The 114425-nt window shown below is 69.9% G+C and carries 95 protein-coding genes and 2 pseudogenes (1 of these 97 only partly in view); 29 read left to right on the top strand and 68 right to left on the bottom strand.

The window, feature by feature from the left end:
- Positions 1-50: 50 nt before the first annotated feature.
- The 4 genes and pseudogenes from msrB to NGK70_RS12795 form a co-directional block, all read right to left on the bottom strand.
- Positions 51-428, bottom strand: a complete 378-nt coding sequence (gene msrB, locus NGK70_RS12810; RefSeq protein ID WP_251973769.1) for a peptide-methionine (R)-S-oxide reductase MsrB — start codon at positions 426-428, stop codon at positions 51-53.
- 96 nt (positions 429-524) lie between these two features.
- Positions 525-1028 (bottom strand): annotated as a pseudogene (gene msrA, locus NGK70_RS12805) (peptide-methionine (S)-S-oxide reductase MsrA); the annotation flags it as partial.
- A 107-nt stretch (positions 1029-1135) separates the two neighbouring features.
- Positions 1136-2014, bottom strand: coding sequence for a plasmid replication/partition related protein (locus NGK70_RS12800; protein WP_251973579.1), 879 nt, complete (start codon positions 2012-2014; stop codon positions 1136-1138).
- A gap of 125 nt (positions 2015-2139) precedes the next feature.
- Positions 2140-4821: a hypothetical protein gene (locus tag NGK70_RS12795; RefSeq protein ID WP_251973578.1), complete on the bottom strand. Its 2682-nt coding sequence runs from the start codon at positions 4819-4821 to the stop codon at positions 2140-2142.
- Positions 4822-5193: 372 nt separating this feature from the next.
- Between NGK70_RS12795 and NGK70_RS12790 the strand changes: the two genes are divergently transcribed.
- Positions 5194-5373 carry a hypothetical protein gene (locus NGK70_RS12790; RefSeq protein ID WP_251973577.1) on the top strand — a complete coding sequence of 60 codons (180 nt, stop codon included), beginning with the start codon at positions 5194-5196 and terminating at the stop codon, positions 5371-5373.
- Positions 5374-5477: 104 nt separating this feature from the next.
- Here the strand turns inward: NGK70_RS12790 and NGK70_RS12785 are convergent, their stop codons facing one another.
- Complete coding sequence (locus NGK70_RS12785; RefSeq protein WP_251973576.1) at positions 5478-6074, bottom strand: VOC family protein; 597 nt, start codon at positions 6072-6074, stop codon at positions 5478-5480.
- Positions 6075-6192: 118 nt separating this feature from the next.
- Between NGK70_RS12785 and NGK70_RS12780 the strand changes: the two genes are divergently transcribed.
- From NGK70_RS12780 to mnmC, 3 genes are all read left to right on the top strand, one after another.
- The gene (locus NGK70_RS12780) at positions 6193-9189 is read left to right on the top strand and encodes a molybdopterin-dependent oxidoreductase (protein ID WP_251973768.1); all 2997 of its coding nucleotides are present in this window, start codon (positions 6193-6195) and stop codon (positions 9187-9189) included.
- Positions 9186-10052, top strand: coding sequence for a 4Fe-4S dicluster domain-containing protein (locus NGK70_RS12775; protein ID WP_251973575.1), 867 nt, complete (start codon positions 9186-9188; stop codon positions 10050-10052). The genes NGK70_RS12780 and NGK70_RS12775 overlap by 4 nt, the downstream gene beginning before the upstream one ends.
- A 263-nt stretch (positions 10053-10315) precedes the next feature.
- Complete coding sequence (gene mnmC, locus NGK70_RS12770) at positions 10316-12412, top strand: bifunctional tRNA (5-methylaminomethyl-2-thiouridine)(34)-methyltransferase MnmC2/FAD-dependent 5-carboxymethylaminomethyl-2-thiouridine(34) oxidoreductase MnmC1 (RefSeq protein ID WP_251973574.1); 2097 nt, start codon at positions 10316-10318, stop codon at positions 12410-12412.
- Here mnmC and NGK70_RS12765 read toward each other — a convergent pair.
- The 6 genes from NGK70_RS12765 to NGK70_RS12740 form a co-directional block, all read right to left on the bottom strand.
- Positions 12394-13683: an MFS transporter gene (locus NGK70_RS12765; protein ID WP_251973573.1), complete on the bottom strand. Its 1290-nt coding sequence runs from the start codon at positions 13681-13683 to the stop codon at positions 12394-12396. The two genes, mnmC and NGK70_RS12765, sit on opposite strands and share 19 nt — an antisense overlap.
- On the bottom strand, positions 13680-15209 hold the full coding sequence (locus NGK70_RS12760) for a DNA recombination protein RmuC (protein WP_251973572.1): 1530 nt from the start codon (positions 15207-15209) through the stop codon (positions 13680-13682). The genes NGK70_RS12765 and NGK70_RS12760 overlap by 4 nt, the downstream gene beginning before the upstream one ends.
- Before the next feature lie 66 nt (positions 15210-15275).
- Positions 15276-15695 (bottom strand): acyl-CoA thioesterase, encoded by a 420-nt coding sequence (locus NGK70_RS12755; protein ID WP_251973571.1) that lies wholly within the window; start codon positions 15693-15695, stop codon positions 15276-15278.
- A gap of 3 nt (positions 15696-15698) precedes the next feature.
- Positions 15699-16415: a YceH family protein gene (locus NGK70_RS12750; RefSeq protein ID WP_251973570.1), complete on the bottom strand. Its 717-nt coding sequence runs from the start codon at positions 16413-16415 to the stop codon at positions 15699-15701.
- 25 nt (positions 16416-16440) lie between these two features.
- Complete coding sequence (locus tag NGK70_RS12745; RefSeq protein WP_251973569.1) at positions 16441-17223, bottom strand: SDR family oxidoreductase; 783 nt, start codon at positions 17221-17223, stop codon at positions 16441-16443.
- A 179-nt stretch (positions 17224-17402) separates the two neighbouring features.
- Positions 17403-19166: a putative bifunctional diguanylate cyclase/phosphodiesterase gene (locus tag NGK70_RS12740; RefSeq protein ID WP_251973568.1), complete on the bottom strand. Its 1764-nt coding sequence runs from the start codon at positions 19164-19166 to the stop codon at positions 17403-17405.
- A gap of 467 nt (positions 19167-19633) precedes the next feature.
- Here NGK70_RS12740 and NGK70_RS12735 point away from each other — a divergent pair, with 467 nt between their 5' ends.
- Positions 19634-21316 carry an electron transfer flavoprotein-ubiquinone oxidoreductase gene (locus NGK70_RS12735; RefSeq protein WP_251973567.1) on the top strand — a complete coding sequence of 561 codons (1683 nt, stop codon included), beginning with the start codon at positions 19634-19636 and terminating at the stop codon, positions 21314-21316.
- Positions 21317-21386: 70 nt separating this feature from the next.
- On the opposite strand, the gene NGK70_RS12730 is transcribed toward NGK70_RS12735, so the two are convergent.
- Complete coding sequence (locus NGK70_RS12730) at positions 21387-22184, bottom strand: enoyl-CoA hydratase (protein WP_251973566.1); 798 nt, start codon at positions 22182-22184, stop codon at positions 21387-21389.
- A gap of 143 nt (positions 22185-22327) precedes the next feature.
- On the opposite strand from NGK70_RS12730, the gene mltB reads away from it, so the two are divergent.
- The 3 genes from mltB (at position 22328) to NGK70_RS12715 (ending at position 26826) form a co-directional block, all read left to right on the top strand.
- Positions 22328-23527, top strand: a complete 1200-nt coding sequence (gene mltB, locus NGK70_RS12725) for a lytic murein transglycosylase B (RefSeq protein WP_428985593.1) — start codon at positions 22328-22330, stop codon at positions 23525-23527.
- An 88-nt stretch (positions 23528-23615) separates the two neighbouring features.
- Positions 23616-25574, top strand: a complete 1959-nt coding sequence (locus NGK70_RS12720) for an ABC-F family ATP-binding cassette domain-containing protein (protein WP_251973565.1) — start codon at positions 23616-23618, stop codon at positions 25572-25574.
- A gap of 55 nt (positions 25575-25629) precedes the next feature.
- On the top strand, positions 25630-26826 hold the full coding sequence (locus tag NGK70_RS12715; RefSeq protein WP_251973564.1) for a radical SAM protein: 1197 nt from the start codon (positions 25630-25632) through the stop codon (positions 26824-26826).
- Positions 26827-26917: 91 nt separating this feature from the next.
- Here the strand turns inward: NGK70_RS12715 and NGK70_RS12710 are convergent, their stop codons facing one another.
- The 12 genes from NGK70_RS12710 to NGK70_RS12655 all read right to left on the bottom strand — a co-directional run bounded on the left by NGK70_RS12710 (position 26918) and on the right by NGK70_RS12655 (position 39347).
- Positions 26918-27595: an energy transducer TonB gene (locus NGK70_RS12710; RefSeq protein WP_251973563.1), complete on the bottom strand. Its 678-nt coding sequence runs from the start codon at positions 27593-27595 to the stop codon at positions 26918-26920.
- 48 nt (positions 27596-27643) lie between these two features.
- Complete coding sequence (locus NGK70_RS12705) at positions 27644-28075, bottom strand: ExbD/TolR family protein (RefSeq protein ID WP_251973562.1); 432 nt, start codon at positions 28073-28075, stop codon at positions 27644-27646.
- Positions 28076-28086: 11 nt separating this feature from the next.
- Positions 28087-28512: an ExbD/TolR family protein gene (locus NGK70_RS12700; RefSeq protein ID WP_251973561.1), complete on the bottom strand. Its 426-nt coding sequence runs from the start codon at positions 28510-28512 to the stop codon at positions 28087-28089.
- Between the two features lie 26 nt (positions 28513-28538).
- Positions 28539-29366, bottom strand: coding sequence for a MotA/TolQ/ExbB proton channel family protein (locus tag NGK70_RS12695; RefSeq protein WP_428985592.1), 828 nt, complete (start codon positions 29364-29366; stop codon positions 28539-28541).
- A gap of 206 nt (positions 29367-29572) precedes the next feature.
- Positions 29573-32332 carry a TonB-dependent receptor domain-containing protein gene (locus NGK70_RS12690; RefSeq protein WP_251973560.1) on the bottom strand — a complete coding sequence of 920 codons (2760 nt, stop codon included), beginning with the start codon at positions 32330-32332 and terminating at the stop codon, positions 29573-29575.
- 504 nt (positions 32333-32836) lie between these two features.
- A complete protein-coding gene (locus tag NGK70_RS12685) occupies positions 32837-33871 on the bottom strand; it encodes a dipeptide ABC transporter ATP-binding protein (protein ID WP_251973559.1) in 1035 nt (344 codons plus the stop codon).
- Positions 33868-34860: an ABC transporter ATP-binding protein gene (locus NGK70_RS12680; RefSeq protein WP_251973558.1), complete on the bottom strand. Its 993-nt coding sequence runs from the start codon at positions 34858-34860 to the stop codon at positions 33868-33870. The genes NGK70_RS12685 and NGK70_RS12680 overlap by 4 nt, the downstream gene beginning before the upstream one ends.
- Positions 34861-34969: 109 nt before the next feature.
- The gene (locus NGK70_RS12675; RefSeq protein WP_251973557.1) at positions 34970-35893 is read right to left on the bottom strand and encodes an ABC transporter permease subunit; all 924 of its coding nucleotides are present in this window, start codon (positions 35891-35893) and stop codon (positions 34970-34972) included.
- The gene (locus NGK70_RS12670; protein WP_251973556.1) at positions 35883-36911 is read right to left on the bottom strand and encodes an ABC transporter permease subunit; all 1029 of its coding nucleotides are present in this window, start codon (positions 36909-36911) and stop codon (positions 35883-35885) included. The genes NGK70_RS12675 and NGK70_RS12670 overlap by 11 nt, the downstream gene beginning before the upstream one ends.
- Positions 36912-37030: 119 nt before the next feature.
- On the bottom strand, positions 37031-38638 hold the full coding sequence (locus NGK70_RS12665) for an ABC transporter substrate-binding protein (protein ID WP_251973555.1): 1608 nt from the start codon (positions 38636-38638) through the stop codon (positions 37031-37033).
- 41 nt (positions 38639-38679) lie between these two features.
- Positions 38680-38925, bottom strand: a complete 246-nt coding sequence (locus NGK70_RS12660; RefSeq protein WP_251973554.1) for a toxin-antitoxin system HicB family antitoxin — start codon at positions 38923-38925, stop codon at positions 38680-38682.
- Entirely contained in the window at positions 38913-39347 is a 435-nt protein-coding gene (locus tag NGK70_RS12655; RefSeq protein ID WP_251973553.1) for a PIN domain-containing protein, read from the bottom strand. Before NGK70_RS12655 ends, NGK70_RS12660 begins: the two co-directional genes overlap by 13 nt.
- Before the next feature lie 157 nt (positions 39348-39504).
- Between NGK70_RS12655 and NGK70_RS12650 the strand changes: the two genes are divergently transcribed.
- The 5 genes and pseudogenes from NGK70_RS12650 (at position 39505) to NGK70_RS12630 (ending at position 48565) form a co-directional block, all read left to right on the top strand.
- Positions 39505-40197: an immunoglobulin domain-containing protein gene (locus tag NGK70_RS12650; protein WP_251973552.1), complete on the top strand. Its 693-nt coding sequence runs from the start codon at positions 39505-39507 to the stop codon at positions 40195-40197.
- Positions 40198-40304: 107 nt separating this feature from the next.
- Positions 40305-43472 carry a hypothetical protein gene (locus NGK70_RS12645; protein WP_251973551.1) on the top strand — a complete coding sequence of 1056 codons (3168 nt, stop codon included), beginning with the start codon at positions 40305-40307 and terminating at the stop codon, positions 43470-43472.
- 226 nt (positions 43473-43698) lie between these two features.
- A pseudogene (locus NGK70_RS26635) lies at positions 43699-44292 on the top strand (AfsR/SARP family transcriptional regulator); the annotation flags it as partial.
- A gap of 195 nt (positions 44293-44487) precedes the next feature.
- Entirely contained in the window at positions 44488-47391 is a 2904-nt protein-coding gene (locus NGK70_RS12635; protein WP_251973549.1) for an AAA family ATPase, read from the top strand.
- Between the two features lie 163 nt (positions 47392-47554).
- Complete coding sequence (locus NGK70_RS12630) at positions 47555-48565, top strand: AfsR/SARP family transcriptional regulator (RefSeq protein WP_251973548.1); 1011 nt, start codon at positions 47555-47557, stop codon at positions 48563-48565.
- 34 nt (positions 48566-48599) lie between these two features.
- Here the strand turns inward: NGK70_RS12630 and NGK70_RS12625 are convergent, their stop codons facing one another.
- Positions 48600-49991, bottom strand: coding sequence for an aminotransferase-like domain-containing protein (locus NGK70_RS12625; RefSeq protein ID WP_251973547.1), 1392 nt, complete (start codon positions 49989-49991; stop codon positions 48600-48602).
- Between the two features lie 210 nt (positions 49992-50201).
- Between NGK70_RS12625 and gabT the strand changes: the two genes are divergently transcribed.
- Positions 50202-51506 carry a 4-aminobutyrate--2-oxoglutarate transaminase gene (gene gabT, locus NGK70_RS12620; RefSeq protein WP_251973546.1) on the top strand — a complete coding sequence of 435 codons (1305 nt, stop codon included), beginning with the start codon at positions 50202-50204 and terminating at the stop codon, positions 51504-51506.
- A gap of 18 nt (positions 51507-51524) precedes the next feature.
- Here gabT and trhA read toward each other — a convergent pair whose 3' ends face one another.
- Positions 51525-52202, bottom strand: coding sequence for a PAQR family membrane homeostasis protein TrhA (gene trhA / locus NGK70_RS12615; RefSeq protein ID WP_251973545.1), 678 nt, complete (start codon positions 52200-52202; stop codon positions 51525-51527).
- A gap of 120 nt (positions 52203-52322) precedes the next feature.
- On the opposite strand from trhA, the gene NGK70_RS12610 reads away from it, so the two are divergent.
- Positions 52323-52613, top strand: a complete 291-nt coding sequence (locus NGK70_RS12610; RefSeq protein ID WP_251973544.1) for a polyhydroxyalkanoic acid system family protein — start codon at positions 52323-52325, stop codon at positions 52611-52613.
- 84 nt (positions 52614-52697) lie between these two features.
- Here NGK70_RS12610 and NGK70_RS12605 read toward each other — a convergent pair whose 3' ends face one another.
- Positions 52698-52955: an acyl-CoA-binding protein gene (locus NGK70_RS12605; RefSeq protein WP_251973543.1), complete on the bottom strand. Its 258-nt coding sequence runs from the start codon at positions 52953-52955 to the stop codon at positions 52698-52700.
- A gap of 77 nt (positions 52956-53032) precedes the next feature.
- On the opposite strand from NGK70_RS12605, the gene NGK70_RS12600 reads away from it, so the two are divergent.
- Positions 53033-54685, top strand: a complete 1653-nt coding sequence (locus NGK70_RS12600; RefSeq protein WP_251973542.1) for a WS/DGAT/MGAT family O-acyltransferase — start codon at positions 53033-53035, stop codon at positions 54683-54685.
- A 164-nt stretch (positions 54686-54849) separates the two neighbouring features.
- Complete coding sequence (locus NGK70_RS12595) at positions 54850-55167, top strand: energy transducer TonB (RefSeq protein WP_251973541.1); 318 nt, start codon at positions 54850-54852, stop codon at positions 55165-55167.
- Positions 55168-55344: 177 nt separating this feature from the next.
- Here NGK70_RS12595 and NGK70_RS12590 read toward each other — a convergent pair whose 3' ends face one another.
- The 5 genes from NGK70_RS12590 to NGK70_RS12570 all read right to left on the bottom strand — a co-directional run bounded on the left by NGK70_RS12590 (position 55345) and on the right by NGK70_RS12570 (position 60466).
- Complete coding sequence (locus NGK70_RS12590) at positions 55345-56640, bottom strand: acetyl-CoA hydrolase/transferase family protein (protein ID WP_251973540.1); 1296 nt, start codon at positions 56638-56640, stop codon at positions 55345-55347.
- 198 nt (positions 56641-56838) lie between these two features.
- Entirely contained in the window at positions 56839-57651 is an 813-nt protein-coding gene (locus NGK70_RS12585) for a tetratricopeptide repeat protein (protein WP_251973539.1), read from the bottom strand.
- Positions 57652-57735: 84 nt separating this feature from the next.
- Positions 57736-58437, bottom strand: coding sequence for a TetR/AcrR family transcriptional regulator (locus NGK70_RS12580; RefSeq protein WP_251973538.1), 702 nt, complete (start codon positions 58435-58437; stop codon positions 57736-57738).
- A 31-nt stretch (positions 58438-58468) separates the two neighbouring features.
- A complete protein-coding gene (locus NGK70_RS12575; RefSeq protein ID WP_251973537.1) occupies positions 58469-59728 on the bottom strand; it encodes a patatin-like phospholipase family protein in 1260 nt (419 codons plus the stop codon).
- A gap of 210 nt (positions 59729-59938) precedes the next feature.
- Entirely contained in the window at positions 59939-60466 is a 528-nt protein-coding gene (locus NGK70_RS12570) for a phasin family protein (protein ID WP_251973536.1), read from the bottom strand.
- 292 nt (positions 60467-60758) lie between these two features.
- Here NGK70_RS12570 and NGK70_RS12565 point away from each other — a divergent pair, with 292 nt between their 5' ends.
- Complete coding sequence (locus NGK70_RS12565; RefSeq protein ID WP_251973535.1) at positions 60759-62759, top strand: SDR family oxidoreductase; 2001 nt, start codon at positions 60759-60761, stop codon at positions 62757-62759.
- Here the strand turns inward: NGK70_RS12565 and NGK70_RS12560 are convergent.
- The 11 genes from NGK70_RS12560 to surE form a co-directional block, all read right to left on the bottom strand.
- Entirely contained in the window at positions 62737-63237 is a 501-nt protein-coding gene (locus NGK70_RS12560) for an RES family NAD+ phosphorylase (protein ID WP_251973534.1), read from the bottom strand. The genes NGK70_RS12565 and NGK70_RS12560 overlap by 23 nt on opposite strands.
- A gap of 29 nt (positions 63238-63266) precedes the next feature.
- On the bottom strand, positions 63267-63638 hold the full coding sequence (locus NGK70_RS12555; RefSeq protein ID WP_251973533.1) for an antitoxin Xre/MbcA/ParS toxin-binding domain-containing protein: 372 nt from the start codon (positions 63636-63638) through the stop codon (positions 63267-63269).
- Between the two features lie 84 nt (positions 63639-63722).
- Positions 63723-64601, bottom strand: coding sequence for a YbgC/FadM family acyl-CoA thioesterase (locus NGK70_RS12550; RefSeq protein WP_251973532.1), 879 nt, complete (start codon positions 64599-64601; stop codon positions 63723-63725).
- A 34-nt stretch (positions 64602-64635) separates the two neighbouring features.
- Complete coding sequence (locus tag NGK70_RS12545) at positions 64636-65568, bottom strand: alpha/beta hydrolase (RefSeq protein WP_251973765.1); 933 nt, start codon at positions 65566-65568, stop codon at positions 64636-64638.
- A 157-nt stretch (positions 65569-65725) separates the two neighbouring features.
- On the bottom strand, positions 65726-66958 hold the full coding sequence (locus NGK70_RS12540; RefSeq protein WP_251973531.1) for a GGDEF domain-containing protein: 1233 nt from the start codon (positions 66956-66958) through the stop codon (positions 65726-65728).
- Between the two features lie 16 nt (positions 66959-66974).
- On the bottom strand, positions 66975-68072 hold the full coding sequence (dusA, locus tag NGK70_RS12535; protein ID WP_251973530.1) for a tRNA dihydrouridine(20/20a) synthase DusA: 1098 nt from the start codon (positions 68070-68072) through the stop codon (positions 66975-66977).
- Between the two features lie 104 nt (positions 68073-68176).
- Complete coding sequence (rlmD, locus tag NGK70_RS12530; RefSeq protein ID WP_251973529.1) at positions 68177-69670, bottom strand: 23S rRNA (uracil(1939)-C(5))-methyltransferase RlmD; 1494 nt, start codon at positions 69668-69670, stop codon at positions 68177-68179.
- 924 nt (positions 69671-70594) lie between these two features.
- The gene (locus NGK70_RS26725) at positions 70595-71146 is read right to left on the bottom strand and encodes a hypothetical protein (protein ID WP_487391329.1); all 552 of its coding nucleotides are present in this window, start codon (positions 71144-71146) and stop codon (positions 70595-70597) included.
- A gap of 173 nt (positions 71147-71319) precedes the next feature.
- The gene (locus NGK70_RS12520; RefSeq protein ID WP_251973528.1) at positions 71320-72297 is read right to left on the bottom strand and encodes a peptidoglycan DD-metalloendopeptidase family protein; all 978 of its coding nucleotides are present in this window, start codon (positions 72295-72297) and stop codon (positions 71320-71322) included.
- Positions 72298-72363: 66 nt separating this feature from the next.
- Positions 72364-73158: a protein-L-isoaspartate(D-aspartate) O-methyltransferase gene (locus NGK70_RS12515; RefSeq protein ID WP_251973527.1), complete on the bottom strand. Its 795-nt coding sequence runs from the start codon at positions 73156-73158 to the stop codon at positions 72364-72366.
- Between the two features lie 221 nt (positions 73159-73379).
- On the bottom strand, positions 73380-74138 hold the full coding sequence (gene surE / locus NGK70_RS12510) for a 5'/3'-nucleotidase SurE (protein ID WP_251973526.1): 759 nt from the start codon (positions 74136-74138) through the stop codon (positions 73380-73382).
- A gap of 150 nt (positions 74139-74288) precedes the next feature.
- On the opposite strand from surE, the gene NGK70_RS12505 reads away from it, so the two are divergent.
- Complete coding sequence (locus NGK70_RS12505; protein WP_251973525.1) at positions 74289-75269, top strand: NADPH:quinone oxidoreductase family protein; 981 nt, start codon at positions 74289-74291, stop codon at positions 75267-75269.
- 145 nt (positions 75270-75414) lie between these two features.
- Positions 75415-76155, top strand: coding sequence for a response regulator (locus NGK70_RS12500; protein WP_251973524.1), 741 nt, complete (start codon positions 75415-75417; stop codon positions 76153-76155).
- Positions 76156-76338: 183 nt separating this feature from the next.
- Here NGK70_RS12500 and NGK70_RS12495 read toward each other — a convergent pair whose 3' ends face one another.
- From NGK70_RS12495 to NGK70_RS12480, 4 genes are all read right to left on the bottom strand, one after another.
- Complete coding sequence (locus tag NGK70_RS12495; protein ID WP_251973523.1) at positions 76339-77292, bottom strand: NAD(P)H-dependent flavin oxidoreductase; 954 nt, start codon at positions 77290-77292, stop codon at positions 76339-76341.
- A gap of 128 nt (positions 77293-77420) precedes the next feature.
- Complete coding sequence (locus NGK70_RS12490) at positions 77421-79211, bottom strand: acyl-CoA dehydrogenase (RefSeq protein WP_251973522.1); 1791 nt, start codon at positions 79209-79211, stop codon at positions 77421-77423.
- Between the two features lie 99 nt (positions 79212-79310).
- Positions 79311-80243 (bottom strand): electron transfer flavoprotein subunit alpha/FixB family protein, encoded by a 933-nt coding sequence (locus NGK70_RS12485; protein WP_251973521.1) that lies wholly within the window; start codon positions 80241-80243, stop codon positions 79311-79313.
- A 2-nt stretch (positions 80244-80245) separates the two neighbouring features.
- Positions 80246-80995 carry an electron transfer flavoprotein subunit beta/FixA family protein gene (locus NGK70_RS12480; RefSeq protein ID WP_251973520.1) on the bottom strand — a complete coding sequence of 250 codons (750 nt, stop codon included), beginning with the start codon at positions 80993-80995 and terminating at the stop codon, positions 80246-80248.
- 198 nt (positions 80996-81193) lie between these two features.
- On the opposite strand from NGK70_RS12480, the gene murI reads away from it, so the two are divergent.
- The 3 genes from murI (at position 81194) to NGK70_RS12465 (ending at position 84941) form a co-directional block, all read left to right on the top strand.
- The gene (gene murI, locus NGK70_RS12475; RefSeq protein WP_251973519.1) at positions 81194-82051 is read left to right on the top strand and encodes a glutamate racemase; all 858 of its coding nucleotides are present in this window, start codon (positions 81194-81196) and stop codon (positions 82049-82051) included.
- Between the two features lie 123 nt (positions 82052-82174).
- A complete protein-coding gene (locus NGK70_RS12470; RefSeq protein WP_251973518.1) occupies positions 82175-82990 on the top strand; it encodes a mechanosensitive ion channel family protein in 816 nt (271 codons plus the stop codon).
- A gap of 424 nt (positions 82991-83414) precedes the next feature.
- Entirely contained in the window at positions 83415-84941 is a 1527-nt protein-coding gene (locus tag NGK70_RS12465) for a DEAD/DEAH box helicase (protein ID WP_251973517.1), read from the top strand.
- 157 nt (positions 84942-85098) lie between these two features.
- Here NGK70_RS12465 and NGK70_RS12460 read toward each other — a convergent pair whose 3' ends face one another.
- The 7 genes from NGK70_RS12460 to NGK70_RS12430 all read right to left on the bottom strand — a co-directional run bounded on the left by NGK70_RS12460 (position 85099) and on the right by NGK70_RS12430 (position 92499).
- Complete coding sequence (locus tag NGK70_RS12460; protein ID WP_251973516.1) at positions 85099-86532, bottom strand: HAMP domain-containing sensor histidine kinase; 1434 nt, start codon at positions 86530-86532, stop codon at positions 85099-85101.
- Between the two features lie 8 nt (positions 86533-86540).
- A complete protein-coding gene (locus tag NGK70_RS12455) occupies positions 86541-87242 on the bottom strand; it encodes a response regulator transcription factor (RefSeq protein WP_251973515.1) in 702 nt (233 codons plus the stop codon).
- A gap of 59 nt (positions 87243-87301) precedes the next feature.
- Entirely contained in the window at positions 87302-87880 is a 579-nt protein-coding gene (locus NGK70_RS12450) for a Spy/CpxP family protein refolding chaperone (protein WP_251973514.1), read from the bottom strand.
- Between the two features lie 137 nt (positions 87881-88017).
- Positions 88018-88926, bottom strand: a complete 909-nt coding sequence (locus NGK70_RS12445) for a lipase family alpha/beta hydrolase (RefSeq protein ID WP_251973513.1) — start codon at positions 88924-88926, stop codon at positions 88018-88020.
- A gap of 40 nt (positions 88927-88966) precedes the next feature.
- On the bottom strand, positions 88967-90577 hold the full coding sequence (locus NGK70_RS12440; RefSeq protein WP_251973512.1) for a GMC family oxidoreductase: 1611 nt from the start codon (positions 90575-90577) through the stop codon (positions 88967-88969).
- A 6-nt stretch (positions 90578-90583) separates the two neighbouring features.
- Complete coding sequence (locus NGK70_RS12435; RefSeq protein WP_251973511.1) at positions 90584-91123, bottom strand: hypothetical protein; 540 nt, start codon at positions 91121-91123, stop codon at positions 90584-90586.
- Between the two features lie 5 nt (positions 91124-91128).
- Positions 91129-92499, bottom strand: a complete 1371-nt coding sequence (locus NGK70_RS12430; RefSeq protein WP_251973764.1) for a coniferyl aldehyde dehydrogenase — start codon at positions 92497-92499, stop codon at positions 91129-91131.
- Positions 92500-92664: 165 nt separating this feature from the next.
- Here NGK70_RS12430 and NGK70_RS12425 point away from each other — a divergent pair, with 165 nt between their 5' ends.
- Together NGK70_RS12425 and NGK70_RS12420 are read left to right on the top strand one after the other, a co-directional pair.
- The gene (locus NGK70_RS12425; protein WP_251973510.1) at positions 92665-93384 is read left to right on the top strand and encodes a DUF8198 family protein; all 720 of its coding nucleotides are present in this window, start codon (positions 92665-92667) and stop codon (positions 93382-93384) included.
- Between the two features lie 106 nt (positions 93385-93490).
- Positions 93491-94648, top strand: coding sequence for a DUF1513 domain-containing protein (locus NGK70_RS12420; RefSeq protein ID WP_251973509.1), 1158 nt, complete (start codon positions 93491-93493; stop codon positions 94646-94648).
- A gap of 39 nt (positions 94649-94687) precedes the next feature.
- On the opposite strand, the gene NGK70_RS12415 is transcribed toward NGK70_RS12420, so the two are convergent.
- The 7 genes from NGK70_RS12415 to NGK70_RS12385 form a co-directional block, all read right to left on the bottom strand.
- Positions 94688-95194, bottom strand: coding sequence for a molybdenum cofactor biosynthesis protein MoaE (locus NGK70_RS12415; protein ID WP_251973508.1), 507 nt, complete (start codon positions 95192-95194; stop codon positions 94688-94690).
- Between the two features lie 13 nt (positions 95195-95207).
- Positions 95208-95459: a MoaD/ThiS family protein gene (locus NGK70_RS12410; RefSeq protein ID WP_251973507.1), complete on the bottom strand. Its 252-nt coding sequence runs from the start codon at positions 95457-95459 to the stop codon at positions 95208-95210.
- A 37-nt stretch (positions 95460-95496) separates the two neighbouring features.
- Positions 95497-96741 (bottom strand): molybdopterin molybdotransferase MoeA, encoded by a 1245-nt coding sequence (locus NGK70_RS12405; RefSeq protein WP_251973506.1) that lies wholly within the window; start codon positions 96739-96741, stop codon positions 95497-95499.
- A gap of 28 nt (positions 96742-96769) precedes the next feature.
- Complete coding sequence (mobB, locus tag NGK70_RS12400) at positions 96770-97315, bottom strand: molybdopterin-guanine dinucleotide biosynthesis protein B (RefSeq protein ID WP_251973505.1); 546 nt, start codon at positions 97313-97315, stop codon at positions 96770-96772.
- A gap of 10 nt (positions 97316-97325) precedes the next feature.
- Positions 97326-98756, bottom strand: coding sequence for a threonine synthase (thrC, locus tag NGK70_RS12395; RefSeq protein WP_251973504.1), 1431 nt, complete (start codon positions 98754-98756; stop codon positions 97326-97328).
- Positions 98757-98789: 33 nt separating this feature from the next.
- On the bottom strand, positions 98790-100118 hold the full coding sequence (locus tag NGK70_RS12390) for a homoserine dehydrogenase (protein ID WP_251973503.1): 1329 nt from the start codon (positions 100116-100118) through the stop codon (positions 98790-98792).
- Between the two features lie 77 nt (positions 100119-100195).
- Positions 100196-101425 carry a pyridoxal phosphate-dependent aminotransferase gene (locus NGK70_RS12385; protein ID WP_251973502.1) on the bottom strand — a complete coding sequence of 410 codons (1230 nt, stop codon included), beginning with the start codon at positions 101423-101425 and terminating at the stop codon, positions 100196-100198.
- Positions 101426-101612: 187 nt separating this feature from the next.
- Between NGK70_RS12385 and NGK70_RS12380 the strand changes: the two genes are divergently transcribed.
- From NGK70_RS12380 to NGK70_RS12370, 3 genes are all read left to right on the top strand, one after another.
- Positions 101613-101984 (top strand): Mth938-like domain-containing protein, encoded by a 372-nt coding sequence (locus tag NGK70_RS12380; RefSeq protein WP_251973501.1) that lies wholly within the window; start codon positions 101613-101615, stop codon positions 101982-101984.
- A 93-nt stretch (positions 101985-102077) separates the two neighbouring features.
- A complete protein-coding gene (locus tag NGK70_RS12375) occupies positions 102078-102554 on the top strand; it encodes a peroxiredoxin (RefSeq protein WP_251973500.1) in 477 nt (158 codons plus the stop codon).
- A 213-nt stretch (positions 102555-102767) separates the two neighbouring features.
- Entirely contained in the window at positions 102768-104591 is a 1824-nt protein-coding gene (locus NGK70_RS12370) for a PhoH family protein (RefSeq protein WP_251973499.1), read from the top strand.
- A 74-nt stretch (positions 104592-104665) separates the two neighbouring features.
- Here NGK70_RS12370 and NGK70_RS12365 read toward each other — a convergent pair whose 3' ends face one another.
- Genes NGK70_RS12365 through tadA form a run of 6 tightly spaced genes read right to left on the bottom strand, consistent with a single transcriptional unit; the run spans position 104666 to position 112941 of the window.
- Positions 104666-106525 carry an ABC transporter ATP-binding protein gene (locus tag NGK70_RS12365; protein WP_428985591.1) on the bottom strand — a complete coding sequence of 620 codons (1860 nt, stop codon included), beginning with the start codon at positions 106523-106525 and terminating at the stop codon, positions 104666-104668.
- A complete protein-coding gene (locus NGK70_RS12360; RefSeq protein ID WP_251973762.1) occupies positions 106522-108009 on the bottom strand; it encodes an ABC transporter permease in 1488 nt (495 codons plus the stop codon). Before NGK70_RS12360 ends, NGK70_RS12365 begins: the two co-directional genes overlap by 4 nt.
- 24 nt (positions 108010-108033) lie before the next feature.
- Positions 108034-109017 carry an ABC transporter permease gene (locus tag NGK70_RS12355; protein ID WP_251973498.1) on the bottom strand — a complete coding sequence of 328 codons (984 nt, stop codon included), beginning with the start codon at positions 109015-109017 and terminating at the stop codon, positions 108034-108036.
- A gap of 3 nt (positions 109018-109020) precedes the next feature.
- Positions 109021-111264 (bottom strand): ABC transporter substrate-binding protein, encoded by a 2244-nt coding sequence (locus NGK70_RS12350; RefSeq protein WP_251973497.1) that lies wholly within the window; start codon positions 111262-111264, stop codon positions 109021-109023.
- 1 nt (position 111265) lies between these two features.
- Positions 111266-112219, bottom strand: coding sequence for an LD-carboxypeptidase (locus tag NGK70_RS12345; RefSeq protein WP_251973496.1), 954 nt, complete (start codon positions 112217-112219; stop codon positions 111266-111268).
- Positions 112220-112230: 11 nt separating this feature from the next.
- Positions 112231-112941 carry a tRNA adenosine(34) deaminase TadA gene (gene tadA / locus NGK70_RS12340; RefSeq protein WP_251973761.1) on the bottom strand — a complete coding sequence of 237 codons (711 nt, stop codon included), beginning with the start codon at positions 112939-112941 and terminating at the stop codon, positions 112231-112233.
- Between the two features lie 76 nt (positions 112942-113017).
- Here tadA and NGK70_RS12335 point away from each other — a divergent pair, with 76 nt between their 5' ends.
- Positions 113018-114115: a DUF72 domain-containing protein gene (locus NGK70_RS12335; protein ID WP_251973495.1), complete on the top strand. Its 1098-nt coding sequence runs from the start codon at positions 113018-113020 to the stop codon at positions 114113-114115.
- A 10-nt stretch (positions 114116-114125) separates the two neighbouring features.
- Here the strand turns inward: NGK70_RS12335 and yghU are convergent, their stop codons facing one another.
- Positions 114126-114425 carry the end of a glutathione-dependent disulfide-bond oxidoreductase gene (gene yghU, locus NGK70_RS12330; RefSeq protein ID WP_251973494.1) on the bottom strand. The gene runs 573 nt beyond the window's last position, so 300 of the gene's 873 nt are visible here — the last part of the coding sequence; its start codon lies beyond the right edge, outside the window; its stop codon occupies positions 114126-114128.

Here is a 114425-nt window from a genome sequence, read left to right as displayed (position 1 = left end):
GGCGCCCGCGGGCGCCTTTGTGCTTTCCGGGCCGGCCGGCTGCGGTCAGCTCAGACTTTTTCCAGCGCCAGTGCGTTGATGCAGTAGCGCAGCCCGCTGGGCGGCGGGCCATCCGGGAAGACGTGGCCCAGGTGCGCATCGCAGACGGCGCAGGTGGTTTCGATGCGCCACATGCCGTGGCTCTCGTCGCCCACGTAGGCGACCCGGCCCGGGGCGATGGCCTGGGTGAAGCTGGGCCAGCCGCTGTGGCTGTCGTACTTGGTGGTGGCGTCGAACAGCTCGGTGCCGCAGCACACGCAGCGGTAGCGCCCGGGCTCGAAGAGGCGGCACATCTCAGAGCTGCCGGGCCGCTCGGTGGCCTTCAGCCGGGTGATCTGGAACTGCGCGGGCGTGAGCCGCTCGCGCCACTCGGCCTCGCTGCGCTCCACCCGCTGCGGCGGTGCCGGCTGGCCGTGGCGCACCAGGTCCAGCACGCCGGACCAGGTCAACAGCTCGGCCACCGGCGCGGCGGCGGCACGGTCGTCCCGCCTCGGCAGGCGCCAGTGCGGGCGCGGGTAGTGGCAGGTGTAGCCGTCGGGGTAGCGCTGCAGGTAGTCCTGGTGCTCCGGTTCGGCCTCCCAGAACGGGCCGGCCGGCGCCACTTCCGTGACCACCCGACCGGGCCACAGGCCGCTGGCCTCCACATCGGCGATGGTGTCGCGCGCCACCTGCGCCTGCTCGGGCGAGGTGAAATAGATGGCCGAGCGGTACGACGTGCCCCGGTCGTTGCCCTGGCGGTTCGGGGTGGTCGGGTCGTGGATCTGGAAGAAGAAGGCCAGCAGGTCCCGGTAGCTCAGCTGCGCCGGGTCGAACACCACCTCCAGCGCCTCGGCATGGCTGCCGTGGTTCCGATAGGTGGCGTTCGGCACGTCGCCGCCGCTGTAACCCACGCGGGTACCCAGCACGCCGGGCAGGCGGCGCACCAGGTCCTGCATGCCCCAGAAGCAGCCGCCGGCCAGCAGGGCGGTTTCGGTTCGTTCAGTGGTCATGATGTCGGCACTCCGCGATGAACTCCGTTCAGGAGCCGCGATGGTGCCGCAGAAGGCGCCACCCGGTTGACCAGGGGCGATTTGCACCGGCAGGTCGGCGTGCGACCTCAGGTTGCCGAGCCCTTCAGGCGGGCGACCTCCTCGCGCAGCGCCTCGTTCTCGGCGGTCAGCTCGGCGATGCGCTCGCGCAGCGCGGCCAACAGGTCGGCGTCCACCGGCTCCGGGGCCGGTGCCTCTTCGCGCGGCCGGCGGCGCGATTCCCGCACCCGCTTGGCCGCCTGCTTGAGTTCCTCCTGCCCGCCGGCGGCGGCGGCCACCTGCTCCTCGGCCGGCAGGCTGGCCACGGCGGCCGCGGCGCTGATCGACAACGTGCCGCTGCGCACCGCGGCCACCACCTCGGGCGCGGCCTGCTTCTGGATCTTCTCGATCATCACCACCTGGCTGTTGCTCAGCCGGGCGGCTCGGGCCAGCGCCTCGCGGGTGTTCAGCGGGTCGGGCGGCTGCAGGGCCACTTCGGCCGAGCCGGTCCCGGCGACAGAAGCAGCAGCCGGCGGCACCCCGGGCACGCCCTCCGCGTCACCCTCCCAGGGCGGTGGCTCGGCAGCAGCCGTTGCAGCGGCCTCCTCGGCAGCCTGGGCAGAGCCGGCCAGCACCCGCGCCTTGCGGGCTGCGACGATCTCGCGCTTGCGCAGTGCCAGCACGCCACGCTGGTAGTCGGACACGCTGCGCCGCCCCAGGTGCTGGTCGATCATCCACAGCTGCACGTCTTCCAGCGAGTGGAAGGCCGGGTTCTGCACGGTGCGAAACGGCAGGCCGTGGCGCGTACAGATCTCGTGGCGGTTGTGCCCGTCGACCAGCACGTCGCCCCAGAGCACCAGCGCGTCGCGGCAGCCCTCGGCGAGGAGGCTGCGTTCCAGCGCCTCGCGCTCTTCGGCGGTCAGGGGATCGATGAAGGCCTTGAGTTCTTCGTTGACGACGATGTTCATGGGGGCGGGCGCAGCAGGGAGGGGATCCGGGGCGCGGATTCTAGGTGCCTGCAGACGCAACAGCCCGGCCGACGCAGGGCCGGCCGGGCTGGGTCAACAGTTCAGCGAGTCAGCGAATCAGCGACTCAGTTGGCCGTGTCGTAGCTGGTCCAGACCGAGCGCGAGCTGCCGTCCCAGGTGCGCAGGTTCAGCAGGAGCGCGCGCTGGTTGGTGCCGGTGTAGCTGGTCGGCGTGCTGTACTGCAGTTCCGCTCCCGGCGCGACGAGCACGCTTGTGCTGCCGCGCAGCACCGCTTCGTCGGGCGTGGCGATCGAGGCTCCCGGCGTGTTCAGCGACACCGTGGCGCTCTTGACCTCCACCGAGTTGGCCACCTGCCCCGTCCAGGCCAGGTTCACCTCGGTCTGCCCGGCCAGGGGGCGGGCGGCCACCAGGCTCGCGCTGTCAAGCGCCACCCAGCCGGCCAGGTGCGCGCGGGTCAGGTCCGGGAAGGGCGAGTTGAGGTACTTGGTGTAGGTGTGGGTCGGGGTGGTCCGCCCGCCATAGAAGATCTCTACCTTGAAGGGCAGGCTCATGGTCAGCGTGGAGGAGATGTTCTGCGCCGACCACGTGCCGCCCCAGGCACAGGTTTGAGTCACCGAGGCGGCCGTGGCACAACTGCCTTCCGTGGAACCGGGCGTCCGCAGCACGGGCGCCGCAGCCGACGGAAGTACCGGCGTGGTGCGGGCGACCCAGAAGATCGGGCAGTTCGTGCTCACGGGACCGTTGACACCCACCGTGGCGCCACAGCGTCTGCCTGCGGCCCCTGCGACATCGCCGCCGGTGTTGCTGAGGTCCATCCAGGTCTGCCCGGCCTGCACGGGCGGCACATACACGAGGCTCTGCATGCCGTCGGCCGAGACCCGCACCGCCGAGATCGCCGTGCCATCCGCCGCACGGCTGCCCGGGCCGCCGGCCGTGATGAAGACGCCCAGCGCGCTGCGGAAGTGCTCCTTGATGGTCGGCGTGGCGGTGGTGTAGTTCGCCAGCGAGGTGAACTTGCGCAGGAAGGGCACGAGGTTGACGTCCACCGGCTGCTGGTTGCCGGTGATCCACCAGTCGCCCGACTCGGCCGACGTGCCGGAGAACCGCTGTGCCACCGAGACGAAGTTGCCGAGGCGGTTGTACCGGTCGACGTACTTGACGTTGACCACCAGGGTGGGATTCGCGGTCATCGGCGCCACACCAGCGGCGCGGGTGCGCAGGACGCTCACCTGCGTGATGCGGGCCGACTTGGTCAGGCTGCCGTCATGGAGCATGGCGTGGTAGTACTGACCGGCCGAGTAACCGTTCTGCAGGAAGTCCACCCCCGTCACGTCCTTGCGGCTGGCAAGCGGCTCGCACACCGGCGCCACCGAGGTCACCTGCGGGCCGCCTGCCGTCATGGGCAGGCTGTTGTCCACGCTCAGCACGCGCGAGGTCACCGGCAGCGCAAAGCACTTGGCGAAGTCCGCAGACAGCTTGTTCAGGAAGCGCGCCACGTCCGGCGTGACCGCTGCATAGGCCTGCAGCCGCACCTTGTTGGGCTGGCTGGTCAGGCTGCAGCTGCCGCTGACGGCATCCCAGCGCACCAGGTAGGCCACCGCGTTGGGGTCGGAGGGGGTGAAGCGCAGTGCCAGCGGCGCGGCCGTCGTGGTGTTGAGCGGGTACTTCTGCCCGTTCGCCACCACTGCGCCGTTGTTCAACAGCTGGGCCGTGCCGTAGCGGGCATCGTTCACCTCCGCGCCATAGCAGGCGGGCACGGCCGCTGCGGCCACGGTCAGCGTGCGGGAGGTGTAGACAGTGCCGGGCGAGAAAGTGAGGTCGGGCGTGAACTGCACGTTCTTGCCGATCAGGCCGATCACGCCGCCGGAGCGGTCCACCCACTGCGCCAGCGCGTCGCCATTGAACAGGCTGCTGCCGTAGTAGGCGTTCATGTTCGCCGCGACGCGGGTCAGGTCCACGGTGGCGCTGGCCTGCAGGATCTGTGCCTTGAGCGCCGCACCGTCGATCACGCCGTTGTCGGCGAGGTCGGCCTCGAAGCGGTTCACGAAGTCCGACACCCCGCCGCCATCCTGGCCCACCTGCATCGCCAGCGCCGACAGCGCCAGCAGGATCTGGTCCGCGGGCCGGGCGGTGGCGTCGCTGCCGAGGCGCTTCAGGTCCATCTCGCCGAAGGCGGCCACGCTGCCCAGCTCGCTCGCGTCGATGCCGAAGGCGCGCAACGTTTCCGATTGGGCCTGCCGGCGGGCGCTGTCGAACACCGCCGACGTGACGGCGGCGCTGCCCGCCGCGGTGCGCGCCAGCTTGAGGGTGCGCTCCTTCGACAGGTCGGTCAGCAGATTGACGTTGATCGCCTTGTCGCTCTTCAGGTTGCTCAGCCCGCGCAGCGCGATCTGATCCTCCGCGCGCCGGCCGGTCAGCTCGTTGAGGTAGTAGCCCTGGACCGTCGTTTCGATGAAGTTGCTCTGGAAGATCGCCGCGCTCTGCGGCGCGAAGCTGCCGTGGTCGTCCTTGACCTCCATGCTGAACGAGGCGCCGGAAGGCACCAGCGCCGGCAGCACGGTCGCAACGGTGCCCGGCAGCAAGGGGGTCGTCCCCGCGGCGACCGACACGGGCGCGGTCGTCAGCGTGTTGATCGTCACCGACGAGCCGCGCAGCAGCGGCCCCTTTTCGGCCTGGCCGGCCAGGACCTGGAAGCTGCCGTCCGGGTTCTCCTGGACGGAGGCCGGATCCTCGCCGGCACCGCAGGCTGCCAGCAGGCAGGCCAGGGCCAGTGCAGACCCTGGCAAGAGACGTATCAACAGCGGTTCGCGTGATGTGGGCATGGCGGCGAATTGGGTGGTTGGCAAGCCGAAGTTCGCGGGCGCAGCGCGCTCGCGACCCCAGCGGGTTGTCGGCTGCCACACCCCCCGCTTGAGGGGGTCGCAAGACCCCGTTCGCCAAATCAATCACGAACAGCGCAGCACATGCAGCCGCTCGCGTGAGGCAACCGTCCCCCTCCAGTCTTCCCCACCCCCGCCGATAGAGCCGCATCGCCCCCTGGACCCTGCCATGCCCGCTGCCATCCGCTTGCCAAGCGCCGGCTTGAAGCTGCCTTCGCTGCTGGGCCACGACCTGGTGGTGCGCGCAACGACCTCACCCAGTCGCACAACCGCCGTCACATGGCTGAACTGCTGCAGCTCCAGCAGGCCCAGCACCCCGGGCAGGGCCTGACGGTGAGCTTCTCCGCCGGCATCACCGAACTGGCCGTGGACGAAGACATCGACCTGGCCATCGACCGCGCCGACCGCGCGATGTACCGGGCCAAAGTCAGCGGCCACCGACGCTGCGAGCTGGGCTGACCGCGGCCGCCCTCAGCCTGCGGCGACCCGCAGCGGCTCGACCAGCACCACGCCCAGCGGCGCCTGCAGGCGCACAAAGTCCAGCCGCGGCGCCATCTTGACGATCATGCCACCCCCACTCCCGGTACCACTCCCGCCCCCGTCCCAGCCCCTACCCCCATGCGCTCGGCCATCTCGGCCACCCAGGCCTCGCGCGGCTTGAAGCCCGGCAGCGTGCGCGCGTGCGCCTCAGCCTGGGCCAGGAGCACCTCGGGCGACTGGTTGAAGTCCATCAGTTCCACCATCGGCTGCACCACATACCAGGGCGTGTTCCAGAACAGCTCCAGCCGGTTGCCCTCCGGGTCGTGGATGTAGAACGACAGCGCATTGCCGTGGCTGAGCGAGCGTGCCACGCGGCCCTCCTCCACCACCAGCTTCTTGTAGGACGCCAGCAGCGTCTCCAGGCTGTCGGCCAGGAAGGAGATCTGGTTGACCACGTTGAACTCGACCTTCTCCGGGCGCGCCTGGATCAGTGCCAGCTGGTGGTGCGTCTGCGGGCTGCGGCTGAGGAAGACGATGTTGACCGGCCCGGCCTCGGTGGGCAGCGGCCCTTCGTCGGTGACGGTGAAATCAAACGCCCGGGTGTAGAAGTCCTTCATGGCCGCCAGGTCGTGGACGTGGATGCCCAGGTGGTTGATCGTGAAGCCAGCTCGCTTGCTCATCATGGCACTCCAATCTAAAATCTCATATATTGAGATTTTAATTCTATGACAAGGAGCCCTGTTGGTGAAGCTCTCGCAGATCAGCCTCTCCGCCCGCCTCTGGGGCCTGTCGCAGGTCATGCGCCTGTTCGCGCGCCGCCACCCCGCCTTTGCCCGCCACATGGCCGGCTACGACGGCGTGGCGCAGATCCGCCTGCAGGACGGCAGCCAGGGCCGCTGGTTCAGCTTCCGCGCCGGGGTGCTGACCACCGGCCGCGGCATCCATGCCCAGCCGGACCTGAGCCTGGTGTTCCGCGACCTGGACACCGCCGTGCGCTTCCTGGACCCGCGCGTGGACCAGGCGCTGATCGTGCACGCGGCCAAGAACTTCAAGGCCATGGTGCAGGGCGACGAGGACGGCATCGCCTGGTTCATGCAGCTGCTCAACCTGATCCGCACCGTCGGCCTGGAACGCGGCCTGCCGATGCCCGACGGCTCGCGCCGCTTCACCCAGGTGACCAACGGCGGCCCGCTGTTCGTCTACGTCAAGGACGGGCGCATCCTGCGCGTCACCCCCATCGAGTTCGACGATGCCGAGGACGCACCCAGCTGGGCCATGCCCGCGCGCGGCCAGGTCTTCAGGCCGCAGCGCCGTGCCAACGTGGCGCCGCACGCGCTGGCGGTGAAGTCCACCGTCTACTCCGACCAGCGCCTGCTCTACCCGATGAAGCGGGTGGACTTCGACCCCAGCCAGCCTCCCGGCCAGCGCAACGAGGCGAACCGCGGCGTCAGCGGCTATGAGCGCATCAGCTGGGAAGAGGCGCTGGACATCGTGGCCGGCGAGATCCTGCGCATGAAGCGCGAGCACGGCCCGGGCGCCATCGCGACCTACCACTCCTCCCACCACCAGTGGGGCAACGTCGGCTACTACCTGAGCGCGCTGATGCGCTTCGGCAACGCCATCGGCGTGACCCGCGTGGCGCTCAACCCGGACAGCTGGGAGGGCTGGTACTGGGGCGCGATGCACCACCTGGGCAACAGCTTCCGCCTCGGTTCGCCGACCAACTACGGCACGCTGCAGGACTGCCTGGAAGAGTGCGAGCTGATCATCTTCTGGTCCAGCGACCCGGAATCGCAGTTCGGCACCTACGGCGGGCAGGACGGCGGCCAGCGCCGCCTCTGGGGCAAGCAGCTGGGCATGCAGTTCGTGCACATCAACCCGCACTACTGCCCCACCGCCGGGATGATGGGCGGCAAGTGGATGCCGATCCGCCCCGGCACCGACAACGCGCTGGCGATCGCCATCATGCAGGTCTGGATCGCCGAGGACCTGTACGACCGGGACTTCGTCGCCCGGCGCACCACCGGCTTCGACGAGTGGCGCGCCTACGTGATGGGCGACAGCGACGGCATCCCGAAGACGCCCGAGTGGCAGGAGGCCGAGACCGGCATCCCGGCGCGCGACGTGCGGGCACTGGCCCGCCTGTGGGCCAAGAAGAAGACCTATCTCGCCCCGGGGGTGCGCGGCAGCGGCCTGGGCGGCGCCTGCCGCGGCGCCAACGGCACGCAGTGGGCGCGCGCCATGATCCTGCTGATGGCCATGCGCGGCTGGGGCCGCCCGGGCGTCAACTTCGGCAACCTGCAGGGCGGCACGCCGGTGGACCTGCACTTCTACTTCCCCGGCTACGCCGAGGGCGGCATCTCCGGCGAGCTGAACCAGACGGCCGCCGCCGCCAACAACTACACCCGCATGCCGCACCTGGTGTCGGTCAACCCGGTCACGCAGACCATCCCCCGCCAGCGCCTGCCCGAGGCCATCCTGGAGGGCCAGGCCGAGGGCTACCCGCTCGACCCCAGCTCGATCGAGGGCCAGTTCCGCCGCACGATCTACCCGGCGCCCGGTTACTCGAAGGTCAAGATGCTCTACCGCTACGGCGGCTCGTCCTTCGGCACCATCGGCGAGTCGGGCCGCTTCGTCGCGATGTACCAGAGCCCGAACCTGGAGTTCGTCGTCAACCAGTCGATCTGGGACGAGGGCGAGGCGAAGTTCGCCGACATCATCCTGCCGGCCTGCACCCAGTTCGAGCGCGACGACATCGGCGAGTGGGGCAACGCCGGCGGCTTCGGCCTGCACATGCAGGAGCAGCTCAACCACCGCGTCATCGCGATGCAGCACCAGTGCATCGAGCCGCTGGGCGAGTCGAAGTCCGACTACCAGATCTTCTGGGACATCTGCAAGCGCCTCGGCCTGGGCACCTACTTCTCCGAGGGCATGACCGAGCTGGACTGGTGCCGCCGCGTCTTCGACTCCACCGACCTGCCTAAACACGTCAGCTGGCGGCAGTTCCTCAAGAAGGGCTACTTCGTCGTGCCGCCCGCCCCTGCCGGCCTGCGCCCGCCGCGCGACATGCAGTGGTACCTCGACGGGCGCCAGAAGGACGTGCCCGAGCCCTACCCCCTGCCCGGCGCCTACTCCTCCAAGTACGGCGAAGGCCTGCAGACGCAGACCGGCAAGATCGAGTTCGTCTCCTCGTCATTGAAGCGCTTCGACCCCGAGAGCCCGGACCGCCCGCCGCTGAACCGCTACATCCCCGCCTGGGAAAGCCCGCACACCGAGCACGGCGTGAACTACCCGCTGCAATTGATCACCCCGCACCAGCGCTTCTCCTTCCACACCATGAGCGACGGCAAGGACTCCGCCATCAAGGACATCCGCGACCACCGCGTCTGGAAGGACGGACACTTCTGGTGGATCCTGCGCATCAGCCCGGCCGACGCCGCCGCACGCGGCATCGCCCACCACGACCTGGTGGAGGTCTTCAACGACCGCGGCACGGTGATCTGCGCCGCCGACCTCACCGCCACCTTGCCGGCCGGCGTGCTGCACAGCTTCGAGTCCTGCGCCACCTACGAGCCGCTGGGCGTGCCAGGTGAATCGCCGGACATCGGCGGCTGCATGAACCTGCTCACGCCCAAACGCCAGCAGGTCGCCAAGACCGCCTCCACCGCCGCGATGACCGCGCAAGTGCAGGTGCGCCGCTGGGCCGGCGAGCTGCCGCCCGAGCGCCGACGGCCGCTCAACACCCCGGCGCGCGCAGCCGTGGGTGCTCAGGCGGGTGCGGAGGTGCGGGCATGAACACCATGAACAGCAGCACGCCGAAGTGGAACCTCATCATCGACATCGACCGCTGCAACAACTGCAACAACTGCGTGCTGGCGGTGAAGGACGAACACGTCGGCAATGATTTCCCCGGCTACGCCGCCCCGCAACCGCTGCACGGCCACCACTGGCTGGAGATGAAGCGAGCCGAACACGGCCAGGCGCCCATCGTCGACATCGTCAACCTGCCCACGCTGTGCAACCACTGCGACGACGCGCCCTGCGTCAAAGTGGGCCAGGGTGCGGTGAAGAAGCGCGACGACGGCATCGTCCTCATCGACCCCCAGGCCGCCCGCGGCCGGCGCGACCTGGTCGACGCCTGCCCCTACGGCGCCGTCTGGTGGAACGAGGAACTCCAACTCCCCCAGCACTGGATCTTCGACGCCCACCTGCTCGACCAAGGCTGGAAAGCCCCGCGCTGCGCCCAGGCCTGCCCGACGGAGGCGATCCGCGCCGTGAAGGTCAGCGACGCCGAGATGGCCGCCCTCGCCGCCGAACAGGGCCTGGAGGTGCTGAAACCCGAACTCGGCACTCGCCCCCGGGTGCACTACCGCAACCTGAAGCGCTTCACCCACTGGGTGCTGGCGGGCAGCGTGGTGACGCTGCGCGATGGGGTGGAGGAGTGCATCGAGGGTGCGGAGGTGACGCTGTCACACGCCGGCCAGGTGGTGGCGCGGGCGGTGACGGATGCGTTTGGGGAGTATCGGTTGCGGGATTTACCGAACGTGGCGCGACGCTACGAACTGCAGGTCGGCCATCGGCATCGGACGGCCGCTGGGCAGGACGTCAATCTGGTCGGGAGTGCCACCTTGCAAGCTTTGCGTCTATCGCCGGATTGAACGCGCTCGTCGGGTGCCGTTCAAGGCAGACCGTCCTGGCAGCGTGGGTGGCCATCCCTTCAGAAGGCGACCCGGCCGTTCATCGACCACGGCAAGCTGGTCTTCCTTCTTCATCGCTTCACCGACCGGTCGGCCGAAGCCCATGCTCGGCTCACCCCTCCCCTTGTCCCGCGTCAAGGCCGTGCCGCCACTTGAGCCCCCGCCCCCGGCCAAGCGCCCGTACCGGCCCGACAATGCCGGGCCTGTCTGCCTTGCCCCGGCCCATGCTCCGCTCCCCGATCACCCCCGCCCGCATCGAGTTCGACCCGCAGGGCATCCCCACCGCGCCTGACTTTGGCGACGTGTATCACAGCAGCGAGGGCGCGCTGGCGCAGGCGTGGCATGTGTTCCTGGGCGGCAACGGGCTGCCGCAGCGCTGGGCGGGGCGGCAGCGGTTCGTGGTGCTGGAGACCGGCTTCGGGCTGGGGCACAACTTCCTGGCCACCTGGGCGGCGTGGCGGGACGATCCGCGGCGCAGCGAGCGGCTGGTGTACGTGGCCATCGAGAAGCACCCGGCCACGCGCGCGGACATTGCGCGGGTGCACGCGGCCAGCGATGGCGCGCGCGAGCTGCCCGGGCTGACCGCGCAGCTGGTGGCGGCCTGGCCGCTGGCCACGCCGGATGTGCACCGCCTGGACTTCGAGGACGGCCGGGTGCAGCTGCACCTGGCGCTGGGCGATGTGAACGAGCGGCTGCGCGGGCTGCAGCTGGAGGCCGACGCGATCTACCTGGACGGGTTTGCGCCGGCACGCAACGCCGCCATGTGGACGCCGGAGGTCTTCATGCGCCTGGGCCGGGTCGCCGCGCCGGGCGCCACTGCGGCCACCTGGAGCGCCGCGCGGGCGGTGCGCGACGGGCTGGCGTCGGCGGGCTTCACGGTCGAGCTGCGCGCGGGCTTTGGCGCCAAGCGCGAGATGACGGTGGCCCGCTTTGCGCCGCGCTTTCGCACGCCGGCGCCGGTGGCGTTCCGGCCGGTGAGCGGCGAGCCGCCCGCATCAGCACGCGAGGCCCTCGTGATCGGCGCCGGGCTGGCGGGCTGCGCGGCGGCCTGGGCGCTGGCGCAGCAGGGCTGGCGCGCGCAGGTGATCGACGCCGAGCCGGCGCCGGCCGGGCGCACCTCCGGCAACCCGGGCGGGCTGATGCACCCGATCTTCAACGCGCCGGACAGCCTGCACGCGCGCTGGTTCCGCGCCGGCGGGTTGCGCACGGCGCAGTTGGCGGGCCCGCCCATCGCGCGTGGCGAGGTGGCGGGCCGGGTCGACGGCTTCCTGCGCCTGGAGACCCGGCTGGACCGCGGGCGGGCCGAGGCGCGGCTCGCCGATGTCGGCCTGCCGGATACGTTCCTGCGCTGGCTGGATGCGGGCGAGGCCTCCGCGCGGATCGGCCTGCCGCTGCCGCAGGGCGGCTGGTGGTTCGGGCAAGGAGGCTGGCTGTCGCCACACGACTGGTGCGGCTGGCTGCTGGGCGAGGCACAGCGCTTGGCGGGGGCGGCCTTTCTGGGCGGGCGGCGCGTGGCGCGGCTGGCACGGATCGACGCTGCGGCGGGTGGGCGCCATTGGCAGGCGCTCGATGAGCAGGGCCAGCCGATCGCCGATGCGCCGGTGGTGGTGCTGGCGCAGGCGCTGGACATCCCCCGCCTGCTGGCAGCCGGCGCGCACACGGCGACGCTGGCGCCCACGCCGCTGCCGCTGGCGGCGGCGCGTGGCCAGACCACCGTGCTGCCGGCGCGGGCGATCGAGCGGGGCGCGGTGCGGGTGCCGCGTGCGGCCCTGGCAGGCGCCGGCTATGCGCTGGCGCTGCCCGACGGCCGGGTGCTGACCGGCGCGACCACCCAGCTCGATGACGATGACCCGACCGTGCGCGACGGCGACCACGTGGAGAACCTGCAGCGGGCCGCGGCGCTGGGGCTCTTTGGCGCTGAACGGCGGGACACAGCGCCCGCCGATCAGCTCGCGCTGCCCGCGCTGCTGGGGCAGCTGGGCCTGACGCCGGGCGAGCTGGACGGGCGCTGCGGCTGGCGGGCCACCACGCCGGACCGGCTGCCGCTGGTCGGCCCGCTGGTCGATGCGGCGGCGCTGGAACGCGCCCGCGCCGCCGGTGCCCGGCTGGACGCCGCCCGGCAGCTGCCGCGCGGCCACGACGCCGACGGCGGCCTGTACGTCTGCACCGGGCTGGGCTCGCGCGGGCTGACCAGCGCGGTGCTGGCCGCCGAGCTGCTGGCGAGCTGGGTCACGGGCGCGCCCTGCCCGGTGGACAGCGAGCTGCGCGACGCGCTGGACCCTGCCCGCTTCCTGCTGCGGTCTCAGCGCGGCGGCGGCTGAGGACCTGGGGATGAACCGGCCTGCGAACTCACCGCGTGCAGCCGCGCCACCAGCGGCAGCGCGCCGACCAGCAGCAGCAGCGCCATGCCGCGAAACAGCAGCGAGGGCCCCAGCGCCGCGCCGATCAGGCCAAAGCCCATCGGCAGCAGGGTGCTGGAGAGGTTGATGACGGTGGAGCGCAGCGCGATCGCCTCGCCCTGCTGGGCCGGCGGCGCGAGGTGGTGCAGCGTGGTCATGATCATCGGCTGCACCGCGCCCAGCGCCAGCCCGAGCACCAGCGCGCAGGCGGCCATGGCCGCTGCCGTCTGCGCCCAGGGGTAGACCACGAAGCAGGCGGCCACCACGATGCTGGAGCCGGTCAGCACCTGGCGCTCGCTCCAGCGCCGCGCCACCAGCGGGATCAGCAGGCGCACCGCCGACACCGCGAAGGCGAACAGACCGAGCACGCTGCCGATGGCCGAGGCGCTCAGGCCCCGCTCGTGCCCCAGCAGCGGCACCAGGAAGGCATGCAGGTCCCAGCTGCTGGAGAAGAACCAGTTCAGCGCCAGCAGGCTGGCCACGCCCGGCAGGCGCAGCAGGCCCAGCGGCGAATGGCGCTCGGCCGCCAGCGCCGCCGCCTGCGAGGGCGACCAGACCGGCCGCTGCTCACGCGGGATGCGCCTCGACCAGGCCAGGGTGAGCAAGGGCAGCACGGCCATCACCGCATAGGCCAGCGCAAAGCCCTGCGCGTCGATCAGCAGGCCCACCAGCACCGGGCCGATGACGTTGCTCAATGCCGGAGCCAACCCCAGCCAGCTGAAGACGCGGCGCAGCTCGGCCGGGTCGGCGTCATCAGCCGCCTGCGCCGCCCGCTGCACCAGCTGGCCGGCGGTGCGCTGCATCGCGATCAGGCCGACGTTGCAGCCCGTGCCGGCCAGCGTGGCGGCGGGCACCAGCCACAGCAGCTGCCATCCCCCCTGGAGCCAGACCGACGGCAGCGCCAGCAGGCCGGCCAGCAGCACCATCGCCACCGAGGCGTGCACCGGCCGGTGGTAGCCGCGCCGGTCCACCCAGCGCCCGGCCGGCAGCGCCAGCGCCACCGGCGCCAGGGCGAACAGCCCCAGCATCACGCCGGCCACCGCCTCGGCACTCCACCAGGGTGTGGGACCCTGGCGCAGCAGCATCAGCGGCAGCGCCAGGCGCAGGCCGGACATGGCGGCATGCAGGCAGATCTGTGCGGTGACCAGGGCCGCCAGCGTGCGGCCCGGCACCCGGGCCAGGGCGCCCGTCATCGGGCGGCACTCCCGTCGGCCAGGTCGATGCGCGGTGGCGCATCGGCCAGCCCCAGCAGCTCGTCGGCCCGCCCGGGTTCAAGCGCCTCGACGCCGCGCAGCTGGCGCGCCATGGCGCGGGTGCGCACCTCGGCCGCCTCGATGGTGCTGCCGGCCTCCTGCAGCTTCTTGCGCGTCTTCTCCAGCACGTCGCCAAACTTGGCGAACTCGGTCTTGACGGCGCCCAGCACCTGCCAGACCTCGGAGCTGCGCCGCTCCAGCGCCAGGGTGCGAAAGCCCATCTGCAGGCTGTTGAGCAGCGCCAGCAGGGTGGTGGGCCCGGCCAGCGTGACGCGGTATTGGCGCTGCAGCGCCTCGGCCAGGCCGGGGCGGCGCAGCAGCTCGGCGTACAGGCCCTCGGTGGGCACGAAGAGCACCGCGAAGTCGGTGGTGTGCGGCGGTGCCAGGTACTTGGCGGCGATGGTTTTCGCCTCGTCGCGGATGCGCTGCTCCAGCGCGCGGTGGGCCGCGTCGGCAGCCTCGCGGTCGGCGCGGTCCTGCGCGTCGAGCAGGCGCTCGTAGTCCTCGCGCGGGAACTTGGCGTCCAGCGGCAGCCACACGGTGTCGTCGGCGCCACTGCCGGACGACGCACGCCCGGGCAGGCGGATCGCAAACTCGACCCGCTCGTTGCTGCCCGGCACCGTGGCCACGTTCAGCGCGTACTGCTGCGGGGTAAAGACCTGCTCCAGCAGCGCGGCCAGCTGCACCTCGCCGAAGATGCCGCGCGTCTTGACGTTGCCCAGCACGCGCTTGAGGTCGCCCACGCCCTGCGCCAGCGCCTGCATCTCGCCCAGGCCACGGTGCACCTGCTCCAGCCGCTCGGCCACGTGGCGGAAGCTCTCGCCCAGCCGCGTTTCCAGCGTGGCGTGCAGCTTCTCGTCCACCGTGGCGCGCATCTGCTCCAGGCGCTTCTCGTTGTCGGCCTGCAGCGCGGCCAGCCGCTCCTCGACGCTGGCCTGCACGCCGGCCAGGCGCTGCTCGACCGCCCCCCGCAGCTCGCCCAGCCGGCGGTCGTTGGCCTCACCGAGCGCACGCCACTGCTCGGCCTGGGCGCTGCCAAAGCGCTGCAGCGCCGCATCCTGCGCCTCGCGCGCCGCCTGGGCCTGCTGGGCCTGCACCGCGCCCGCCTGCTGCAGCGACTGGGTCACGGCCTGCTGCATCGCCGCGAGCTGGACGCGGAAGGCGTCGATCTGCTCGTTCTGTGTGCGCGCCACGTCGCTGGATTGCGCCTGCAGCGCACGCTGGAACTCCGCCAGCCGGCTACCGAGTTCGAGCCGGGTGCCGCGCGCGCTCTCGCCCAGCTCGCCGCGCAGGTCCTGCGCCAGGCGCTGGCTGCGCCCGTCCTGGGCGTCCTGCCAGGCGTCGAGCAGGCCCTCCAGCCGATCCGGGCGCGAGGTGGCCCGCAGGCGCAGCCACAGGAGAACGAGGAGGATCAGCTGCAGCAGCGCCAGCGCGCCGAGCAGCCCAAGGGCCTGGCCAAAAGTCATCCCTGCATTGTCTCAGCCGCACTGTGGCGGCGTGCCCTATCGGTACGCCCTGATCCGCGGCGCGCCTCAGCTGACCAGCGCGCGCAGGGCCGCCGGCAGCGGCGTGGACTTCTGCTTCGGGAAGTCGACCCAGACGATCTTGGCGCCACCGGCGGCGTGGATGTGGCCTGGCCGGTCGCTGCGCTCCAGCGTTACGTAGGTGTCGAAGCTGCTGCGCCCGGGGTTGCGCACGTAGTGCTTCGCGAGCACCTGCGCCGGGTACTCCAGCTGCTGGTAGAAGTTGCAGAAGGCGTTGACGATCACCGGCCCCTCGCCTGCCGGGTTGGGCGCCAGGCCGAGCGCGTCGAACCAGTCCAGGCGCACCATCTCCAGGTAGCGGAAGTAGAGGGTGTTGTTGACGTGGCCCATCGCGTCCATGTCCCCCCAGCGGATCGGGAAGGTCATCTCGTGCGTGAGCTTCTTGTCGTCGGGGACCAGGAAGCGCATGGCTCAGGCCCCGGGCTCGGCGGCGGCGGTGGCAGCCGGCGCGGCCGGGACCGCCAGGTCCACGCCCAGCTCGCCGGCCAGGCGCGCCACTTGGGCCCGCAGCTCGGCCACCTCGGCGTGGAGCTGGCGCTGCTCGGCGCGCAGCACGGCCAGTTCGTCGAGGTCCACTGCCGTCGCCGCTGCGGGGGCGCTGCCGGGCGCCGCGGGGGCGGGGTGCAGCAGCGCCTCGTCCGGCGGGCCGCAGAGCAGGTGCACCCAGCGCGATTCGCGGGCGCCGGGTGCGCGCGGCAGCTTCTGCACCTTGGGCGGGTAGCGGTCGGCCAGCTCTTCCAGGAAGGCCTCGACCGAGGAGATGTCGGCAAAGCGGTGCAGCCGCTCGCTGTGCTGGCGCAGCTCGGCGGCGGTCTGCGGGCCGCGCAGCATCAGTGTGGCCAGCAGCGCCACCGCCTGGCTGGGCACCACCAGCACGCGCCCGAGGTTGTGCTCGTAGCGCACCACCCGGCTGCCGCTGCCCTCGAAGACCAGGCTCATCGACTTCAGCTCGTCCAGCGCGGTCAGCAGCAGCGACTCGGCCACGTTCATGACCGGCTCACGCGCGGTCTTCTGGTTGATGCCGGCCAGCAGGGCGTTGAGCGACATCGGGTAGGTGTCGGGCACCGTCGCCTGCTTCTCGACCAGCACCGCGACCACACGCGCTTCCAGCGGGCTCAGATCCCTCATCGTCGGGCCTCCTGTGCCGGGCGCATCAGATGCCGAAGCCGTCGTCGGCCTGGATCACGGCACCGTTGATGAAGTGGCTCTCGTTGGCGCAGAGCATCAGCAGCGTGGTGTCCAGGTCCTGCGGCTGGCCCACGCGCTTGCGCGGCAGCATCTGCACCAGCTTCTGGCCGCCCTCGGTCTGCCAGTGGTGGTGGTTGATCTCGGTGTCGATGTAGCCCGGGCAGATGGCGTTGACGTTGATGCCGAACTTGCCCCACTCCAGCGCCATCGCGCGGGTCATGTGGATCACCGCAGCCTTGCTCATCGCGTACACGCCGATCTGGCTGAGCACGCGCAGCCCGGCCATCGACGCGATGTTGACGATACGCCCGCCCGTGTAGGTGCCCGGCGCCGCGCCGCGGGCGCGCTGCACCATGCGCCGGCCGACCTCCTGGGCGACGAAGAAGGCGCCGCGCACGTTGGTGTCGAAGATGAAGTCGTAGTCCTCGGGCTCGACGTCCAGCAGCTTCTGCGTGGTGCTGACGCCCGAGTTGTTGATCAGGATGTCAAGCGTGCCCACCTCGGTCTCGGCGTGGGCCACCGCGGCCTGGATGCTGCTCACGTCCGTCACGTCCAGGCTGATGACATGGGCGTCGCCGCCCTGCCCCTCGATCTCGGCACGCAGCTCCTTGAGCCGATCGGTGCGGCGCCCCGCCAGCACCACCGCCGCGCCGGCTTTGGCCAGGGTGCGTGCGAACTGGGCGCCCAGGCCGCTGGAAGCGCCGGTGACCAGGGCCACCCGGCCGGATAGATCGATCGCATAACTCATGGCTCTCAGGCTCCGTTGTCGTTGTGTGCGGCCGGTGGGTGGCCGCGATGCCAACGAAGATAGCACGAGCCATCCGGCGGCAAACGCGGCTGGGATGCCCGGGCTGACGCCGCTCAAGGCCCCTGCATGGCGCCCCGCCCGCCAGGCAGCAGCACGGCCACCCGTGCGCAGGACACTCCTCAGCCAGGCAAGGGCACCGGCGCACCGGCGGCCTGCTCGACGCGCCGGGCCCAGTCTTCCAGCGGCATCGGCCGCGCGAAGTGGTAGCCCTGGAACTCGGGCACGCCGAGCTGGCGCAGCGCCTCGAACTGGGCGGGCGTCTCAACGCCCTCGGCCACGGTGGACATGCCCAGCACCTCGCACAGCCGCAGCATCGGTTCGAGCATCTGCAGCGCGCGCGCATCGCGCTCGATGTCCATCACGAAGCTGCGGTCGATCTTGACCTTGGTGAAGGGCAGCTGGCGCAGGTAGCTCAGCGAGGAGTAGCCGGTACCGAAGTCGTCCAGCGCCAGCGAGAAGCCCTGCCGGCGCAGCCGCTGCAGCACCGGCGTGACCACCTCCATGCCCACCAGCAGCGCCGACTCGGTCAGCTCCAGCTCCAGCAGTGCCGGGGCGATGCCGGCGCGCTCGCAGGCCAGCAGCAGCTGGCGGTCCAGGCCAGGCTGCAGCAGCTGCTTGGGCGACAGGTTGACCGCCACCGGCAGCGCCTGCCCGGCCGCCTGGCAGCGCGCGGCCAGGCGGGCCGCCGCGTGCAGGGCGTGGCGGCCCATCAGGCCGATCAGGCCGAGCTTCTCGGCCATCGGAATGAACTCCACCGGCGAGACGTAGCCGAAGGCCTCGGTGGGCCAGCGCATCAGCAGCTCGGCCCCGATCGCGCGGCCGGCCGCATCGACCTTGGGCTGCGCAACGAAGGCGAAACCGTTGCGCTCGGCATCGGCACGCAGCAGGCTGAACAGGCGCACGCGGCGCTGCACGTCGTCCTCCAGCCCGGCGTCGTAGAAGGCCAGCCCGTTGCGGCCGGGCTCGCGCGCGGCACAGGTGGCCACATCGACCTTGCGCAGCAGCTCCACCGCGGTGTCGCCATCACGGTGGGCCAGCACGGCGCCGATGCTGGGGGTGAGCGACACCTGGTGTCCCCCGATCTCGAAGGAGGAAGAGAACGCGGCGATCACCCCCTGTGCGGTGGCGCGCACCTCCGTCTCGCCGCTGTCGGGCGGCAGCACGGCGCAGAAGCTGGTGCCGCTCCAGCGCGCCAGCAGGCCGTCGCGGGTGGGGCCGATCACCCCACGCAAGCGCTCGGAGGCCGCCCGCAGCAGGCGGTCACCGGCCTCATGCCCGTAGGAATCGTTGATGTCCTTGAAGCCCTCGATGTCCAGCTGCAGCAGTGCAAAGCCGCCCGTGCTGCCCAGGCGGCTCGTCAGGTAGCTCTCCAGCCCGCTGCGGTTGGGCAGGTCGGTGAGGCCATCGCGGCCGGCCACCTGCTCCAGCTCGCGCGCCATGGCCTGGAGCGCCTCGGCAGCCTCGCGCTCGCCCGTCATGTCCTTGACGGTGCCGATGACGCGCAGCGCCTGGCCATCCGCCCCGCGCTCGACGGCGCGCCCATGCAGCCGCAGCCAACGCAGCCGGCCCGCATGGGGCAGGCGCAGCGACATCTCGAAGTCCGGCCGCACCCCCTGCAGGTGCGAGCGCCAGGTCTGCCCAGCGGGCTCGGCGTCCTCCGGGTGCAGGCGCTGCATGAACTCCGCTGGCGACAGCGTCGGCAGCCTGAGCACCCCGCCGGGCAGGCTGATGGGGTCCATCACAAGGAGGTCCTCGGCCTGCTGCCACTCCCAGACGCTGGCACCGCTGGCCCAGAGCGCGCGGCGCAGACGGCGCTCGGAGGCACAGATCGCCGGCCAGGAGGGGCAGCCGCCCACCTCGTCGCCGGCCTCGCAGGGCAGCACCGGGGGCAGCCTGCCGGTCCTGGCACTTGTACCGGTGCCGACGCCGGCGCCGGCGCCGGTGGTGCAGTCGCCCGACGCACACGGACCCGCACATCCGCCGTCCGGCGCGGGCGAGGCAGTTTCAGTGGGCGTGTCCAAGCGTTCTGGGCGGGTGAGCATGCAACAAACTCCGTGGGTGGCAGCGTCACGCCCGGCCCCGAGGGGCTGGTGGGCAGACCTGCGGCCGCTGACGACCGCGGCACGGTCGTCAGCATAGAGCGAAAGCCGGCCCCTCGGCGCGCGGAGCAGCCCGGGGACTGCGCGCCTTATCAGGCGACTCGCCGGCGTCCACCGCGCAGCGCAGGTGACAGCGACGCCCGGATCCCCCCCGCTAGAATCGTTTCGCTCTGCCCGGCGGGGTCGCTGCGCCACCCGACTTTCCAGCAGCTGACAGCCCCGGATCAATCGACCCACAAGAAAGACGCCACATGAGCCCGCAGGAGATCCTCGAACAGTTCGGCCCACGCGAGTCGATGGAATACGACGTCGTGATCGTCGGCGCCGGCCCGGCGGGCCTGGCCACGGCGATCCGCCTGAAGCAGCTGGCGGCCGACAAGGGCGGCGAGATCAACGTCGTGGTGCTCGAAAAAGGCTCCGAGCCGGGCGCGCACATCCTCTCCGGCGCGGTGATGGACCCGCGTGCGATGAACGAACTCTTTCCCGACTGGAAGGAGCGTGGCGCGCCGCTGAACCAGCCGGTCACCGGCGACGACATCCTGGTGCTGGGCCACGAGCACTGCAAGCGCATCCCGGATGCCCTGGTGCCGCGCAACTTCCACAACGAGGGCAACTACGTCATCAGCCTGGGCGCGGTGGTCAAGTGGCTGGCCGAGCAGGCCGAGGCGCTGGGCGTGGAGATCTTCCCCGGCTTCGCCGCCGCCGAGGTGCTCTACGACGAGCAGGGCCGCGTGCGCGGCGTGGCCACCGGCAACATGGGCGTGGGCAAGGAAGGCGAGCCGGGCGACTCGTTCCAGCTCGGCATGGAGCTGCTGGGCAAGTACACGATCTTCGCCGAGGGCGCGCGTGGCCACCTGGGCAAGCAGCTGCTGGCCAAGTACGACCTGGCCGCCGGCCGTGACCCGCAGAGCTTTGCCATCGGCATCAAGGAACTCTGGGAAGTCCCGCCCGAGAAGGCCCAGCCGGGCCGCGTGGTGCACACCGCCGGCTGGCCGATGGACGACCAGACCTTCGGCGGCGGCTTCCTGTATCACCTGGAGGGAAACCAGGTCACGCTGGGCTTCGTGATCGGGCTGGACTACACCAACCCCTGGATGAGCCCCTTCGAGGAAATGCAGCGCTGGAAGACCCACCCGGCCATCCGCGCGCACATCGAAGGCGGCAAGCGCGTGAGCTACGGCGCGCGGGCGATCAACAACGGCAGCCCGCAGGCCATGCCCAAGATGGTCTTCCCCGGTGGCGCGCTGGTGGGCTGCGACCTGGGCACGATGAACGCCGCGCGCATCAAGGGCAGCCACGCGGCGCTCAAGAGCGGCATGCTCTGCGCCGAGGCGCTGTTCGAAGCCGTCACCGCCGGACGCGAGAAGGACGAACTCAGCGCCTACCCGGCGGCCTTCGAGGCCAGCTGGCTGATGGAGGAGCTGCAGCAGACGCGCAACTTCAAGCTCTGGTTCAAGAAGGGCCGCCTGGTGGGCGAGCTGATGACGGGCGTGGAGCAGTGGTTCCTGCCCAAGATCGGCGTCTCCAGCCCGCCGTGGACGCTGCACCGCAGCGAGCCGGACCACGTGTACCTGAAGCCGGCCGACCAGTGCGCGAAGATCGACTACCCGAAGCCCGACGGGAAGATCACCTTCGACCGCCTCAGCTCGGTGTTCGTGAGCAACACGAACCACGAGGAGAATCAGCCGGCGCACCTGACCTTGAAGGATGCGGGCGTGCCGGTGGCGATCAACCTGGCGAAGTACGCCGGCCCCGAAGCGCGCTTCTGCCCGGCCGGGGTGTACGAGTTCATCAACAAGGACGGCGCCGATCAACTCGTGATCAACGCGCAGAACTGCGTGCACTGCAAGACCTGCGACATCAAGGACCCGACGCAGAACATCAACTGGGTCACCCCCGAGGGTGGCGGCGGGCCGAATTACGCGGGGATGTGAGGCGGCCGCCTCTCAACGACAAAGGGCGCCGCGGCGCCCTTTGTGCTCTCTGCATCGATGGCAGCGGACCTCAATCCGCTTTCGGTGCCCAGTCCGGCGGGCGCTTCTCGATGAAGGCCTGCACGCCCTCCAGCGCGGCGTCGTCCATCATGTTGCAGGCCATGGTCTGGCCGGCCAGTTGGTAGGCCGCGCCGATGCCCATCTCCAGCTGGCGGTAGAACTGGCCCTTGCCCATGGCAATGGCCACGCGAGGCTTGGCCACGATGCTGGCGGCGAGCTTCTCCACCTCCGCATCGAGCGCCTCCAGCGGCACCACGCGGTTGACCAGGCCGCGCTGCTTCGCCTCTTCGGCGCTGATGAAGTCGCCCGTCACCAGCATCTCGAAGGCCTGCTTGCGGCCCATGTTGCGCGACAGGGCCACGCTCGGCGTCGCACAGAACAGCCCCAGGTTGACGCCGCTGACGGCAAACCGGGCGTTGCTGGACGCCACCGCCAGGTCGCACATCGCTACCAATTGGCAGCCGGCCGCGGTCGCCACCGCATGCACCCGGGCGATCACCGGCACCGGCAGGGCCTGGACGGCCAGCATCACCTTGGCACAGTGGGCGAAGAGCGACTGGTAGTAGGCCAGCGAGGGCTGCGCGCGCATCTCCTTCAGGTCGTGGCCGGCGCAGAAGGCCTTGCCTGCCGCGGCCAGCACCACGACGCGCACGGACTCATCGCCCGCCAGCGCCTCGAACTCCTTCTGCAGCGCCGCCAGCATGTCCTCGGACAGCGAGTTGAAGGCCTGGGGCCGGTTGAGCGTCAGCGTCACAACGCCACGGGCATCCTGGTGGCGCAGCAGCAGCGGGTCATCGGTGGTCAGCATGGGGCGATCTCCTCGTTCGGTGCTCGGTGTGCTTTATCAACCACGTCATCCTAGCGCGCGGCAAGCCCTGCGCCCATGGGGTGGCACCCCGCCGAACCGGGAGCGGCGCCCGCGGCGTCCGGCCGCGTATGCTCGCAGCCGACATGAAGGCTTCACGTTTGCGCATCCCGGCCCTGCTGGCCCTCCCTGCCCTGAGCGGCCTGCTGCTCCCCCCGGCGCTGCCATCTGCCGCGGCCGCCCCGTCCGGCAGCCGCCAGCCTGCCAGACAGGCGGCCCATGCCGCGCCCCGAGCCCCGACGAACCTGCCTCCGTACGGGCTGCGCGAGGACGTGCAGAGCTACATGCGCTCGCTCAACGAGGCAGACCCGAGCCTGGACCTGGCGTGGCTGGAGCGCACCGTCGGCCAAGCCCGCCACGTGCCCCAGGTCACGCGGCTGATCATGCCGCCCCCGGTGGGCACGCCCAAGAACTGGCAGGCCTACCGGGAGCGCTTCATCGAGCCACGTCGCATCGAGGCCGGCGTGGCCTTCTGGGCCGAGCATGCCGCAGCGCTCGCGGCGGCCGAGCAGCGCTGGGGCGTGCCGGCCGAGCTGGTCGTCGGCATCATCGGCGTCGAGACCTTCTACGGGCGCATCACCGGCGGCTTTCGCGTGCTGGACGCCCTGGCCACGCTGGCCTTTGACTTCCCCAGCGGGCGCAGCGACCGCAGCGGCTTCTTCCGCGACGAGCTCACCGCCCTGCTCCAACTGGCGCACCGCCAGAACCTGGACCTGCAGGCGCTGCGCGGCAGCTATGCCGGCGCGATCGGCTGGGGCCAGTTCATGCCCAGTTCCTGGACGCGCTACGGGGTGGACTTCGACGGCGACGGCGAGGTGGCCCTGCAGCGCAGCGCCGTGGACAGCATTGGCAGCGTCGCGCACTTCCTGGCTGCGCACGGCTGGCAGGCCGGCCTCGTGACCCATCTGAGCGTGAAACCGCCGGCCGACGGCACGGCACTGGCCACGCTGCTGGCCCCGGACATCCGTCCGACCTTCAGCGCCTCGCAGATGCAGGCCCTGGGCGCCGTGCTGGAGCGTGCCCCCGCGGGCGACGGCCGGTTGGCCCTGGTGCAGCTGCACAACGGCACGGCCGCGCCCAGCTACGTGGCCGGCACCGAGAACTTCTGGGTCGTGACCCGCTACAACTGGTCGGCCTACTACGCGATGGCGGTGATCGAGCTGGGCCGGGCCATCGCCGCCCAACGCCTGCTGGAGGCGCCCAGCCCAGCGCCCACGCCATCGACGGTACCGACGACCGCAACGGCCGCGCCGGCCCCCGCGGGCAGCACCTCCGCGGCCCGTTGAACCGCTGGTCCAGTGCCGTGGCCGCCGGGGCGGCCCGCGCAGTCTCTACACTGCGCGCCTGCGTCCCGTCAGGGGGCGCCCCTCAGACATGCTCCAACTCAAGAATCTCTCCCTGCGCCGCGGCAGCAAGCTGGTGCTCGACGGCGCCAGCGTCACCCTCCAACCCGGCGAGAAGGCGAGCCTGGTCGGCCGCAATGGTGCCGGCAAGTCCTCCCTCTTCGCCCTGTTGACCGGCCGGCTGCACGCCGATGGCGGCGACGTCGAGATGCCGCCGCGCTGGCGGCTGGCCGAAGTGGCCCAGTCGATGCCCGAGACCGACCAGGGCGCCACCGACTTCGTGCTCGACGGCGACACGCCCCTGGTGGCCGCCCGTGCGGCGGTCGCGGCGGCCGAAGCCGGTGGCGACGGCCATGCAATCGCCGAGGCGCACAGCACGCTGGCCGAGGCCGGCGGCTTCGACGCCAAGGCGCGCGCGCAGGCGCTGCTGCTCGGCCTGGGTTTCCCGGTTGCCAAGCTGGATGCGCCGGTGAACAGCTTCTCCGGCGGCTGGCGCATGCGCCTGCAACTCGCCCGCGCACTGATGTGCCCCAGCGACCTGCTGCTGCTCGACGAGCCCACCAACCACCTGGATCTGGACGCCCTGGTCTGGCTCGAAGCCTGGCTGCAGCGCTACGAGGGCACGATGCTCGTCATCAGCCACGACCGCGAGTTCCTGGATGCGATCACCCGCGTCACGCTGCACCTGGAAGACGCCGGACTGACCCGCTACGGCGGCAACTACACCACCTTCGAGAGCATGCGCGCCGAGCGCATGACGCAGCAGCAGGCCGCCTTCGGCCGCCAGCAGGAAAAGATCGCCCAGCTGCAGCGCTTCATCGACCGCTTCAAGGCCAAGGCCACCAAGGCCAAGCAGGCGCAGAGTCGCGTCAAGGCACTGGCGCGCATGGAGAAGCTCGCACCGGTGCTGACCAGCGCGGACTTCGAGTTCGAGTTCCGCGAGCCCGCCAGCCTGCCCAACCCGATGCTGGTGCTCAGCGATGTAGCAGTCGGGTACCGGGCGGACGATGGCAGCGAGACCGTCATCGTCAATGACATCTCCAAGTCCGTGCTGCCCGGCCAGCGCATCGGCGTCCTGGGTGCCAACGGCCAGGGCAAGTCCACCCTGGTCAAGACCCTGGCGCGCATGCAGCCGGCCCTGGGCGGGCGCATCCAGGAGGGCAAGGGCCTGGCGATAGGCTACTTCGCCCAGCAGGAGATGGACGTGCTGCGCCCCGATGAGGGGCCACTGGCGCACATGATCCGCCTGGCCAAGGAGGTGTCGCCGCAGGCGCGCGAGCAGGAACTGCGCGACTTCCTCGGGCGCTTCCGCTTCACCGGCGAGATGGTCGGCCAGGCGGTAGGCAGCCTCTCCGGCGGCGAAAAGGCGCGGTTGGTGCTGGCCATGCTGGTCTGGCAGCGCCCCAACCTGCTGCTGCTCGACGAGCCGACCAACCACCTCGACCTCGCCACCCGCGAGGCGCTGTCGATGGCGCTCAACGAGTACGAAGGCAGCGTGATGCTCGTCAGCCACGACCGCGCCCTGCTGCGCGAGGTCTGCGACGAGTTCTGGCTGGTCGCCAAGGGCCGCGTCGAGCCCTTCGACGGCGACCTGGACGACTACCAGAAGTGGCTGCTCGAACAGAGCCGTGAGACCGCCCGTGCGGCACGGGAGGCGGCCAGCGCGCCGGCCGGCACCGCCAGCGCACCGGGCACCGAGCCCAGCGCAGCCAACCGCCGGGAGGAGCGCAAGGCCCAGGCGGCGGCGCGCCAGAAGGTGGAGGCGCAAGCCCGGCCGCTCAAGAAGGAACAGGCGCAGATCGAGCAACGGCTCACCGCAGCCCAGGCCGAACAGGCCCGCCTGCTGGAGGGCCTCGGCCTGCCCGACGTGCCACCCGCCGAGCGGGCCGACCAGGGGCGGCGGCTGAAGCAGCTGGAAGACGAGGTCGAGCAACTGGAGCTGCGCTGGCTGGAGCTCGGCGAGGCGTTGGAGCAGCTCAGTCAGGCCTGAGCGCCGGTCTCAAAAGACTGTATTTGCATACAGTCTTTGTGGCACACTTCGAGGCATGTCCCATGCCTCGACCATGCCACTCGCGGCGGCTCCCGGCGACACGGCCCTGCTGGCTGGCAGCCTCGCCCTGTTCGACGACCTCGTGGTCACCACCGGCCCGCAGCGCAGGCGTCCGGGCCGACTGCGCACACCGACCTCGGAAGCGCCGCAGCGGCTCCAGCGGCCGCCCACCCTGCCCGCATTGCCAGGCACGCCGGCATGGCCCTCGCCACCGCCGCCACAGCGCCAGCCCCCGCGGGTCCCCGTCGTCCGCGAGCGAGCGTGGCCCACCCGCTCGGCGACACCGGCGAGCACAGCGGATGCCCTGTCACCGCCCGAACCGACCTTCGAGGTCATCGGCGAGCCCTGCCAGAGCCTGCTGAGGATCAACGACTGGGAGGGCCTGCGCGGCAGCTTGGCGGTCAATCCCTACCGGGGCTGTACGCTCGGCTGCCAGGGCTGCCCATCAGTCTCCACCCGCGTGTACGCCAAGGTGAACGCCGCCGAGCAGTTGCGCGACGAGCTGCGCCAGCCCCGCTACCAGGTGAAGCCGATCCAGCTCGGCACCACCGCCGACGCCTACCAGCATGCCGAGCGCACGCAGCGCCTCACGCGCGGCATCCTGCAACTGCTGCATGACTGCGGCAACCCGGTCGTGATCGTCACCCGCTCGACCGGCGTGCTGCGCGATGTCGATCTGCTGTTGCCAATGGCCCAGCAGTCCCGCCTGCTGTTGGCCATCAGCCTGTGCACCCTCGACGAGGCGTTGAGCCGCCAGTGGGAGCCCCTCGCGCCAACGCCAGCCGAACGGCTCGCCGCGATGAAACGGCTGGCCAAGGCCGGCGTGCCGGTGGCGCTGCACCTGGCGCCCCAACCATCGCTTGCGTCACTTGCGTCGGACCGCAACGACGCCGACCTCGCCAACGTCATCGAGGCCGCCGCGAAGGCCGGTGCCTCGATGCTGATGTACCGCCTCCAGCCGGACCGGCACGCGACAGCCGATGGCAGCGGCCCACCGGGCCCCGAGTCGCGCCGAGAGAAGGAGAACAAGCTCATCGAGTTGGCCCGCCAGCACGGGCTGTCGGTCGACCGGCCTGAACTGGACCGGAGGCACTTCCGCCCCCCAGCGCCGCGGCAGCCCACCGAGCAACCGGTGGCCCGCGATGCCACACGGGCCCCGGTCACCCACGGCCCGCAACGCAGCCTGTTCTGAATCCCTGCACTCGGCCGGCCAGCAGCCTCTCCCGGCTGCCAAGCCGGGAGGTTTTGCCCTCACCCCTGGCGGGGAAGACCGGCAAACAGGCTCACTGCTCCCGGAAGGAGATTTCCAGCGTCGCCGAGGTCTCGGCCCCGCCGGGCACCTTGCAGTCCAGCCGCCGGACGGCACGGCTCACGTCGCGGAAGTACTCGCGCGGACCCGACACCTGCTTCACGTCCACGATCTCGTGACCACGGAAGCGCAGCGACAGCACCACCACCCCCTCGACGCCCACCTTGTCGTACAACCCGGCCAGCGCCGCCTGCAGCGACTCCTTGTGGCCCGGGCAGACCACGCCGATCTCTGTCTTGGCCGGCGCAGCCGGCGGCGGCGCCGGCGGTGCGGGTGGCGCCGGCGGGGGTGGCGGCTTGATCTCCGCCGGCTTCTCCGGCGGAGTGGACTGCACCGCCTGGATCGTCGGTGCGGTCGGCGCCGTTGGCGGCTGCACCTCGGGGGGCGGCACGTAGGGCGGCGGCGGCGCCTCCACCGGTGGCGGCTTGTCCAGCACCTTCATCTCCTTGGGCGGAGGTGGCGGCGGCGGCGGTGGTGGAGGCGGCTTGATTTCCTCCATGATCTTCATCTCGATCGGCTTCTTGATGATCTCCACCGCCTTGCGCGCCAGGCCGGACACGAGACCCCAGACGATCAGCACATGCAACAGGACCACGAACCCCACACCGACGTACTTGCCGGCGGGGTTCTTCGGTCGGTACTCCAGATCCATGAGGATCGCTCTCCTAGTCTGTCAGGCTGGGTGGTTGCCCGGGGGTGCTCACTGGCCGATGAACTGCTCGGACCCGATCACGCCCAGCTTCTGCAAGCCCTTGCGCTGTGCCGATACCATCACCTCCGCGAAGGTGTTGTAGCTCGACGCCTTGTTCGGCCGGATGTGGATCTCAGGCTGCACCGCCTGCGCGGCCGCCAGCTCCATCTTGGCCTCCAGCTCCGAGCGGCCCGCCAGCGGTAGCCCCTGCCAATAGACGACGCTCTTCTCGTCGATGTCGATCTTCACCACCTCCGGCTTTACATCGCTCGGCGGCGGCGTGCCCACCGGCATGTTCAGGTTCACCGAATGCAGTTGGATCGGGATGGTGATGATCAGCATCACCAGCAGCACCAGCATCACGTCGATCAGCGGCGTGGTGTTGATGTCCATGATCGGCTCGGCGTCATCGCCGGAGCCCTGGCCCACGTTCATGCCCATCGGCTGTGCTCCTAGCTGCGCACCGGCGGTTCGGTGATGAAGGAGATCTTCGCGATCCCGGCGCGCTGACAGGCGTAGACGATCTTGCCCACCGAGTCGTACTGCGCCGTCAGGTCACCGCGCACATGCACCTCGGGCTGCGGGTTCTTGACGGCCACCTTCTTCAGGCGCTCGACCAGCTGCTCGGTGTTGGCCACCTTGGCGTCGTACCAGTAGATGCCCCCCTTGGCATCGACCGACACCACGATGTTCTCGGGCTTGCTCTCGCGGACCTCGTTGCGCTCCTTCGGCAGGCTGACCGCGATCGAGTAGTTCACCACCGGGATCGTGATGAGGAAGATGATCAGCAGCACCAGCATCACGTCCACCAGCGGTGTCGTGTTGATGGTGGAGACGACCTCGTCCTCCTCGCTGCTGGAACCCACGGACATCGCCATGTTGCTGCGCTCCGTTCAGGTGTCGGTCAGCCGCGGCCGGCTTGGCCGCCACCATGGCCCGGCCCATTGCCGTTCGCCAGCAGCACCGCGTGCAGGTCGCCACTGAAGGCACGCACCTCGTCCATCACGCCCTTGTTGCGCCGCACCAGCCAGTTGTAGCCCAGCACCGCCGGCACCGCCACGGCCAGGCCGATGGCGGTCATGATCAGCGCCTCGCCCACCGGGCCGGCCACCTTGTCGATCGACGCCTGCCCCGCCACACCGATGGCGGTGAGCGCGTGGTAGATGCCCCAGACGGTGCCGAACAGGCCAACGAAGGGCGCCGTGGAGCCCACCGTGGCGAGAAAGGCCAGGCCGTCCTGCAGGCGCGACTGCACACGCTCGGTGGCACGCTGCAGGGACATTGACACCCACTCATGCAAGTCGATGCGGCCCAGCAGGCCGGTGTGCTTCTGCGACGCGGCCTGGCCCGCCTCGGCGATGAAGCGGAAGGGGCTGCCTTCGCTCAGGGCTTCGGCGCCCTGCTTGACACTCGGCGCCTGCCAGAACGAGGCGGTCGCTTCGCGCGACTGCTTGGTCATGCGGGCCTGCTCGATCAGCTTGGTGATGATCACGTACCAGCTGCCCATGGACATGATGGCCATGATCACCAGCACCCCCTTGGCCACCAGATCGCTCTGGGCCCAGAGGGCCGACAGGCCGTAGGGGTTATCGACGGCCACGGCCGCCGCTCCAGCCACCGCCGTGCTGGCTGAAACGGCGGGCGCAGACGCCTGTGCCATCGCCAGCCCGCAACCCAGCGCGCCCGTCAGGGCACAGGCCCACATGAACGCGGACTTCGCATCAACCTTCATTCTTCAACCTCCATGCGCACATCCCCGGCATCGAGAACCCGTCGGGGGCACAAAAAAGAAAACTAAACGAGAACTTACAAGTCGCGGAGGATACCACTGGCATCACATTCCTAGCGATTGCGCCCGTACCCACAACGCCATGAGCCCTGAAGCGAAAAGGCCCACAGCGTACTGTGGGCCCGACGTGAGACGTCAACCGATCCAGGTCAGAACTTGTAGCTCAACCCGAGCGAATAAGTCCGGCCCAGGGGGCTGGCGTACCGGGGGTCATACCCCAGCTGGTGTGAACCGGTGTTCCTCAGGCTCAGTGGCGGCGCCTCGTTGAAGATATTGGCCACGCCGAGTACCAACGACAGGGACTTGGTCGGGCTCCACTTGGTCTGCCAGTCGAAGGTGATGTATTCAGGCACACGCAACTGCACATCCACGCAATCCGTACCATCGTCCACTGAACAGTCATCCGCCGTGAAGTGGATGTCATCGTAGCCGCTGCGATAGTTCATCTTCGCGGTGTGCGTCCAAGCGCCCGTGTCCAGCGTCAGAGAGGCCGCAAACACGTTCCGGAAACTGACCGCGTCGTTCGAGCCAAACCTGCCAACACTCGTCTCCCACTGATCATTGGTGCCAGGCGTGGTATAGCGAGACTTGATCAGGTAGGTCCCGCCCAACCTGCCGGTGACCTGCCCCACTTCTGTCAAGGTCTTGAACTGGAAGTCCCAGTCAATACCCTGATTCTCCATCTTGCCGATATTGATCGGCATGTCCTTGATGGCCACGTAGGTCTTGTTGTTCGAAGACTTGTACTTGGTCGTGTACAGGCTCAGGTACTTCTGTGGATTCTGAAGGATGAGCCGTTCGCTGACACTCGACACCGCATTGTCCACGCTCACCGACCACAGATCCAAGCCGACGGTCACATTCTTCATCGGCTCCAACACGGTACCCAGTGACCACTGCTTGGACTTCTCCGGCTTCAGGTCGGCGTTACCCCCTTGGAAAACTTCCTTTTGAAGGTTGTCACAGACATATCCTGCCGCAAAATACCCAAGCGGGTCATAGCCGGCATTGAACGGGCACTGGTAAGTACCTCCGGTGACGCCAAAGTCAACCAGCGGCTGGGCGATTTCCTTCATCGTGGCGGTGCGGAACCCGGTTCCATAAGAACCACGGAACAGCATGCTCCCCGTCGGCTGGTAGCGACCATGGACCTTGTAGGTCGTGGCGCTCTGCGTCGAGCCATAGTCCTTGCCGGTCTTCTCATCCGTCACGCCGGAAATGGAGTCATACCGAACGCTGCCCGTGACCTCCAGGCCCTTGGCAAGGGGCACCAGCAACTCCGTGAAGAGACCCGCACTCTTTTGCTTCAGGTCGAATTCCGACTGCGGATCATCGAACAATATCTGCGCATTCGCGACCGCAGGGTTGGCCTTGACCTTGAATCCCGTCTGACGGCCATCCACCCCCAGACCCAGCATCGCACTGCCCGCACCGGTGGCGAACAGTTCCCGCGATGCACGCGCATCGACACCGGTCATCGTGATGTCGGTGGTGTTGTAGTTTCCGATGAACTGCGTCGAGTTGAGCGCGCTGAGCATCGACGCTGGCATCTGGCCCACCGTGTAGGCGAACGGGTCGACCTGCTGTGCCTGCAGTGCGGCATCGAACTTGTCTGCCAACGGGAAGCCAGAGACATAGTCCTGCAGCTGACGCTGCTTGGACAGCGTCAGCGCAGAATTGATATCCCATCCACCCGCATTGCCATCCACGCCGGCAACGATGTGTTTGGTCTTCGTGTTGTAGTCGTAGCCACGATTCCCCATGTCATAGAGACGATACTTGACGTTGATGTCCGTCAGCGTATCGCGCTGCTGCTGGGTCAGGTAAGGCTCGATGTACTTCGCGTAGTAGGGGTGCGTCTTGTCCAGCGCGAACTCGGCCGGATAGGGCGCAATCCGGGAAACGATGTGCGCATCGACAAGGCCGACGTCCGCAAAAAGCTTGAATCCGGACGAACCCAGCTTCACATCACCCGACAGGAAGAGACTGGTCCGCTCCTGCTCGGGGTAGATCTCGACGGTGCTCGTGTAATCAAAAATACACTGCCGACCCGCTGCCACATGATCAGCCGGGCAATTGCCATTGGCCATCAAATATGGATTGAATGACACCGGCCGACCTGTCGTCGAGGCACTGTAGTACACATCCACGTTCGGAGGAACGGAACGGCTTGAGCCGTTGAAGAAATACAGATCCCGCCCGTTCTGGTCCTTGAACTCGATGATGCCCGTCTTGGCAAAGTCGCGGTCCTTCGCCTTGAGCTCCTTGCTCTTGTCGTAACTCAACGACGCGAACAGCGAATACCCCTCCTTCGCACCCCCAAAGCCCTTGCTCACACCCAGGTTGTAGCTTTCGCCACCCTTGTGCATCGGCTTGGACGCCTTCACATCGATCTGGAAGGGCGCGGCTCCCTTCTTGAGGATGAAGTTCACGACGCCAGCGATGGCATCGGCGCCATACAGCGCGGAGGCACCATCGGTCAAAACCTCGACCCGCTCCACCGCTGCCAAGGGGATGGAATTCAGGTCAATCGTCGTGCCTGAGTTGGAAGGCGCAACACGACGCCCATTCAACAGCACCAGCGTGTATTGCTCGCCCACATCGTGAATGGAAGCCGTGGTCACACCACCGCCACCGCCACCCACCGAGTCCGCTGCCACGGAGAAACCCTGCATCACCGGCAGCATCTGGATGAAATCTGTCACCGAGGTGACACCGCTGCGCTGAATGTCGGCTTGAGTGAACGTCTGGACCGGCAACGCCCCTTCGGCAGCCACACGCTTGATCGAGGAACCCGTGATCTCGACGCGATCGAGTTGCTGCGTCTGCGCCTGTGCCCCGGGGGCAAAAACAGACAACGTCCCAAACGCCGCCAACAGGCCAAGGGAGAGTTTCGTTCTCGTAAACATGTGCCGCTCACTCCTACGAAGGTTGATCGATAGACCGCCAGCATCCCTGCTTCGACGCGGACGTGCATCGATTCAGTTGCCAGTCGAAATGTGAATCGATTGTCACGGGTCGTCTGAGGTGGTGTCCAGAATGTTTCGCCATGTTGCTGTGCAGCATAGGAAAACCCTGTCAGCGCCACGCACGCAGATCGCGCACGAAGCTGGCCTCAAACCGCCGGGAACCGGCGGGAAGTTCGACATTTGCACCCTGCTGGGGCGCAGAACCCGTTGGATGCCGCACAGCGGTGCATGGTGAAAACCCCTGATCGCCCGGTTACCGCCGCGTTGCCGGGTGGCAACAATTCCACGCTTCATGCGCGGGGAATCAGCCCGATTCCACAGGTTTCAGCGGCGCAGCAATAGGAGGGAAACTTTCCCACTTTGGATTGCAGCCATGCGGAACCACGGCGCCGCGAACGGGTGGGCGGGTGCCAACCCGGCGCAACCAGCGGCCAGGCCGGTGGATCAGGCGCGCTGGCCGGGCAGATCGCCCGCTCGATGGCAGGCCACGCGTTGTCCCAACGCGCCGACCGGGCGCAACTCGGGCACCTCGCTGCGGCAGCGCTCCTGCGCGTGCGGGCAGCGCTGGTGGAAGGCGCAGCCGCTGGGCAGGTTGAGTGGCGACGGTGGCTCACCGCGCACGGCCGGCGGGGCGGCGGCGGCCACGGCGGCCCGCCCGTCCAGGCGCGGCACCGCGGCCCAGAGCACCTGGCTGTAAGGGTGCAGCGGGCGGGCAAACAGGGCCACCTTGGGCGCCTGTTCGACGACCCGTCCGAGGTACATCACCAGCACCTCGTCGGCCAGGAACTCGATGACGCTGAGGTTGTGCGAGATGAAGACGTAGGCCAGGCCGAGGTCGCGTTGCAGGTCGCGCAGCAGGTTGAGGATCTGCGCTTGCACCGACACGTCCAGCGCGGAGGTGGGCTCGTCGGCCACCAGCAGCGGCGGACGCAGCATCAGCGCCCGGGCAATGGCGATGCGCTGGCGTTGGCCGCCGGAGAACATGTGCGGGTAGCGCTGGGCGTGCTCGGGCCGCAGGCCCACGAGGGCCAGGGCGTCCTGCACGCGCTGGCGGCGCTGATCGGCGTTCAACGCCGTGTTGAGCTTCAGCGGCTCGTCGAGCATCTGGGCGATGCGCTTGCGCGGGTTGAGCGAGGCGTAGGGGTTCTGGAAAACCATCTGCACCTGGGTGCGCACCTGGCTGAACAGCCGGCGGCGCTGGGCCGCGTCGGCGCTGGTCAGCTCCAGGCCGTCGATCTGCAGCCGCCCGCCGGTCGGCGGCTCCACACCGGTCAGCGCACGCGCCAGGGTGGACTTGCCGCAGCCGGATTCGCCCACCACGCCGAGGGTGCGCCCGCGCTCCAGCGTGAAGCTCACGCCATTGAGCGCCCGCACCGTGGCCGGCGGCTGGAACAGGCCGCGGGAGACGCGGTAGTGGCGGCTCAGGTCGTCGGCGACCAGCAACGGGGCGGCGCCGGTGAGGGATGATGCTGCGGTCATGCCGGCGGGGCCGCCGTGGCGGTAAGGGGAAAGAAGCAGCGCACCTGAGCGCCGTCAGGCTGGCCGGGTGCGGCGGCCAGCGCCGGGCGTTCGCTGCCGCAACGGGCCTGCGCGTAGGCGCAGCGCGGCGCCAGCAGGCAGCCGGCGGGCCGGTCGTACTGGCCGGGCACGCTGCCGGCCAGCGTCGGCAGGCGCGCGGCGCCGCGGCTGCGCTCGGGAATGGAGGCCAGCAGCGCCTCGGTGTACGGGTGGGCCGGCGCGTCGAACAGCGCCGGCACGCCCTGCAGCTCGACCAGCTGGCCGGCGTACATCACGGCGATGCGGCGGGCCCGCTCGGCCAGCAGCGCCAGGTCGTGGGTGATGAGCAGCAGCGCCATGTCCTGGCGGCGCTGCAGCTGCATCAGCAGCTCCAGCACCTGGGCCTGCACGGTCACGTCCAGCGCGGTGGTGGGCTCATCGGCGATGAGCAGCTTGGGCGAGCAGGCCAGCGCGATGGCGATCATCACCCGCTGGCACATGCCGCCGGAGAGCTGGTGCGGGTAGGCGGCCAGCCGCGCCTCGGCATCGGGCATCTCGACCAGGCGCAGCAGCTCCAGCGCACGCTCGCGCAGCTGCGCCTTGGGGCCGCCCTGGTGGACCTTGAGCGTCTCGATGATCTGGAAGCCCACGGTGTAGCTCGGGTCCAGGCTGGTCATCGGGTCCTGGAAGATCATCGCGATGTCGCGGCCGGTGATGCGGCGGCGCTCGCGGGCACTGAGCTTCAGCAGGTCCTGGCCGTCGAAGCGCAGCAGGTCGGCGGTGACGCGGCCGGGCGCTTCGACCAGACCCATCAGCGCCAGCATCGCCACGCTCTTGCCGGAGCCGGACTCGCCGACGATGCCGAGGAACTCGCCGCGCTCGACATCCAGGTCGAGGCCCTGCACAGCTGCAAAGGGTCGTTCCTTCGGGCCGAACTCGACCGTGAGGTTACGGATTTCGAGCAAGCTCATTGGTGCCCCTCGTCCAGCGAGTACGCTGGCCGGTCCCCCGAGGGGACGGCGGGCCCGCTTGGGAGCGGCCCGGCGCTCGGCCCGTTGGCTCGTGTCGACACAGTCTGCTTCATGCGAGGCGCTTGAGCTTCGGGTCCAGCGCATCGCGCAGGCCGTCGCCCATCAGGTTGATCGCCAGCACCGTGACGAGGATCGCCAGGCCCGGCAGCGTGACGACCCAGTTGGCGCGCTCGATGTAGTCGCGCGCCGAGGCGAGCATCGTGCCCCACTCGGGCAGCGGCGGCTGGGCACCCAGGCCAAGAAAGCCGAGCGCGGCGGCGGACAGAATGGCGTCGGAAAAACCCATTGTCGCGGTGACGATCACCGGCGCCAGGCAGTTGGGCAGCACGGTGTCGAACATCAGTCGCAGCGGGCCGGCGCCGGCCAGGCGCGAGGCCACCACGTAGTCCTTGCCCAGTTCGGCCATCGCCGAGGCGCGCACCAGCCGCACGTAGCTGGGCAGCGAGACGAAGGCGATCGCCAGCACGGTGTTGAGCAGCCCCGAGCCGAGGATGGCCACCACCGCGATCGCCAGCAGCAGGCTGGGCAGCGCGAGCATCACGTCCATCAGCCGAAGCACCGCGGTGCCGAAGCCGCGCGGCCAGAAGGCGCTGGCCAGGCCGAGCACGATGCCCGGCAGCATCGACAGCAGCACGGTGGCCAGCCCGATCAGCATCGACAGGCGCGCGCCATGCAGCAGGCGCGAGAGCATGTCGCGGCCGACGTCGTCGGTACCGAGCGGGAAGCGGGCGTCGCCACCGTTCCATCGGGGGGGCGACAGCAGCGCGTCGCGGAACTGCTCGGTGGGGTCGTGCGGCGCCAGCCAGGGCGCGAACAGCGCGGCCAGCACGACGAGGCCGAACACCAGCAGGCCAGCCTGCGCACCCCGGTTGGCGGAGAAGGCGACCCAGAACTCGCGCAGCGGGCCAGGGGGCGGCGGGGCCGCGCTCGCCAGGGACGCCACGGACGAGTCGGACGACGGATCAGCGGCCATGGCGGATGCGCGGGTTGACGAGGCCGTAGAGCAGGTCCACGAGCAGGTTGACGCTGATGACCAGCGTGGCCGAGATCAGGATGCCGCCCTGCACCACCGGGTAGTCGCGCCGGGCGATGGCGTCGATCAGCCACTTGCCCACGCCGGGCCAGGAGAAGATCGTCTCGGTCAGCACCGCGCCGGCCAGCAGCGTGCCCACCTGCAGGCCGATCACCGTCACCACCGGCACCAGCGCGTTGCGCAGCGCATGCACGCCCACCACCTGCCAGGGCGCCAGGCCCTTGGCGCGGGCGGTGCGCACGTAGTCCTCGCGCAGCACCTCCAGCATCGACGAGCGCGTCATGCGCGCGATCACCGCCAGCGGGATGGTGCCCAGCACGATGGCCGGCAGCACCAGGTGCGACAGTGCCGAGCGCACCGCGCCGGGCTCGCCTGACAGCCAGGCGTCCAGCACCATCAGCCCGGTACGCGGCGCGATGTCGTATTCCAGCGCAATGCGCCCGGACACCGGCAGCGCCCACTCCGGCGCGATGCTGCGCATCTCGACCGAGAAGAACATGATCAGCAGCAGGCCCCACCAGAAGATCGGCATCGAAAAGCCGGCCAGCGACAGCCCCATCACGCCGTGGTCGAACAGCGAACCGCGCTTGATCGCCGCGATCACCCCGGCCGTGAGGCCCAGCACAGTAGCGATCAGCAGCGCGCACAGCGACAGCTCCAGCGTGGCCGGGAAGAGCCGCAGGAACTCGCTCCACACCGGCTCGTGGGTGATGAAGGACTCGCCCAGGTCCAGCCGCAGCGCCTTGGCCAGGTAGTTGACGTACTGCTGGTACAGCGGCAGGTCCAGGCCCAGCTTGTGCAGGATCTCGGCGTGGAAGGCCGGGTCAAGCCGGCGCTGGCCGACCATCACCTGCACCGGGTCGCCCGGGATCAGGTGGATCAGCGAGAAAGCCAGCAGCGTGATGCCCAGGAAGGTGGGCACCACCAGCGCCAGGCGCTTGAGGACGAAGGCGAACATGCGTCAGCTACGCCTCGAAGGGGGTACGCGTTGCCCGGCAGCCACCGTGGATCCGGCTCTGCAGGTCCACCGGTGGCGCCCCCCTGGGGGGGAGCGGCGTGAGCCGCAACGGGGGGGGATCATTTGACGCTGACGTTCCTGAAGTCGTTCCACGAGAACGGGCTGGCGACGTAGCCGCTGACCTTCTTGTTCAGCGCCGTCATGTTGACCGGGTAGACGGTCGGGATCAGCGCCACGTCGTCGTACACCAGCTTCTGCGCCTTCCGGTAGAGCTCGGTGCGCTTCTTGGGGTCGGCCGTCTTGCGCGCGGTGGCGATCAGCTCCTCGAAGGCCTTGTTGCACCACTGCGCCTTGTTGCCGCCGGATTCCACCCCCGAACAGCTCAGGTTGGGGGTGAAGAAGTTGTCCGGGTCGCCGTTGTCGCCCGCCCAGCTCAGGAAGGTGATGTCGTGCTCGCCCTTGCCGGTGCGCTTGAGCAGCTCGCCCCACTCCATCATCTGCACCTTGACCTTCACGCCGATCTTCGCCCAGTCGGCCTGCATCAGCTCGGCGGCCCGCTTGCCGTCAATGCTGCCGCCGATGCGCGTGACCAGCGTCAGCTCGCTGCCGTCGTAGCCACTGGCCTTGACGAGCGCACGCGCCCGGTCCAGCGCCGCCGGGCTGCTGCGCTCGGCCAGCGCGGCGTCGTAGCTCCAGATGCCCGGGGGCAGGAAGCTGGCCGCCGCCTTGGCGTTGCCGCCGTAGACCGACTGGATGTAGGTCTTCTTGTCGAAGGCCAGCCACAGCGCCTCGCGCAACCGTTTGTCGCTGGTCCACTTGCGCTTGTTGTTCGGGGCGATGTAGGCCGTCAGCAGCGGCGAGCTGCGCAGCATCTGCACGTTGGCGTCGCCGTCGAACACCGAGGCGGTGTCGGGCTTCATGTTGGTGCCGATCAGGCACTCGCCCGCCTTGAGCTTCTGCACCCGCACGTTCGGGTCGGTGGTGATCGCCAGGATCAGGTTGTCCACCTTCGGCGCACCGCCCCAGTAACCGGCGTTGGCGGTGAAGCGCACCACCGCGTCCTTCTGGTAGCTCTTGAAGACGAAGGGCCCGGTGCCCACCGGCTGGGTGTTCAGCAGGTCCAGCTTGCCTTCCTTCTGCAACTGCGCGGCGTACTCGGCCGAGGAGATCGAGCCGATGCTCGACATCGCCATGTTCGCCAGGAAGGGCGCCTCCGGCCGGGTCAGCACGAAGCGCACGGTGTGCTCGTCCACCTTGCTGACCGACTTGACCAGCGAGGACATCTCCATGCCGGTCCAGTAGATGTAGCCGTTCTTCGCCACCCCGTGCGCCGGGTGCGCCTTGTCGGCCATGCGCTGGATGGAGAACAGCACGTCGTCGGCGTTGAAGTCCCGCGTCGGCTTGAACCAGGGCGTGGCGTGGAACTTCACCCCTTTGCGCAGGCTGAAGGTGTAGGTCAGCCCGTCCGGGCTCACGCTCCACTTCTCCGCCAGCCCCGGCACCACCTCCGTGCTGCCCGGCTTGAAGTGCAGCAGCTGGTCATAGATCGTCAGCCCGGCCGCGTCCTGCGTCACCAGCGACTCATATTGCACGATGTCGAACCCGTCGGGCGAGCTTTCGGTGCAGACCGTGAGCGTGCCGGCAGCATGCGTCAGCCCGGCGGCGGCGAGCAGGACCACGGCGGCGACGGCGACGCGGCGGAACGAGAGCGGGTTCTTCTTCGTCATCATGGGCTTCCTCTGGGTACGTTCTTGGCAGGGGAGGATCATCAACCGGCCTCGGTGGCGGCGGGTGGTTCACGTTCGGCGCGATCGAGCAGTTCCAGCAGCTCCAGCCCACGCGATGCGCCACCGCGCGCCGCACGCGCCTGGAAGCGCACCCGCGCGTCGTAGTTCGCCAGCGCCACGGTGGCCAACTCGTCCATCAGCCGGTTGACGCTCACCGCGTTGGCACGCGCCAGCGCCTTGAGGCGCTCATGCTTCTCGTCGGGCAAACGGATGGTCAGGGTGGACATGGAAACGCCTCCAGACAGGCCTCGGGTGTCAGCACCCGCAGCCCGGGAAACCTGAGCTCGCCCTGGGTCGGGTCACGCAGGTTGCGCGTGACGATGGCATCGGCCTGCGCCGCGACGGCCAGTTCGATCAAGTGGCTGTCCGCCTCATCAGGCAAGTTCGGGCGCCAAGCGTAGAACACCTCAACCCAGCGGCAGCACACCAGGAAGCCGTCGAGCAACTCGCTGCGCTGATCGGCCGTCAAGGCAACGCCGCACAGCAGCCCATCACGGCCCAGCACATCCTCGTACTCCGACTGCAGCGCCGGTCCGATCACTGGTTGCCAGCACCCGCGAAGGCACGCCCGTAGCGCCTCCCGGGCCGCTCCCCCGCCTCGCAGCATCGCGGCGACGAGGATGTTGGTGTCGAGCACGACGGTCGGCATGGTTGCAGATGATAGCGCGGGCGCTGTCATCTCGATGGTTCACCCGGGATCGTCTGCACCAGGCCCGTAACCCAGCAGTAACGCAGGCACTGCTACACCCGATGTCCAGCCCCGCCCACTCCCGGTGCGGGAACCCCTGCACGGAGGACGACCCGTCATGCCAACCCCTTCGACCAGCGCCCAGTCGCGCCTGGCCGCCAGCCCCACTCGCCGCCGCGCACTGCTGCACGGGGCTGCACTGCTCGGCCTGCCACTGGCTGGGTGCAACTTCATTGGTGTCTGCGAGGACTATCCGCCTCACGTCGACATCACTCCGTTGCTGTGCGTGGTTGATGCGGGCGGCACCGCCTCCTTTGTGGCCGAGACCCACGGGCGGACGACGCTGAGCTACCAGTGGCGGCGCGACGGCGTCAACATCCCGGGAGCCACGGGACCGACCTGGGAACTGCCGAACGTGGCGTACAGCGACCACGGCGCCCGCATCGAACTGGTGGTTTCCTCTTCGGAGCACACCTCAACCAGCGGCACCGCCCACATCCACCTGCGCCCGGGCATCACGATCCAGCCCCAAAGCGTTGCAGCCACCAGCGGCCAGACCGCCACCTTCGCGGTTCAGGCCGTGGGCACATCGGACACCGTGCTGCGCTACCGCTGGTCACGCGATGGCACGCCCATCGAGGGTGCCGATGCCGCCAGCTACACAACCGGGCCGCTGTCAGTGACGGACGACGCTGCGCTCTACCAGGTGCTCGTCTGGCAGGAACTGCCGGGCGGTTTGTGGGGTGCCGCCGAGGACCAGGCCGGCCGCCTGAGCGCAGTGGCCACGCTGGCGGTGACCGTGGCGCCCTGAGCACGCCCGATCGGGCCAGGCTCCTGCCAGTAACCCGCCAGTAATGCCCTGGGGCCTACAACCTCCCTGCACCCCGGGGGGTGCGCTCAACACACAGGAGGTTCGAGATGAGATCCATGGTGCAAAGGCTGCGACGCTGGCTGCTGCCGGCCTTCGTTTGCGTGGGGGTCATTGGCTGTGGAGGCGATGACACCAGCACTCCGTCCGGTCCGCAGGCCCCGACCATCACGGCACAGCCGCAGGACGCCAGCGTGACGACCGGCGCAGCGGCCAGCTTCAACGTGACGGCCACTGGTGACGCCACGTTGACCTATCAGTGGCGCCGCAACGGCAGTGCCATCGCAGGCGCTACCGCCGCCGCCTACTCACTCGCGGCAACGGCCAACACCGACGATGGTGCCGAATTCAGCGTCGTCGTCACCAACAACGCCGGCAGCGCCACCAGCCGAGCCGCCAAACTCACGGTCACCGACCCGGCTGCAGCCATCACCAGCTCGCCGCAGTCCGCCAGCGCCACGGTCGGCCAGACCGCCACCTTCACCGTGGCGGCCACCGGCACCGGCACACTCACCTACCAGTGGCTGCGCGACGGCGCCGACGTCGCCGGTGCCACGGCCGCCAGCTACACCACCGCCGCGCTGACGCTGGCCGACAACGGCGCGAAGTTCAGCGTGCGCGTCACCGACGCCAACGCCAGTTCGGCCACGAGTGCCGACGCGGTGCTGACGGTGACGGCGGCATCGACCTCGACGGCCACCATGAAGCTGTACCAGGGCGATGGCTACACCCTGGCACTGCGCCAGGACGGCAAGGTGCTGATGCTCGGCAGCGAAGCCTCGCTGGATCGGGCCCCCACGACGCCGGTGTCGGGCACGGACGCACGCATCGTCGATGGTCTGACGGCGGTGGACATCTCCGCATCGTTGGCCGTCTCGGCCGACGGCAGGATGTGGCGCTGGGGCGCGCACGGCGGCGACAGCACGACGGCACCGCGCGTGATTGCCGGCATCGACCAGGTGAACTCGGCGTTGACGGTGGTCGGATACACACTGGCGCTCCGTAACGACGGGACGGTCTGGCATCTGCCAGGCGTCGAGAGCGTGAGCTCAAGCGGCGCGAGCACCGTCACACCGCGCAGCATTGCCGGGCTGAGCGGCGTTGCCCGCCTGGCGCTCGGCCTCACCGGCGGGTCCATGCCGTTGGCCATCAAGAGCGACGGCACGGTCTGGCAGCTGTCCTGGAGCGCCCAGGTCGTCATGGGTCCCTCTGGTCCGGTGACCACCCACACCGGAAGCGCCCGCCAGGTCACCGGTCTGACCGACGTTGCCGACATCGCTTGCGCAACCTCATCGCACTGCCTCGCTCGGCGACGCGACGGCAGCGTCATCGCCTGGGGTTTGAACGACGAAGGCCAGCTGGGCAGCGGTACCGGTGGCTCACCCGTGCCCGTGGATGCGGCCATTGCCGTGCCAGGTCTCGGCCGCGTGGTCGCACTCGGGGCGATGAGCCGAGGTTCCGCAGCGATCACCCAGGACGGGCGCCTGTGGACCTGGGGAGCCTCGCACGGGCAGGGAAACGCCTCGTCGTTCTACGCACCAACCGCGATGCCGCGGCTCGACGGAGCCGTGGCCCTGTCCTGCGCCACTGGCTGCAGCGTGCTGCTGGGTGACGGCAGCCTCTGGGGCTGGAACGGCAGCGGCACCTTCGCAGCCAGTTCAGCCACGCAGGCCGCCGCGCTGAGGGTCGACACCAGCGGCATCACGGTGACCCGCCCGCCGCAAACGGTCCAGACCCATGCGGGGCAGACGGCCACCTTCAGCGTGGAGGCCAGCACCGGCACGGCTGCAACCTACCAGTGGCTGCGAGACGGCGTGGAAGTACCCGGCGCGCGGTCGGCCAGCCTGACGACGCCGGCACTGACCTTGGTAGACGACGGAGCGCGCTACAGCGTACGCATCGGCAATGCCAGCGGGAGCGTCACGACCCGAGGCGCGGAGCTCTGGGTCACGGCCACCGCCACCGACTCAGCCGCCCCAGGGCGTGTCATGACCGACCGGCTCTACCTCTACAGCGACCTGGCCGGCAGCGCAGCCACCTGGCGCTGGGGCGATGGCAGTGCTGACAGCTCCGGCAGCCCGGTGAGCAAGGTCTGGCGCGCGCCCGGCGACTACAGCGCCCAGCGCAACGGCAGCCCGCTGCGCGTGGTGGCGATCGGCCATGCCCTGGCCGACGGCTACGACCACAGCTGCGCCCTGAAGGCGGATGGCACGGTGGTCTGCTGGGGCAACAACAGCTACGGCCAACTCGGTGACGGCACGGTGGTCGATCGTCGAGTCCCCGTGGCCGTGCCGGGCCTGAGCGGCGTCGTTTCGCTGAGCGCCGGCTCCCAGACCAGCTGCGCACTGAAAGTCGATCGCAGCGTGTGGTGCTGGGGCCGCAACGACCTGGGACAACTGGGCAACGGCACCCGGATCGACAGCCGCACACCGACGCAGGTGTCTGGTCTGACCGACGCCACCGCCGTGGCAGCGGGCAGCTTCCACACCTGTGCCCTGCGGTCGGGCGGCGGGGTGCGCTGCTGGGGCAGCAACAGCGGCGGTGCGCTGGGTACAGCCACCACAGCCAACCCCAGCAGCACCCCGGTCGATGTCGCCGGGTTGACCGACGCGGTGGCGCTGGCCGCAGGCAGCGGCAGTTGCGCGGTACGTCGCAGTGGCCAGGTGGCCTGCTGGGGCACCCAGGGTCTCGTGCTGACGCCCACTGGTACACCGGTGTACCAGGCCACGGCTGTGGCCGGCCTGGCCAACATCGTGTCGGTGAGCTTCGGCAGCTCCCACATGTGTGCCCTGCGCGGTGATCAGCGGGTGCTGTGCTGGGGCAACAACCTCAACGGCCAGTTGGGCGACGGCAGCAGCACCGCACGCAGCAGCCCCACGCTGGTGACCGGCCTGAGCGACGCCGTGGCGATCAGCGTGGGTGACAGCCACAGCTGCGCGCTGCGTGCGGGCGGCGGCGTGGCTTGCTGGGGCTATGCGGGTACCGGAGCGATCGGTGCCTTCCCTCCGTCTCAGAGCGTGCCGGTGAATGTGCTGACCCCGCGCGACATCCCGGACCTGGCCGACGTGACCGCGCTGCAGTCGCAGGGCAAGCACAGCTGTGCGTTGACCCGCCAGGGCCGGGTGCTCTGCTGGGGCGAGGGAATCCTCGGCAGCGGCAGCGTTGCGCGCAACTACACGCCTGTGCCGGTCTTCGGTGGGGCGGTGTACTGGAAGTGAGTCTGTGAACGGGTGCTTCAGCGCAGGTCACCCGATTCACTCCCGAGGAGGTCGTGCGCACGCTGGCGCAGGACCGACTTGATCTGCCTCTGTACCCGTCCCGGGGTGTACAGGCAAACTACTGAGATCGAACTGCTCGAACGAGCTGGTCCTGTGCCGCAGGGCAGTGCCCCATGATGGGGTGTAGTTGAGCGAGCGTTGAGCCGGCAGGGAGAGATGGTCAAGCATGTCCGAGTCCGTTGGCATACAAAACGACGAAGACGACGCGCAGGCGCGCAGTCCGGTGACGATTCATCTGCTGGGCACGCCTCACATCGAGGGGCCTGGCGGTCGTTCCGCGCTGGGTGATCTGGATGCGCTGTTGCTGTGGCAACTTGCGGTGGGGGCGCATCAGTCGTCAGGCCAGCTGGCGCAGCTGCTGTGGCCGCAACACCGCCCTGCAGCAGCAGGCAACAGCTTGCGGCAGCGGGTGTTCCGCCTGCGGCGACGGGGTGTGGAACTCGTGGGGCACGGCGGTGGTTTCCACCTGCATCCCGGTACGTCCGTCGACCTGCTCGCGCTGCAGCCCTGGTTGGATTGGGCCCCCACACGCTGGGCGGAGACCGAGTTGCTCCTCGGTGTACACGCGCCTGGCACAGAACTGACCACCTTGCTGGACGACGGCCGCCGACAATGGGCAAGTCAGCGTTGCGAGCGCACGCTCGCACTCGCCCGGGACCTGGCCGCACAGGGACGGTTTCACGATGCCCTGGCGTGGCTGCAGCCACTGCACCAGGTGGAACCGGGACGGGAAGCTGTCTGCCGAGCGCTGATGCAGGTCTGGCTGCACCTGGGGGATCGGGCCGCTGCCATGGCTGCATTCGAAGCCACTGAGCGCCATTGCCTGCAGCATGGCCGTGCACCGCTTGAGACACTCACACTGCAGACTTTCAAGGACCTGCTGGACGGTCCGACAAACCCTGACCCAGGGCCAGCGAAGGCGGGGTCGCCGCCTGAGACACAACCCGCGGAGTCGATGACACCGACGGGAGACACGGCCGCAGTGGCCGCGCCGAGGCGGCGACTGCCCGCAGCGCTGCTGCGCCCGCCGCGCCTGATCGAACGCGAAGCCCCTGCCGCCGCGGTGCGCCAGGCTTGGCAGGACGGCCGTATGGCTGTGCTGCTGGGCGAGGCCGGCATGGGCAAGTCCCGCTTGATGCAGGATCTGGGGGCATGGGCGCAGGGCCAGGACCGCTTGGTGTGGCGCAAAGCCTGTCGGGACGAGGCCGCGCAGCCCTATGGCGTGCTGGCATGGCTGCTGGGCCAGGCACTGGATAACCTGGCGCCGGAGGCGGCTCCCTCCCGGGACGCACCAAGTGCGGCCGATCTGTTGGCCGAGGCGGACGTCCAGGCGCTGGGGCCCCTGCTGCCGGAGCGTTTTGCCCGGCACGGCATCGCTTGGTCCGCCTTGACCGGCCCCGGCGCCGACCCCCTGCTGCGGCGGGCGGCCCATCGGGTGCTGGAGCGCGCACTGGGTGGGCGCTCGCGGCGCGTGTTGGTGGTGCTGGACGACCTGCAGCGCGCCGATGCGGCCAGTCTGGAGTGGCTGCGCAATGCCCGTGCCGGCAGAGACAGCGACTCGATCGCGTGCATCGACTGGTTGCTGGCGGCCCGGCCCGCGGAGGGCTCCGCCCAACTGGCGATCCTGCCAGAGGGGGATTGGGTGGCCATCGAGCTGCAGCCACTCAGCGCCACGGGCTTGGCGGCGCTGCTCGACGACCTTCGTTGGCCGTCTCCCACAGACGCTGCTCACCTGCGCAGCATGGTCGGCGGCAATCCCTTCCAGGTCTTGGACACGTTGCGCCACGTCTGGCCTAGCCACGCTGCAGCGGTCGACCTGCGACTCGGCCTGGCCACCGAACTGGCACAGCGGGTGAGCCTGCGCCTGTCGGCCATCAGCACCGAGGCCCGGCAGCTTGCGGAGCTGGCTGCCGTGGCCGGGCGGTTCTGGGAGCCTGGTCTGGCGGCTGCGGTCCTGCAGCGGCCGGTCCTCGCCCTGACAGACGCCTGGCAGGAGCTGGAAGACGAACAGATCTTCGTGCTGCTTCAGGACGGTGAGCCATCCGGCCACGCGCTGCCTCTGCCCGAGGGTGCGACGCATCGGCCAGGACACCGGGAAGCGGTCGCGCCTACGCCGGGCATTGCCCATGACTTGCTACGCGAGGTGCTGCTGGCCAGCCTGCCAACGGCCAGGTCGGTGGCTTTGCATGGGCTGCTGGCCCGACATCTGGAGGACCGCCCCGGCGTCCCGGCCGCCGAGCTGGGCCGGCTCTGGCAGGCGGCGCTGCACTGGAAGGAGGCAGCTCTTGCCTGGAGCCGGGCCTCGGAGGGGGCGGCCCAGCTCGGCCGGCCCGTCGAGCAGCTGGCCGATGCCCGCTCGGCGCTGGCCGCCTGGGAGCGCGTCGACGATGCGAGCGCAGGATTCGATCTCTGGTACCACAGCAGCGATGCGATGACCATCGTGGAGGGCATCGATGGGTTGCAGGCCCTGGCACTGCAGCTGCAGGCGTGGGCCGACACACCATCTCGCCGGGCGCGGGCTGCGGCCATGCTGGCCTTCTGCCGACTCAACCAGGCACGCCTCGACGAGGCGCTGGCGATCGTCGAGCAGTGCCTGGAGGGTCCGCTCGATGCCGCCCAGGCGATTGATGCCGAGTCGCGCATCGACCTGCTGCGCCTCCGGGCGCAGTGCCAGATGATGCAGGGGCGCACCGACCTGGCCCGCCACACGCTGGAGGACATGGCCGCACTGGTCGCCACGCACGCAACGCCCGTGCAGGCGCTGCAGCATCTGGGTGCGCTGAGCTCGCTGTACAACCTGGAGCGGCAGGTCAGCCGATCGATCGAGACGCTCGAACGCGCGCGGCAGCTGGCCAGACAGCTGCGCAACCCGGCCGAAGAGGTGGTCCACCAGCAGAACCTGGCGGTCAGCCTGGGTCAGGCGGGCCGCCTTCGCGAGGCTCTGGCCGCGGCCGACGAGGCCTGCCGCATGCATGCGCAACTCGGTACCCTGATGGGTCTGCACGGCCCCATCAGCCGCCTCAACCGCGCCCAGATCGAACTGCAGTTCGGCCGCTTCGAGCCGGCCCTACCAGCACTCGAAACCGCACTGGCCGCGATCCCGGCCGTGGTGTCGGTTTGGCATGTGGCCGCGGCGCACCGGCTGGCACTGGCGTGGATCTGGCTCGGCCAGCACGGACGGGCCCATGCGCTCCTCCAGGAAGAACTGCCGGCGGCACTCCCACCGGCCTCCCGCAGTCTGCGCCACCAGTTGCGCGCTCGCCTGGCCCGTGACCAGGACGGGCGGCTCGGCGCCCTGGGGCCGCAGGAACGGCGGCACCTGGCCGCGGCCCGTGCGGTGTGGGATGGCGTCGACCCGAACCTGATTCCCCCGGAGCATCGCCTGCGCATGGCCCGCGGACTGGCAGCCGAACAGGCCTTGGCCGTGGCGGCTCAGGTAGCGCAGCAGGCCGCAGCGCAAGGGGCCTTCGGCATTGAGGCCGCGGCCAGCGTGCTCTGCGTGCAGGCGCTGGCCGACTCGGGTCAGGGACGCGCCGCTGCGGATCTGGCATGGGCCGTGCTGCAACGGCTGAGTGACGGCCTCTGCGTCGAATGGCTACCCAGCGAAATGATCTGGATCTGCGTGCGGTCCCTGACCGACGCGGGCGAGATCGCGCAGGCCGCCGACGCGCTCGAACAGGCGCGGGCGTGGCTGAGCAACGCCGAAGAACACACACCACCAGCATGGCGGACCAGCCTGCGCGGTGCCAACCCCTGGCACCGGGCCATCCTGCTGCGCGACGGGCAAGGTAGAGCAACGGCGGTGGCGCCAACGAGCAGCCCCCTCGGTGTGGCCGGCACCACCCCTGGACTTGACTGAGGCAGACACCCAACGGCCCGCCACCATGTCAAAGCCTCCTCGCGAGCCCATGCTGAGCGCTCCTGCCGACATGGCCGGGCCGGACGGCGACTCCCTGGCACTGCACCTGCTAGGCGCGCCCTGCTGGCAGCGCTGGAGGGCAGGGCGGCCTCTGGGGCCGGCGGTGAAACTCGGCATCAAGGACGCCGCACTGCTGGCCATCCTCGCACTGGAGGGTGCCCAACCGCGTGACCGCGTGGCAGCCTTGCTGTGGCCCGGCGCAGCATCGGTTCAGGCGGCCAGTCTCAACCTGCGGCAGCGGATCTTCCGTCTGCGCCAGGCCACCGGGCACCCGCTCGTTCAAGCGGGTGCGGTCCTGTGCCTGCTGCCCGATGGTCTCGAATGCGACCTCTGGGCCACCGGGTGGGAGGCCCGGCAAACCTGGCCCGAGGGCGAACTCCTGGCCGACGCTGCTCTGCCAGCCGCGCATGAACCCCTGGCGGATTGGCTGACCCAGGCACGCGCCCATGTGGCGCAGGTCTGGCAGGACAGCCTGTGGCAAGCCGCCCGCCGCGCCGAGGCGGTCGGCCACCACGAATCGACTGTGCGCCTGTGTCGGCAATGGCTGCGTCACCACCCCTGTTCAGAGGAGCAATGGCGCCGGCTGGTCACCGCCCACTACCTGGCCGGCGACCTGGATACCGCGGCGCAGGCAGCACAGGAAGCTCAGCAGGCACTGGTTGAAGAGATGGGCATGGCGCCCGGCCCGGAAACGGTCGAACTGATTCACACCGTGCTCTACGCCCGGCGGGAGCGCCAGCACACGGCACAGGAGCCGACGCGGCCGTGCCCGGTCTGCCCTGGCCACAAGACCACCACCCCGAAGGAGACAGGCGACGCGGACTGGTTCTCCGGCCAGTTGCAGGCCCTCAGCCCACAGGCCATGCTACTGGCGCGGGCCTTGGCGCTGATGGATGCGCACGCACCGCTGGCCGCGACCGTTCCGACCGCGGCGCGACTGCTCAACGTCAGTGCACTGGAACTGGCCGCCCCCTGGCAGGAGCTGGAAGCGGCGGGCCTGCTTCAGCCGCCACCCCAGAGGGGAGCACGCATTGCGGGTACCGCCCTGTGCTCCCACTTGCTGGCCGGCATCCCGACGACGCTCGTGGATCACCTGCGCGGTCAACTGGCGTGACGCGCCGGGAGCGTCGCCGTGGCCTGGGACAGACTCAGCAGTTCTGTCTCAGAAACCCGAACAGCCGCGCGTCCCCGCAGAAGGCCACGTTGAAGCGCATCCAGGCGCAGGGCCCGGGTTCGGCGCAGAACAGGTGGCCCGGGCCGAGCATGATGTCGTGCTCGGCGGCGCGGTGCGAGACCTCGGCCGCGTCCGGGATGGCCGGGTGGCGGGCCCAGAGGAACATGCCGGCCTTGGGCTCGGTGAAGAGTTCGAAACCCAACGCGGCCAGCTGGCCGGCGGCGCGCTCGTGTGCGTCGGCCAGGCGCTCGCGCAGTCCCTTGAGGTGCTTGCGCCAGCGGCCTTCGGTGAGCGCACCGTAGACCAGCCGCTCGTTGAACTCCGAGGAAGTGAGACCCGAGATCATCTTCAGCTGCGCCAGGTCCTCGACCAGATCCGGGTGGGCGATCAGGAAGCCCACGCGCAGGTTGGGCGAAACGGTCTTGGAGTAGCTGCCGATGTACACCACGCGGCTGAGCTGGTCCAGGCTGGCCAGCGAGGCGCGCGGATAGGGGTCGAGATCGACGTAGATGTCGTTCTCGACCAGCGTCAGGTCGTGCTTCTCGGCCAGTTGCAGCACGCGGTGCAGGTGGGCGAGCTGGGCAATCGAGCCGGTGGGGCTCTGAAGGCGCGGCTGGGTGAAGAACAGGCGCGGCTGGTGCTCGACGATCAGGCGCTCCAGCGCCGGCAGGTCCCAGCCCTGCGGGGTGCGCGGCACGCCGATCAGGCGGGCGCCGGCAAAGCGCAGCGAGAACAGCAGGTTGGCGTAGCCGGGGTCGTCCACCAGCACCGCATCGCCGGGGCGCACCAGCCGGCGCACCGCCAGGTCCAGCGCCTGGCTGGAGCCCTGGGTCAGCAGCACCTGGTCGGGCGAAATCGCGATCTCCTGCTCGGCCATCGTGTCGCGGATCAGCTCGCGCAGCGGCGGGAAGCCCTTGGGGTCACCGTAGCCGCCCAGGTCGGCGTTGTCCGCCGCCAGGGCACGCAGGCTGCGGCGCACGCCGTCCTCGAACAGCCAGTCGTGCGGCAGCCAGCCGCAGCCGGCCTTCATCGCCAGGTGGCGGTTCTCGAAGATCTTGCGCACGTACCACGCCGAGTCGAAGCTGTAGCCAGCCGCCCCCGGCGCGCCCCCGACGGCCCCCGGCGCGCTGCTGCGCTTGCGCACGAAGAAGCCCGAATGCGGCCGCGACACCAGGTAGCCCTGGGCCACCAGCCGGTCGTAGGCCTCCACCACGGTGAACACGCTGACCTCGTGGGCGTGGGCGAACTGGCGGATCGACGGCACCTTGGTGCCGGCCCGCAGCGCGCCGTCGTCGATGAGCTTGCGCAGGCCATCGACGATCTGCGTGACCAGGGGAACCGGGGACTGGGGCTGGAGGGTGAACATCAAGGGCGGAAGGGGGAACGGGCGATCCTGTACCGGGGCATGCACCTGCACAGTGCGTTCAGGGCGCCGCCGCGTCTGTACATGGTAGCCGGCGGCCCCGGCCCCTACAGTGCAGCAGCATCGGCGCACCCTGTCTCGTGGGCGATCCCGCCCGCGGCCGGTGCGACCTCACACCCCCCTTTTCCGCTTCCTTGCGCCAGGAGAACCACGATGCAACGCGAACCCCATGCCACCAACGCCGCCCTGATGGCCCGCCGGCGCGCTGCGCTGCCCAACGGCCTGGGCCAGGCGCTCGAGATCTTTGTCGACCGCGCCGAGAACGCCGAGGTCTGGGACGTCGAGGGACAGCGCTACATCGACTTTGCCGGCGGCATCGCGGTGCTCAACACCGGCCACCGCAACGCCACGGTGATGGCCGCCGTGCAGGCGCAGCTCGATCGCGTCACGCACACCTGCTTCCAGGTGCTGGCCTACGAGCCCTACGTGGAACTGGCCGAGCGCCTGAACACGATGGCGCCGGGCAACTTTGCCAAGAAGAGTTTCATGATGACCACCGGCGCCGAGGCGGTGGAGAACGCCATCAAGGTGGCGCGCGCCTACACCAAGCGCTCGGCGGTGATCGCCTTCGGCGGCGGCTTCCACGGCCGCACCATGATGGGCATGGCGCTGACCGGCAAGGTCGCACCGTACAAGGTCGGCTTCGGCCCCTTCCCGGCCGAGGTCTTCCACGCCAAGTTCCCCTGCGCGCTGCACGGCGTGAGCACGGAGGACTCGCTGGCCTCGATCGAGGCGCTGTTCAAGTACGACGTCGAGCCCTCGCGCGTGGCCGCGATCATCCTGGAGCCGGTGCAGGGTGAAGGCGGTTTCTACGCCGCGCCGATCGACTTCGTGAAGGCCCTGCGCGCCCTGTGCGACCAGCACGGCATCCTGCTGATCGCCGACGAGGTGCAGACCGGCGCCGGGCGTACCGGCACCTGGCTGGCCTGCGAGCGCTGGTGGGCCGAGGCCGGCGTGGCGCCGGACGTGATCACGATGGCCAAGTCGCTGGCTGGCGGCTTCCCGCTGTCGGCCATCATCGGCCGCGCCGAGGTGATGGATGCCGCCGCCCCGGGCGGACTGGGCGGTACCTACGCCGGCAGCCCGATCGCCTGCGCCGCCGCGCTGGGCGTGATCCAGGCCTTCGAGCAGGACGGCCTGCTCGCGCGCAGCAATGCGGTGGGCGAGCGCCTGACCGCGGGCCTGCGCCAGATCGCCGCACGCCACCCCGGCATCGGCGACGTGCGCGGCCTGGGCGCGATGGTGGCCATCGAGCTGTTCAAGGACGGTGACCTGACCCGCCCGGACCCGGAGCGCACCCGCGCCGTGGTGGCCGAAGCGGCCAAGCGCGGGCTGGTCCTGCTGTCCTGTGGCGTCTACGCCAACGTGATCCGCGTGCTGGTGCCGCTGACCGCCAGCGACGCGCTGCTCGACGAGGGCCTGGGCCTGCTCGGCGCGGCGCTGGACGCCACGGCCTGATCGGTGCCACCGCCGCGCTCAGGCGGCCCCGGCGACCCCGGCCGAATGCCAGAGCGCGGCAAAGAAGTGGCAGACGCTGCCCCCGAGCACGAACAGGTGCCACACGAAGTGGCCGTAGCGCACCCGGCCGTCGAAGAGGAACACCACCGCGCCCGCGGTGTAGCTCAGGCCCCCCGCGAGCAGCCACAGCAGCCCGGCGCCGGACAGCCGCTCCATCAGCGGCACGACCGCCACCAGGGCGACCCAGCCCATCGCAACGTACAGGCCGGTGGACCACAGCGGGTGCCGCAGCCGGTTGAACAGCTTGGCCGCCACGCCCAGTGCCGCAGCGCCCCAAAGCACGCCGAACAGCGACCAGCCCCATGCGCCCCGCAGCGCGCCGAAGAGGAAGGGCATGTAGCTGCCGGCGATGAAGAGGTAGATCGCCGCGTGGTCCATGCGGTTCAGCCAGGCCTTTGCCCGACCGGCGGGCAGCGCGTGGTAGACCATCGAGACGAGGTACAGCACGATCGCCGTGCCGGCAAACAGGCTGGCGGCCACCACGTCGGCGGCACCGCCGCGCGTCAGGGCTGAATGCACCAGGATGGGCAGCGCCGCGATCGCGAGCAGCGCCCCCAGGCCGTGGCTGACGGCATTCGCGACCTCTTCGCCCAGGGTCTGCGAGCGGGACACGGTGGCAATGGCAGAACGGTTCATGGCCGCATGCTAGCGCCCTACTGTGAACCCAAGGGTTTCGGGCCGGCCAGAGGAGCGGTCGAACGCACCGGCAGAGCGCGCCCGCCCCTATCATCCGGTGGTCGCGTTCACGAGCGTTCCATGAGTGACATCCTCATCCGCCGCACCCACGGCATGACCCAGGCCAAGGCCCGCAAGGCGGCCGAGCAGATTGCCGACGAGCTCGCCGCCGAGTTCGACATGCGCCATGCCTGGGAAGGCAGCACGCTCAATTTCTCCCGCACCGGCGTGCACGGCTGCATCGTGGTGGGAGCCAAGGAGGTGGAGGTGCGCGCCAAGCTCGGCTTCCTGCTCGCCTTCCTGCGGCCGAAGATCGAGCAGGAGATCCACCGCTTCTGCGACGAGAAATTTGTTCCCCCCCGAAGCGGCTGACGCCGCTCCCCCCAGGGGGCACCACCAGTGGCCCGGCAAAGCCGGTTCCACGGTGGTTGCTTGCTGAATGTCCTGATCGGGGCGTCAGTCTTTCAGGGAGTCGACCAGGTCGATGTACTGCTGCATCGCGTCGTCCTGGCCGGTGCCCTGCAGGCCCGCCCAGGCGTCGTACTTGGCGCGCTCGACAAACTCCGCGAAGCCCGGGCGCTTGCCCTGCACGTCGCCCTCGCTGCCCTGCTTGTAGAGCGAATACAGCTTGAGCAGCGTCGCGTTGTCGGGGCGCTCAGACAATTTCTTGGAATCGGCTGCGGCAGTTTCGAACTGGGTCTTGAGATCGCTCATGATGGCTCCTGTGAAGTTGATGCACCGTTGAACTTTCAGCCAGCGTGGCCAGCAAGGTCACCCACAGGAGACACCCCATGCCCGCACGGGAACGCATGTCGCCGGTCGATACCGCCTGGTTGCGCATGGACCGCCCATCCAACCTGATGATGATTGTCGGGGTGATGTACCTGCCCGGCCCTGTGGATGCATCAAGGTTGCGTGCGACGGTGGAACGCCGGCTGGTACAGCGCTTCCGGCGCTTCCGCCAGAAAACAGTGTCCGACTGGACCGGCTGGTGGTGGCAGGACGACCCCGAGTTCGACCTCGACCGCCACCTCGTCTGGCGCGCCCTGCCCGAGCCGGCCGGCCAGCGCGAGCTGCAGCGCCTGGTCAGCGACCTGGCCACCGAGCCCCTGCACCCCGACCGGCCGCTGTGGCGCTACGACATCATCGACCACTGCAACGGCGGCGCCGCCATCGTCTCGCGCATCCACCACTGCATCGCCGACGGCATCGCGCTGGTCGGCGTGATGCTCTCGCTCACCGACCTTGACCCCGACGCCCCGGCCGACGAACCGCTGGAAGCCGACGAGCGGCCCGCGCATCGGCCCGCCCACAACCTGCACGCCGACCCCTGGAGCGCCCTGCTCGACCCGCTGACCCAGGCCACCACCGCCGCGCTCGGCATGGGTGGGCGCTTCTGGCAGGAGTACCTGAAGATCGCCAACCAGCCCGAGCGCCTGCTGGGCTACGGCAAGCACGGCGTCGGCTTCGCCACCGAACTGGGCAAGCTGCTGGCCATGCCGGCGGACAGCCCCACCCGCTACAAGGGCAAGACGGGCAGCCACAAGCGCGTTGCCTGGTGCGACCCGATCCCGCTCGACGAGGTGAAGGCCGTCGCCAAGGCGTTGGGCTGCTCGGTCAACGACGTGCTGCTCAACGCCGTCGCCGGCGCCCTGCGTAGCTACCTGGAGGCCCAGGGCGACCCGCTCGAGAACGTCGAACTGCGCGCGCTGGTGCCCGTCAACCTGCGCGGCGGCCAGCCCAGCGACGATCTGGGCAACCGCTTCGGCCTCGTCACCCTGCTGCTGCCGCTGCACGAGGGCAACCCCTTCAAGCGCCTGAAGCTGGTGCGCCAGCGCATGCTGGACATGCGCGGCTCCTACCAGCCGCCGCTGACGATGCTGCTGCTGGGCCTCTCCGGACTGGTGCCCAAGTTCATGCAGGACCAGTTGCTCGACGTGCTCGCCAACAAGGCCAGCGCGGTGATGACCAACGTGCCCGGCCCTCAGCAGCCGCTGTACCTGGCCGGCCGCCGCATCGAGCAGATCATGTTCTGGGTGCCGCAGTCGGGCGACATCGGCATCGGCGTGTCCATCCTCAGCTACAACCAGACGGTGCAGTTCGGCCTCATCGCCGACCGGCGCTTCATTCCCGACCCCGAAAACGTCACCCCGCTGTTCCAGGCCGAATTCGAGAAGATCGTCACCGGCGCCCTGCTTCACCACTGGGTGGAGCCACTGGATGCGCAGGCCTTCGAGGAGGCGATCGAGGTGGAGCTGGGGATACGCCCGCCTGTAGCAACCCCTGCTGAACCGGTAACTACTGCCCCTGCGGCTCGCAAGGCGCCGCGCAAGCGCGCCGCGGCGAAACGCACGGCCGATTCCACCACCGAACCGTCTACGCCCCCCGCGGCACCTGATCCGACACCAGAGGCGAGGATCCCGAAACGATTTCGGGGGTTGTAGAACGACGCTTCAATCGCACCGGGCCAATGCACGTGAGCACATCATTCAGGACACATCCGAATCAGACATCGCTACTGTTGATGGGCGTGCTGTCAAGCCTTCTGGTCAGTTGCGCTGATGTCAAGCTCAACCCATACAGACTACCTTACACAGAAGAGAACACCTTGCGCCCCGCCACCGTCCGCGGCTGCCATCTTCCGGAAGGTGCCGCTCCGCCATTCCTCGAATTTGGCAGTATTCCGCTCTACCCCATCAGCTCCAGTCGAAAAGGCGAAGAGTCAACCATCGCATTGAACTACACCGTCAACACCCATGGAGAAGTCAGCCTCAACACAGGGCTCGACGATCCTCAAGACTACTTCTTCAGTCACGCTGCGGTCGCCATCCAGGACTGGAAAATGCGACCGGCCAAGCTCAATGGCACCCCCATCACCGTGCAATGCAGGACCATGTTCTACTACAGGATGGAAAAAGACTTCTGAAACTCGCTTACGTAACTATTCATGGTCCAGCCTTGCTGGGCATGATGATCGAGTCAAAATGGTTTCGAGCCGGCCAGCTGCGCCGAGCAGCCATGTGAAACTCCCTTTGTCGAGACATTCACGCTCGGCCGTATCTGAGTCGGGGCGAACGACACATGCCGCTCGCCCACCGGTCCATCACAGCAGATTCATCCGCTTCGCCTGATCCCGCAGTACGCTGCGGAAGTCCGGGTGCGCAATCCCGATCAGCGCCTCGGCGCGCTGGCGGGCGGTTTTTCCGCGCAACTGGGCGACGCCGAATTCCGTGACCACGTAGTTGATGTCGTTCTTGCTCGTGCTCACATGCGCACCCGGCGTCAGCGTGGGCACGATGCGGGAAACTGTGTTTTCCCGCGCCGTGGACGGCAGCACGATGAAGGCCTTGCCGCCCTCGGAGCGGTTGGCGGCACGGACGAAATCAGATTGGCCGCCGGTGCCAGACACCGGTGTCCAGCCGAGGGTTTCCGAGCCGCACTGGCCGGCCAGGTCGATCTGCATCGTGGCGTTGATGGCGATCAGGTTGTGGTTCTGCCCAGCCAGCCACGGGTCGTTGGTGATGTCCGACGGATGCAGTTCCACCGCCGGGTTGCGGTGCATGAAATCGTAGAGTTTGCGCGAGCCCAGGGCAAAGGTGGCCAGCACCTTGCCGCGGTTGACGTTCTTGACCCGGTTGGTGACCGCACCGGATTCGATCAACGTCAGGATGCCGTCGCCCAGCATCTCGGTGTGGATGCCCAGGTCATGCTTGTGGGTGAGTTGCATCACCACCGCGTCAGGAATGCCGCCATAACCGATCTGCAGCGTGGAACCGTCGGGAATCATGTCGGCCACATACTTGCCAATGGCCTCCTGCACGGCACCGATTTTCGGCAAACCCACCTCGGCCACCGGCGCTTCGTTTTCCACCAGCGCGGTGACCTGCGAAAGGTGCACCAGGCAATGGCCGTTGGTGAAAGGCACATTGGGGTTGACTTCCAGCACCACGATTCGTGCCTTGGAAATGGCCGCCATCGTGTAGTCGGCCGCCAGCCCGAGGGAGAAATAGCCGTGCCCGTCCATCGGCGAGGCAGAGGCAAACACCACATCCGCCGGCTTCAGCCCACGGCGGATCAACTCCGGCATCTCGGAGAAATTGGAGGCGGAATAATCGATCCAGCCCGCTTGGCCGCCGCCGCGCGTGGCCGGGCCGAAGAAATAGGCCACGTGGCGCACGTGCTCGGCGGTTGCCGGGTCGAAGTAGCCATACCGGCCGATCGGCAGGATCTGCGACACCTTCACGTCGCGGAACTCGCGCCGGTGCTCGGACAGGGCCGCGAGCAGTCGGGGCGGCTCGGCCGCCGCCGTGGGCACGACGACGGTGTCACCATCACGGATCAGGCGGATGGCCTCTTCCGCCTGGGTCAGTTTGCTCTTGTAGGAGGGCTGGAAGTTCATTGGTCAGACTCGCTGCGGGACGATGACGGCGCGCGCGTGAACGCTGGCGAACACATACGCAATCCCACGAGTCTGTACCGAGATGACAATCAGTAATATCCCGTAGAAGACAATTTTCCCGGCGGCGAACGCCCGGCTTGAGCTGCCTCAGTCCGATGGCAGACACTGTGGCAGGCAGGTCACACCCAGCCAGCAGCTTCAATCCTCCAGCTCGGCCCGGGCCATCTCCACGTCGAGCTTCTCCATCGCATCCATCGGTTCTGCGGCAGCGGCCTGCTCGTAGAGTTTCACGGCCGCGGCCATGCGGCTCTTGCCATGCATCATCACCAGCGCATTGGCGTATTCGACGGCGTAGATGGCCGAATCGGGCGCGAGTTCGAGCGCCCGCTTGAAATGCCTCTCGGCGGCGTCCTTGCTGGCCCCGTAGGTGAGCTTGCCGACCATGCCGCCCACCTTGTCGATCACCTCGGCGTGGTAGGCGCCCAGCGCGCAGTGCGAATCGGCATGCTGCTCGTCGAGTTTGAGCGCGGTTTCCAGCGCCGCCTTGATGCGCCCGCCCAGGCCCTGGGCCAGCGCCTTGACCACCGAGATGCCCTGGCTGTAGCGGCCCAGCGCATAGGCCTCGATGTACCAGGCGTTGGCGTTGCCGGGCTGGGCCCTTTGCAGCTCGGAGCAGCGCGCGGCAATCTCCTGGAAGCGCGCCAGCTTGGCCGCCTCGTCGGTTTCCAGGTAATTGGCCTGGATCATGGCGGCCTTGTTGGCCGCATTCCAGCCGTCCGGCCCGGCGGCCAGGCCCATGTCGTAGGCCGCGCGAAAATCCCCGGCGTGGTAGAGCCGCCAAGCCTCCAGCACCGCGTCGGCCTTGGGAAAGGCCTCCCGGTCGCCGCGGTGCAGGCGCGGCCAGTTCTTCTTCAAGGCCGCAGCGGTATAGGCGTAGGGCTTGGCAGGATGCGGGAACGGTTGCCAGGCCGCGGCGGCGGGCGCCGCTGGCGTGGTCTTGCGGGTGGCCATGGTCGGTCTCCTTTGGTCCGTTGGTATTTCTCTGCGGGTGACTGGTCTGCGGGACAGACGGAGCGGGTTTCGCGGGCTGAGGGGTCAAGCGTCCAGATAACCCCGGGCGAGGCGCTCAAACAGGGCGCGCGAGCGGCCCTGCAGGAAAGGGGCGGCCAGCGACATCACGTGGAAGGCGCCACGCGCCAGCGCGTCGCTGTCGATGGCCTTGCGCGGCTCACGGATGAATTCGAAGGAAAGCCAGTAGGTGGCCACCAGCGCCATGTTGTTGGCCAGGCTGTGCAGCTGCGCGGGCGTGGCATCCATGTCACCGGTGCCGACCAGGCCCTCGCAGATGAGTTTCGCGGTCTTGACCTTGTGCGCGACGATGCGCTGGAAATGGGTTTCCAGCAGGCGGTTGCGCGACAGCAGTTCGTTCAGGTCCCGGTACAGGAAACGGTAGTTCCAGATGCCCTCGAAAACCAGGTGCAGGAACAGCCAGATGTCCTCCACGTCCGGCACGCGGGATTCGGGCGCGGCCAGGGTGGCCTCGATCTGGCGCTCGAAATCCGCGAACAGCGATTCGATGATGTCGTCCTTGCTGCGGAAGTGGTAATACAGGTTGCCGGGGCTGATCTCCAGCTCGTCGGCGATCAGCTGGGTGGTGACGTTCGGTTCACCGAAGACGTTGAACAGCTGCAGCGAGGTTTCCAGGATGCGTTCGCGGGTGCGCCGCCGGGGTTTGGGCTCGTGCCGGGGTGAACGCTTGGACGAGCGTTGCGGGGCGGGGCGGTCGGCGGGGCTCATCCGATCATGGTGGCAGCCCGATCGCCGCGGATCAAGCTGGGGAACGCGCAGACGGCTGCGTCTGTCGGCCCGACTTGATCCGGTTCAAGGCCCGGTCGAGTTCGTCCAGGGCGTCCGACAGGCTCAATGCGCTGTGCCCCATCGGGCCGGCGCGGCGGCGCTTGAGCTGGCCGAGCTGGCGTTTGAGGGTGCGGTCCGGCTCGGTCAGCACGTCGCGGCGGATGCGCACGCCGTGGCGCGCCAGCTTCGGCGCCAGTTCGTCGTAGCGGCGCAGCAGTTCTTCGCGGGTGCGGTGGTAGGCATGCTCGGACAGCCACTGGCGGCCGGCGTAGCTGAACATGTTGCTGAAGAACATGTCGTCGTCATCCGGACGGGGCTCGAAGAGCAGCACGTCCGCCCCTTTGAACTCGTGCTCGTACTTGGTGATACCCACCTGCATGCGCGAGTGGATGATGGCGCGGAAGGTCTGCGCCAGCACCACTGGCAGGCCGCCGTTGACGAGCTGGCGCTCGTGGTGGTGGCCCAGCTCGGCCGCGCGCTGGGCGTTGTAGGGCACCAGCGGGTTGACGCAGATGACCAGCCGCGCGCCCTCCTTCAGCGCCACCGAGGCGTGCATGGTCTTCTTGAGCGCACCGTCCACATACCAGCGCCCGTCGATGTGCACCGGCGGATACAGCCCGGGCAGCGCCGCGCTGGCCTGCACCGCGGTGGAGATCGGCACGTGGTCGTGGCCGGGTGCGCCGAAGGCGACCGCATCGCCGGTGTCCAGGTCGGTGGCGACCAGGAAGAGGCGGTGCTTCAGGTCGCGGAAGTCGTTGCTGCGCCCCGCATGGGTGAACAGGCGCTGCATCATCTCGCCGATGCCGCGGTTGTCGAACACACCCGCGGGCAGCACCCGGCCCAGCCGCTCGAAGGAGGCCAGCAGGTCCTTGTGCAGCGGGTCGGACAGGTACTCGCGTGCCGAGTCCCAGAGCAGCCCGGGCAGGCGCGCCAGGCGGGCGGCGTACTCGCCCAGCGCCGGGCGCAGCAGCATGGCCGGGTCGAAGGGCACCTCGGCCGAGTCGCTGTCGATGAACATGCGGCACATCGCCGCGGGCGTCATGCCGTTGGCCAGGCCTGCGGCGATCAGGGCGCCCGCGCTGACGCCAACGTAGACGTCCAGCTCGTTGAAGTCCAGCCCCTCCAGAGCCTCGGACAGCGCGACCAGCGTGCCGATCTCGTAGATCGCGCCCAGCGGGCCACCGCCTGCGAGTGCCAGGCCAACACGTTCCCTGGGCTGCTTCGACGCCATGCGATGGCTCCTGTGTTCAGTGGGCCGGACGGTGAACCGGGCGATCGCCCGGGACCGCGGGACCGCGGGATTGCGGGACCGCGCGATTGCGGGATTGCAGTAGGCCAGACGGAAACGCCCGCAGGCACGACTCACCGTGCGCTGCGGGCGACAGCGTTATCGAGTCACCCCCGTCAGGTCGGGGGACCTGATAGTGCCACTTGGCAACATTCAGGCAACGCCATCCGCGGCGGCTTCGGCAGCGGGCGCAGCCTTCACCTTCTTGGCGGCCGCGCGAGCCCGCTTGACCGCCACCGGCTTGGCTTCGGCCACCACCTCGACGACCGCCGCCGCGACCTTGGCCGGCCGGCGAGCAGCCGCCTTCGGTGCGCCGCCGTTGAGCTTCTCGACCTCGGTGGTCAGTTCACCCACGCGCTTGGCAAGCGCATCAATGTCCGCCTTGGTTGGCACGCCCAGGCTGTTGAGCGCCTTGGAAACGCGGTTCTCGAATACCGCTTCCAGCTTGTCCCAGGTGCCGGTGGCCTTGGTGGCCATTTCCTGCACCTTGTCTTCGGCCATCTTGCGGGTGTTGGCCTGGATGGACTCGCCCTCGCGCACCAGCGCGTCGAACACCTTGTTGCCCTCCTGCTGGGCCTTGGCGTAGGCACCCAAACCGGCCAACCAGATCTGCTGGGCCGATTCACGGATGGTCGTGGCGAGTTGGTTGTCGGTGGCGAGTTTCTTGAGCTTCTTGGCCATGGTGGACTCCTTCAGTGATTGCGGTGATTGAACGGAACCGGAACCGCCGGATCCACCCGTTTGGCCGGGTGGGCGCAACGCCTGGTGGCGTATCCGTTGTGTTACCGATCTCCCATGCGTCAAACTGTAGCGACGACGACTAGAGCAAACACACTAAACGCCGCGGGAGCTGACCGCAGCGGCCCGGGCCGGGTGCGGCAGACCTTAACTTCGCCCCATGCCGGTCACCCAGCAAAGGCGGGCCGGCTTTCCCTGCGCAAGACCACCACCACCGACCGAGGAGATTCTTTCGATGATCTATTTCGTCACCGGAGCCAGCGGCTTCATCGGCAAACGCCTCGTCGCCCGGCTGCTGGAGCGCCCGGACGCCACGGTGTATTTCCTCACCCGCGACAAGAGCGCCGACAAGCTCGCCCCGCTGTACGAGTTCTGGGGAATGAACCCAGGAGGCGACAAGACGCGCGCGATCCCCGTGCTGGGCGACCTGCGCGAGCCGCTGCTGGGCCTGTCCAAGACCGACCAGCGCAAGCTCAAGGGCAAGGTGGACCACTTCTTCCACCTCGCGGCGGTCTACGACCTGGGCGCCGATGCCGAAACCCAGATGGCCGTGAACGTGGAGGGCACGCGCCACACGGTGGCCCTGGCCGAGGCGCTGCAGGTGGGCTGCTTCCACCATGTCAGCTCGATCGCCGCGGCCGGGCTCTACGAGGGCGTGTTCCGCGAGGACATGTTCGACGAGGCCGAGAACCTCGACCACCCCTACTTCAGCACCAAGCACGACTCGGAGAAGATCGTGCGCACCGAACTGGCGCGCCCCTGGCGCGTCTACCGCCCGGGCGTCGTGGTGGGTGACTCGCGCACCGGCGAGATGGACAAGATCGACGGGCCCTACTACTTCTTCAAGCTGATCCAGAAGCTGCGCCGGCTGCTGCCGCCGTGGATGCCCACCATCGGCATCGAGGGCGGGCGCATCAACATCGTGCCGGTGGACTACGTGGTTGCGGCGATGGACCACATCGCGCACAAGCCGGGCCTGGACGAGGGCTGCTTCCACCTGGTCGATCCGCACCCGCGCCGGGTGGGCGACGTGCTGAACATCTTCGCCCGCGCCGCGCACGCGCCGGACATGGCGATGCGCGTCAATGCGGCGCTGCTGGGCTTCATCCCACGCAGCATCAAGAAGAGCCTGATGGCGCTGACGCCGGTGCGCCGCGTGCGCAAGGCCGTCATGAAAGACCTGGGGCTGCCCGACGACATCCTGAACTTCGTCAACTACCCCACCCGCTTCGACAGCCGCGATGCCGAGCGGGCGTTGGCCGGCAGCGGCATCAAGGTGCCCGCGCTGGAGGACTACGCCTGGAAGCTGTGGGACTACTGGGAGCGCCGGCTCGACCCCGACCTCTTCATCGACCGCACGCTGCGCGGGCGCGTCGAGGGCAAGGTGGTGCTGATCACCGGCGGCTCCTCGGGCATCGGCAAGGCGGCGGCCTTCAAGATCGCCCACGCGGGCGCCATCACGCTGATCGTCGCGCGCGACCGGGCCAAGCTCGACGAGACGGTGGCCGAGGCCGCCGCTCAGGGCCTGACGCTGATCCCCTACTCCGCCGACATCGGCGAGGAGGCCTCCTGCGCCGAGCTGCTGGCGCGCATCACCGAGGCGCATGGCGGCGTGGACGTGCTGGTCAACAACGCCGGCCGCTCGATCCGCCGCGGCATCGAGAACAGCTTCGACCGCTTCCACGACTACGAGCGCACGATGCAGGTGAACTACTTCGGTTCGCTGCGCCTGACGATGGGGCTGCTGCCGGGCATGATCGCGCGCCGCACCGGCCACGTGATCAACATCTCCTCGATCGGCGTGCTGACCAACGCACCGCGCTTTTCGGCCTACGTGGCCTCCAAGGCGGCGCTGGACGCCTTCACGCGCTGCGCGGCCTCGGAGTTCGTCGACCGCGGCATCGAGTTCACCACCATCAACATGCCGCTGGTGAAGACACCGATGATCGCGCCCACCCGGCTCTACGACCAGGTGCCGACGCTGACGCCGGATGAGGCCGCCGACCTGATCGTCGACGCCATCATCCACCGGCCGGCGCGCATCGCCACCCGCCTGGGCGTGTTCGGCCAGGTGATCCACGCGGTGGCCCCGCGGGTGGCGCAGATCATCATGAACACCAGCTACCGCATGTTCCCGGATTCGTCAGCCTCCCTCGGCAAGGGCGACGGCAAACCGGTGACCCCCACGGCCGACCAGGTGGCCTTCAGCCAGTTCATGAAGGGGATCCACTTCTAAGGCGGGCAAGGCTGCCCGTGGGGTCGTAGACAGCCAACTGCGTCGCAGGCCTGCCCGAACTGCCGTAGATCACCAGATTGCGGCCGCCCGGGCGCGCCTGGGAAGGGAAGACGATGCCATCCCACCCGGCGGCCACAACGTCATCGGCCATGTACCAGGTGGGTGGCTCGATGGCGTCGCCGAACCACAGAGCACGCCAGTCCGAAGCAAAGTCGCTCCACAGCGCAGGCCAGCGCCCGGGGTCGAAGCGGGCACTCAGGTCCGCCACCCGCAGGCCCCGCACAAGGAAGGTACATATGATGCCCGCTGGCAGCCAAGGGTTGTCCTGGCGGTATTCGGCCAGGGCGGTGGACTCGTCCAGTGACAGGTACAGCGCCTCCTGGCCCGGCCGGTTGAACCGCCCGCCCTGCCTCGCCGCACCCATGCCGGACAGGGGCGTGCCCGCGTAGGCGGGGGAAATGACACGCCAGCAGGCCATGGGCTCCGCTTGCCCGAGCAACGCCTCGATCATCCCGCGGCACCGCCGGCCAACGACTGCAGGTAGGCGATGAGCGCCTCGGTGCGCCCCTCCTGTACAAGCGCATCGGCGGTCTTGTAGCCGAAGGCGCGAAGGGGCTCATTGCGCAGCAGAAAGGCGGCGCGTTCGGCATCGCCGGTCATCTCCGTCGCGGCGGCGAGCACACGCAGCATGTCCTGCAGGTACTTTTGCAGTTGCGGCGCCTGCGGGCGTGCAGTGGGTGTGTTGCGGTGCACATGCGCCCGCTCAGCCAGTTCCTGGACGCGAAAACCAAAGAAGTCCCCCACCCTCGTCGGGGACAGGTAGGGTGTGTCGGGCTCGCGGAACCGCTCGACAAGGGGTTGTTTCAGGACGGCAGACATGGCGACCCTATTGATGCACTATGAGCGCACTCATTATGCACTCCATACGCTCCGAGCCCCTGCCCTTCGGCACGCCCTGACCGCTCACAGCCCCCGCACCATCTCCTGGTGCGGGATACCCGCCTCCTCGAAGGGCGCGCCGCGGTCACTGAAACCGGCGCGGTGGTAGAAACCGATGGCCGAGCGCTGGGCGTGCAGGACGACCTCGCAGTCGCCGCGCAGGCGGGCGGCGTCGATCAGCGCCTCCAGCACTTGGCGGCCGACCTGGCTGCCGCGCATCGGCGCGATCACGGCCATGCGGCCGATCTTGGCGGCGCCGTGTTCCGCCGGCAGCAGCCGGCCGGTCGCCAGCGGCATGCCCAGGCGGTTGAAGGCCACGGCGTGCAGGCAGGTGGCATCGGCCTCGTCCCACTCCAGCTCGGCCGGGATCTGCTGCTCCTGCACGAAGACCTCGGTGCGGATCGGCCCGGCCGAATCGCGCAGCTCGGCCCAGCCGCCCGTGCGCACCTCCACCATCGCCTCGCCGGCCTCGTAGCCGAGCAAGGTTTCGCGCAGCGCCAGCGGCACCGGGCGGCTGGTCTGGGTGGCCGGGTCGGCGAAGACGTAGACCAGCTCACCGCTGATCAGCAGCTGCTCGGCCCGGAAGATCGCGCAGACGAAGCGGATCGACGAGTTGCCGATGTGCTGGCAGCGGATCGCCACCTCCAGCTGCTCGTCGTAGCGGGCGCTGGCGTGGTACTCGACGGTGGCCTTGCGCACGTAGAGGTCGCCGCCCAGCTGCTGCATCGACGCCTGGTAGGGCAGGCCCAGCGCACGCCAGTAGTCGGCGATCGCGGTGTCGAAGTACATCAGGTAGTGGCCGTTGAAGACGATGTGCTGCAGGTCCACCTCCACCCAGCGCACGCGCAGGCGGTGGGCAAAGCGGAAATCGCTGCGGCGCAGCAGCTCCTCGGTATGGCTCATGGTGGATCTCCGTGACGAGTCGTGTCGATGACGTTCAGATGCCCAGCCCGAAGGCCTCGCGCAGGGCGGCAGCGATCGAGGCCTGGGCGTCGTGCGCCTCGGTGATGGCGCGGCCCATCTTGATGAAGTCGTGCGTCAGCCCGCGCCAGAGTTCGAGCTGCACGGGCACGCCGTGCAGGCGCAGGCGGTCGGCGTAGGCCAGGCCTTCGTCGACCAGCGGGTCGCACTCGGCCAGGCCGACCCAGGCGGGCGCGACGCCCTCCAGGTCATCGGCCAGCAGCGGCGCGAAGCGCCAGTCGCTGCGCTGGTCGGCGTCGACGTAGTGGTCGAAGAACCAGACGATGGCCGCCCGGTCGAGCAGGAAGCCCTCGGCAAACTGCGCGTGCGAGTCGGTGTCCGCGTGCGCGGTGGTGCCCGGGGTGATCAGCACCTGCAGGGCCAGCGGCAGGCGCTCGTCGCGGGCATGCAGCGCGGTCACCGCGGCCAGCGTGCCACCCGCGCTGTCGCCGCCGACCGCCAGGCGCATGCCGTCCAGCCCCAGGCGCGCGGCGCCCTCCCCGGCCAGCCAGCGCAGCGCGGCCCAGCAGTCATGCACCGCGGCGGGAAAGCGGTGCTCCGGCGCCAGCCGGTAGTCCAGCGCCACCACCGCAGCGCCGCTGCGCTGCGCCAGCTGGCGGCACAGGCTGTCGTGCGTCTCCAGCCCGCCGATCGTGAAGCCGCCGCCATGCAGGTAGAGCAACGCCGGCAGGCGCTCGTTGCTGGGCGCGTACAGGCGGGCGGGGCGCGCCAGCCCCGGTGCGTCAGGCACCTCCAGCGGCATGTCGAAGGTCTCGACGCGCGCCAGCGCCCCCCGAGGCGGCTCCAGCACCTCGGCGGCGAGCTCGTAGGCCGCTCGCGCCTCCTGGGCGCTGAGGTGGTGGAACGGCTTGCGCCTGGCACGCTGGATGCGTTCCAGCAGGCCGCGCATGGCGGGGGTGAGGCGGTGGGGCACGGCAGGGCTACAGCGAGCGCGCCGCCGCCACGCAGGGACGGCGCCGACGCAAAACGGGCGCCGCAGTGTGCCAGAGGCGAATGCCGGCGGGGGGCATGCGATGCGATCTCAAGGCCGCTTGCCCGGGCACCGGTCAGGGCGGCAGCAGCTCGGGCGCGCACCCCACCCGGTTGCGCCCGGCCTGCTTGGCACCGTAGAGTGCCCTGTCCGCGGCGGCATACAGCCGCTCGAAGGCCTCGGGCGCCGGCAGCCGCAGGCAGCCGTTCATGCAGGCCACGCCGAAGCTCGCGCTGACCGGCAGGGTCACCGGCGGGCAGACGAGCGCAGCCACCTCGCTGCGCAGGCGCTCGGCCAGCGCCGCGGCGGCGGCCAGATCGGTCTGTGGCAACAGGATCACGAACTCCTCGCCGCCCAGGCGGCCCACCTCGTCGCTGCCGCGCACGAGGCGGCGCAGCACCCCGGCCGTGGCCTGCAGCACGGCATCCCCGGCCGGGTGGCCCCAACCGTCGTTGATGTGCTTGAAGCGGTCCAGGTCCAGCAGGATCAGGCTGGTGTCCTGCAGGTGGCGCTGTGCCAGGGCCAGTTCACGCTCGGCGAGCCGGCGCAGCTCGGTGCGGTTCCACAGCCGCGTCAGGCCGTCTCGCACCGCCAGTTCGCGCAGGCGCTGCTGTTGGCGGCGCAACTCGGCCTCGGAGTCACGCAGCGCCTCAACGAGCGTTTCGTGCTCGACGAAGCGCCGCCACAGCATCGACGACAGCAGCCAGCCCAGCGCACAGGCGGTCAGGCCGTTGACCTGGTTGCTCAGGCGCAGTGTTGCATCGGGCTGCATCGCGGACATCACGAGCAGGAAGCCACTGCCGGCGGCCAGGTACAGCAGCAACGAACGCACCGGGGGCAGCAGCATCAGCAGCCCCATCAGCAACGAGGCCAGCAGGAAGGGTGACACATTGGGCGTCACCGCCTGGTCGATCGCCACCACCGTCACCGCGAAGCCCAGCACCGCTGCGGTCCCGGCCAGCTCGACCGCCGCCGCCAGCCGCGCGCCAGCGGTGCCCCGCCCGGTGCGCTCCCATTGCCAGGCCAGCGCGAGCACACCCAGCAGGGCCAGCATCAGCAGCGCCATGACACCGTGCGCGATCTCGATGCCGTTGGCCCAGGCCACCACACGTGGGTCGGCAGCCCGTGGCTGCGATCGGAACACCGCCACATGCACGAGGTTGAGCAGCAGCAGCACCCCACCGCCCCAGGCCATGCGCGGCCGGTTGACCTGCGCCGCGCGCCGGCGCACCAGCGCTGGCGCTGCCCACAGCGCCCGCCAGCGCGCATCCCCAGCCGCTTCCGCCATGCCCTCGTCGCGATCGGTCACCCTGTATCCCGTCCAATCATCCCGGCGCAACGGGCCCGGGCCGATGGGCATCGTACCCAGCATCGGCCGGCCGCCGCGCGGCAGCCTGGGCCAGCCAGTGGGCATGGGCGGCGGCCGGAGCGCTGTCACGCAGCCGGTGGTCGGACCAGAAGCGCCGCCAGGCCCGTGCGCCCGGCACGCCATTCCACAGGCCCAGCGCATGACGCATCGCTGTCAGCCAGGGTGTGCCGCCCTCGTGCAGCGCCTGCAGGTGGTCCACCCAGGCAGCCTCCGCCGCATCGCGGCTGGCCGCTGGCCCGGGCTCGCCGAAGAAGCGCGCATCCCAGGCGGCCATCTGCCAGGGCTCGTGGTAGGCCTGCCGGCCGACCATCACCCCGTCGACCTGCTGCAGGTGCGCGTCGATCTCGTCGTCGGCCTTCACCCCGCCGTTGAGCACGATCGTCAGCGCCGGGAAGTCCCGCTTGAGCTGGTAGACGAACTCGTAGCGCAGCGGCGGAATGTCACGGTTCTCCTTCGGGCTCAGGCCCTGCAGCCAGGCATTGCGCGCATGCACGATGAAGACTTGGCAGCCGGCCTCGGCGATGGTGCCGACGAAGTCGCGCACGAAGGCGTAGCTCTCCTCTCGATCGATGCCGATGCGGTGCTTGACCGTCACCGGGATGCACCCCGCCACCGCGTCGACCATCGCCCGCACCCCGGCCGCCACGGTCGCCGGCTCGGCCATCAGGCAGGCGCCGAAGGCCCCCTTCTGCACCCGTTCACTCGGGCAGCCGCAGTTCAGGTTGACCTCGTCGTAGCCCCAGTCCAGCGCCAGCCGCGCGCAGGTGGCCAGGTCGGCCGGCTCGCTGCCGCCCAGCTGCAGGGCCACCGGGTGCTCCACCGCGCTGAAGTCCAGGTGCCGGTGCCGATCCCCATGGATCAGCGCACCGGTGGTCACCATCTCGGTGTACAGCCGGGTGTGGCGGGTAAGCAGGCGGTGAAACACCCTGCAATGACGGTCCGTCCAATCCAACATCGGCGCGACGGACAGGCGCCAGGGGCTGGGCTGGAGGCTGGGGGCGGCAGTGGCAGAGGCAGTCAAGGGGAGGCAAGCAGGCCGTGAAACAGCCTGCATTGTCGGTGCTCTGCGCGACCGTCAGGCGAGCGACGGATCCGCCTTCATGGCGACCGCGGCCTGCAGCAGCAAGCCCCGCAGCCAGATCCTCGCCCCGCCCTGCCTCAGAGCGACTCCGCCGGCGCGCCCTCAGCCACCACCTCAGCCACCACCTCAGCCACCACCTCAGCCACCACCTCAGCCACCACCTCATCAGCCACCTCAACCTCCACCGGGGCGGCCGGCAGCACCCAGCCATCGATGCGCTCGAACACCGCGATCGACTCGACGTGCGCGGTGTGCGGGAACATGTTCACCACGCCCGCGGCGGTGCAGCGGTAGCCGGCCTGGTAGACCAGCAGGCCGGCGTCGCGCGCCAGGGTCGCCGGGTTGCAGCTGACGTAGACGATGCGCCGCGGCGGCTCGTAGCCGTCGATCGGCGCCTGGCGCACCTCGGCCAGCGCCTTGGCGAGCGCGAAGGCACCCTCGCGCGGCGGGTCGACCAGCCAGCGGTCGGCGCGGCCGTAGGCGCCCAGGTCGGCCGGGGCCAGCTCGAAGAGGTTGCGTGCAGCGAAGGTGGCCTTGTGCGCCAGGTGGTTGCCGGCGGCGTTCTCGCGTGAACGCTGCACCAGCGCCTCGCTGCCCTCGATGCCCAGCACCTCGCGCGCCTGGGTGGCCAGCGGCAGGGTGAAGTTGCCCAGGCCACAGAACCAGTCGATCACCCGCTCGTCGGGCTGCACCTGCAGCAGGTTCAGCGCGCGCTGCACCAGCACGCGGTTGATGGCGTGGTTGACCTGGGTGAAGTCGGTGGGCTTGAAGGGCATCGTCAGCCCGTACTCCGGCAGCGTGTAGGCCAGCTGGGGGCCGAGCACGTCGAGGCGGTGCACGCTGTCCGGGCCCTTGGGCTGCAGCCACCACTGCACGCCGTGGGCGGCACCGAAGTCGGCCAGCTTCGCCAGGTCGGCGGATGAGAGCGGCGCCAGGTGGCGCAGCACCAGCGCCACGACTAAGCCCTCGGCACGCTCACCCAGCGCCACCTCGATCTGCGGCAGCGTCTCGCGCGCTTCCATGCCGCCGACCAGCGCACGCAGCGGCATCAGCAGGCCGCTGACCTTGGCGGGCAGGATCGGGCAGACCTGCATGTCGGCCACGTAGCGCGACTTGCGCTCGTGGAAGCCCACCAGCACGGTGCCCTTCTTGGCGACCCAGCGCACCGACAGGCGGGCGCGGTAGCGGTAGCCCCAGGCAGGGCCCTCGATCGGGCGCAGCACGCGCTCGGGCTTCACCTTGGCCAGGTGCTGCAGGTTGCCTTCCAGCGTGCGCTGTTTGACCGCCACCTGCGCCGCGGGCTCCAGGTGCTGCATCTTGCAGCCGCCGCAGGCCCCGGCGTGCAGGCCGAAGTGCGGGCAGCCCGGGCGCACGCGCTGCGAGCTCTCGCGCCCGAGCACCTTCAACGTGGCCTGCTCCCACTGGTTCTTGCGGCGGTTCACTGTGACCTGGGCCGTCTCGCCGGGCAGCGCGCCCTCGATGAAGACCACCTTGCCCTCGGCGTTGCGCGCCACGCCCTGTGCCTCGAGGTCGAGCGCGTCGACCGTCAACCATTCGTCTGCTGCTGTCATGGCGTGATTGTCTCAGGCTGGTCACGAACAGACCCAAAGTCATGTGCAGAGGTGTCGCGGTGCTAACGGGCCGGCCAGTGGGGTTACCGAGGTAAGACCGGGACGCAAACCCTGGGCGCAGGGGCCGCCGCTGCTTATCGTTTCTTCACCCGCCGAACAGACCCAGGCCACCGCATGCCGCGGCGCCCGGTCGGCCCGACACCTCGCAAGGAGCCTCCCGATGACATTGCCCCCCACGACCCCGCCGTCCCACGCCACGCCGTCCGCACCGTCCGCGTCAACGGCATCCACGTCCGACCGCCCTGGTCCGTCGCGCAGACGCGGTGTCCAGATGGCCGCGTTGTCCGTGCTCTTTGCCGCCGTGCTGGTGGCCTGCGGCGGTGGCAGCGGCGGCTCGGGCAGCGAAGCCGCGGCCGATTCGACCGTGACGGTGAGCGATGCCGACGGCGGGCTGCGGGTGAGCATTGCCTCGGCCGCAGCGCGCGATGCCGCGGTGCCGGCCGACACCGCCGCATCGGGCACCCCCACCGACCGCCACTGTGACCACGCCTGGACGAGCACCCGCTACGCGCTTGCGGCCACGGTGACGGCCGGCCCGAGTGCCGGCCAGTCGCTGCAGGGCGCCCTGCTGCTCAAGGGCGAGCTGCAGGAGGACGGCAGCACCAGGCTGGTCGGGCGCTGGGTGCCGTCCGACCTGGCCACGCCGGCCAGCAAGACCACCGCGGCCACGCTCGCCAGGGAGTTGCAGGCCGCCGACACCGCCTCCAGCCTGCGCAGCAGCTACCGCCAGCAGGTGGCCGAGCTCGCCACCCAGCTGCGCAGCGCCCTGGCCGCGGCCGGCAGCCGTGACAGCGACGCCGCCCGGGCCGCCATCGAGGCCTTCCGCAGTGGCTATGCGGCCGCCACGGAGCAGTACCAGACGGCCTATGAGACCCAGCTGGTCGGCCGCGGCCATGGCCACCGTGCCGGCCAGCGGGTGAGCGGCACGCTGGGCGCGGACGGCAGCGTCACGCTGCGGATCACCCAGCGCGGCGGCACTCCCCTGGTCTTCACCGGCACACAGGCGGCCGATGGCTCGCTCAGCGGCAGCTTCACCGGCCCGACAGAAGGAGACAGCGGCACCTGGCAGGCCGCGCTGGCAGGCACCCCGGCGCCTGCACCCGTGCCCGCGCCGATCCCGGCACCGCCGGCGTCCGACCCGACGCCCGCACCCACCCCAGCTCCGACACCGGCCCCCACCCCAGCCCCCACTCCGGCTCCGACACCGGCTCCTACCCCGGCACCGACCCCAGCACCCACGCCAGCCCCCAAGCCGGCACCGACGCCCGCGCCGACTCCTGCCCCAACGCCCGCCCCCGCAGTCGGCGACCCGGCCGCCGGACTGACGAAGTACGGCGCCACCTGCGCCAGCTGCCACGGCAGCAGCGCGTCCGGCCTGTCGCAGGCGGGCACGCTGAGCGGCCTGAACAGCGCCATGCAACGCAACGCCCACCGTTCGTTCTCCGGCAGCCTGACCGATCAGGACAAGCTGGACCTGGTCGCCTACATCGCCAGCGCCAACTGACGCCCAAGGCACACCGCCGCACGCCGGCACCATGAGAAAGGGGCACCGTCGGTGCCCCTTCTTTCATCCTGCGCGCCACGGCGCATCAGCGCGACGGCAGCAGCCGGGTCGGGTCGATCGGCTTGCCCTTGCGGCGGATCTCGAAGTGCAGCGCCACGCGGTCGCTGTCGCTGGAGCCCATCTCGGCGATCTTCTGGCCGCGGCGCACCAACTGGTCTTCCTTGACCAGCAGGGCCTGGTTGTGGGCGTAGGCAGTCAGGTAGGTCTCGTTGTGCTTGACGATCACCAGGTTGCCGTAGCCGCGCAGGCTGGAGCCGGCGTAGACCACCCGGCCGTCGGCGGCGGCCAGGACCGCGTCGCCGGGCTTGCCGGCGATGGCCACGCCCTTGTTGCGCACCTCGTCGAAGTTCGCTACCACCGTGCCCTGGGCCGGCCACTGCCAGGCCAGGTCGTCGTCCGCTTCGCGCACCGCGGCCGGTACCGGGCTCGCCGCGGGAGCGGCCACCGGGGCCGGCGCAGCCGCTGGGCTGGCCGCCGGGCTCGTCGGGGCCGGCGCAGGGTTGCTGGCCGGCGCGGTGGTGGACGCCACCGGCGCCACCGGGGTCGGCGCAGCCACAGCGGGCTGCGGCTTGCTGTCGATCGGCCGGGACTCGACCCGGCTGCTGCCCACGCCACGCGCCGTGGTCGTGTTGCCGTCCTGGCCGGGCGGGATCACGCGCAGCACCTGGCCAACCTCGATGCGGTCCGGGTTGTCCAGGCCGTTCCAGCGCTGGATGTCACGCCAGTTCTGGCCTGTTTCCAGGCCGACGCGGATCAGCGTGTCGCCCGGGCGCACGGTGTAGAAACCGGGCTTGCCGGCGTTCTCGGTGTTCATCGGCACGCGCGGTGCCTCGACGATGGGGGCGGGGGTGCCGGAGGCCGGGGCCGGCGAGCGCGGCGACACGGTGCGGTCCTCCACCGGTGCGCGGGGCCGTTGGCCGGTCGCACAGGCGGCCAAGAGTACCGCGACCGATAGGGCCAGGACCGCGCGGCTGGTGCGCGCAACAATGCGTGTAGATGTCATGGAAGGTGCGGAAAGGCGAACCGTCACGGCCGGGCGTGTCCGTGCCGAGTCCCCCGCCGGACTGCCTCACGGGGTGCCGTGATCGCTGATGCCCGATTCTAAGGGGACGAACCGCACCGGCTCATGCCGCTGCTCGACGTAGGAGCCGTCGGCACGCCGGTCCACCACCAGCAGCACCTGGCCGCCCAGGCGGGCATCGTGCACCGGGGCCACCAGCCGCCCGCCCGGGGCGAGCTGCTCCAGCCAGGCGCCCGGCAGCTCCTGCCCCCCCGCCGCGGCGATGATGCCGTCGTAGGGCGCGTTGGGCCCGTGCCCGAGGCGGCCGTCCCCGTAGACGAGGCGCAAGTGGCTCGGTCGGGTCGGTGCCAGGTTCTCGCGCGCCCGGTCGTACAGGCCGCGCAGGCGCTCGACCGAGTAGACCTGCCGCGCCAGCAGCACCAGCACGGCGGCCTGGTAGCCGCAGCCGGTGCCGATTTCCAGCACGCGGCCGAGGTCGCTGCCCTCCGGGCGAGCACGCAGCAGCGCCAGCATGCGCGCCACGACCGAGGGCTTGGAGATCGTCTGGCCCAGCCCGATGGGCAGGCTGGTGTCCTCATAGGCCTGCGGCGCCAGCGCCGCGTCGATGAAATGGTGGCGCGCCACGTGGCCCATCGCCCGCAGCACGTCCTCGTCCGCACAGCCGGCCTGGCGCAGGCGCTCGACCATGCGCAGGCGCGCCGTGGCGCCTTCGGCGATCGCTTCCGGCCAGGGTGGCAGGCCGCTGCGGCGCAGCGGCGGCCGCGCCACGGGCGCCGACGTGATCACAGCACTGGCAGCGGGTGGCTGCGCCGGATCGACGCCGGCCGGGACCCCGGCAGGCACCGCAGTGGCGGGAGGCACACCCGGGAGCGGGGCCGACGTAGGGGCCGACGGAGGAGCCGACACAGGGGCTGAGGAGAGAGCCGCCGGCGCCCGGCCACGGGCCTGAACAGCGGGCAGGTGCTCGCCACCGACCGGACCGGGCCCGACCAGGCGGCGCAACGTCGGCTGGGTATCGCCCAGCTGCAGCGGAAAGCGGCGTCGGCGCGGCGCCTCCGGAGCCGTCATCGCGGCTCGGCCCAGCGCCGCCAGCCTGGCAGCCCGGCGTGGTCGGTCAGGTCCACCTGCAGCGGCGTGAGAGACACGAATCCGTTCGCCACGGCATGGAAATCGGTGCCCTCGCCGGCCTCGCGGGCGTCGCCGGCCGGGCCGATCCAGTAGAGCGGCTCGCCGCGCGGGCTCATCTGCTGGATCACCGGCTCGCTGGCATGGCGACGCCCCAGCCGAGTCACGCGCTGCGGCAGTCGCGCGGCGTCGACCCGGTTGGGTACGTTGACATTGAGCAGCCAGGCGCCCGCACCGGCGCCGGTGGGCGGGGACTGCAGCACCCGGGCGATCAAGCCCCGGGCAACCTCGGCCGCGGCCTCCAGGTTCTGCCAGCCCCGGTTCACCAGCGAGAAGGCGATCGCCGGGATGCCGAACAGGTAGGCCTCCATCGCGGCGGCCACGGTGCCGGAGTAGAGCGTGTCATCGCCCATGTTGGCACCGTTGTTGATGCCGGAGACCACCAAGTCCGGGCGCTGCGACAGCAGCCCGGTGAGCGCCACGTGCACGCAGTCCGACGGCGTGCCGTTGACGTAGCGGAAGCCATTGGCCGCCGTGTGCACCGACAGCGGGCGCTGCAGCGTCAGCGCGTTCGAGGTGCCGCTGGCGTTCTGCTCGGGCGCCACGACGTCCACCTCGGCGAAGCCGCGACACACCTCCACCAGCGCCGCAAGGCCCGGAGCGAGGTACCCATCGTCATTAGCCACCAGGATGCGCATGGGGTCATTGTAGGCAGCCCATCCGGAGCGCCGCATCATGGATCGCCCACCCTGGCACCTGCGTGACAGGAACGCGCTGCGCTCTGCGGCGATCATCGCCAGCCGTGCGCGCGACCAGCGACGGCCAACACCACGATGAGGAGACCCACGATGCACGCCTGGTTGTGTGAACAGACCACCGGCCCCCAGGATCTGCAATGGAAGGCGCTGCCGACGGCGCAGCCCGGCCCGCGCGAGGTGCGCGTGGCGGTGCACTGCGCCAGCCTGAACTTCCCCGACCTGCTGATCACCCACGGCAAGTACCAGGTGAAGCCGCCGCTGCCCTTCGTGCCCGGTCTGGAGTTCTCGGGCGTGATCGACGCGGTCGGCGCCGAGGTGAGCCACCTGCGCATGGGCCAGCGGGTGGCCTCCTTCGGCGGCATGGGCGCCTTCGCCACGGAGGTCTGCGTGAGCGCGGACAAGGTGCTGCCGATCCCCGACGCGATGACCTTCGAGGACGCCGCCGCCTTCATCTGCACCTACGCGACCACCCACCACGGCCTGATCGACCGGGCTGCGCTGCGCGCGGGCGAGACCGTGCTGGTGCTGGGCGCTGCGGGCGGCGTGGGCACCGCGGCGATCCAGATCGCCAAGGCCGCCGGGGCGCGGGTGATCGCCGCCGCATCGACCGACGAGAAGTGCGAGCTGACCCGCCGCCTGGGCGCCGACGAGGCGATCAACTACAGCCGCGAGGACCTGCGCGAGCGCCTCAAGGTGCTGACCGAGGGGCGCGGCCCCGACGTGGTCTACGACCCCGTGGGCGGTGACCTGGCCGAGCCGGTGTTCCGCTCGATCGCCTGGCGAGGCCGCTACCTGGTGATCGGTTTTGCGCAGGGCGGCATCCCCAGCCTGCCGTTGAACCTGGCGCTGCTCAAGGGCGCCTCGATCGTCGGCGTGTTCTGGGGCGACTTTGCCCGCCGCGAACCGCAGGCCGCCGTGGCCGCGCTGGTCGAACTGACCCGCTGGTACGTCGAGCGCCGCATCAAGCCGGTGCTCGACCAGGTGCTGCCGATGAGCCAGCTCAAGCAGGGCTACGAACGCATGGCGAGCCGAAAGATCCAGGGCAAGTTGGTGCTGTCCAACGATCTTTGATCGCCCTGACCGCTCGGCCCCTGGGCTGCAGGCCGCGCCCCCTGGGACTGAGGGGGAGCCTAGCCTCAGGGCCTGAGCCAGCAGCCGATAATGCCGGTGCACGTTGCCATCGTGCACTCTTCATCGTGCTGCCAAGGTTTGCCTCATGTCCATTCGCGTGCTGATCGTCGAAGACAACGCGGTTGCGCGCAGCTTCCTCGTGCGCGTCGTGCGCGAGAGCTTCAGCGACGAGATCGACTTCACCGAGGCCCGGGACCTCGACTCGGCACGCCAGGCCCTGGGCATCGGCCCGAGCCAGCGCGCTCGGCCCGACCCGAAGGGATTTCGCCTGATCCTCTGCGACCTGGAGCAACCCGACGGCTCGGGGCTGGAGTTGCTGGCGCAGCTGGCGGGCCACCCGGCCATCAAGATCGCCACCACGCTGCACTGCGACGACGATCACCTCTTCCCTGCGCTGCAGTGCGGCGCCGACGGTTACCTGCTCAAGGAAGACCGCTTCGAGGTGCTGGTCGAGGAACTGCAGAAGATCGTGCGCGGCCAGCCCTCGCTGTCCCCGGCGATCGCACGGCGCTTCCTGGGCTTTTTTCGCGGCATCGACAACCGCGGCGGCTCGGTGGATTCCAGCTTCGGCAGCCTGAGCGAATTCGGCGGGCGTACCCTGCCGGCCCCGCTGGGCAGCCCGGCCGCCGACATGCCCGGCCTGAACAGCCGCGAGAACGAGGTGCTGACCTACCTCGCCAAGGGCTTCACGATCAAGGAGATCGCGCGGCTGATGGGCATCAAGTGGTTCGCGGTGAACGACCACATCAAGGCGGTCTACCGCAAGCTGGCACAGCACAGCTCGCCGGACGAGGCCCTGGAGCTGCACCGCCTCACGCGCGACTGACGTGAACCACCCCCGCAGCGCCTTCGGCGCTCCCCCTCAAGGGGGCTGAGCCCGGACTTGAAGGGTTCTGCGGACCGTTCAAGCCTGGCGAAGGGCCGGGGCACAGTCCCCGGCGCGGCCTGCAAGGCGCCGCCAGCGGCCCGGCGAAGCCGGTTCCGCGGCCGCTGTTTGTTGGCGTGTAGATCAGGCGCCGCAGAGGCGCGCGCGTGCCGCGTCGTATTCCGCCTTCAACTGGGCCACCAACGCAGCAGCCGGCTGGACCTTGTCGATCGCACCGATGCCCTGGCCGCAGCCCCAGATGTCCTTCCAGGCCTTGGCCGCGCTGCCGCCGAAGTTCATCTTGCTCGGGTCACTCTCCGGCAGGTGATCCGGATCCAGGCCCGCCGCCACGATGGAGGCTTTCAGGTAGTTGCCGTGCACGCCGGTGAAGAGGTTGCTGTAGACGATGTCGTCGCTGTTGCTGTCGACGATGCACTGCTTGTAGCCTTCGCTGGCACGCGCCTCGTCGGTGGCGATGAAGGCCGAGCCGATGTACGCCAGGTCCGCCCCCATCGCCTGCGCAGCCAGGATGGCGCCGCCGCTGGCGATCGAGCCCGACAGCGCCAGCGGGCCGTCGAACCACTGGCGGATCTCCTGGATCAGCGCGAAGGGGCTCTTGACGCCGGCATGGCCGCCGGCACCGGCCGCCACCGCGATCAGGCCGTCGGCGCCCTTCTCCACCGCCTTGTGCGCAAAGGCGTTGTTGATGATGTCGTGCAGCACGATGCCGCCCCAGCCGTGCACGGCGTCGTTGACGTCGGTGCGCGCCCCCAGGCTGGTGATGATCACCGGCACCTTGTACTTGGCGCACAGCGCCAGGTCGTGGTCCAGCCGGTCATTGCTCTTGTGGACGATCTGGTTGATCGCGAACGGCGCGGACGGCGCCTCGGGGTGGTCACGGTCCCAGGCGGCCAGCGTCTCGGTGATCTCGGCCAGCCATTCGTCCAGCAGTGACGCCGGGCGGGCGTTGAGCGAGGGCATCGCGCCGACGATGCCGGCCTTGCACTGCTCGATCACCAGCTTGGGGTTGCTGATGATGAACAGCGGCGAGCCGACGACCGGCAGGCGCAGGCGCTTCAGGATGGGGGGCAGGGCCAAGGGAAGTCTCCTCGTGATGGGCTGGCGGCACAGTCTGCCGACCCGCGCCGTGGCGGCCTGTCACGCAGGCGCCAGGCGCGTTGGAGTGGTGCGTCTAAATCGAAAAGGGCCGCTGCTGCGGCCCCGGCTCAGAACGCGTCCAGCGGCAGCGCGCAGGCGGATTCACCGCCTTCCAGGATGCTGTCTCGCAGCCCCGGCACGCGGGTGAGGATGTGCTCGGCGTAGAAACGCGCCGTCGCCACCTTGGCCTGCATGAACTCGACCTCTTCACCCTCGTTGATGGCGTCCTCGGCGGCCAGCAGCGCGCGGCCCATCTGCCAGCCGGCCATCAGGTTGCCGGCCAGCATCAGGTAGGGCACCGAGCCGGCGAAGACCGCGTTCGGGCTGGCCTTGGTCTGGCCGGCGACGAAGTCCACCACCTCAATGAACGCCTCGCGGGCGGCCTTCAGGCGCTTGGCGAAGCTCTGCGCGGCCGGGTCGTTGCGCGCGGCCAGGTCGGCCTCGGTCAGCTCGATCTGGCCGGCAATCGCCTTGGCGGACTGGCCGCCGTCGCGCGAGGTCTTGCGCCCGATCAGGTCGTTGGCCTGGATCGCGGTGGTGCCTTCGTAGATGGTCAGGATCTTGGCGTCGCGATAGAGCTGGGCGATGCCGGTCTCTTCGATGAAGCCCATGCCGCCGTGCACCTGCACCGCCAGGCTGGTGACCTCCAGGCTGGTCTCGGTGCTGTAGCCCTTGACCAGCGGGACCATGAACTCGTAGAAGGTCTGGTTCTGCGCGCGGGTCTCGGCGTCCGGGTGGTGGTGCGCAGCGTCGTAGGCGGCCGCGGCGGTGATGGCCAGCGCGCGGCAACCCTCGGCGGTGGCGCGCATCGTCATCAGCATGCGGCGCACGTCCGGGTGGTGGATGATGGGCGCGGCCCCCTTGACCGAGCCGTCCACCGGGCGGGACTGCACGCGGTCGCGCGCGTACTGCACCGCCTTCTGGTAGGCCCGCTCGGACACCGCCAGGCCCTGCACGCCCACGCCGAAGCGGGCGGAGTTCATCATGATGAACATGTACTCCAGGCCGCGGTTTTCCTGGCCGATCAGGTAGCCGATGGCGCCGCCATGGTCGCCGTACTGCAGCACCGCCGTCGGGCTGGCCTTGATGCCCAGCTTGTGCTCGATGCTGACGCAGTGCGCGTCGTTGCGCGTGCCGGGGTTGCCGTTGGCGTCGAGCAGGAACTTCGGCACGATGAACAGGCTGATGCCCTTGACGCCCTCGGGCGCACCCTGAACCCGCGCCAGCACGAGGTGGACAATGTTCTCGGCCATGTCGTGCTCACCGTAGGTGATGAAGATCTTGGTGCCGAAGATCTTGTAGGTGCCGTCGGGCTGTGGCTCGGCGCGGGTGCGCACCGCGGCCAGGTCGGAGCCGGCCTGCGGCTCGGTCAGGTTCATCGTGCCGGTCCACTCGCCGGAGATCATCTTCGGCAGGTAGGTGGCCTTCTGCTCGTCGGAGCCGGCGGTCAGCAGCGCCTCGATGGCGCCGTCGGTCAGCAGCGGGCAGAGCGCGAAGCTCAGGTTGGCGCTGTGCAGCACCTCGGCGCAGGCCGCGCCGATGGTCTTGGGCAGGCCCTGGCCGCCGAAGTCCACCGGATGCTGCAGGCCCTGCCAGCCGCCTTCGCCGAACTGCTGGAAGGCCTGCTTGAAGCCGGGCGTCGTGGTGACCTTGCCGTCGTGGAAGGACGAGGGGTACTTGTCACCCTCCCAGTTCAGCGGGGCGACCACGCCCTCGTTGAACTTGGCGCACTCTTCCAGCACGGCGGCGGCGGTGTCGTAGCCGGCATCCTCGAAGCCGGGGATCTGCGTGAGCTGGTCGATGCCGGCCAGTTCCTTCATGCAGAAAAGCATGTCCTTGACGGGGGCGCGATAGGTCATTTTTCTCTCCAGACAAGACTCGGGCGCCACAACCGGCTGGTTGGGCGCCCGAAGAGGTTCAGTGGCTGCTGCTCACGAAGCAGCCATCGAAGCACGCACTCAGAGCGACTTCACCAGTTCCGGCACGGCGGCAAACAAGTCCGCCTCCAGCCCGTAGTCGGCCACGCTGAAGATGGGCGCCTCGGCGTCCTTGTTGATCGCCACGATCACCTTGCTGTCCTTCATGCCGGCCAGGTGCTGGATCGCGCCGCTGATGCCGCAGGCGATGTAGAGCTGTGGCGCGACGATCTTGCCGGTCTGGCCCACCTGCCAGTCGTTGGGCGCGTAGCCTGCGTCCACCGCGGCGCGGCTGGCACCGAGTGCCGCACCGAGCTTGTCGGCCAGCGGGATGAGCACCTCGTTGAACTTCTCGCTGCTGCCCATCGCCCGGCCACCGCTGACGATGATCTTGGCAGCGGTCAGCTCGGGGCGGTCGTTCTTGGCGATCTCGCTGCCCAGGTACTGGCTCTTGCCGCTGTCGGCCACCGCCGCCAGGGCCTCGACGGCGGCACTGCCGCCCGTGGCTGCCGCAGCGTCGAAGCCGGTGCCGCGCACGGTGGCGACCTTGATCGCGTCAGTGCTCTGCACGGTGGCCACGGCGTTGCCCGCGTAGATCGGGCGCTCGAAGGTGTCCGGGCTCACCACCTTGGTGATGTCGCTGAGCTGCGCCACGTCGAGCAGTGCGGCCACGCGCGGAGCGACGTTCTTGCCGCCGGCCGTGGCCGGGAACAGCAGGTGGCTGTAGCCCGGGGCGATGGCGACGACCTGCGCGGCGACGTTCTCGGCCAGGCCGTGGGCCAGGGCTTCGCTGTCGGCGTGCAGCACCTTGGCCACACCGGCGATCTGGGCGGCCGCGGCCGCTGCCGCGCCGGCGTTCTGGCCGGCCACCAGCACGTGCACGTCGCCCCCGCAGGCCAGGGCCGCGGTGACGGTGTTCAGGGTCGCGCCCTTGAGGGTCGCGTTGTCGTGTTCGGCAATGACGAGGACGCTCATGCTCAGATCACCTTGGCTTCGTTCTTCAGCTTGTTCACCAGCGTCGCAACGTCCGGCACCTTGATCCCCGCGCCGCGCTTGGGCGGCTCGCTGACCTTCAGGGTCTTGATGCGCGGGGCCACGTCCACGCCCAGGTCGGCCGGCTTGACGGTCTCCAGCGGCTTCTTCTTGGCCTTCATGATGTTGGGCAGCGTCACGTAGCGCGGCTCGTTCAGGCGCAGGTCGGTGGTGACGATGGCCGGCAGGCTCACCGACACGGTTTCCAGGCCGCCGTCGATCTCGCGCGTGACGGTGGCACGGCCATCGGCGACTTCGACCTTGGAGGCGAAGGTCGCCTGCGGCAGGCCGGCCAGCGCCGCCAGCATCTGGCCGGTCTGGTTGCAGTCGTCGTCGATGGCCTGCTTGCCCACGATCACCAGGCCCGGCTGTTCACGGTCCACCAGGGCCTTGAGCAGCTTGGCCACCGCCAGCGGCTGCAGTTCATCCGCGCATTCGACCAGGATGGCCCGGTCCGCGCCGATGGCCATCGCCGTGCGCAGGGTCTCCTGGCACTGCGTGACGCCGCAGGACACCGCGATCACCTCCGTGACCACACCCTTCTCCTTGAGCCGAACCGCCTCTTCAACCGCAATCTCGTCGAAGGGGTTCATGCTCATCTTGACGTTGGCGATGTCCACCCCCGTGCCGTCCGACTTGACGCGGACCTTGACGTTGTAGTCCACGACCCGCTTGACGGGTACCAATGCCTTCATGCGATCTTCTCCAGTGGTTGGGCTTGCTGCTGACCGAATGGCGATTCTAGGTGGCGACAGGAGGCAGTCCATCATCGTCGACCTAAAAAAGCACGATCGTTCTATTTTAGAGGAATTGATGCACTGCCGCAAATCCCCGCTGCTAGACTGAGGCGCCTAGAGTTTTCGGCCACCACGGCGCCCTCCACCGACTTGCCCATGACGCCAGCGCCGCCCTGCCCGACCCTGCCCGCCTGCATCGGGGTGTTCGATTCCGGCCTGGGCGGCCTGTCGGTGCTGCGCGCCATCCGCCGCGACCTTCCCGCGGCCCGCCTGCTCTACGTGGCGGACTCCGGCCACGCACCCTACGGCGAGCGCGACATGCCCTTCGTGCAGGAGCGCTCGCTGGTGATCGCCGACTTCCTGCGCAGCCAGGGCGCCCGGCTCCTCGTCGTGGCCTGCAACACCGCCACCGCAGCGGCCGTGCAACTGCTGCGCAGCCGCCATCCCGACTGGCCGATTGTCGGCGTCGAACCCGGCATCAAGCCGGCCGCGGCGCTGACCCGCAACGGCCGCATAGGTGTGCTGGCCACCGAAGGCACCCTGCGCAGCGAGCGCTTCCGGATGCTGGCGCAGGCCCACGCCGCCCATGTCGAGCTGCACCTGCAGCCCTGCCCCGGCCTGGCCGCCGCCATCGAGGCCGGCGACCTGGACGCGCCGGCGCTGCTCGACATCGTGCGGCGCTGCTGCGAGCCCCTGCGCGTGGCCGGTGTCGACACCGTCGTGCTTGGCTGCACGCACTACCCCTTCATTGCCCACCACATCCAGGCCGTGCTCGGGCCGGCCGTGCGGCTGATCGACACCGCCGATGCAGTGGCTCGGCGCACCGCAGACCTCACCGATGGCCCACCGCCCCTGCCCGCGGGATCGGCCAGCGCGGGCAGAGAGGTCCGCCTGTGGACCACCGGTGACCGGCAATTGCTGGCTGACGTGACCCGGCGCTGGCTGGACTTCCCCTGCCGAATTGAGGCCTGGCCCGCCGAGCACCCCGGTGCACGCGCAGACCACGTCGGCTAGACGCGACAAGCGGGTGCAGGCCCGGACCAGCCCAGCCCTCGTCATCGCTGCACGCTGGATCGAAAGCGAGAAATCGTTCACAGTTCGTGCGTGCACTTTTGCACTTTCGAGGAGGATCTACTGATGGACATGAAGTCGATCGAGACGTTTTTGAGCACCACCGCCATCGACCTGGCGATCAAGATCCTGGCCGCGATCGCGTTCTGGATCATCGGCCGCTGGCTGATCGGCAAGGTGGTCAACCTGATGCAGGCAGCGATGAACCGCAATGCGGTCGATCCCACGCTGACCAAGTACCTGGGCAACATCGTCGCCATCGCGCTGAACATCGCCCTGGTGCTGGGCATCCTGGGCTACTTCGGGATCCAGACCACCTCGTTCGCCGCGATGCTCGCCGGCGCCGGCGTGGCCATCGGCGCGGCCTGGAGCGGCATGCTGGGCAACTTCGCGGCCGGTGCGTTCATGCTGATCCTGCGCCCCTTCAAGGTAGGCGACTTCATCAGCGCGGGCGGCATGGTCGGCACGGTGAAGGAACTGGGCCTGTTCGGCACCACCATCGTGACGCCGGACAACGTGCACACCATCGTCGGCAACGGCAAGATCTTCAGCGACACGATCCAGAACTTCTCCGTCAACTCGGTGCGCCGCGTCGAACGCACCGCCCAGCTGGCCAACGGCGTGGACCCGCTGGACGCGATCGCGCGCCTGAAGGCCGCTGTGGCGCAGATCCCGAACGTGGTCGCCGAACCGGCCCCGGAAGTGAACCTGCTGGACTTCCAGCTGCAGGGCCCGGTGATCTCGGTGCGCCCCTACACCCACACCGACCACTACTGGCAGGTTTACTTCGACACCAACGAGGCGATCGCCCGCGTCGGCAAGGAAGCCGGCTGGCCCGTGCCCGCAGTGACCCAAATCCACAAGGTCACCCCCGCCGCCTGACCGCGCGGCCTCACCGGGAACGACCCGGCACCGCGCCACGCGCAGCCGGGGGCGGGATCGGGATGCATCGAGCCTTCGCCGCGCATTCAGCTGCTGCACTGCAGCATGATGGCAGACTCATGTATACTCCGATCACTCGACGCCCCCTTCGCGGGGCGTCGTTTTTTCGTTCATCCCCTCTGACCTTCCTCTTTCCCCTCATCCTGCGGGACGCCTAAACAGGCCGTCGACCGCGGGGTTGCAGGCGCGGTCGGCGGCGATGCTGTTCGACCACCGGGCGGGAAGAATCCCCTGACCACTGGACGCACCTCGTGCGCGGATGGATGCCGCGCAGCGTGGCGCCCTGCCCTTGCGCCGCTGCATGTCGCGCGGCGCCCGCCTGTCGCTCCGCCCCTGGCGCGACCTGAGAAAGACCGAAGAGATCATGAGTTTCGACACCCTGGGCCTGCTGCCGGCCATCCTGAAATCCGTCCTCGCGGCCGGCTACGAAAACCCCACCGAAGTGCAGGCGCAGACCATCCCGCCCGCACTGGAGGGCCGTGACCTGCGCGTGTGCTCCAACACCGGCAGCGGCAAGACGGCGGCCTTCGTGCTGCCGGCGCTGCAGCGCGTGCTCAACGCCCGCGCCGACCCGGCGCAGCGCCGCCCCAAGGGCCAGGCCTTCGGCCCGCGCGTGCTGGTGCTGACGCCCACCCGTGAGCTGGCCATCCAGGTCGCCAAGGCGGCTGAAGTCTATGGCCAGGACGTCCCCGGCCTGAAGATCGCCACCGTCGTCGGCGGCGTGCCCTACGGCGCCCAGCTGGCTGCGCTGCGCAAGCCGCTGGACCTGCTGATCGCCACACCGGGCCGCCTGATCGACCACCTGGAAAGCGGCAAGGCCATCCTCGGCCACGTCGAGATGCTGGTGCTCGACGAAGCCGACCGCATGCTCGACATGGGCTTCATCGAAGACATCGAGCGCATCGCCGCCGCCCTGCCGCAAAGCCGCCAGACCGTGATGGTCAGCGCCACCTTTGCCGGCCAGGTGGGCCGCCTGGCCGACCAGATCCTGCGCGACGATGCGCAGCGCATCGAGGTGGCCAACCACACCGACAGCCACGAGAACATCGAGCAGCAACTGATGTGGGCCGATGACCTGCAGCACAAGGCTGCCCTGCTGGAGCACCTGCTGACCGAGCGCGAGCTGCAGCAGGCGGTGATCTTCACCAGCACCCAGCGCGATGCCGACGAGCTGGCCGCCCACCTCTACGACCTCGGCCACGCCGTGGCGCCACTGCACGGCGGCATGCCGCAGGGCCGCCGCAACCGCACGCTGATGGCGCTGCGCCGCGGCGAGCTGCGCGTGCTGGTGGCCACCGATGTGGCCGCCCGCGGCATCGACGTGCCCAACATCAGCCACGTCATCAACTTCGGCCTGCCGATGAAGGCCGAGGACTACGTGCACCGCATCGGCCGCACCGGCCGCGCCGGCCGCTCGGGCCGCGCAATCACGCTGGCCGAGCGCCGCGACGTGTCGATGATCCGCCGCATCCAGCAGTTCACCACCCAGCCGATCCCGGTTGGCACGATCGAAGGCCTGGAGCCCAAGCGCCCGGTGCCCGAGCTGTTCACCCGCACGCCACGCCACATGGAGCGCCCGGGCAACCGCCCCGGCGCCCACCGCGGCGCGCCAGCCCACCGTGGCCACCCGTCGGCCGGCGGCCCTGGTGGTTTCCGTGGCGAGCCGCGCTGGCATGAGGGTGGCGACGACCGCCGCCGTGACGGCCACCCGCCGCGCGCTGGCGGCCATGGCCCGGCGGCCCACGCCGCCCGTGGCGAAGGCCACCATGCGCCGGCTGCCCACCCGCGCGCTCCGTACCGCCCCCACGGCGACGCTCCGGCCGGCCACCACCGCCGCGATGGCGCCCCGGCCCGCGGCCCGGCCCGCCCGCGTGGCCCGGGCCCGCGCTGAGCGAAACCCGCACGGCGGCGCTGATCGGCTGATCGGCTGATCGGCCCGCCGGGCAGCAAAAAGCCCGACCTCTGGTCGGGCTTTTTTCGTCTTGTCCGCACAATCGTCGACCCGTCGGCGCCTCGGCCGGGCGGCCTCCCGCCCCTCAACACGCCCATCACCCCGCCGGCCAGGTCACCTCGGCCAGCAGCCCGGGCTCGGCACTGCGCAACGTGAGCCGGCCGCCGTGCGCCTCGGCGATCAGCCGACACAGATGCAGGCCCAGGCCGACCCCGCCGCTGCGCCGGCCGCGGTCCGAGTCCGGGCGGTAGAAGGCCTCGGTCAGGTGGGCCAGCTGCTCGGGCGGCACGCCCGGGCCGTGGTCGCGCACCGTCAGCCGCAGGGCATCGCCGACGCGGACGAGGCTCAGCTCGACATCCGGGGCCTGCGTCTCCTGACCCTCCTGGGCCTCCTCGGGTCGACCATGCCGCAGCGCGTTACTCAGCAGGTTGCGCAGCAGCACGCGCCAGCGTGCCGGGTCGACTTCGACGGGGCCGAGCACCTCATCCACTTGCACCTCGATGCGCGCAGCGCCACCCTCGGGGCCCAGCTCGGCCACCACGGTGCGCACCAGCGCCGCCAGGTCGGTGGCTTCGCGCTGCAGGGCGGCATGGCCGGCAGCCAGCCGTTCGCTTTCCAGCAGGTCGGTGATCAGCTCGCGCATCTCGCCCAAGTCGCGCAGCAGGGCATCGCGCGAAGGGCCCTCATCGACCAGCTCGGCGTTCAGCCGCGCGCGCGTCAACGGCGAGCGCAGTTCGTGGCTGATCGCCAGCAGCAGCGCCCGCTTGGCCTCCAGCATGCCGTGCAGCCGCGTCGCCATGGTGTTGATGCGCCCGGCCAGCTCGCCGAGCTCGTCGTCGCGGCGCTGTGGGATCGGCGCGTCGAACTTGCCCGCTCCGTAGCGTTCGGCCCCGGCGGCGATGTCGCTCAAGGGGCGCAGCCAATGGCGCACCACGCCATAGGCCACCAGCGTCAGGATCGCCAGCAGGCCGACCGTGAACCAGCCGATCGATCGCGGCCGGTCACGCCACGGGACCTGGGCGATGCCGAACTGCAGCACGTGGCCATCGGCCGTCAGGCGCCGCGCCATCAGCCAGCCACGCTCGGTGTCGGCGGCATCGTCGTCGAGCACGGGAAAGTGCCGATGCATGCCGCGGCCCATCGGCCCGTGCGCCGGGTCGCGCGGGTGCCAGGGGGCCTCTACCTGCGAGGCCCCTCCCATGCGGGACCAGGGCGGCCGCATCGGCTGGGGCGGCGAGAGCGCCGTGTCGCCGCGCGAATCCCACTGCACCGCCGGGCCGCTGATGCGCACCGTCAGCGGCAGGCGCTCGGCCAATGCGCGCGCGCGGGCGACGTCCGGCGGGTTGCCGATGTCCTCCGCGAGGCGGTCCACGTAGTCCGCCACCAGCGGGCGCACCAGTGCCCGCCAAGGGCCGCCCACCGCACGCTGCATGCCACCCGCACCGACCCCCACGATCGCCACGGCCAGCAGCAGGAACAGCAGCACGATGCGCAACCCGAGGCTGCGCCAGGCCGCACGCAGGCGGGCCATGAGACGGTTCACGCGCGGGCCCCCGCAAAGGTGTAGCCCGCGTTGCGCAGCGTCTTGATGCAGTCCTGCGGCTCCAGCTTGCGGCGCAGCCGGCTGACGACGATGTCCACGGCCCGCGTGTAGAGGTCGGCCTCGTGGCCGCGCAGGCGGTTCAGGATCTCGTCGCGGCTGAAGACCTTGTGGGGTTCGCGTGCCAGCATGGCCAGCAACTCGAACTCGGTGCCGGTCAGCTCCACCACCTCGCCCTGGCGCAGCACCTGGCGGCGGTCCAGGTCGACCACCAGACCGTCAAAGACCAGGCGGCGCGCGTCGGACAGCTCGTCGGCACCCGGCTTCGGAGCGCGGCGGCGCAGGATGGTCTGCAGCCGCGCGGCCAGCTCGCGCGGCTCGAAGGGCTTGGGCAAGTAGTCGTCCGCGCCCAGCTCCAGGCCGATGACGCGGTCCATCACGTCACCGCGGGCGGTGAGCATCAGGATCGGCAGGTCACGGGGAAGGTCGCTGCCGTTCCGGATCTCGCGGCACAGCGCAAACCCATCCATCTCCGGCAGCATCACGTCCAGGATGGCGCCGTCGTAGGCCACCTCACGCAGGCGCTGCAGGGCGACGCTGGGACGCAGCGCGCAGTCCACCTCGAAGTCGTAGCGCTTCAGGTAGGCCGCCAGCGGCGCACCCAGGTGCTCGTCGTCATCGATCAGGAGGATGCGGGGCATGGTGCTTCATCCTGCCACAGCGGTACCAGGGAGGCGCCGCTGCGGCAGGCTCGGCGAAATCAGCCGCGGGGCCAGCCGCGCCCACCCATGCCGCGGCCACCGCGCGACAGGAAGTCGCGCACCTTGGCCTGCTGCTCGGGCTTGAGGCTGTCGTAGAAGTCACCCATCGCGGTGATCATCTCCGGCGCGGCGGCGCGCATCGCATTGCCCTTCTCGTCCACCAACGCCTGGGCGCGGGCGCGGTCAAAGCGCTCGCCGCTCATCAGGCCCAGGAACTCGTCACGCGGCGTCTTGCCCGGCTGGCCCGCCTGTGGAGCCGGGCCCGTCATCTTGGTGCGCTGCTGGTGCATCTTGTCCAGCAGGGTCACCAGCTTGGCTTTCTGCCCAGCGTCCAGCGCCAGCTCTGTGGTGGCACGCTCGACCATGCGGTCACGCATCTTGGCGTGGTCGGCATCGCTCATCGGGCCGCGGTGCATGCCGCGCATGCCCATCATCGGGCCACCCATGCCGGGGCCGCAGGCAGCAGGCCCGTCACCGGCCATGCCACCACCCATCGGGCCGTGGCCACAGGCGGCCAGACCACCCACCGCCGCAGCGGCAAACACGACGTACAGGGAACGCTTGATCCAGGGGGTCATGATCGAATTTCCTTCTTCACTGAGGATCCCGCACGCGGTTCGGCAGGACATGGCCTCATGGTGCCCGCCAGGTGCCGCAGCGTCCTTTCAGCCCGGTATCGTCGTGTTTCGTTTTATGTCGAGGGTCGGCTACCGGATCACGCCAGCTCGCCCAGCAGCACAGCCAGGACGCGTTCGGACGTGGCCATGCCCAGGTGGCTGACGCCGCCGATGGCCACGCTGCGCGCCCCGGCCAGTTCGCTGCAGCGGCGCTGCGGCATCACCTGGTTGTCGTGCACGCTGTAGATCGAGGTCAGCGGCACGGGCAGCGGCTCGTTCTGCAGTTCACGCAGCCAGGGGTTGCCGATCACCATCTGCCGGCCGTTGCGGCCCCAGGCCAGCGCGGCGAGCCGGCTGCCGTAGTGAGGCGAGCCCAGGGTGACCACCCGCGCCACGCGCTGCGCACCCCAGCGGCGCAGGTAGGCCCGCGCCACCAGGCCACCCATGCTGTGGCCGACCAGGATCACCTGCGCAGCGCCGGTGGCCTGCTGCAGTTCGCGGATGCGGTGCTCGACGGCATCGACCAGCACGTCGATGTCACGCAGCACCGGCTCCAGGCTGACGGTGGCGACGGTCCAGCCGGCCGCCTCAAGCCGCGGGCGCAGCCAGTACCAGAAGCCGCGGTTGCACTGGTAGCCGTGGATCAGCAGCAGCGGTGGGCGCTGCGGCTCGGTGGGCGCCGGCACGTCCAGCCGGTCGGGCGCGAGCCAGCGCGACTCGAAGGGCTGCGCCAGCACGAACAGCCGCAGCAGGCCGGCGTACTCCTCGAGCACCATGCGCAGCCAGCCGAGCGGCCCGCAACGCAGATTCGCAGGCACCGGGTCCGACCCCAGCAGCGTGAAGGCATAGGTCACCGTGACCACCAGCGCCCGCAGGCCGAAGAAACAGGCCAGCACCGCGCAGAACGAGGCCAGCCCGCCCGCACCGCCCTCGATCCGCCAGACCAGCCAGGCCGTGTAGAGACTGAACTCGATCAACAGGGCCCAGCGCAGGTGTCGAGCCGTCATGGCTGCTCCGAAGTGAAGGGCGGCGGCGCTTGCCCGATGCTCAGGCGATGGGTGCCGCCGGCCGGCCGGTCAGCTCGGCCGCCAGCGCGGAGACGTTGCGCGCCACGATGGCGTAGACCGACTCCTGCGGGTTGGCACCGATGCTGGTCGGGAACAGCGAGCCGTCGGCCACCGTCAGGCCACGCACCCGGTGGTGCCGGCCGCGCGGATCGACCACCGACTGTGCCGCGTCCTTCCCCATCGCGCAGCCGCCCATCACGTGGGCGCTGACCACCCGCAGCGCCAGGGGCTGCAGGAGCAACGTCGCGATGCCGGCGCGGGCCTCGGCGAGGCTCGACCAGCGCAGGCCGGCCTCGTGCACCGGGATGACGCTGCGCGCACCGGCGGCGAACTGGATCTCCGCCATCGCCTGCAGCGCGCGGCGCATGCCGTCGAAGAGGTAGTCGTTCAGCGGGTAGTCCAGCACCGGCGTGCCGTCGTCGCGCAGTTGCACCGTGCCGCCCGGGCTGGCCTCGTGGAAGCCGTCGCGCAGCAGGGCCAGCAGGACCTGCGCGTGCGGAAACTCGCGCATCAGCCCGGCGTGCGCCTCGCCGTAGCCCTGCAGCGTGGTGCCGAACAGCACCGGGTGCAGCGGTGCCGACTCCAGTTTGAAGCCCACCGGGCCGTCGATGGGATCGCGGTGCAGGTAGTGGTCCGAGTACAGGCTCTGCGGCGCACCGGCGTGGCCGGCCACCACCTGTGGCATCACGGCCGCGCTCAGCGCCACCGGGTGCAGGAAGGTGCGCCGCCCGACGCGCTGCGCCGGGTCCGGCAGGCCGCTGCGCAGCAGCAGCGCCGGGCTGCCGATGGCGCCCGCGGCCAGCACCACGTGGCGCGCACGCAGGCGCACCCGCAACGCTCGCGGATGCACGCCGGCCGGCTCCATCGCCACGCAATCCACGCCGCGCACCTGGTCGCCCTCGACGATGAGACGCTCGGCGCGCAGGTGGCTGTAGAGCGTGGCGCCCTGCTCCAGCGCGGAGGGGATCGTCGTCAGCAGCATCGACTGCTTGGCGTTGGTGGGGCAGCCCATGCCGCAGTAGCCCAGGTTCCAGCAGCCGCGCACGTTGCGGCGCATCCCGCTGACCTCGATGCCCAGCGCCTGCCCACCGCTGCGCAGCGTCTCGTTGTTCAGGTTGGGCACCCCGTTCCACTCATGGATCCCCAGGCGGCGCTCGACCATCTCGAACCAGGGCAGCAGCGCCTCGGGGCTGTAGTCGTCCAGCCCGAAGTGGCTGCGCCAGAACGCCAGCGTGTCCGGCGGAGTGCGGAAGCTGCTGGTCCAGTTGACCGTGGTGGAGCCGCCCACGCAGCGGCCCTGCAGGATGTTGATCGCCTTGTCGGCGGTCTTGCGCGCGGCCGATTCCTGGTAGAGCTGCGGGTAGGCGTCGGCCTCGCGCATGCGGAAATCCGGCGTGCTGCGCAGCGGGCCTTCTTCCACGATCGCCACGCGCAGGCCGCTCTTGGCCAGCACCTCGGCGGCAATGCCACCACCGGCGCCGCTGCCCAGCACGATGACGTCGGCCTCAGCCTCCACATCGCGCTCCAGCCGGGCCGCATCGACGAGCCGCCAGCCGCGCGCCGCACCTTCTCGGTAGGGATCGTTGATCATGGTGTGTCAGGAAGGACGGGGCACCTCGGGCGGCCCCGGGTAGCCGATGACGCCCCAGTGCGCAGGATCCGCGTACCAGGCGCCCAGCACCAGGTCGTGCAGCGCCTGGTAGCCGCTTTGCAGCAGCGCCAGCGAGCTGCCCCGCCAGCCGTCGAGGAAGGCGCGGACCTGCGCCTCGCTCGCCTCGGGCCAGGGCACGCTCAGGCGCGCCACGGCGATGCGCGTGGGCGGCAGCGCCAGCAGGGCGAAGAGTTCGCTCACCTCCTGCTGGGTCGCGGCGGACAGCGCCGCCACCGCGGTAGCCACGCCGTCGGTGGCCTGGCGGATCGCGGCCTGCCGCTCACCCGCCGCCTCAGGCAGCATGCCCGCGAGCAGCACCGGCACCAGCGCCGGCACGACCAGCCGCAGGGCGCCGTCCAGCGGTGCCTGCGCCACCAGCCCCCGCTTGGCCAGGCGGTCCAGGGGTTTGTGAAAAGCCCAGGCGCCAGCCAGCAGCAACCCACCAGCGATGCCGGTCTTCAGCCAGGTTCGACGTGTCAGGCCCATGCGCGTCACCGGCGGCCCGTCAGCAGCGCCGTCATCCGCTCGATGACCCGGCCGTAGGGGGCATTGAAGAGCGACATCGCGTTCAGGCGCGACTGCAGGAACACGCCCTTGTGCTTCGAGAAGGTACGGAAGCCTTCGTACCCGTGGTACTGCCCCATGCCGCTGGGGCCGACACCGCCGAAGGGCAAATTCTCCTGCGTGATGTGCAGCAGGGTGTCGTTCACCGTCACCCCGCCGGCCACCGTGCCCTGCAGCACCTGCTCCTGGCGGCGGCGGTCGCGCTCGAAGAGGTAGAGCGCCAGCGGGCGTGGCCGCGCGTTCACGTAGGCCAGCGCCTCGTCCAGGCTGCGGTAGGGCACGATGGGCAGCAGCGGGCCGAAGATTTCGTCGCGCATCACCCGCATCGCATCCGTCACCTGCAGCAGTGCCACCGGTGGCAGGCGCCGGCGCGCCGCATCGGCCGGTACGTCGCTGAGCGGGCGCAGCTGCGCCCCCAGGGCTGCCGCCTCGTCGAGGTAGCCGCCCAGGCGCTGGAAGTGGCGCTCGTTGACGATCGAGGTGTAGTCCGGCGTCGTCACCAGCTGCGGGTACAGCCGCGCCACCACGGCGCGCGCCTCGGCGATGAAGGCCTCTTCCTGCCCGGCGGGCAGCAGCACGTAATCGGGTGCAATGCAGGTCTGCCCGGCGTTGAACAGCTTGCCCACCAGGATGCGCTCGGCCGCATGCGCCAGCGGATGCTGCGGCCCGATGATCGCGGGCGACTTGCCGCCCAGCTCCAGCGTGACCGGCGTGAGGTGGTCCGCCGCGGCGCGCATCACATGGTGGCCGACCGCGGTCGAGCCGGTGAAGAGCAGGTGATCGAAGGGCAGCTGCGTGAAGGCCGCGCCCACCTGCGCGTCGCCCAGCACCACCGCCACGCTGCCATCCGGAAAGTGCTTCGCCACCCGCTGCGCCAGCAGGGCGCCGGTGCGGGGCGTGAATTCGGACATCTTGATCATCACCCGGTTGCCGGCCGCCAGCGCGGCCGCCAGCGGCGACAGGGCCAGCAGCAACGGGTAGTTCCAGGGCACCACGATACCCACCACGCCCAGCGGCTGCGGGATCAGCCTTGCCCGACCGGGCCGGAACCACAGCGAGGGCGACACCGACCGGGGCCGCATCCAGGCGCCCACGTGGCGGCGCGCGTGCCGCACCGCCTCGGCGGCCGGAAACAGCTCGGCCAGCCGGGTCTCGTGCGCCGAGCGGTGGCCGAAGTCCGCGTCGATGGCCTGTACCCAGGCGTCGGGCGCCTCACCGAGCAGTGCGGCGAGCGCCTCCAGCCGGGCCACGCGCCACTCGCGCGGCACCGCCGGATCAAGGCGGGTGGTGGCATGCATCGCATCGAAGAGGCCGCGCATCGCCGCCACGTCGGCGCCGCTCGGGGCTGGCAGGTCATGCAGGTTCATGGCGCGGATCCTTTCAGACCAGTCTAGTCCGCTGCTTTGCGCCGGATTAGACCGATCGCTCTAGAAGCAGCCAGGTCGGGTTTCGATAATCCAGCTGTGAGTGACACCCCTGCCCCCGCGCTGGAGAAGGACGCCCTGGCTCTGGAGCTGCAGCGCCACCTCGCCGAGGCCAGCCGGCTGCGGCAGATGCGCCTCACCGAGGCGGCGGCCCAGGACCACCTGCGCCTGAAGGGCTGGCAGTCCGCCCGGCTGGCGCGCACCCACGCCGACCTGGCGGCTGACCCCCGCTACGCGGTGGCCACCGCCTTCTTCCTGGACGAGCTCTACGGCACGCACGACTTCACCCAGCGCGACGCCGAGCTGGCCCGCGTGCTGCCCACGCTGGTCGCCACGCTGCCTACCCGGGCACTGGCCACGCTGGTGGACGCGATGCACATGGACGCGCTCTCGGAGTCGCTGGATGCCGACATGGTGGTGCAGCTGCGCGCGGCGGGCCGGGCCGGCCGCCTCGATGGCGCCGCCTACGCCAGCGCCTACCGCGCCTGCAGCCGGCCGGAAGACCGGGCGCTGCAGATCGGGCTGGTGGGCCGCATCGGCCGCACGCTCGACCGCCTGACCCACCTGCCGCTGCTGGGCCTGAGCCTCAAGATGATGCGCCGCCCGGCCGAGCTGGCCGGGCTCGGCGAGCTGCACCGCTTCCTGCAGCAGGGCTTCGATGCCTTCCGCTCGATGCACGGCGCCGAGGTCTTCCTGGCGCTCATCGAGCAACGGGAGACCGCGCTGATGCAGCAGATCTTCGCTGGCGGTGAGCCTTGAAAAACGGCTGACGCATCGTCTGCGCCACATCAACGCAAATAGCATTCATTCTCATTTAATATGGAGACCTGATCACCCGCCACTTCTGCCACTTTCCCGCCTCGACATGGACCTCACCCTCGGCCGGCGCCGCTTCCTGCTCTCTTTCGGCGCCTTGGGCGTCCTGCCCACCTGGGCGCGGGCCCTTCCCTCGGAGGGCGACGCGCTGCGCCCCACCCTGATCGGCGCTGCCTGGCGGGGGCCCAACGCCAACGACACCCACTACGCTGGCGTACTGGCGGCGGACTGGGCCGCCCGGACGCTGCAGATCCGCTACGCGGTGGCCCTGCCAACCCGCCCGCACGGACTGATGGCCGAAGCCGGCGGCGGGCTGCTGGTCAACGGGGTGCGCCCCGGCAGCTGGCTGCTGCGCTGCGACGGCCAGGGCAAGGTGACGCAGCAGGTCGATGTGAGCCGCGAATCCGCCCAGGTGCGCCTGAGCGGCCACGTCGCCGTGGGCCGCGACCGGCTCTACACCACCGAGATCGACTACGGCAACGACCAGGGCCGCATCGGCGTGCGCGACCGCCACAGCCTGCGCAAGCTCGACGAATGGTCGAGCGGCGGCATCGAGCCGCACCAGTTGCTGATCGACGAGGCCGGCCACCTGCTCGTCGCCAATGGAGGCGTGCGCCGCACCCTGGAGGACCGCAAGGTCGACCTGCCACGCATGGACTCGTCGCTGGTGCGGCTGGACGGCGGCAACGGCCGGCTGCTGCGGCGCTGGAAGCTCGACGACCCGCGCCTGAGCCTGCGCCACCTGGCCTGGAGCCGCCCAGGGGCGGACGAGGAGCCCTTCCTCGGCGTGGCCATGCAGGCCGAGCACGACGACCCGGCCCGCCGGGCGGCCGCGCCGATCCTGGCGGTGCTCGACGGCGACACGCTGCACACCCCCACGCGCGCCAACGACGGGCACGGCTATGCGGGCGACATCGCGGCGGCGTACCAGGGCGGCTTTGCCCTGTCGAGCAACAAGGCCGGCGTGGCGCAGGTGTGGCACCCCGCGGCGCCGGAGAAGCTCACGCGCATCGTCGAGCTGAAGGAGGCCTATGCGCTGGCCGACTGGACCCAGCCCGAGGGTGGCCCCGACCCAGCCAACGGCGGCAGCGGCGTGCTGGTGGCGACCGGCCTGGGACTGGTGCGCTGGCACCCAAGCGCCGAACCGGCCTTCCTGCCCTGGCCACAGCCGATGGCGCTGGACAACCACTGGGTGGTGTTGGGCTGAGCACCGGGCGGGTTGCCCGGCCGGGCAGCCGAGGGCGCTTCAGCCCGCGTTGCCGCCGGCCTCGATGCCCCAGCGCTGCAGCGCCGCGTCGTCGCTGACCCGGGCATCGACCCAGCGCGCACCCTCGGGCGTGGTTTCCTTCTTCCAGAACGGCGCCTGGGTCTTCAGGTAGTCCATCAGGAACTCGCAGGCCTGGAAGGCCTGGCCGCGGTGCGCCGAGGTCACCGCCACCAGCACGATCTGATCCAGCGGCTGCAGCAGCCCGACGCGGTGGATGACCCGCGCGGCGCGGATGTCGAAGCGCGCGAGCGCCGCGTCGATCATCGCCTCGATGCTGCGCTCGGTCATGCCCGGGTAGTGCTCCAGCTCCATCGCCGAGACCTGGCCGGCTTCGGCCTGGCCCTGGTAGCCGGCCGGGTTGCGGTCACGCACCGTGCCGACGAAGGCTGCCACCGCGCCGACGCCGGGGTCACCGGCTCGCAGGGCCGCCACCTCGGCGCTGAGGTCGAAGTCGGCCGTCTGGATGCTCACGCGGGGCAGTGTCATGTGCGGCTCCGGCTCAGCCGCCCGTCACGGGCGGAAAAAACGCCAGCTCGGCGCCCTCGCCCACCGGCGCGGATTCGGCGGCCATCACCTGGTCGAGTGCGGTGCGCACGGCCCGGCCACGCGCCAGCGCGCTGGCATAGGGCTCACCCCGGGCGATCAGCGTGTCGCGCACGGCGCCGATCGTGGCTGGCTCGGCCAGCTCCAGCACCTCGCTCGGGCCGAGGGCCTCGCGCAGGGAGGCGAAGTAACGCAGTTGGATCTTCATCGTCGGCAGGGTTCGAGAAGGTTCGGGGCCGCCGCGCTCAGAGCAGCTCGCGCACCGGCAGGTAGCGCACCAGGTCGCCAGCCCGGATGGTCTGGCCACCCGGGTTGTCGACCAGGCCGTCGCCCCAGTGGGCCGAGGTCAGCACGCCGGAGCTCTGGTTGGCGAACAGGTCGAGCCCGCCGCGCTCGTTCAGGCGCACACGCAGGAACTCGCGCCGCTTGTCGGCACGCGGCCAGTCGAAATCGGCACGCAGGGTGTAGGCCCGGGGCGCCAGGTCGACTGCGCCCTGCAGGCGCAGCAGCACCGGGCGCACCAGCAGCAGGAAGGTCACCCAGCTCGACACCGGGTTGCCCGGCAGGCCGATGAACCAGGCGTGGCCGCCCTCGGCCGTGCCCGCTGCCCCTGGGCGGCGCACCTCGCCGAAGGCCAGCGGCTTGCCGGGCTTGATGGCCATCTGCCACAGGGTCAGGCGGCCCTCGGCCTCCACGGCAGGCTTGATGTGGTCTTCCTCACCCACCGAGACGCCGCCCGAGGTGAGGATCAGGTCGTGCCCTGCCGCAGCCTCGCGCAGCGCCGCACGGGTGGCCTCGCGCTGGTCGGGCACGATGCCCAGGTCGGCCACCTCGCAACCGAAGCTCTGCAGCAGCGCGCGCAGGGTGTAGCGGTTGGAGTTGTAGATCGCGCCGGGCTTGAGCGGCTCGCCCGGCATCACCAGCTCGTCGCCGGTGGAGAACAGCGCCACGCGCGGGCGGCGCGCCACCGTCAGCGTGGCCGCACCCACCGAGGCGGCCAGCCCCAGCGCCGCGGGCGTGAGCCGCGTGCCGGCACCGAGCACCAGGCTGTCGCACTGCACGTCCTCGCCACGGCGGCGGATCCACTGCCCTGCCACCGGCACGGTGTCGATGCGCACGGCGCCCAGGCCGTCGCCAGCGACCGCAGCCGCGATGGCCACGCACTGCTCCTGCATCACCACCGCATCGGCGCCCGGCGGCACCTGCGCCCCGGTGAAGATGCGCGCGGCCGTGCCAGGCTGCAGCGGCTCGCCCACCACGCCGGCAGGAATGCGCTGCGCCACGGGCAGCACGGTGCCGGCGGCCGGCACGTCCGCTGCGCGCAGGGCGTAGCCGTCCATCGAGGTGTTGTCGGCCGGCGGCACGTCCAGCAGCGAGCGCACCTCGGCGGCCAGCACGCGGCCGAGCGCGTCGAAGGTCGACACGTTTTCAGTCGCCGCCAGCGGCTGCACGCGCTCCAGCAGCTGCGCCAGTGCGTCGTCCAGCGGCATCAAGCCCGGACGGCCGCCCGTGGCGGTGCTAGGCGAAGGAATCGGGAGGACAGTAGTCATAGCGGGCCGGATCTTGCTGCAGGAAAGCGGCGATCGCCTCGGGTTGGTTCAGATCCAGCACTGGCAGTCCGGTCGGCGCCGGCAACTGCTGCGGCGCATCGGTGGCGACGGCGACGATGAAGGGATCGTCCTGGGCATACATCGGCGCCGCGCCAGGCTCCGTGCGCCAGACTTCGATCTTGGGCAGGCTGGCGTGCTTGAAGCCCTCCACCAGCACCCAATGGTGATCACCGCAATCCACCAGCTCCGCGATGAGCTGGTGCACGGTCGGCTCCATCTCGGCCTCGAACTCGCGCACCTTGGCCAGGCGGTGGCTGTTGGCCACCACCACCTCGAAGGCGCCTGCCTCGCGGTGGCGGTACGAGTCCTTTCCGGGCACGTCGATGTCGAAGCGCTTGTGCGCGTGCTTGACCACCGAGACGCGCTGGCCCGCCGCGCGCAGCGCACGGATCAGCCCCTCGGCCAGGCGCGTCTTGCCCGAGCCGGAAACGCCGCAGAGCCCGACCACCTTCATCGTGCGGGCCTCACAGCGGCACGTGGTCGCGGATGTACTGCTGGATGCGCGCCGTATCGGCCGGCATGACCTGGAAGCGCTTCGGGCGCGATTCCAGATCGGCCAGCGCGGCGGGGCGCGGCGCGTGCACATCGGGCCCCAGCGCCTCGGCGATGGTGGCCTCGAACTTGGCCGGCAGCGCGGTCTCCAGCACGATCATCGGCACGCCCGGCTCGCGCAGCTCTCGCGCCACCTTCACGCCATCGGCGGTGTGGGTGTCGATCAGCACGCCCTGGCCTTCGTAGGTGGCCTTGATGGTCGCCAGCCGGTCGGCGTGGGTCGAGCGCCCGGACTGGAAGCCGTAGGCACCGATCTGCGCGAACTCCTCGGCGCTGAGCGTGAAGACGCCTTCGCGGCTCAAGGCGTCGGCGAACAGCGCCTTGGTGCGCGCGCCGTCGCGGCCGAGCAGGTCGTAGACGAAGCGCTCGAAGTTGGACGCCTTGCTGATGTCCATCGACGGGCTCGACGTCTCGAAGGTCTCGGCGCTGCCGCGCACGCGGTAGCTGCCGGTGCGGAAGAACTCTTCCAGCACGTTGTTCTCGTTCGTCGCCACCACCAGGTGCTTCACCGGCAGGCCCATCATGCGCGCGACGTGGCCGGCGCAGACGTTGCCGAAGTTGCCCGACGGCACGGTGAAACTCACCTGCTCGTCGTTGGACTTCGTGGCCAGGAAGTAGCCGGCAAAGTAATACACCACCTGGGCCAGCAGCCGCGCCCAGTTGATCGAGTTGACCGTGCCGATGCGGTACTGCCGCTTGAAGGCCAGGTCGTTGGACACCGCCTTGACGATGTCCTGCGCGTCGTCGAATACGCCTTCCACCGCCAGGTTGTGGATGTTCTCGTCCTGCAGCGAGAACATCTGCGCCTGCTGGAACGGGCTCATGCGCCCGTGCGGGCTGAGCATGAACACGCGCACGCCGCGCTTGCCACGCATCGCGTACTCGGCCGCGCTGCCGGTGTCGCCGGAGGTGGCGCCCAGGATGTTGAGCGTCTCGCCGCGCCGGCCCAGTTCGTACTCGAACAGGTGGCCCAGCAGCTGCATCGCCATGTCCTTGAAGGCCAGCGTCGGCCCGTTGGACAGCGACTCCAGGCACAGGCCCGGCTCCAGCGGCTTGAGCGGCACGATGGCATCGCTGCCATAGACCTCCGCGGTGTAGGTCCGGGCGCAGAGCGCGCGCAGGTCCTCGGCCGGGATGTCGTCGATGTACAGCGACAGGATCTCGAAGGCCAGGGCCGCGTAGCCCTGCGTGGCCTGCACCTCACGCCAACGCGCCAGCGTGGGCGCGTCGATGCGCGGGTAGGCCTCGGGCAGGTACAACCCGCCGTCCGGCGCCAGGCCTTCGAGCAGGATCTCGGAGAAGCCGCGGCGGGTGGCGTCGCCGCGGGTGCTGATGTATTTCATGGGCAATCCGACCAGTTCGCGGCTCAGGCCCAATCAGGCCAGCTCTTCCTTGCGCAGCGAGACGATCGGCGCGAGCACCGTCGGCAGCGCCTGCATCCGGGCGATGGCGGCGCGCATGTCGCCTTCCACCGTGTCGTGGGTCAGGATGATCACGTCGGTCTGGTTCTCGCCCTCGGCGGATTCCCGCTGCAGCAGCGCATCGATCGAGATGTCGGCCTCGGCCAGGATGCGGGTGATCGCGGCCAGCACGCCCTTTTGGTCCGCCACGCGCAGGCGCAGGTAGAAGGCGGTGCGCACGGCGTCGATCGGCAGGATCGGCGTGGCGTGCAGCTCGTCGGGCTGGAAGGCCAGGTGCGGCACGCGGTGGTCCGGGTCGGCGGTGTGCAGGCGGGTGATGTCCACCAGATCGGCGATCACGGCCGAGGCGGTGGGCTCGCTGCCGGCCCCCTTGCCGTAATACAGCGTGGTGCCCACGGCGTCGCCCTGGACCATCACGGCGTTCATCGCGCCCTCGACGTTGGCGATCAGGCGCTTGCTGGGGACCAGGGTCGGGTGCACCCGCAACTCGATGCCGCCCTTGCCCTCGTTCGCGTCGTCACGCCGCTTGGCGATGCCCAGCAGCTTGATGCGGTAGCCCAGCTGCTCGGCGTAGCGGATGTCGGTGGCCGACAGCTGGGTGATGCCCTCGACGTGGGCCTTGTCGAACTGCACGGGGATGCCGAAGGCCAGCGCGCTCATCAGCGTGGCCTTGTGGGCGGCGTCCACGCCCTCGATGTCGAAGGTCGGGTCCGCCTCGGCATAGCCCAGGCGCTGCGCCTCCTTGAGCACGACGGCGAAGTCGAGGCCCTTGTCGCGCATCTCCGACAGGATGAAGTTGGTCGTGCCGTTGATGATGCCGGCCAGCCACTGCACCTGGTTGGCGGTCAGGCCCTCGCGCAGCGCCTTGATGATGGGGATGCCCCCGGCGACTGCGGCCTCGAAGGCCACCATCACGCCCTTCTCGCGCGCGGCGGCGAAGATCTCCGTGCCGTGCACCGCCAGCAGCGCCTTGTTGGCGGTGACGACGTGCTTGCCCGCAGCGATGGCTTCCAGCACCAGCGCCTTGGCGATGCCGTAGCCGCCGATCAGCTCGATGACGATGTCGATGTCCGGGTTGGCGATGACGGCGCGCGCGTCGGCCACCACCTGGGTGCCCTCGCCGACGATCTCGCGGGCGCGCTCGACGTTGAGGTCGGCCACCATGGTGATCTCGATGCCGCGGCCGGCGCGGCGGCGGATCTCTTCCTGGTTGCGCTTCAGGACGGCAAACGTGCCGCTGCCGACGGTACCGATGCCCAGCAGGCCGACTTGGATGGGTTTCATGGAGAGTCTCACGGGCGCTTCGAGGGCGCCGGGTTCGGGGAAAGCGGAATAGCGCAGGGACGGCGGGGCCGACCGGCTCAGGTGCCGTGGCGCTTGCGGTACTGGTCGAGGAAGCGGGCGATGCGGCCGATCGCATCGGTGAGGTCATCCGAGTTGGGGAGGAAAACCAGGCGGAAGTGGTCCGGCGCCGACCAGTTGAAGCCGGTGCCCTGTACGATCAGCACCCGCTCGGCATCCAGCAGTTCGTAGGCGAACTGCTGGTCATCGGCGATGGGGTACATCTTCGGGTCGAGCTTCGGGAACATGTACAGCGCCGCCTTGGGCTTGACGCAGGTGACGCCCGGGATCTCGGTCAGCAGCTTGTGCGCCAGGTCGCGCTGGCGGCACAGACGCCCGCCCGGCGCGACCAGGTCCTTGATGCTCTGGTAACCGCCCAGCGCGGTCTGGATGGCCAGCTGACCCGGCGTGTTGGCGCACAGGCGCATCGTGGCCAGCATGTTCAGGCCCTCGATGTAGTCCTTGGCATGGCGCTTGTCGCCCGACACCACCATCCAGCCGGCGCGGTAGCCGCAGGAGCGGTAGTTCTTGCTCAGGCCGTTGAAGGTCAGGAACAGCACGTCGTCGGCCAGCGAGGCGATGCTGGTGTGGGCATTGCCGTCGTAGAGCGTCTTGTCGTAGATCTCGTCGGCAAAGACGATCAGCTGGTGCTCGCGGGCGACCTCGATGATCTCCTGCAGCACGCTGTCCGGGTAGAGCGCCCCGGTCGGGTTGTTCGGGTTGATGATCACGATCGCCTTGGTGCGCGACGTGACCTTGGCGCGGATGTCGGCGATGTCGGGCATCCACTCGCTCTGCTCGTCGCAGACGTAGTGCACCGGACGGCCGCCCGACAGCGCCACCACGGCGGTGTAGAGCGGGTAGTCGGGCGAGGGGATGAGCACCTCGTCGCCATCGTCGAGCAGCGCATTCATGCTCATGGCGATCAGCTCGGAGGCGCCGTTGCCCAGGTAGACGTCATCGACCGTGACGCCACGGATATTCTTTTCCTGGCAGTGGTGCACCACTGCCTTGCGCGGCGCGAACAGGCCCTTGCTGTCGGTGTAACCCGCCGCGTTGGCGAGGTTGCGGATCATGTCCTGCACGATCTCGTCGGGCGGCTCCAGGCCGAACACCGCCAGGTTGCCGATGTTCAGCTTGATGATCTTGTGCCCCTCCTCCTCCATCTGGCGCGCCTTCTCGACCACCGGGCCACGGACGTCGTAGCACACGTTGGCGAGCTTGCTGGACTTGGAAACGGTCTTGAGCACAGGGACTCCTGGGGTACGCGGGGCCAGCGCCTGGGGCGCGGCGGGTCGGGATGCACCGCGGCTGCGGGCCTGGGCAGGCCTGTTCACGGCGGATGGGCGGCTGGGGCGGGTGGAATGGGCCAAAAAGTTAGAATTTAACCATAGCAAGGCAGTGCCCCCGCTGCCGCAACGACCGAGGATCCCCACCTTGAAACTGCAGCCCGACCGCCTCGACGGCGTCAACGCCATTGCCGCCCACGACGCGCAGGGGATCATCGTCAACGCCCGGCGCTGGACGAGCAGCGTGGTGGTGCCCGGCCAGGGCGAGGTGCGGGGCTGGGACTGCGCCGCCTTCGAGGCGCTCACGCCGGCTCACTTCGAGGCGCTGCTCGCCGACACGCCGGAGATCGTGCTGGTGGGTACCGGCGCGCGCCAGCGTTTCGTGCCGCCGCAGCTGCTGCGCCCGCTGATCGAGCGGCGCATCGGCGTGGAGTGCATGGACACCGTCGCGGCCTGCCGCACCTACAACGTGCTGGTGTCCGAACGCCGCCGCGTCACCGCCGTGCTGCTGCTGGGCTGACCGCTTGGTCAGCCATCCGGACGCCAGCCGCCGGCCCGACTTATAATCACAGGCTGGCGTCCGCCCGGGGCGCCCATACAAAACCTCTGCTGCATGACGCCCGCTCTGAACAAACCTCTCCCGGATATCGAAGCGAATGCCACCGGCGGTGTGAAGTTCACCCCCCAGGCCTTCCTGGGCAAGACCGTGGTGCTGTATTTCTACCCGAAGGACAACACGCCGGGTTGTACCACCGAAGCCATGCAGTTTCGCGATCACCACAAGGAATTCGCCCAGGCGGGTGCGGTGGTGTTCGGCGTGTCGCGCGACAACATGGCCTCGCACGACAAGTTCAAGCAGAACCTCGAACTGCCCTTCGAGCTGATCGCCGACACGGAAGAAAAGCTCTGCCACATGTTCGGCGTGGTCAAGAACAAGATCATGTACGGCAAGAAGGTCAAGGGCATCGAGCGCAGCACCTTCCTGATCGACCCCCAGGGCGTGCTGCGCACCGAGTGGCGTGGCATCAAGGTGGCCGGCCACGTGGAAGAAGTGCTCAAGGCCGTGCAGGAGATGAAGCCTGCCGCCTGACCTGCCACATGGCGCGAATGGCCTGGCCGGTATGATCGCCGGCATGCAAGCGAAGCGCTGCCCGGCTGGCACCACCGGCCCCTGTATCGGCCCCCGCACCCGCCCCCACGGCAACGAGCCGTACAGCCCCTTGGCGCTGTACGGCTTTTTTCATTCCGGACGCGCCCTGCCCCGTCGGCGGGCGCGAGCCTCTCTGGCGACCTGACCACCACCATGCCCCTGCCCAAGCCCCCAGCCAAACGCGGCGCCCTGCTCGACGCAAGCGCCTTCGAGGCCACGCTGACCCCGAGCAAGCCGAAGGCGAAGTCCCGTGCCGCCGATGTGGCAGCGCCGCAGCCGAAAACCCTGCCGACCCCGGTGACGGCAGCGTCACAGGCCCTGCCAAGCCCGCTGCAGACGCCTGCCAAGACGGCCCAAGCGGCCCCGGCCAAGCGCCGCGGCAAGGCCGCGCCAGCGCCCTTGCCGGCAACACCACAGGTCGACATGGCCGCTGCCGCCGTCGCAACCGTGCCCGTGACGGTGGCAGTGACGGCGGCGGCTCCGGCCGGCACCGTGCCGCCAGCCCCCGCCGTGGCCAGCGCGGCATCGCCCGCTCCGACACGCCGGCGCCGCACGCCGCGCGGCAGCGGCCCGGCCAAGCTCTTCGTACTGGACACCAACGTGCTGATGCACGACCCGATGTCGATCTTCCGCTTCGAGGAACACGACATCTACCTGCCGATGATCACGCTCGAAGAGCTGGACGGCCACAAGAAGGGCATGACCGAGGTCGCCCGCAACGTGCGCCAGGTCAGCCGCGAGCTGGATGCACTGGCCGCCGGGCTCGAAAGCAACGGTCAGGCCAACGGCGGCGATGCCACCGACGGGATCCCGCTGGCCCGCACCGGCCACCGCGAAGCTGGCGGCAAGCTGTACTTCCAGACCACGCTGCTCAACGTCAAGCTGCCCGACGGGCTGCCGCAGGGCAAGGCGGACAACCAGATCCTGGGCGTGGTGCAGAGCCTGCGCGCCGCCCGGACCGACCGCGAAGTCGTGCTGGTGTCCAAGGACATCAACATGCGCATCAAGGCGCGTGCCCTGGGCCTGCCGGCGGAGGACTACTTCAACGACAAGGTGCTGGAGGACGGCGACCTGCTCTACACCGGCGTGCTCGCGCTGCCGGCTGACTTCTGGGAGCGCCACGGCAAGTCGATGGAGAGCTGGCAGCAGGGCGGCGCCACCTGCTACCGCGTCAGCGGCCCGCTGGTGCCCTCGCTGATGATCAACCAGTTCGTCTACCTGGAGGCCCCTGGCAGCGCGGCGCTGTACGCCAAGGTCACCGAGATCACCGGCAAGACCGCCGTGCTGCGCACCGTCAAGGACTACACCCACGCCAAGCACTCGGTCTGGGGCGTGACGGCACGCAACCGGGAGCAGAACTTCGCGCTCAACCTGCTGATGGACCCGGAGTGCGACTTCGTCACCCTCACCGGCACCGCAGGCACCGGCAAGACGCTGATGACGCTGGCCGCCGCGCTGGCCCAGGTGCTCGACGAGCGGCGCTACTCGGAGATCATCGTCACCCGCGTGACGGTGCCCGTGGGCGAGGACATCGGCTTCCTGCCCGGCAACGAGGAAGAGAAGATGAGCCCCTGGATGGGCGCGCTTGACGACAACATGGAGGTGCTCGCGCGCGGCGATGGCGGTGCGGGTGACTGGGGCCGTGCCGCCACCCAGGACCTGGTACGCAGCAAGATCAAGATCAAGAGCCTGAACTTCATGCGAGGGCGCACGTTCCTGAACAAGTTCGTGCTGATCGATGAGGCGCAGAACCTCACGCCCAAGCAGATGAAGACGCTGATCACCCGCGCTGGGCCGGGCAGCAAGATCGTCTGCCTGGGCAACCTGGCGCAGATCGACACGCCCTACCTGACCGAGGGCAGCTCGGGCCTGACCTACGTGGTGGACCGCTTCAAGGGCTGGCCGCACTCGGGCCACGTCACCTTGGCGCGCGGCGAGCGCTCCAGATTGGCCGACTTCGCCTCCGACGTGCTGTGACGACCGCGCCACGCTGACGCAACAAGGCCCGCCTTTGGCGGGCCTTGTTCATCCTGCCTGCACGGATCGCCGGGTCAGAGCCGGGGCACCGCGGCGAGCAACGTACGCGTGTAGTCCTGCTCGGGCGCTCCCAGCACGCGCTCGGTGGGGCCGGTCTCGACAATGCGCCCGCGGTTCATCACCGCGATGCGGTGCGCCACGTACTCGACCACGGCAATGTTGTGGGTGATGAACAGCAGCGCCACACCGGTCTCGCGCTGCAGTTCGCGCAGCAGGTTGAGGATCTGCGCCTGCACCGAGACGTCCAGCGCCGAGGTCGGCTCGTCACAGACGATCAGGCGGGGCTCGACGGCCAGGGCCCGGGCGATCGCGATGCGCTGGCGCTGCCCGCCCGAGAACTCGTGCGGGTAGCGCTGCAGCACGTCCTCGCGCAGGCCGACGCGCCCGCACAGCGCCAGGACCCGATCGCGCCGCTGGCCGGGCGATAAGTCCGGCCGCAGCGTCTCCAGCCCTTCTTCCAGGATTTCGGCCACGCGCATGCGCGGGTTCAGCGAGGCGAAGGGGTCCTGGAAGATGATCTGCACCGAGCGGCGGGCCTGGCGCAGCGCCTCGCCTTCCAGCGCGAACAGGTCCTGACCATCCAGCAGCGCCTGACCGCTGACCCGGGCACTGCCGCGCAGCAATTGCACCAGCGCCTTGCCGGTGGTGGTCTTGCCGCAGCCGGATTCGCCCACCAGCGCCAGCGTTTCGCCGGCAGCGAGGTCAAAGCCGACGCCCTCCACCGCCTGGAAGCTGTGCCGCTTGCGGCCCAGCCAGCCACCACCGCTGTCGAAGGACACGTTCAGGTCGCGCACGCTCAACAGGGGAACCGCGCCCGGCCCCGCCGACGGAACAGCGCCCCCCCCGTGGGAGTTCAGCGGCGCCTGCGCCGCCGCCTCGGCCCAGACCGCATCGTCTTCAAGCACGCAGCGCACCAGGTGGCTGCCGTGCTGCTGGATCGGCGGCAGCGACGATGCGCAGCCCGCGCGGGCCTGGCCGCAGCGGGGCGCAAAGCGGCAGCCCTCGAAGTGCTGCGTCAGCGCAGGCACGGTGCCGGGGATCGCCGCCAGGGCCTGGCCGCGCTTGTGGGCATCGGGCAGCGCCGCCAGCAGCAGGCGGGCATACGGGTGGCGCGGGCGGGCGAAGAAGTCCTCGGCAGGGGCCTGCTCGACGATCTCGCCGGCATACATCAGCGCCACCTGCTGCGCCATGCCCCGCACCACCGCCAGGTCGTGGGTGATCAGCAGCAGCCCCAGGCCCTGCTCGCGCTGCAGTTGCAGCAGCAGGTCGAGGATCTGCTTCTGGATCGTCACGTCCAGCGCCGTGGTGGGCTCGTCGGCGATCAGGAAGTCGGGCTCGGCGGCCAGCGCCATCGCGATCATCACGCGCTGCTTCTGCCCGCCCGACATGCGGAAGGGGTAGTCGTCGATGCGTCGCTCGGGCTCGGGAATGCCCACGCGCCGCAACCAGTCGATCGCCTTGGCGCGCGCCGCCGCACCACGCAAGGGGGTGTGCGTCTCGATGGCCTCGCGCAGCTGCTCGCCCACACGCATCACCGGGTTCAGGCTCGTGGCCGGCTCCTGGAAGATCATCGAGAGGCGCCCGCCACGCAGGCGGCGCATCTCGCGCTCGGGCAGGTCGAGCAGGTCGGCGCCGTCCAGGCGGATGTGGCCGGCGCACACCCGGCCGTTTTCCGGCAGCAGGCGCAGCAGCGCCAGCGCGGTCATGCTCTTGCCGCAGCCGGACTCGCCCACCAGCGCGAAGGTCTGGCGCCGCTCGATCGCCAGGCGCAGGCCGTCGATGGCGCGCAGCAGGCCGGCGTCGGCCTCCAGCTCGACCGTCAGGTCGGTCACCGCGAGGGCCGAGCCCGTCATGGGAACAGGGGCGCCGCTCATGCCGACTCCCCCGTCACGCCCGCGCGGCGCTGACCGGCACGCCCCAGGCCGAGCCTCGGGCGCAGGTTGCGTGCGCGGGGGTCGAAGGCATCGCGCACCCCGTCGGCAAAGAGGTTGGCCGCCAGCACCAGCGCGACCATGAAGACGAAGGCGGCCGAGAAGGACCACCACACCAGCGGGTCGCGGCTCATCTCGTCGCGGCCCATGTTGATCATGCCGCCGAAGCTGTTCATGGACGGGTCGACCCCGACGCCAACGTAGCTCAGCACCGCCTCGTAGAGGATCAGCGCGGAGAAGTCCAGCACGGTGTTGATCAGCACCAGGTGCACCACGTTGGGCAGGATGTGGCGGTGCATGATGCGCAGCGAGCCAACGCCAAAGGCCGTGGCCGCCTGCACGTAGTCCAGCTCGCGCAGCTTGAGGGTCTCGCCGCGCAGCAGCCGGCACAGGCCGGCCCAGCCGGTCAGGCCGAGGATGAGGCAGAGCATGAAGATCTTCAGGTCGGCGCGCTCGGCCCCGGTCTCGAACAGCTCCGGGTGCTTGTCGAGGAAGACCTGCACCATCAGCACGCAGGCGGCAATCAGCAGCACGTTGGGCACCGAGGACAGCACGGTATAGAGGTACTGGATCACCTCGTCCACCCAGCCGCGGTACCAGCCGGCCAGGATGCCCAGCGCGATCGCGAAGGGCAGCGTCGCGACGCTGGCCATCGTGCCGATCACGAAGGCGGTGCGCACGCTCTTGAGCGCCTGGTAGAACACGTCGTTGCCGAGGTTGTCGGTGCCCAGCACGTGGTAGCCACTGCCCAGGCCGACGGCCAGCCCGGCCAGCAGGCACAGCAGCAGCGCAGTGATCCAGCCGGCGCGCCAGGGCAGCTCGCAGCGGTCGGCCAGCAGGCGGCGCAGCGCCAGGGCGGTCGGCACGCCGCTCAGCGCGGCATCCTGGCGACGTGCCAGCGGCAGCCCGGCCAGCAGCAGCAGGCCGCCCGCCAGCGCCCCGGCGGCCAGCCCCAGGCCACCACGCCAGGCCAGGTCGCCGAGCCATTGCCGCTCGGGATCCTGCAGGTGGGCACCGCCGTACTGCAGCCGCGGGTGCACGCGCCGGACCTCGCCGCCGACCTCCTCCGACACGCGGGTGAAGCCCTGGTAGGACAGCGGGCGCGAGTAGGTGGCCTCCTGCTGGTTGGCCTGGCCCGCGAGCAGCACGTCGAGGACCGACTCGGTGCGCGTCGCGTGGAAAACCTGACCCGCGGCCTGGCCGGCCGTCGGCGGCAGCGCGCGGCGAAAGTGCACGCTGTCCAGCAGCGTGACGACCATGAAGAAGGCGAGCACCACGGTGGCGGACATCGCTGCGCCGTCGCGCCAGACCTTGCGCCAGCTGGCGCTCAGGTGCGGTTGGCGGCGCACGTGCCAGGCGTAGGCCAGCGTGGCCGCCCAGGCGCCCCAGAGCACGGCATCGGTCCAGAGGACCACGAACTTGGGCATCATCGTGCGTTCCCCGTCAGGTTCTCAGGCCAGCCGCACCCGCGGATCAACCCAGCTGTAGGCCAGGTCGACCAGGATGTAGGACAGGATGTAGAGCAGCGAGCCCAGGAAGACCATGGTGCGCACGATGGCGAAGTCCTGCCCGCTGATGGCATCGATCACGTAGGAGCCCAGCCCCGGGATGGCGAAGAAGCTCTCGAACACCAGCGAGCCCAGGAAGACGTAGGGCAGGTAGCCACCCGCGCTGGTGAGGATCGGGATCAGCGCGTTGCGCAGCACGTGGCGGCCCAGCACGATGGCCTCCGACAGGCCTTTGGCGCGCGCAGTGCGCACGTAGTCCTTGCCGATCTCCTCCAGCATCATGGCGCGGTACAGCCGCGCCTCGGTGCCCAGCCGCGACAGCAGCGACAGCAGCACCGGCAGGATCAGGAACTTCGCCGCCGTCAGCCCGCCCGCATAGCCCGACACCGGCACCAGTTTGAGCACGCGGGCGAAGAGGTACTGGCCGATCACGATGTAGAACAGCGCCGAGATCGACAGCATCACCACGCAGAGCACCACGCCCCAGAAGTCGATGCGCGTGCCGCGGAAGAACACCAGCACCAGCGCAAAGACCGTGCTGGCAATCAGCTGCAGCAGGAATACCGGCAACGCCAGCTGCAGGCTCACCGCCATGCGCTTGGCCACCTCGGCGCCGATGTCGCCAGCGCTCTCCGAATCGGCACGGCCGAAGTCCAGCGCGAACAGCGACACCGAGCGCTCCCAGAAGATGGTCTGGGTGAGCTTGTCGCTGCCCTCGCGCGCCTCGTTCCAGTACATCGGCTTGTCGTAGCCACGCTCAACCTTCCACTTGGCGATCAGCTCGGGCGTCACGCGCTTGCCGCCGATGTTCAGCCGCGCCATGTCGTCGGGCGTGTTGACCTGGAAGAACAGCACGAAGGTCAGCAGGTTGACCCCCAGCAGGATGGTGAAGCCGTAGGCCAACCGCCGCAGCAGGTAACGCAACATCGCTCAGCCCTCCCTTCGGTGCGGCACCGCGGCCGCACGGCCGGTGGCCAGCTCGCGCTGGCGCCAGGCCCGCCAGCCCAGCCAGCCGAACAGGGCCAGCGCCGCAGCGCCCGCCCCCACGGGCCAGAGCGTGGGCTCGTTCCATTCACGCTGGCGCGCCGTGCGCAGCGCGGGGTCGAGGCGGTAGTACTTGAGATGGTCCTTGACCAGGATCGGCACCCGGGCGTTGTGCAGCCAGGGCTGGAAGGCGCCCGAGCCCCAGGGGATGTAGCCGAACATCCAGGGCGCATCCTGCTGCACCTGCGCCACCATCTCGTCGATCAGCTGCTGCTTGGCCGGCCCTTCGTCAAGGAACTTCAGGCGCTGGAACTTCACGTCAAAGGCCTCGACGCCGTAGTTGGCGGTGTTCTCGCCGTCGGCACGGGTCTTGCCGTTGGGCCCGTAGAGCAGGAAGAGGAAGTTCTCGGCGTCCGGGTAGTCGGCCAGCCAGCCCGACCAGAAGATCTGGTGCTTGCCCTTGCGCACCTTGTCCTGGAACTGGTTGTTGTCGGTGGCGCGCAGCTCCAGCTGGATGCCCAGCTTGGCGAACTGCTTGACCACCCACTCGCATTCGGACTTCAGGCTGGGCGTCAGCACCTGGTAGAAGTCGTAGTTCAGTACCAGCGGGCGCCCGGTCTGGGCATCGCGCCCGTCGGGGTAGCCGGCCTCGGCGAGCAGCTGCTTCGCCTCGGCCAGGCTGCGGCGCACCACCTTGCCATCCACCACCCGGTGGGTGACCGGGTTCACGCCCTCGAGCGTGCCCTGGCGCGAGCCGAACATGCCTGGCGGGAGCGGGCCCATCGCCGTGGCACCGCTCTTCTTCGGAAACACGCGGCTCCACTCCTCCCAGTCCAGCGCGATCGAGAGTGCCTGGCGCAGCTTGCGGTTGCGCACCTGCTGCTCGGGCGTGCCGCCCTGGCCGATCACCGGATCGAGCATGTTGAAGCCAATGAACCAGTTGGTCAGGTCCGGCATCTTCGGCAGCTGGAAGCCCTTGGCTACGTGGTCGCGCCGCACCTCCTCGGAGTCCTCTGCCTCGACGAGGAAGTCCAGCCCGCGGTCGGAGCGCTCGATCTCGGGCGTGTCGAGGAAGCCCTGGCGGAACTTGGACTTCATCGAGGTGCCCTCCTTCTCGACCTGGAAGACGTAGCGGTCGATGAAGGGCAGGCGACGGCCGCAGTCGTCGAGCTGGCCGGCTTCCCGGTCCCCCGGCATGCCCTCGCAGGGGTAGGTGTCGACCCGGAAGTTCGGGTTGCGCTGCAGCACGTGGCGGCGATCCTGCTCGAACTCGACCAGCATGTACGGGCCAGTGCCCACCGGCCAGCGGTCGATCGACAGGCCGTTGCGCGCCATGCCGGGCTGGGCGTAGAAGGCCTCGGCCTCCCAGGGCATCGGCGCGGTGAAGGGCATCGCCATCCAGTACTTCCACTGTGGGTACTTGCCGTGGATGCGGATGCGCAGCAGGTGCTTCTCGGGCGCCGTGACCCCCGCCAGCGGCCAGCGGCGGAAATCGAGAAAGGGCTTGTCCAGGCTGGCCGGGTCGAGCCCGGCGCGCAGCCTGGCGTCCTCGCGCTTGATCAGCGCCATGTAGTCCTTCAGGCCGACGATGTACTCGGAGAAGATCCCCGAGATCGGCGTGGTCACGCGGGTGGTGGCGTGGCGCTTGAGCCCGTAGACGAAGTCCTCCGCCACCAGCTCGCGCGTGCCCTGGTGCTCGAAGGCCAGCGGCGAGCGCCGCGCCCCCAGCTCGCCGGGCTGCAGCGGATGGTCGCTGTGGTAGCGGTAGCGCCCCTGCCCGTCCTTCGCGAAGGCCGGGTGCGGCTGGTACAGCACGCCCGGCTTGATGCGCAGCTCGTAGACGCTCTCGGCCACCTGCTCGCCGGGCGCATCGGCCGGCAGGCGCTTGCCGTCCTTGTCCAGGTAGACCGGCTCCACCACCGCCTCTGCCAGCTTGGGCAACAGCATGAAGGGCCGCTTCAGGTAGTGGTAGCCGTAGGGCGGCTCGTAGATGCTGTAGGTGTAGGGCGTGTCCTGGTTCCAGTAGGACGCCACCGGGTCCAGGTGTCGAGGCGAGCGTTCCGAGAACGCCGTGTAGGCCGTGTTGGTGGCCGGCTCGCCAATCGGGTACGGGCTGTTGTCACACCCGGCCAGCGCCAGCAGCCATGCCAGCAGCAGCATCCAGGCCGTGGCCCCGCGGGCAAAGACCATCTCAATGTCCCCAGGCGATCAGGGCGTCACGCCCCTGCACGACCAGCTCGACCTCGCGCCCCAGCGGCAGCGTCACCTTGGTCGGCACATGGCCAAAGGGCAGGCCCGTCAGCACCGGCGTGCGGGTCACGCTACGGATGCAGGCCACCATCGCCTTGAGGTCGTAGCCCCGGTCCAGCGGCGACTTGCGCCAGCCGGAGAAGTCACCCAGCACGACCGCCCGCTGCGCGTCCAGCACCCCCGCCTGCTGCAGCTGCAGCAGCATGCGCTCGACGCGGTAGGGGTGCTCGTTCACGTCCTCCAGCATCAGGATCCCGCCGCTCACCTTCGGCCAGTGCGGCGTGCCCAGCAGCGACAGCAGCACCGTCAGGTTGGCGCCCCAGAGCGTGCCCTGCGTCTCCAGCCCGTCGAAGCCCGCGTCGGTGCGAAAGCCCACCGCCTCCAGCTCGCCGTTCATCGCCTCCACGAAGCAGGGCGCGGTGATGTCGTCCACGCCACCGTCTGCATCGCTGCGGCCAAAGTCGTCGCAGGCCAGCGGCCCGGCCCAGCTCGTCGCCCCGGTGTGGGCCAGCAGGCCCATCTGCAGGGCGGTCAGGTCGCTGTGGCCCACCCAGCGGGTGCCCCGTTCCACCGAGCGGGCCAGCAGCGGCCAGTCGATGCGGTCGAGCAGCCGCGTCAGCCCGTAGCCGCCACGCGTGGCCAGCGCCACCGACGGCGCCGCCTGCGCCACACGGTGCAGCGCCGCCAGGCGGGTGTCGTCATCGCCGGCAAAGCGCTGCTGCTTGGCCAGTGCGCTGGCATCGATCTGCACCTCGAAGCCCAGCGCCTTCAGCCGCTTGGCGGCCAGCTTGAGTGGCGCCGCGCGCAGCAGCACCCCGGCGGGCGTGAACAACTGCAGGGAGCTGCGTTCCGCCGGGACGGCAGGCAGGTCGGGCGCGGCGCGGTCGGTGGCCATGGGGGTCATCGTCAGGGCGGATCGTTGGAGGGCGGGCAGCGCGGCGCATCGCCATCGCCTGCGTCGGCATCGGAATCGGACACGGCGGCAAACCCGTCGAGGTCGCCCAGACCGCTCAGCAGCTCCACCTCCGGCAGGGGCAGCACCTCGTCGTCGGTGGCTTCGATGGCAGCGGCCTCTGCCGTTTCCGCTGCTGCGGTCGGAGACGCTGTCTCGGCCAGCCGCGCCGCGCGCTGCTGCGCCCGCCGCTCGGCAAAGAACTCGCGCAGCAGCTTGCCGCAGGCATCGCCGAGCACGCCGCCCTGCACCGTCGTGTGGTGGTTCAGCCGCGCATCGGCAAACACGTTCAGCACCGAGCCGGCCGCGCCGGTCTTGGGGTCCCAGGCACCGAAGACCACCCGCTTGAAGCGCGCGTGCAGCAGCGCCATCGCGCACATCGCGCAGGGCTCCAGCGTCACGTAGAGCTCGCACTCGGGCAGGCGGTAGTTCTCCAGCAGCTGCGCAGCGTGGCGCAGCGCCACCAGCTCGGCATGGGCGGTGGGGTCGTGCGTGGTGATGGGCCGGTTGTAGCCGGTGGCGATCACTTGGGGACCCTGTTCGGTCTGACGCACGATCACCGCCCCCACCGGCACCTCGCCGACCAGCCAGGCGTTGTGCGCCTGGTCCAGTGCGATGCGCATCGCGTACTCGTCCGCCGGCAGCCAGGCCGGAGCGGGGTCCATGTCGGGAGCGGCGGGAGCAGGAGATTCAGCCATTGGAGCGGATCAGTTTAGCCCAGCCCTGGCTATGCTCGACCCCATGCCCGGCCCGCAACAAGATGCCCTCTTTCCCTCTGATGACTCCCCTGACGACGCCCCGGTTCCGAACGGCCCTGACGATGGGGCGCCTGCGCCAACGCCCCGCAGCGCCCAGGTCGAGCCGGCCCCCGTCCCCGCCGGACACCAGCAGCTGGCACAGCGGCTGTCGCCGCGCATCCACTTTGGCACCTCGTCATGGAGCTATCCCGGCTGGGACGGGATGGTCTGGGACGGCGAGTACAGCGAGCGCAGCCTGTCGCGCCACGGCCTGACCGCCTATGCCTGCCATCCCCTGCTGCGCGCCGTCGGCATCGACCGCAGCTTCTACCGCCCGCTGACCGCCACCGAGTACGCCGCACACGCCGCGCAGGTGCCGGCGGACTTCCGCTTCGTGGTCAAGTGCCCCGCCCTGGTGACCGATGCCATGGCGCGCGACGGCGACGGCCGCCGTGCCGGCGCCAACCCGCACTTCCTCGACCCCGAGATGGCCTGGGATGTCTTCGTACAACCCGCGCTCGACGGGCTGGGCGGGCGCATCGGTGCGCTGGTGTTCGAGATCAGCCCGCTGCCGCCCGCCCTGAAGGCCGACGTCCCGGCACTGCTGCAGCGCCTGGACCGCCTGCTGCACGCCCTGCCCCCGCTGCCACCCACCGCGCCGGACGGCGTGCTGGCCGTCGAAGTGCGTGACCCGGACTGGCTCACCCCCGACTTCGCCCGCGTCCTGAAGGCCAACGGCGCGCGCTACTGCCTGGGCCTGCACCCGCGCCTGCCACCCATCGACGCCCAGCTGCCGCTGCTGCGCGCGCTCTGGCCCGGCGCCCTGGTGGGCCGCTGGACCCTGCACCGCCGGCACGGGCCGCGCGGCTACGAGCGCGCCGAACAGCTCTACCAGCCCTACCGCCAGCTGATGGATCCCGACCTGCCCACGCGCCAGGCACTCGCCCGCGTCATCCGCGCCACCGCGGCCGCCGGCTGGCCGGTGCACCTGACCGTCAGCAACAAGGCCGAAGGCAGCGCGCCGCTGTCGGTGTTCGCGCTGGCCGAGGCGGTGGCCGAGGATTTGGCCGAGAAAGTGGCCGACCCGCCGGCGGCCGGTTGAAGCGCGACGGTCAGCCCCCCAGTTTGTCCTGCGTGCGCAGCTCGAAGTCCCTCGCATCGTGCCGCTCATGCAACTGGCTGGCCGGGTCTCCCCAGGTGCGGTTGACCTTGCGCCCGCGCTGTACGGCAGGGCGCTGGGCAATCTCGTCGGCCCAGCGGATGAGGTGGGTGTACTCCTGCACCGAGAGGAACTCGCCGGCCTCGTAGATCTGGCCCTTGGCCAGCGCGCCGTACCAGGGCCACACGGCGATGTCGGCGATGGTGTACTCGTCGCCGGCCAGGTAGCGGCTCTCGGCCAGGCGGCGGTTCAA

It is taken from the genome of Sphaerotilus microaerophilus (genome assembly GCF_023734135.1).
Taxonomy (GTDB): Bacteria; Pseudomonadota; Gammaproteobacteria; order Burkholderiales; family Burkholderiaceae_C; genus Sphaerotilus; species Sphaerotilus microaerophilus.
This window is presented reverse-complemented; position numbering and strand designations above follow the sequence as displayed.

Excerpts from the sequence above, each read along its gene's own strand:
- NGK70_RS12375 (WP_251973500.1), top strand. The coding sequence starts at position 102,078 with ATGACGCCCGCTCTGAACAAACCTCTCCCGGATATCGAAGCGAATGCC.
- NGK70_RS12655 (WP_251973553.1), bottom strand. The coding sequence starts at position 39,347 with ATGCCGACCGTCGTGCTCGACACCAACATCCTCGTCGCCGCGATGCTG.
- NGK70_RS12480 (WP_251973520.1), bottom strand. The coding sequence starts at position 80,995 with ATGAAGGCATTGGTACCCGTCAAGCGGGTCGTGGACTACAACGTCAAG.
- NGK70_RS12755 (WP_251973571.1), bottom strand. The coding sequence starts at position 15,695 with ATGCGCTTCCTGGTCCCCGACGACAAGAAGCTCACGCACGAGATGACC.
- NGK70_RS12665 (WP_251973555.1), bottom strand. The coding sequence starts at position 38,638 with ATGACGAAGAAGAACCCGCTCTCGTTCCGCCGCGTCGCCGTCGCCGCC.
- NGK70_RS12605 (WP_251973543.1), bottom strand. The coding sequence starts at position 52,955 with ATGAGCGATCTCAAGACCCAGTTCGAAACTGCCGCAGCCGATTCCAAG.
- NGK70_RS12360 (WP_251973762.1), bottom strand. The coding sequence starts at position 108,009 with ATGCCCAAGTTCGTGGTCCTCTGGACCGATGCCGTGCTCTGGGGCGCC.
- NGK70_RS12600 (WP_251973542.1), top strand. The coding sequence starts at position 53,033 with ATGCCCGCACGGGAACGCATGTCGCCGGTCGATACCGCCTGGTTGCGC.
- NGK70_RS12370 (WP_251973499.1), top strand. The coding sequence starts at position 102,768 with ATGCCCCTGCCCAAGCCCCCAGCCAAACGCGGCGCCCTGCTCGACGCA.
- NGK70_RS12745 (WP_251973569.1), bottom strand. The coding sequence starts at position 17,223 with ATGAGTTATGCGATCGATCTATCCGGCCGGGTGGCCCTGGTCACCGGC.
- NGK70_RS12575 (WP_251973537.1), bottom strand. The coding sequence starts at position 59,728 with ATGGCGTCGAAGCAGCCCAGGGAACGTGTTGGCCTGGCACTCGCAGGC.
- NGK70_RS12700 (WP_251973561.1), bottom strand. The coding sequence starts at position 28,512 with ATGGCGATGTCCGTGGGTTCCAGCAGCGAGGAGGACGAGGTCGTCTCC.
- NGK70_RS12685 (WP_251973559.1), bottom strand. The coding sequence starts at position 33,871 with ATGACCGCAGCATCATCCCTCACCGGCGCCGCCCCGTTGCTGGTCGCC.
- NGK70_RS12420 (WP_251973509.1), top strand. The coding sequence starts at position 93,491 with ATGGACCTCACCCTCGGCCGGCGCCGCTTCCTGCTCTCTTTCGGCGCC.
- NGK70_RS12610 (WP_251973544.1), top strand. The coding sequence starts at position 52,323 with ATGAGTGACATCCTCATCCGCCGCACCCACGGCATGACCCAGGCCAAG.
- NGK70_RS12365 (WP_428985591.1), bottom strand. The coding sequence starts at position 106,525 with ATGAGCGGCGCCCCTGTTCCCATGACGGGCTCGGCCCTCGCGGTGACC.
- NGK70_RS12440 (WP_251973512.1), bottom strand. The coding sequence starts at position 90,577 with ATGATCAACGATCCCTACCGAGAAGGTGCGGCGCGCGGCTGGCGGCTC.
- NGK70_RS12680 (WP_251973558.1), bottom strand. The coding sequence starts at position 34,860 with ATGAGCTTGCTCGAAATCCGTAACCTCACGGTCGAGTTCGGCCCGAAG.
- mltB (WP_428985593.1), top strand. The coding sequence starts at position 22,328 with ATGAAGGCTTCACGTTTGCGCATCCCGGCCCTGCTGGCCCTCCCTGCC.
- NGK70_RS12695 (WP_428985592.1), bottom strand. The coding sequence starts at position 29,366 with ATGAAGGTTGATGCGAAGTCCGCGTTCATGTGGGCCTGTGCCCTGACG.
- NGK70_RS12390 (WP_251973503.1), bottom strand. The coding sequence starts at position 100,118 with ATGAAACCCATCCAAGTCGGCCTGCTGGGCATCGGTACCGTCGGCAGC.
- NGK70_RS12435 (WP_251973511.1), bottom strand. The coding sequence starts at position 91,123 with ATGGGCCTGACACGTCGAACCTGGCTGAAGACCGGCATCGCTGGTGGG.
- NGK70_RS12485 (WP_251973521.1), bottom strand. The coding sequence starts at position 80,243 with ATGAGCGTCCTCGTCATTGCCGAACACGACAACGCGACCCTCAAGGGC.
- NGK70_RS12470 (WP_251973518.1), top strand. The coding sequence starts at position 82,175 with ATGGACATGAAGTCGATCGAGACGTTTTTGAGCACCACCGCCATCGAC.
- NGK70_RS12780 (WP_251973768.1), top strand. The coding sequence starts at position 6,193 with ATGCGCCTGTTCGCGCGCCGCCACCCCGCCTTTGCCCGCCACATGGCC.
- NGK70_RS12355 (WP_251973498.1), bottom strand. The coding sequence starts at position 109,017 with ATGTTGCGTTACCTGCTGCGGCGGTTGGCCTACGGCTTCACCATCCTG.
- NGK70_RS12750 (WP_251973570.1), bottom strand. The coding sequence starts at position 16,415 with ATGAGGGATCTGAGCCCGCTGGAAGCGCGTGTGGTCGCGGTGCTGGTC.
- NGK70_RS12570 (WP_251973536.1), bottom strand. The coding sequence starts at position 60,466 with ATGGCCAAGAAGCTCAAGAAACTCGCCACCGACAACCAACTCGCCACG.
- NGK70_RS12785 (WP_251973576.1), bottom strand. The coding sequence starts at position 6,074 with ATGAGCAAGCGAGCTGGCTTCACGATCAACCACCTGGGCATCCACGTC.
- NGK70_RS12775 (WP_251973575.1), top strand. The coding sequence starts at position 9,186 with ATGAACACCATGAACAGCAGCACGCCGAAGTGGAACCTCATCATCGAC.
- tadA (WP_251973761.1), bottom strand. The coding sequence starts at position 112,941 with ATGGACCCCGCTCCGGCCTGGCTGCCGGCGGACGAGTACGCGATGCGC.
- NGK70_RS12410 (WP_251973507.1), bottom strand. The coding sequence starts at position 95,459 with ATGAAGATCCAACTGCGTTACTTCGCCTCCCTGCGCGAGGCCCTCGGC.
- mobB (WP_251973505.1), bottom strand. The coding sequence starts at position 97,315 with ATGAAGGTGGTCGGGCTCTGCGGCGTTTCCGGCTCGGGCAAGACGCGC.
- NGK70_RS12650 (WP_251973552.1), top strand. The coding sequence starts at position 39,505 with ATGCCAACCCCTTCGACCAGCGCCCAGTCGCGCCTGGCCGCCAGCCCC.
- NGK70_RS12720 (WP_251973565.1), top strand. The coding sequence starts at position 23,616 with ATGCTCCAACTCAAGAATCTCTCCCTGCGCCGCGGCAGCAAGCTGGTG.
- NGK70_RS12675 (WP_251973557.1), bottom strand. The coding sequence starts at position 35,893 with ATGGCCGCTGATCCGTCGTCCGACTCGTCCGTGGCGTCCCTGGCGAGC.
- trhA (WP_251973545.1), bottom strand. The coding sequence starts at position 52,202 with ATGAACCGTTCTGCCATTGCCACCGTGTCCCGCTCGCAGACCCTGGGC.
- NGK70_RS12760 (WP_251973572.1), bottom strand. The coding sequence starts at position 15,209 with ATGACTTTTGGCCAGGCCCTTGGGCTGCTCGGCGCGCTGGCGCTGCTG.
- NGK70_RS12660 (WP_251973554.1), bottom strand. The coding sequence starts at position 38,925 with ATGTCCACCCTGACCATCCGTTTGCCCGACGAGAAGCATGAGCGCCTC.
- NGK70_RS12710 (WP_251973563.1), bottom strand. The coding sequence starts at position 27,595 with ATGGATCTGGAGTACCGACCGAAGAACCCCGCCGGCAAGTACGTCGGT.
- NGK70_RS12670 (WP_251973556.1), bottom strand. The coding sequence starts at position 36,911 with ATGTTCGCCTTCGTCCTCAAGCGCCTGGCGCTGGTGGTGCCCACCTTC.
- NGK70_RS26725 (WP_487391329.1), bottom strand. The coding sequence starts at position 71,146 with ATGGCGCTGTTCAGGCCGCTCAGCGTGCCCGCCTGCGACAGGCCGGAC.
- NGK70_RS12625 (WP_251973547.1), bottom strand. The coding sequence starts at position 49,991 with ATGTTCACCCTCCAGCCCCAGTCCCCGGTTCCCCTGGTCACGCAGATC.
- NGK70_RS12730 (WP_251973566.1), bottom strand. The coding sequence starts at position 22,184 with ATGCTGACCACCGATGACCCGCTGCTGCTGCGCCACCAGGATGCCCGT.
- NGK70_RS12765 (WP_251973573.1), bottom strand. The coding sequence starts at position 13,683 with ATGACGGGCGCCCTGGCCCGGGTGCCGGGCCGCACGCTGGCGGCCCTG.
- NGK70_RS12735 (WP_251973567.1), top strand. The coding sequence starts at position 19,634 with ATGAGCCCGCAGGAGATCCTCGAACAGTTCGGCCCACGCGAGTCGATG.
- murI (WP_251973519.1), top strand. The coding sequence starts at position 81,194 with ATGACGCCAGCGCCGCCCTGCCCGACCCTGCCCGCCTGCATCGGGGTG.
- NGK70_RS12555 (WP_251973533.1), bottom strand. The coding sequence starts at position 63,638 with ATGTCTGCCGTCCTGAAACAACCCCTTGTCGAGCGGTTCCGCGAGCCC.
- rlmD (WP_251973529.1), bottom strand. The coding sequence starts at position 69,670 with ATGACAGCAGCAGACGAATGGTTGACGGTCGACGCGCTCGACCTCGAG.
- NGK70_RS12560 (WP_251973534.1), bottom strand. The coding sequence starts at position 63,237 with ATGGCCTGCTGGCGTGTCATTTCCCCCGCCTACGCGGGCACGCCCCTG.
- NGK70_RS12350 (WP_251973497.1), bottom strand. The coding sequence starts at position 111,264 with ATGGTCTTTGCCCGCGGGGCCACGGCCTGGATGCTGCTGCTGGCATGG.
- NGK70_RS12450 (WP_251973514.1), bottom strand. The coding sequence starts at position 87,880 with ATGACCCCCTGGATCAAGCGTTCCCTGTACGTCGTGTTTGCCGCTGCG.
- NGK70_RS12565 (WP_251973535.1), top strand. The coding sequence starts at position 60,759 with ATGATCTATTTCGTCACCGGAGCCAGCGGCTTCATCGGCAAACGCCTC.
- NGK70_RS12405 (WP_251973506.1), bottom strand. The coding sequence starts at position 96,741 with ATGCCGCTGGACGACGCACTGGCGCAGCTGCTGGAGCGCGTGCAGCCG.
- NGK70_RS12545 (WP_251973765.1), bottom strand. The coding sequence starts at position 65,568 with ATGCGCGGCCTGCTGGAACGCATCCAGCGTGCCAGGCGCAAGCCGTTC.
- NGK70_RS12550 (WP_251973532.1), bottom strand. The coding sequence starts at position 64,601 with ATGAGCCATACCGAGGAGCTGCTGCGCCGCAGCGATTTCCGCTTTGCC.
- NGK70_RS12715 (WP_251973564.1), top strand. The coding sequence starts at position 25,630 with ATGTCCCATGCCTCGACCATGCCACTCGCGGCGGCTCCCGGCGACACG.
- NGK70_RS12590 (WP_251973540.1), bottom strand. The coding sequence starts at position 56,640 with ATGAACTTCCAGCCCTCCTACAAGAGCAAACTGACCCAGGCGGAAGAG.
- NGK70_RS12345 (WP_251973496.1), bottom strand. The coding sequence starts at position 112,219 with ATGGCCACCGACCGCGCCGCGCCCGACCTGCCTGCCGTCCCGGCGGAA.
- NGK70_RS12645 (WP_251973551.1), top strand. The coding sequence starts at position 40,305 with ATGAGATCCATGGTGCAAAGGCTGCGACGCTGGCTGCTGCCGGCCTTC.
- NGK70_RS12490 (WP_251973522.1), bottom strand. The coding sequence starts at position 79,211 with ATGACCTATCGCGCCCCCGTCAAGGACATGCTTTTCTGCATGAAGGAA.
- NGK70_RS12800 (WP_251973579.1), bottom strand. The coding sequence starts at position 2,014 with ATGAACATCGTCGTCAACGAAGAACTCAAGGCCTTCATCGATCCCCTG.
- NGK70_RS12505 (WP_251973525.1), top strand. The coding sequence starts at position 74,289 with ATGCACGCCTGGTTGTGTGAACAGACCACCGGCCCCCAGGATCTGCAA.
- NGK70_RS12585 (WP_251973539.1), bottom strand. The coding sequence starts at position 57,651 with ATGGCCACCCGCAAGACCACGCCAGCGGCGCCCGCCGCCGCGGCCTGG.
- NGK70_RS12690 (WP_251973560.1), bottom strand. The coding sequence starts at position 32,332 with ATGTTTACGAGAACGAAACTCTCCCTTGGCCTGTTGGCGGCGTTTGGG.
- NGK70_RS12455 (WP_251973515.1), bottom strand. The coding sequence starts at position 87,242 with ATGCCCCGCATCCTCCTGATCGATGACGACGAGCACCTGGGTGCGCCG.
- NGK70_RS12460 (WP_251973516.1), bottom strand. The coding sequence starts at position 86,532 with ATGGCCCGCCTGCGTGCGGCCTGGCGCAGCCTCGGGTTGCGCATCGTG.
- NGK70_RS12500 (WP_251973524.1), top strand. The coding sequence starts at position 75,415 with ATGTCCATTCGCGTGCTGATCGTCGAAGACAACGCGGTTGCGCGCAGC.
- thrC (WP_251973504.1), bottom strand. The coding sequence starts at position 98,756 with ATGAAATACATCAGCACCCGCGGCGACGCCACCCGCCGCGGCTTCTCC.
- mnmC (WP_251973574.1), top strand. The coding sequence starts at position 10,316 with ATGCTCCGCTCCCCGATCACCCCCGCCCGCATCGAGTTCGACCCGCAG.
- gabT (WP_251973546.1), top strand. The coding sequence starts at position 50,202 with ATGCAACGCGAACCCCATGCCACCAACGCCGCCCTGATGGCCCGCCGG.
- dusA (WP_251973530.1), bottom strand. The coding sequence starts at position 68,072 with ATGCAGGCTGTTTCACGGCCTGCTTGCCTCCCCTTGACTGCCTCTGCC.
- NGK70_RS12635 (WP_251973549.1), top strand. The coding sequence starts at position 44,488 with ATGACACCGACGGGAGACACGGCCGCAGTGGCCGCGCCGAGGCGGCGA.
- NGK70_RS12415 (WP_251973508.1), bottom strand. The coding sequence starts at position 95,194 with ATGACACTGCCCCGCGTGAGCATCCAGACGGCCGACTTCGACCTCAGC.
- NGK70_RS12520 (WP_251973528.1), bottom strand. The coding sequence starts at position 72,297 with ATGACATCTACACGCATTGTTGCGCGCACCAGCCGCGCGGTCCTGGCC.
- NGK70_RS12430 (WP_251973764.1), bottom strand. The coding sequence starts at position 92,499 with ATGCATGCCACCACCCGCCTTGATCCGGCGGTGCCGCGCGAGTGGCGC.
- NGK70_RS12580 (WP_251973538.1), bottom strand. The coding sequence starts at position 58,437 with ATGAGCCCCGCCGACCGCCCCGCCCCGCAACGCTCGTCCAAGCGTTCA.
- NGK70_RS12335 (WP_251973495.1), top strand. The coding sequence starts at position 113,018 with ATGCCCGGCCCGCAACAAGATGCCCTCTTTCCCTCTGATGACTCCCCT.
- NGK70_RS12790 (WP_251973577.1), top strand. The coding sequence starts at position 5,194 with ATGGCTGAACTGCTGCAGCTCCAGCAGGCCCAGCACCCCGGGCAGGGC.
- surE (WP_251973526.1), bottom strand. The coding sequence starts at position 74,138 with ATGCGCATCCTGGTGGCTAATGACGATGGGTACCTCGCTCCGGGCCTT.
- NGK70_RS12705 (WP_251973562.1), bottom strand. The coding sequence starts at position 28,075 with ATGGGCATGAACGTGGGCCAGGGCTCCGGCGATGACGCCGAGCCGATC.
- NGK70_RS12445 (WP_251973513.1), bottom strand. The coding sequence starts at position 88,926 with ATGACGGCTCGACACCTGCGCTGGGCCCTGTTGATCGAGTTCAGTCTC.
- NGK70_RS12465 (WP_251973517.1), top strand. The coding sequence starts at position 83,415 with ATGAGTTTCGACACCCTGGGCCTGCTGCCGGCCATCCTGAAATCCGTC.